Here is an 89,379-nt window from a genome sequence, read left to right on the forward strand (position 1 = left end):
GCTCAAATCGCTCCGGATTGAATAGCATTAAATAGGTTTTCAGCGTTTCATACAGATACTCACGGTGCGCCTTCTTTTCATTCATTTCTTCAATCAACGCAGATTCCAAGAGCTTAGAAAAGTACCCCTTTAGAGCTTGGTGGTAAGCGGCTTTTGCTGGTTGACCAATCTTATTACCCTGGTATAACCCAAATTTCTTTATACCATCGACGTCTTCATAGTAGCCTGCGTAGCCCATTGGCAACTGCATAACTTGATCGAGTAACGCCAGTGATTCGATGAGGTTATCTTCAAAGTTGAAGTCAATTCGCTTCACTTGATTGTCGATGTCCGCAATTCGACGGTCTGATTCATCAATGAGTTCCTGATTCCACTGGAAACTTTGGAACCAAATGGCCCCAAATGATGCAACGCTGATTACACTCAACGCCAACGCACCGTGTTTCACCCAACGGTTTTGTTTTTGATGATGACGATTAACACTGCCAAGGTATTGCTCTTTAAAAATGATGTCTTCAAATAACGAGCGAATGAAATAACTCACCGATTCTTTAGAGCTGGTTTTGAGGGAAAGCTGAGACAGACCAAGCCCTGACGATGTTTCATTCATCACTCGATCAATCGGCATCCCTTCTTGTACCGAGCTAACGATAAACACCCCACGAATCATCGTTGATTCTTCGAATGCATTTTTGGCGAAAATGTCACTTAAGAATTCATCGGCATTGGCTTGAAGCATTCGAAGCTGTTTAGGGAACTCAAAAATCAGTGCACGCTTATCAAGATCGGTTTCTTGCTCAAGACGCTTGTTCATACGCTTATCTAAGCTCTCAAGCATATGATGGAACTCTTTGTTGAAAAGCGATATTACGCCTTTCTCATCATCACAGGATTCCGGGAACATGAACCCGAGTAATTGGTCTCTTTCTTCATCTTCTAAATCGGCGAAGTATTCATTAAAGCCTGCAATCAAATCGGCTTTCGTAAATACAATGTAAATAGGAAATTGCATGCCCAATTGATTTTTTAGCTCTTGAATACGCGCTTTAATTGCCCTTGCATGCATTCCTCGTTCAGTGCGCGTTTGGCTCATCAGACTAACCAAGCTCACGGCTACAATCGCCCCATTGATTGGACGCTTAGTTCTGTATTTTTTTAGTAGACCTAAAAACCCTAGCCAAGCTTTGGAGTCTTTCTCTGAGTGGCTGTCCTGAGTGGTATAACGACCTGCTGTATCAATAAGTACGGCTTTGTTGGTAAACCACCAATCACAATGCCGCGTACCACCAATTCCGGAAAGAGGATCTTGCCCCAAACTTTCCGATAGTGGGAACTCCAACCCTGAATTTGCCAAAGCCGTGGTTTTACCCGTCCCTGGAGGACCGATTAAAACGTACCACGGAAGCTTGTATATACTTTGTTTTCCGCGCTTCCCTGACTTATTTAATACTTGGATCGCTTGGTCAATTCGACCTTTTAGTAAATCGATCTCCGCTGCCGACTCTTCGTCTTCTTGCGCATTGACTTCGAGCAACGACTGTATACTTTCGTTTTCTTCTTTTTTTTCTTTCTTTTGTTGACGAATATTAACAACACCCCAGATAAACATAAGTCCGAGTAGAACTAGAAATCGTGACGTTTCGCTTTTTAGTGGCTCATGACCTGCAACAGCAATCAGAGGTCCAACTAGCCATATCATTAAAGAAAGGGCGATCAAACCGATTAAGCCTACAAACCATTTTTGGCTGACAAATTTACCTACCGATTTCAAACTCACTGCTCTTCTCCTGCTGCTCCTTGGACCACCATTAAGTCGATCTCAACTCTGCGGTTTCTCGCACGATTTGCCTCTGTATCGTTGTCAACAAGAGGTCTTGCATCCCCCATTCCTTCAGGAATCAATCGACCCACTAAATTGCTGCTTGAAGCAAGATGATTGGTAACCGACGTTGCTCTCGCAAGAGATAAATGCCAATTGGATGGAAACTTACTGGTAAAAATGGGCTTATTGTCGGTATGACCTACAATCATAATTCGACCTTTCGTCCCCTCAAGTGAACGCCCTACTTTAGAAAGCACTGGACGGATATGTTGTACCAGTTCAGCACTTCCTGAATCGAATAGCTCGTTGGCTGAAAATGAAATTCTTACTCGATCAGGCAGTTGTTGAATCTCAACCATGCCACGTTCAGCTTCTGTCGCTAAATAATCTTGAATACGCTTGGCAACCGGCGCAACATCCGCCAAGGGTATCGATTCAGAAATCTCTACAGGGGGAATAAGATTAAGTAAGTTAGTAAAAGTCTGATTCGACTCTTCGTTGATTTTATAATTGAACCCCATATACGTTGCAGCAAGAAGCGCACCCGCAATAGATAGGGTTACCCAAACGGGTGTGCTTTCTGTGGTTTCTTCACCGATGCGAACCTTGTCCTGCCACCCATCGCTAAGCACCTTGGGCGGGCGCTCGCTGACAGCGGTAATCACATCGTATACTCTTTGCCTAAGACTACGGTGAGATTCGATACCATTCTGTTCAAGGCGGTATCGCCCAACGAACCCTAAAGACATACAAATATATTGAAGCTGAAGGATATCTAAATTTTCCGTTGGAGTGGACATGGCTTTATCAAGGAAGTCGTAAAACTGCTCTCCACCTTGCGTATTCGCATAAAAAGTAGAAAGTAGTGAGTTGTCCACCCAGATGGATTGACCACCCCAGACCGTATTCAAAACGGTTTCATCTATAAGGCAGCACAAGCAAAACCTTGCAGTATCAATGTCTTGGTTACGTGCATTTTGTAAACGTAAGCGCGTTTCATAATCTCGAACTTTCTGGACAAACGCATCACGCAGTTGTTGTACATCGCCATATTGCGCTGTTGCACGAATTTGTCCAACTAAAGAAAGAACAACATTGGCTTCGGCAAGGAGTAAATTTTCTCCGAATGCAATAACGCTGGATGATTTTTCTTCCCGAATGACCTTCGTTAGTAATACTGTGCTGTCGCCTTCTTGTTGAGTAGGCGGTGTTGGCGCTGCTGGTGCCGGTTTCGCACCACCTCTTCGCCCTGGAGTGGGCTTCATTACAGTCTCTTCCATCTCTCTACTTCAACTTTATTGATTGATTGTCCATAACTCGATATCGATACCCGGATAATTACCAGATATATGAATAGCAAGACCCCCACTTTCTTTTAACCGTTGCCAGTAAGGACCTTTTTTGAGCACTTCAAAATACTGATATCCTGCCTGATAGGGAATTTGCCTAGGTACAACGGTTAACGGTGAAATGGCAATGCCGTGAAGCTGGTTATTGATAAGATCTCGAATGTTCTCGACGGGACCCAACTTCATTTGTGATGGCAATTTCGCACGTAGTTCCTCACTCGCAACATCGGCTTTTATCGCCAAAACAAACTGGCATTTAGACAAGATATTTTTATCCGGAATACTGGATACACGGATGCCGTATTGCCTGATTTCAAGCGGTAGCTTTGTTGCTGTCTGTTCTAGTACTACGCTTAAGTACTGGCTGAGCATTTGGTGAACCACATGAAAGAGCTCGGCCATATCACCATGTTTGTATTTAGGTAATACAGGTGGGCGTTTAGACTTGGTGGAAAAAGTCGCTAGCTCACCAATTAACCCATACAATGCTGTCGTCAATTGAAAAGGGTGTAAATCCACACACTGGCTGAAATGACGCAAGGTCGTTTCGTGACGATTGAGCATTTGTAGCATGACAAAATCAACCGCCGATGCCGATGCCGATTTGCCTTGCCCTAATCGCTGAGCAAGTGCATCCGCACGTATCTTTATCATCGCAACAATATTGTTTAAATATTTATGGATGGTCGCATTGTTATTGGCGTTCAAAGACGGAGGAATAAAATCCTGATCGAGAACAATCGCGCCTTCCGTAGTCACTTCCTTGATCTTTGCAACCCGAATAGAGTGATAGCCCGGTAAAGTATCGTTAGTGACTTTTAACTGAAGACGCAAAGAAGCTAGTTGCAATATTTCTTCATCCTGACCAGTGACTACATCAGTAACCGACTGATCAGTATAGATATAACGCGTTACCACTTCTTCTGTATCAGAGGCAATATTCTGTCCACGCACCTTATCTGCTGGAATGGCAAGTACGACGAACACATCTTTCGCTTCTTGCTCAACATTTAGTGGTTTAGGTGAATTATCCTTAACTGGTACATTCACTAAGGTCATGTCTTGCATAATTGCTTGACAGTGCTCTAGATGAAGTTGACCTTCTTTTAATAAGGCATGATTAAATTTTATGGTAGAGACACCCCAAGAGTAAGGAGAAAGCAATTGTTGAATTTCTTTCGCCTCAAAATTGATTGCTCGTTCTTGTTGCTGAAAATGTTGAGGGCGCAAAAACATACCCTCACACCATGCGATGGGAGAAAAATCACTCATTAATTAGAAAACCTATTTGTACTTCAGAAATTACTCAACAGCGATTGAAAGTTCACCAATTAATAATTTGTGTTTGTTATAACCTGTCTTATCAACAGGAATAATCTTGCGCCAGTTTGCATTTTCAATATCACGGTATGCAGCAATAACACCTACATATTGAACTTCAGCGTTCATGCTCACTTCATATTGCTCTACGCTTCCTGGTGCAAATGTAAATTCTTGTTTGTGGATTAAATCTGGACCAAGAACCTCTTCAGGTTTTTCGTAAAGAGCAAAAAAATCTTGGCTCTCAAAAAGTGTATTAGAAGTAATTTCATAAACATGAATAACCACAGGAGAAGGACGCCCATTCAGATCTGGGTTCGCTTTATTACTCACTTCAAACTCTAACGTTGCATAAGCAGGAACAACGTAATTTGCTACTGAGCAACCTGTAAGTAAAAATGCAAAAAATAAACTCACTATTGATAGTTTTGTTTTAATATTCATGTCCTCACCCTTTTTTCAAAGCCATTTCGTATGATTTCGCAAAGTCTTCTAAATAAAATGGTATGGAATTTCCTTCCAGTTCATTTGTTAGATCTAAATATTGTTTCTCGTAATTCTTCCAGAAATTCGCTTGCGTCTTTCCAGGAATTATTTTTTCCAAAACACCCTCACCGACGTTCTTAGATGAAATGTAATCCGGATTGAGCAACCCCATAACCCCTTTAACCGCACCATCGACGCCTTGCATTAATGCCTTCTCGTGCTTTTCTATGTCATCAAAAGCTTCTTGAATTGCGTTTTGCGGACCAAGAAAACTTGAAGAGTTTCGGTTATATAAATTGTGTATTGCATCCTCTAAATTAGCGGAAAACTTAAGTGGATTGTTTTCATGACGCTGGAATGCTGTATGGTTGAGTCGGTTGGTTTGCTTGAATTCTGCACGATGATGCAGTGTGTCCATTAATCCACCTAATAGCAGCGAAAATGATTCTCCAAGTTGTTTAAACCATTCATCAGAATGTTGTGTCGGAACCATATTTCGAGATATACCAAGACCACTCAAAAACGCATCCATTTCATTTGATTTGCTTCGGGTGTTTAATTGAGGTGTCGATTCTGCTGCCCTTTGAAATTGATGGTTTGGACGAGGCGCGGCTCGACTGGATTCTGGATGCGCCATTTCCTCTCTTTGAGCTGGAGAAGCTGGCTGTTGTTCTGACTGAGCTTGTAGCACCGACTCTTCTCTTGCGACTGCCTTACTAGAGATAGAGGAATCTTGAAGAGAAGTGCGTGCTTGAACTGCTCGCTGCACATTTTCAGCGACTGAAGTGTCTCCTACCAGCTCGTTGGTTACATGAGTTTCGGATAAATTAAAGAAATCATCTGTAAGACCAATATCACTTTCAAAAACAGGCTCATTGGACAAACTATTTACAAAATCATCTTCAAATTTATTATCTATTGCTTCCGATTCGAATGGCTTTGATTGCTCAAAATTATTTATATCTGATTGACCAAAAATATCATACCGATTGGTATCATTATGGAAATGAAATGTATTTTGATCGTTAGACTTAAATCCCACCAATATTTCGTATTCACCAAATGTAATGATATCATTATCATTAAGCTTTATTTCATTACCACTACCAACTGGAGTTACTGACCTATTAATAAATAGTCCATTCGTTGATAGATCTCTTATTAAATAGTCTTCACCAAATTTAATTATTTCAGCGTGAACACTAGAAACCACTCTTTCTGGGTCGGGTAATGTCCAATCACAACTTTCTGCTCGTCCGAGCTTAATTGAATCTTTGACATTATTATCACTAAATTCAAATTCGCTCTGTATTTCAGATGTGAATTTATGAAAGCTGTTTATAGACAGCACTATTCCCATAATAACCTCAAGCCAACATTCTATAAATTTTAGTTTTATAAAAATAATAAACAACCATCCTTATATTCATGATAAATATAACAATAGCATGCCAATTAAATTAGCCTGAACTATGATTAAAATAACCATTAATTTGAAATGTATTTTGCAACGGAAAATGATTTATACAGCACGGTTCAAATTTTAAAAAATATTTCCTTCACCAAATTTCTTTTGACTGTTATCTAAGCCGAAACTTTCGTTCGTAGTAATTGTTTCGAAATTCTGGGTGCCTAACCTTACTGACATTCAACTTGGAGTTCGCTAGATGTCAAAAGATAAACTTCCCCCTAAAGAGCCGACAAAACCACAAGATGGTGATCGCACTCAAATTGTTAAAATGGATCGTAAACCTCATACTCCTTCGCCTAAAGCGAAAGAACCCTCTAAAACCCCAAGCAAACCGGATCCAAAAAGCAAGGTTGAATCCACACCCAAACGCTCAGAAACAAAAACTCCCCCTACAGTCGCGAAGTCAACCCCAAAAGACGCAACCTCGACACCTGTATCCTCAAAATCACCCACCAAGCCTCCTCAAGCTACGGCAACAAACACGCAAAATGTTTCCAATGCTGAAAGCCTAGTCGGCACTCTTGTTAAAGGACGTTATAAATTAGAAGCGCTAATTGGCCATGGCGGATTGTGTGATGTGTATCGTGCCAAAGACAAAGTGTTGGAGTCTTCAGGTTCCGAATCCCCTTACGTGGCTCTGAAAATTTTACAAAAAGAATACACCAGCCGGCCCGAAACGGCGCGCATGCTGATTCGAGAAGCACAAAATACGCAGAAACTCAGTCATCCTAATATCATCCGAGTATTTGATTTCGGCGTCGACCAACAAATTTATTATCTTGTCATGGAGTTCCTTGACGGGGAAACATTGGAGCAGCTTATTCAGCGCTCTCGTCCATCAGGCTTACAATACGGAAAAGCGCTCGCGCTATTAGATCAAATTTTAGACGCACTTCATTACGCGCACCACCAAGACATAGTGCATGCCGATCTCAAGCCCGCAAACATCATGCTGAATTCTGACGGTCAGATCAAAATATTTGATTTTGGTGTATCCAAAACCTTTAAACTAAAACAAGATCAGTACGCTGCGGCTCGTAAAGAGACAAACGACAATGTAGGCGGATACACACCTAACTACGCGTCGATTAATCTCATTGATGGCAAAGACCCTAAGCATACCGATGATCTTTTTGCATTTGCATGCATTGCTTATGAGCTCTTGAGTTGTAAACATCCTTATGGACGCAAACCTGCTAACGTTGCTTTGAAAGAAAATCTAAAAGCAAAAAAACCCGAAAATATGCCTGCCACAAAGTGGAAAGCAATCAACGATTACCTCGATCTTGAAAGCGTTCCAAAGTTAGACACTGCTGAGAAAATTAAGACCTACTTACACAGAAACCACACACCAGCAATGGCGGCAGGAGTAGCGATTATTGGACTCATTGGTCTTCTGGGCTACGGTTACGGTCAAATGACGACTGAAATCGACTTGCATAAAGCTCGTATTGGTCAGCTAGAACAGAGCATCCAAAGCCAAAGCAACCTACTTGAAACACCTCATAGCGAAGTAATTGCACTGATAGACAGCAGTCCAAGCCATCATGCCGTCATCTCACAAGGGCTTTTGCGCCACCATAAAGACGCCATTATCTCCGATTTTGAAACTCAGATAGATGAAATATTAAACGACCGAGAAAGTTCGTATCCGAACTATTATTCTATTGAGAAGGTTTTGGAAGAAGCTAAAAAATATTATCCTGACTCTCACGAGTTAGAATCCATCGTCGCTGATATCCGCTCAAGCAAGTTATCCACTCTATCAGGACTGGCACAGCGAATTAATACTCATCTTGAAAAAGGTCGGTATAGTAAAGCTGATAAGAAAGACAATGTTTTTACATTGTATCTTGATCTGCAAACCATCAATTCCGATTACCAATTCAAACCTTCTTCACTGGCCAATGACGTTTACAGTACAAAATTTGAAACTGCACTAAGAGACAAGGATACCGTCGCCCTTTCAGAGCTAATCACGGTGGGTAACACTCTTTTTGATGGCGTTGAAAAACACAAACCATTACTTCAAAAAGGGAATCAAATGTCTTCTGCCATTGAAGATCTAAGTGCTTATCAGCTGAGCTTAAATTCAGGCAATGCACTGCCCTACCCATACGAGGCCGCGCGCATTTTATACGTGGAAGAATTGAATACGTTGCGCTCCACGCTCGACACATCCAACACCATTAAAGAGTTAGACAACTTAGTTAGCAACATCGACAATTTTGCAACAAAAGTGCCTAGTGACTTTAGAGATATTGCAAAGCTAAGATCCGATACAGCCAATCGCTACTTGGAATTGTCCGACTTATTGCTGAGCAAGAGAAAGGCTGCGCAAGCGGGGGCGGCAATGAAAAAAGCCAATGAACTATTGCAGAAAATTGAGCAGTCTAAACAAGGGGGTTAAAGGTTCCTCTCAACTTAAGTAGAAACCACTAGAGTCAACTTTCCTTTGTATCAAAAAAGTGAGCCAGATGATAAATCTGGCTCGCTTTTCCTGGGCTTTTTTCCATTCTCGATGCCCCGCAGAAACAACGTAAAAAACACCATATTCTTAGCGAAGTTGTCAAAAAAACCGTTTTTGCCAGATCAACGTCAAAATTTTATCGATGACCATATCAGTTCAAAAATTTGATCTTTCTAAATACTCGAACCTGCAATTTGCCATTTCTTTTCGCACGGGTTATCGACCAAAGTTGAGCCCTACCCTTGAGAAGAGGATGTCGCTCGCATGTCATTGCTCAATTAATTTGTGTCATTTTTAAGAATGACATATCTTACTGATGATCTAGCAAACTAATTTTGAGCTAATTGAGTAATTTTCATGACTTTCTAGACAATTAAATATTATTATAACTATCAATAAAATTCGACAGCATAACCTAGTACAATAAAATTCAATATTGTTGTGTTGTTTTTCTAAGCGAATTATGGGACGAGGAAAGCACTTAATTACGTGCGATTGCATTTCAATGAAAAATATAACACCAAGAATATTAGCTCGCTTTTTAAGCACAGTTGCAATAGCTATGTTGCACTTATTACTTTCAGTTGGTGCATCAGCGTCTGTGTCCCCTATCGAAGTGACAGGGGAAGAAAACGGAGAACGTCTCACCGGTCGTTACCTTCTTTGGCACGACCCATCTGGTAAAGCCAGCATTAAAGACGCTATTCAATCTTTTGAAAATCAAGAATTCAAACCTCTAAATACCAAAGGCTCTACTGGTTTACAATCGGGGGCATTTTGGAGCATCTTCGCGCTAACCAATACGAGTAACGAAAAAATCACTCTCAATTTGGAGTATATTGACCACCAACTCATCTATTTAGAAGCTTACCAACGTTCTATTTCAAGTAATGGTTATTCCATGATTGCTAACCAATTCTTAGGTAACTCATTCTCTGAGCGATTGGTTCCGCACCTGCGGTTTGTTGTTCCTGTCACTTTGGAACCGAATCAAACCTACCAATATATGTTCCGTTACGGATCCGATGGTCAAGGCTACGTTTTCCCAGACATGCGGATTTGGTCGTCAAAGAACCTGAACTACAGCCAAACAGTTGAAATTGCTCTCATTTCGGTGGGTATTGGTAGCCTACTTCTTATGGCGTTAACATCATTTGTCGTAGGTGGAGCCTCAGGCGACAGGGTATATTTAGCGTATGGCGTCTATGCGATTGCCAAAATATTCACATGGCCCACCATTCTGGGCTTTACCCACATGTTCATCCTGCAAGACAATTTTCATTGGAGCTTGATGTCACTGGGTGGTGCCATATCGATCATGACTGGCATTATTTTTGTTCGTTCAATGCTTCAAACAAAAGAGAAGACCCCTAAGCTGGATTGGATTCTTCGTTTTATGGTGTTGAATGCGTTCCTGCTCGCCTTAGCGGCGTTATTTAGAGAGACGACTTATTCTGTCGTGCTCATAACTATTGCATTGCTGTTATATCCCTTTATGGCCATTTCAGGCATTATTCGCTGGCTCCAAGGCTCTTTAGTCTCGGCCATCTACACCATTGCATGGGGTATATTGGTTGCAGGGCTTTTTGCTCAGGCAATGAGAGATTTAGGGTATGTAGAGCATAACTTTGCGACGTATTATTGGCCCGTCATGGCCTCTTTCAGTGAAATGGGAGTCATCCTAGTCGCGATGGGGATTCGCCTATTGCAACTTCGTAAACGGAAAGACAACGCCGAAACCCTTTATCGTCGTCAGTTAGAGCGAGCCAAATATGAACTTGAAATGCTGGTTTCTGAACGCACACAAGCATTAGAACAAGAAAAGCAAAGAGCAGAAATTGAAGCCAGAACCGACCCTCTTACCGGTATCAGTAATCGTCGTAGCTTTATGAAACTTGCAGAAGAGTCATTTGATCGAAGCATGATAGAATCGAAACCTTTGGCAGTACTCATGTTTGACTTAGATCACTTCAAGGAAATCAACGATCGCTTTGGGCACTCTACGGGAGATAAGGCACTCAAACTTTTTGCCAGTACCATTTCGGGTAACATTCCTGACAGTGCCAATTTTGGACGATTAGGGGGTGAAGAGTTTTGTATGGTGTTTCATGGGGACCAAATGATGGCGATGGACATTTCTGAGTTTCTACGCAGTACCATTGAAAACATATCCATCGACAACGGTGAAAGACAAGTTCGCTTTACCACTAGCGTCGGTATTTCTGTTTTGAATAACGAGAAGCATATAGGTCAATTGATTACCAATGCCGATAGGGCACTATACAGAGCGAAATACTCTGGTAGAAATAAAGTGGTTGTCGCTTAGTTCGCTTCTGCTTCACCAAGTGACATGAAAGAAAGTTCGCAGCATTAAGATATAGTCGCTACCTTTCTAGCGCCCGCTAACGTTTTCTGGAAGCTGAAGGTTTTCTAAAAGCTGGGGGTGTTTATCTAGTTTAGAAATACAAGTACCCCCTACACAGGTATCTAGGGGGCGACCTTCCAATCTTTATTAGAAGTATTTAGCTCCACCCAATGGTTTGGCTAAGTAGTCAAAATCTCGTTTCCATGACCAATCCGGCGTTGATGAAATGATTTTTTCAAGTTTGCATTTCTCGGTTTGCTCCTGTTTCAGACACCACGATGTTGGCTCCATCACGAAAGCCTTGTTCATCATATGGCGATAGTCAGAGACTGCTTTATAAACCAATCTGCGCGCTCGATTCAAACTTCCTAAAGGCTCCCATTCACCCACGGCTCTCCATGGGTTCATTGAAACGTTTTCACAAAATTCCGATTGATCCGGACTGTTTATCAATTGAGGTGGAATATAGATCGTCGCAATGGGGATAAATGGTGAGACCTTCTCAGACCAAATGACCGTCGCATCATCGATCGGCATGTAGTGCCCTGTTCGCTTTTCTTGCACCATAAATTCAAAGCACGCGCCCCCATTTAAAAGTTGATTTTGAAGTTGCGTGTTCAAGTAGTTTTCCGGAGAACGATCCACTTTTGACGGAAACTCCATACCTTTACAGGGTTTCGCAGAAAATTTAATGGCATTACTCCCGAATTGATAGGGAAGCATCGAAAAGTATTGGGCATCTAACGGGGTATCAATCACCGTCGTGACAGTTTGAATAGCTCGATAAAACTGTTTTGGACGAAACCGAGGAGGGAAGAGGCTGATAAACCACTTCGTACGCTCAAACTTAGCTAAAAAGAACATGTCTTCAGCGTAGTCAAAAATATTTCGGTTAAAAAATGCTGGAACGTTAGCCATTATAAAGTCTTGATTTTTGGAATGTCCCAGTTCAGGGGCTACTGGTTCTCCTTCAACATTCATGACTTTGATTGCCATACCTCGGGCATCCCCTTTTTTGTCTGCCCGAACAAGCATGTCACCATTGGAAAAACGGATCCAGCTAGGGTATTCATGCCCTACTTTACGAAATATGCTCTGCTGGAATCTTTCTGGGATATCAGGGTTCACTGTAAACGTCGCTCTAACACACCCAGTTGCTTTAGCGTGTGCATCTCGCCGATAAGGCTTTCCATTATACTTTTCAGCACGACGCGAGATTTCACGCGCACTCTTAATGGAGGATTGCACCGCATCATACTCGGGTTGTGACATTCCCATTTCAGTAGGCGATTCGTTCATTGAAAAAGAGGGACAAGCCAACAAAACGACGGCGATACCTAAGAAAACTGATGTACGTTTAGTCACTTAGAGTACCTCCAATGGGTGGCTTTTGGCAGATTCAAACCTTGCCTCACACGCTCGTTGCTCAGACTCGAAATACGGTGCTTTGACGTACTGATTCCAGTTTTGAGGGTCCCCACCTAATGCCGAATCATAATCTGGATTTCCCAACACTTTTAGGTATTCAATCAGCTCCATTCTCTCTTTCACGCTCAGCAAAGTACCTATCCGACCTTTTACGTCTGCATCTGTAAACAAGTGCCCTTTGTTTCCATTGCCTTCGATTTTTGTATCATGCAAAAATGCACCTTGCTCTATGTTTGCCACGTACCCTAAATGAATAGGGTCATATTCTCGATTACCCACATAGAAAGCTTGTGGTCGCTCACTTTGAGGTGAGAGTAAATGATAAATAGATGGAACTGAGCCATTATGTAGGAACGGAGGTGTTGCCCAAACACCGTGAAGTGGCCTCGATTTATAGGCTCGTTTGTTCACAATTCGGAAGGGGATATTTAGACCATCGTATTCTGGAATCAAAGACTTATCTATATGATCATCTTGATATAATTTTGGAATCAGCCGATTCAACAAAATCTGTAACCCATCTCCAGCGTTGACGGAGTTCATTCCAGGAATGAGCTTACTCGCGTCGTATTTGTGGTCCATATAGTTATTCGCCGCCGTAGCGTCTGTCCCTATCGTTTTGATATCAATCCATGGCAGCGCCCAAATGACTTCACGCCAATCTTGACGAATAGCCCTCCCCGCTTCATAGCTGATATCACCATCCATATCCCACTGCCAGTTCACGTCATTTTGATGAGCTGGATTCGACCCTTCATGTGATGCAACAGGCCACTGATAAGATTCTGAACGATGAGGTCCGTGGCAATATTGGCAACGCTGCTGAAATAAGTTTTTGCCCTTGGTTGCCATAGCGATGTCGATGTCACCCAGAATGTCTTCTGGCCATCTTGGCGGTTCTAAGGTTCTTAATTTACCTTCAACACAATGCATTCCAGCCAAATCGATGACGGTTTCTCCAAACTCATCTGACCGTAGCAACTTACCATTTTCGTCCACTAACTTAACTGGCGCTAATACACCAAGGCTTTCACCGATGTTTCTCGCCATTGGCTGGTTTGTAAACCCTGTGTATTGTACCCAATCAAATCGCCACATATCCCAAAGAAACGGATAATTCACAGGGGCATTTGCGACTCTCAAGTTACCTGGCTCGTCGATGTCATAACCGAATACAACGTTCCCGATCCGACCAACAGCATCCGTTCTCCCACGCCCCTCTTCAACTGGGTAATACTTTGGATTACCAGCAGACATCGCAAACCCAGCTCCCTTTGAAATAAACGCGTTTAGATCTTTTCTAAGTTTCATACGTTTATCCATATTTTCGCCAACGACTCTGTCTGCAAAACGGTTAAACTTGAAGGGGTCAGCATAGGTAAGGAGCACAGAAACGCCCAAGGTTAGGATAAATTCGCCTCGTTTTGCATTTGAAATACTGTGAAGTGCTTGCCCACCGTCGACTCGAAGTGCCTTACCTTGATAATGCAACTCTCCGGTATGACACGCAGCACAAGTTATATCCAACTTTTCACGTTGCGTTTTAGGATCGATATGCCGCCCAAAGCCGATGGGTAAATTGCCTGGATTCATCACACTTGGTTGCTGACCGGGCTCAACGATAAATCCCCATCCTCTCATGTTGTCGGTACTTGCCAGCATATCGCGAGATAACGGCATTTCGAGGTTCACTAACCAACTGTATTCTAAGCCAAGAAGTTCTGTCCCTTGAGGAGTGAAATAATAGGTTTCTCTGTCTTTTTTAGTCCAACCACTGTTTAAATAATGTACTCTATTAACGGTTTCAACCGTTAAATTGGGCGCTAATAACGCCTTCACTTGAAAATAGATCATGCTGATAAGAAACACTGAGAAAATCGTCACTCTGACCCATTTAGGTCCAATTGATAACCATAGGTTCCATAACGCTAATAGTATTCCAAGTCCCCATTTATAGACCTTTATTACAATTCTTATTAAAACTCGGATTACGGTTTTTAGTGCGGTTAGTAGCACTTTAAAAAACCATTTGAACGGCAAAATAAGCCACTGAACTGTTCTTTCTAATTGCACGTTGTCTACCTGACATTGATATATTGCCTAAAAAACAATGTTAATAAATATTAACAAAATACCCAGAAATTTGGCACTAAAAGAAGATCTCGCAATCGCTTTATGCCTTCCAGTGTTGAGAATTTATACATTCAGCTCAATCACTTTTGCTTTATCCGATTACCCAAGCACGCCAACTTAAATTTACACCCCATATACATTTAATTCCAAGACCTAACATAGTGATGACATTGGACCTATATCCCTATGCAACAATTCACAATCTCACCAAACAGTTTGAATTAGTCACAAGCTGTATTTATCCCTAATTGAGACTCGGAGCCTTTTGCTCTAGCCCGCTTTATGCGGGCTTTTCTTTCTCTCACCATTTTGTCTATTTCTTCATCAAAGATTCCAATGAAATACCGCTTCCTCTTAACCCAGAATCCAAATAGAAACATGAAAATGCTCTAATTGCGCTGTTCTGGTTTACCAGCCTGCTTTGCAATGGTCTAATACAGGAAGAAATACAATGCGTAAGCAACAACAAATCGGAACCATTAATGCCTCAAGATAGTCAGCCCTCTCTGTTTTTCTTCGATTACGAAACCTGGGGAACCAGCCCCGCCAGAGATCGACCAAGTCAATTTGCAGGTGTAAGAACGGACATGGACTTAAATATCATTGGCGAGCCTCTGGCCATTTATTGCCAACCACCCTCAGATTACCTCCCCTCACCAGAAGCGGCGCTTATTACGGGCATCACGCCACAAACTGCAGTGTTGAAAGGGCTACCAGAACCTGAATTTATTCAAAAAATTCACAAGGAGCTCTCTACACCTAACACGACGAGCCTTGGTTACAATAGCATTCGATTTGATGATGAAGTCTCTAGGTATACGCTCTACCGAAATTTCTACGACCCTTACGCATGGAGTTGGCAAAATGGCAACTCTCGTTGGGATTTGCTCGACGTGATGCGCGCTTGCCATGCATTAAGACCCGATGGCATCAATTGGCCAAAGCGTGAAGATGGCTACACCAGCTTTAAACTGGAACACCTGTCTGTTGAAAATGGGATAGAACACGAAAATGCCCATGATGCGATGGCTGACGTAATCGCAACCATTGAAATGGCGAGAAAGGTGAAAGAAGCTCAGCCAAAGTTGTTTGATTACCTCTTTAGTATGCGCCATAAGCGAAAACTCAATGAACTGGTAGACATCGTAAACATAACACCGTTAATGCATGTTTCTGGCATGTTTGGGGCGGAATGTGCTTATACATCTTGGGTTGTTCCGTTAGCTTGGCACCCCACGAATCAAAACGCTGTAATAATGGTTAACCTCGCAATGGATCCTAGCCCACTTCTAGAGCTCAGCTCTGATGAGTTGAGAGCTCGGCTATACACGCGCCGAGATCAACTGGAAGAAGGTCAATTACCTGTCCCCGTTAAACTTGTTCATCTGAACAAATGCCCTGTACTTGCACCAGCAAAAACATTGACGGCAGACAATGCCCAATTCATTGGAATCGACAGAGAACAGTGCCTTCAAAACCTAGCGTTAATTAAACAGCACCCAGAGATTAGAGAAAAACTAATCGAGCTGTACCAAAACAAAGAGGAGTACGACGTCGATCCTAACGTCGATACCCAACTGTATCACGGATTCTTCTCTCCAGCAGACAAAGCAACCATGGACATCATTCGGGAAAAGTCCCCAGAACAATTAGCAGGGCTGGAAATCAACGTTAAGGATGAACGCATCGCTCCACTTTTATTTCGCTATCGTGCGAGACACTATCCATGGACACTGGATGAGTCAGAACAAGCAAAATGGGCGGCACATTGTCGAGATTATTTTGAAAGCCATTTACCCGATTACATGCAAAACCTTGAAAACTTAGTTCACGAACATGAAGGTGATGAAAGAAAAGTCTCACTGTTAAAATCCGTATATCAGTACGTAGAAAAATTGGTCTCATAGGGTCGTTGATTGATGCTGCAACGTGTTCTTGGTTATTTTATTTCCTTTCTTGTCATTATGGCTTGCTTGCTCATTGGTTTAACTATCCAGCACCTACTAGGGCTTGCCATACCGGGTAGCATATTTGGTATGTTGATTCTCTTTATGCTGCTTGTGCTTGGTCTTATTCCTGTCGAGTGGGTTCGCCCTACCTCACAACTGTTTATCCGCTATATGGTGCTCCTATTTGTGCCTATCAGCGTGGGGTTAATGAATCACTTTGACATGCTTGTCGACAATGCACTCCCAATACTCGCCAGTGCAGTGGGCGGCACAGCGATTGTGCTTGTATTGCTTGCACTTGGTTTAGACAAACTATTAAAGGAACCAAATTGATGTGGGTGCTCCTTACTTTAACTGTGTTTTTCTTTGCTCGCGTCATCGCAAGAAAGCTCAATAGCCCGATTGCCAACCCACTTGTTATTAGCGTTTCCATCATCATCCCGACACTTCTCTACCTAGGTGTTGATTTTGATACTTACTACTCGCAAAACGAATGGTTTAGCTTCTTACTACAACCTGCTGTTGTCGCCCTCGCTTACCCTCTTTACGAACAACTGCCAGAAATTCGTGCTCGCTGGCGAATTATCTTACTTGCCTGTGGGGTTGGTAGTATTATGTCGATGTTTTCATCCACCATGATTGCATATTACTTAGGCACAGAGTTGCACCTTATCGCTAGTTTACTTGGTAAGTCGGTAACAACGCCTATCGCAATGGAAGTCTCTAGTTACTTAGGTGGCGAGCCCGCTATTGCCGCTATACTCGTCTTACTTGTTGGCGTCTTTGGGGCGGTTTTCGCCTATCCAATTTATAGCTTGATTGGCGTTAAACACCCAATAGCTCGAGGTCTTACCATGGGTGCCGTTTCCCATGCTCTTGGAACCGCAGCATGCGCAGAGAAACACCCAAAAGACGCCGCATTCAGTTCACTTGCCCTGGTGGCTTGCGGTGTCATTACTTCCATTCTTGCCCCAGCATTTTTTGCCTTAGTCGTCTGGCTAGGATAACCATCGCCTAGCCTTTTCACGCCTTTTTTTGGCGTTGATAACCCTCCTAAAAAGCAATCTATTAATAAATTTGATGTTGGTCGCATGAAATGTTTATGTAATCAATTACAAGTTAGATGTCACTCACATAGTGAAACCAAATGTCTAATTGCGAACATTTGTGTGATTTACATCACCATTACACTGTGTATATTTCCTAGAATGAAATTGAACGTACCTTAAAAGGACAAGAAATGGACGCTAAGATGTTAAAGGCGATTAAAGAGTTACCTGCTCCACTTGCAACTGCGATGGAGACAATTGTTTCTAATCCCGATTTTAACGCGACAATCTCACCACAAGAATTTACAAAGCTTCTGACCATATCCAACCTCAGTGATGAAGAGTTAAGAGTCGCACTGCTTCCCGTTGCGGCCACCTACTCCCATGCCCCGATTTCCAATTTTTACGTTGGTGCGATTGCACGCGGGCTTTCTGGTCGATTATATTTTGGGGCAAATATTGAATTTCTCGACGTACAGCTAGGACAAACCATCCACGCTGAACAATGCGCTATCGCTCGCGCTTGGATGATGCAAGAGCTTGGAATCAAAGACGTAACGGTTAATTTCAGTCCTTGTGGTCACTGCCGCCAATTCATGAGTGAATTAAATACAGCTTCTGAACTTTTTGTTCAGCTCCCAAATCGAAAGGCAAAAACGCTCTATGAGTATCTGCCTGACGCATTTGGGCCTAAAGACATTGGGATCGAATCCGCGTTAATGGCAGAAGTTGACCATGGGAAAGCACTCCATTCTGATAATGAGCTGGTTATTCGTGCTCTGGCCGCACTAAATATGAGCCACGCTCCATACTCCCATAACTTCAGTGGTGTCTCACTGCGCACCAAGTCTGGTGCTGTATTTACAGGCTCATACGCAGAAAATGCGGCTTTCAATCCTAGCCTTCCGCCTCTGCAAGTTGCCATCATTCAAATGAGGATGTTAAACATTCCACTGGAACAACTGGAAGAGGCCGTATTGATTGAAATGCGCGATGCAACATCAAGCCACCTATCGATGACGCAAGCGACACTGGAAGCAATCAATCCAGATATTCCTCTCGAATACATTTCACTATAAATCGTAACAACTAATGCACATTAAGTCCTTCAGTTTACAAGGTCTTAATGTGCAGAGTTTGAATTCATGCAAAGCCAAGGCAAACGATTGCGCACCAACAAAAAATGAGTATGATTCGCATCAGATCATTCAAGATAAGGTTGAATTATGTTTGGTACAGCAACGAATAAAAAGGCAACACGCGTTCTTCTGCTTGGATCAGGAGAGTTAGGCAAGGAAGTGGCCATCGAGTGTCAGAGACTTGGATTAGAGGTCATAGCCTGCGACCGCTATCCGAACGCTCCAGCGATGCAAGTCGCCCACCGTTTTCACGTTCTGGATATGTTGGATGGCGATGCATTGGCAACTGTTATTGCCCAAGAGCAGCCTGATTTTGTTGTTCCGGAAATCGAAGCCATCGCAACAGACACACTGGTTAAGCTTGAATCTCAAGGGCTAAATGTTGTGCCAACTGCTAACGCGACCAAACTGACCATGAACCGTGAGGGTATCCGCCGATTAGCAGCTGAAGAGTTACAGGTAAAAACGTCTCCTTATCGATTTGCAGATAACTTTTCAGATTTTGTTAGCGCAATTGAATTTGTCGGGATACCTTGCGTGGTAAAACCTATCATGAGTTCTTCCGGTAAAGGTCAAAGTGTTATCAAATCCGATTCGGATATACAGGAAGCATGGGACTATGCTCAAGAAGGCGGTCGTGCCGGCGCTGGTCGAGTGATCGTAGAGGGCTTCATTGATTTTGATTACGAAATCACCCAGCTCACCGTCAGAGCTGTCGATGGTGTTCATTTTTGCGAACCCATTGGGCACCGACAGGAAGATGGCGACTACCGCGAATCATGGCAACCACAACAGATGCCAGATACCGCCAAGTCGGCGGCACAGGAAGTCGCGGGCAAAGTAGTCAACGCATTAGGTGGGCACGGAATATTTGGTGTGGAGCTCTTTGTAAAGGGTGATGACATCATATTCAACGAGGTCTCCCCCCGGCCTCATGATACAGGTTTGGTCACGTTAATCTCTCAGGAAATGTCGGAATTCGCTTTGCACGTAAGAGCCTTTACCGGTATGCCAATCCACCATATAACGCAATATGGTGCTTCTGCATCAGCGGTGATTCTAGGTCAGGGAACGTCCAATGACATTCAATTCGATGGCATTAGTGATGCATTAAGCAGCTCTCAAACGCAATTACGCCTTTTTGGTAAACCCGATATAGATGGACGTCGCAGACTTGGAGTGACGTTAACCCGCGGTGAGACCACTGAGCAAGCAGTTCGAGGTGCGGTAGAGGCGGCTTCTAAGGTTAAAATTATTTATTAAGAGGTGAGTCTACGCTCTGCTTAGTGAGATCTGCTTAGCTCGCTCTACTTAGTAAGTAAGTGAATAAAACCAACTTCAAAGCCAGCATACGATTATACTGGCTTTCTTTTTGCTCGAATTTTCACGAAACCCGCTCACAATCTATGCTTCAGGTTCTATCACCCACACTTCTTCCGCAAATCTAGTCAATCCTTTTTGAATTCGAGGATGATATTCGTCAGCATCATCGCGAGACACTCGTGTCACTTTAAACCTAGAAAATAATTCATATATCTCGGTTGCCGGAACACTAAAAGGGGGGTCTGTCATTTCTTTTTGATCGTAATCCAAAGAGACCAAAAGAATTTTACCACCCGGCAGCAATAGCGATTTCAATTTCTCTACATAGTCATACCGTATATTCTTAGGCAAAGCGATCAATGCCGCGCGATCGTACACTAAATCAACGGGTTGTATTGGCGCAGTAAAGTAGTCCCCCATGTATATGCTTAACTCATCAAATTGATAAAGTTCATGCTGACCTGAAATAGTGGTTACCGTCGGTGTATAAAACTGTTCCGCAAAAAAAGCTCTGACCGCAATATCACTAAGCTCTACACCTTGAACATCATCGTGAAACTTGGCTAACCAAACAAGATCTTCTGACTTTCCACATAAAGGCACAAAGACTTTCTTATCACGGCTAGGCTTGAGTAATTTCCAATGATTAATTAAAACAGGGTTTACGTCGGTTAAGTGAAAACCTATTTGGTTAGACGCCCACTTCTGATGCCATATCTCTTGGTCTTGCATTATCATTCCTCAAGCACAAATTCTTTTGTAGAGAATATAGGATCGCCTCCAAAACGAAAAGCGAAGATCCCGATGAACCCTGCTCGTTAGCAAACTCAAGCGAAGAGGATTTCTTCTGCAAAGAAAACGGCGCAAGAGATTTGGAACCAAAGCGGTCATTCCTTTCTTCAGCCCACTCAATTCTGAATCAATCAAATTGGGTGAATATCACACTTTCGTAAAGTTTTGCGTTAAACCTCAGTCTCCATCATGGATTTAATGCACTAATCCTCGTAATTTGTGCGGCATATAACTACAAATACAATCGTCAGGTTTCAAAATGGCTAATCGCACCCTTATATTTGGCAATATAGGCGCGGGAAAGTCTGCGTTAGCAATAAAAATTTCGTCTATCACCGGGCAAAAACACATTGAACTCGATGAATTAGCATGGCATGACGAACAACATTCTATTGCAGAGAAAATGCAGTTTCTCTCTAGTGAGCTTCAGCACCTAAACACTTCAGGTAACTGGGTGGCAGAAGGTGTCTTCGGGCAGTCGCTTTCAAGGCTTTTGGTAAAAACGACGCAAGTCATATTTCTTGATATGCCATTACCGATTTGTCTTCAGCAATTGGATCATCGTTATAAAGATGAACTACACATTTCTGATCTAGAGCGGCAAAAACTTTGGGCGACGTCTTATTACCATAGGGAAACCGCTAATTCCTATGCGTACCACAATGAGCTTTTCGACAGTTTTTCTGGGTACAAAATTAGGATATCTGACGCTGAGTCATTGATGAATTTCTGCGCACAATTAAAACGTACAACCTCACATTAATCGACAAAAAACACCGCTAAGGGTTGAATTTAACCCTTTCACCCCTATCTAATGTATATCTGCTAAAAAACAGACAAATCAGCTTCTTAATGCGTCCAGTGCCCTTTTTGTACACAATTTACTGCGCTTAAACTAGGAGTTTGAATGAACCTATTTCTGAAAACTACGGCTTTGATGCTCTTGCTACTGAGTAAAGCACCTTTTGCCGCTGTACACTCTCCCACTGATCCCTCCGACACCGCACGCTCTTCTTCTTCATCTCAAAACCAGCCAAATGCCAATGTATTTCGACGCAGCTTGAGCGGGCTGTATAGCATTCGATCCACACACACTCAGCCCACTCAACCTTATTCAGACTTCGATGTGTTGTATTCCAAAGCTCACCAAGCACAAATTGAATTAGAGAGCCTCTGTAAAACTGTAGGCATGTTGAGCGGAACGACACCTTACTTCGCAGGTGTAAAGGGTAAACTCAGAGCAAAAGATAAAATTGAAAAAGAGTTGAACGGAAACGTTTCAAGAATCACAGATTTAGCGAGAACAACCCTAGTTGCAAAGGACATCCCTAGTTTGGTTGCTGCTTATGAAATGCTCCATAAAAACGCAAAAATACTCAAAGTAAAAAATCGCTTTAAGTCCCCCACACCTTCAGGTTACCGAGATCTTAATGTTTTGCTAGAGCTACCTAAAACGAGATTAATTGCGGAAGTTCAATTGCATTTAAGTGAAATTGCGGAAGTAAAAAATGGGGCAGAACATGAAATCTATCAAAAGATTCAGTTTATCGAGCGAACAGCATCGATTGAATCACGAGAGATGAATGACATTGAAATTCAAAACATAAAGCGTTTACGGTCGAAAGCCAAAAGCTTGTATCAAAGCGCTTGGCAACCTTACATTGCACCACAGGCTGCTTAGTATATACGCCTTATTGTTCGGTGGTTTGAGCTGTAAAAGCAGTATCGGAACAACATGTAGATAGAAAACCAATAAATAGAAAGAAAACCAATAAAGCCGCCAGACTTAAGATTTATATCTTAAGTCAAGCAGCTTCATACAGTTGAGTTTCCACGCAGCAAAACAAATACGTTTAGAACCACCATAAACTAAAATGACACACACGATTGTGGTCAGATTGCTTAGGCTACTTTTCAACCTTGATGTGTTCGACCCGGGCTTTTAATTTTTGACCTGGTCGGAACGTAACAACGCGTCGAGCAGTAATTGGAATGTCTTCGCCCGTTTTAGGGTTACGACCTGGTCTCTGATTTTTATCGCGAAGATCGAAATTCCCGAAGCCTGACAGTTTTACCTGTTCGCCACTTTCTAGGGCTTTTCGAACTTCCTCGAAAAACACTTCAACCGTTTCCTTGGCATCCCGTTTACTGTATCCGAGCTTTTCAAACAGGTTCTCAGCCAAATCGGCCTTTGTGAGCGCCATAAAACTTCCCTCAAAGCTGTGTTAAACAATAGCTACAAAACTGTAGCGCCAAAGCACTGGTAGGGTCTCTAAGGTAGTTTAAGACTCTACAAACAAAAGTGTATGCCAAGCTTATGATTTTCGCCAATTTTTTTCTAATGTGATATCTAGCACAAACCGTAAGTAGCTGATAATTTACTCAACAGAAGTAATGTTTAAAAGACAAAAAAACCATAAAAAATCAATTATTTGATATATAAAACCATAAAACACTGAAAATAAGGAGAGTTACCCTAATGTAAATTTTGTGTACTTTTTCAAAGTTTTATTAGGTAATTCATAAAGTTGAGACAAAATTTGCGAACTTTTGCGATTAGTGATGCATCATTTATGAAACAAAAATCAGATGGCATGAATGCATACTGAGTTGAATATTCTATCTTTTGCGTTCCCATCGCTGCTGCAGATACAAATGTATACTTCTACAAAAAAGCAGGCTCATGTGAGCCTGCTTTCATCGTGTTTATTGTTCCGTGTTAGTCTCGTAGCGATGCACCAAACTTTTCTGATACGTGAGCTACAATAGCATTCACTGCACCAGCAATATCTGCATCTTCAAGCGTACGCTCTACCGACTGAAGAGTCAGAGCGATTGCGAGACTCTTCTTACCGTCTTCCACGCCTTTACCTACGTATACATCAAATAGGCGAGCATCTTTCAGGAATTCACCGCCTTGCTCTAAACACGCATTTACGATGTCGCCTGAGGCAACTTCTTCGTCCACAACAAGTGCGATATCACGGCGGTTTGCTGGAAACTTAGAAAGTTGAGCCGCTTCTGGAATCACTTTAGTGTTGATTGCAGACCATTCAATTTCAAATACGATAGTACGACCATTAAGACCAAGCTTGCGCTCTAGTTCAGGATGAACGGTACCGATCACACCGACTTCTCTTTCGGTTTCAAGACCTGCATCGACAATAATTACCGCAGACTGACCCGGGTGCAGTGCTGGATTTTGCTTTCTATTTTCAGGAGAAAGAGCGGCAAAAGAGTACGCTTTTTCATTTGCAGACAATTCAAAAATTGCTTCTAGATCGCCTTTCAAGTCAAAGAAATCAACAGTGTTGGTTTCAATGTTCCAATGCTCTTCCCCGCGAGTTCCAGCAATCACCCCTGCTAGCATTGGTTCTTGGCGCATGCCATTTTCCGCACCTTCACAAGGAATAAACCGCAAACCGTATTCAAATAGACGAACGCGAGGCTGTTGACGCTTTTGGTTATGAACAACGGTATTCAACAAGCCTTGGATCAAACCTAGACGCATGGCTGACATTTCAACAGAAATTGGGAATGGCAATACCAATGGTTCCACATCCGGCACGATAAGCTTTTGCTGTTCTGGTTCTACGAAACTGTAGGTAATCGCTTCATGGTAACCACGGTCAACAAGAAGATCACGAACACGCTTCAGTGGTTGATCCGCTTCTTTATGATCGTGCATCTTAAGTGCAGCCACTGGATTTTGGTTAGGAATGTTATCGTATCCGTAAATACGACCGACTTCCTCAATTAAGTCCTGCTCGATTGCGATATCAAATCGCCATGTAGGAGAAACAGCGGTCCAACCTTCTGGTGTTGTCTCCACCGTCAAGCCTAAACGCTCTAAAATCTCAACCACATCGGCATCTGCGATATGGTGACCTAGAAGGCTATCTAACTTAGTACGACGCAGGGCAACGTTGTTTGCTTTTGGTAAGTCAGCTTCTGACTCAACGCCAACAACGGGCGCCACATCACCGCCACAGATCTCAACAAGAAGCTGAGTCGCACGCTCCATTACACTGATTTGCAACGCGTAATCCACGCCGCGCTCAAAGCGCATGGACGAATCAGTATGCAAACCATAACTACGAGCACGTCCGCGGATGTGATCTGGCGAGAAGAACGCACACTCAAGCAAAACGTCTTTGGTTTCTGAATTTACGCCAGAGTCTTCGCCTCCAAAAATGCCAGCAATGGCTAGCGCTTTATTATGGTCCGCTACAACAAGCGTATCCGCGTTCAGTTCAGCTTCAGTGCCATCAAGAAGGGTAAGTTTCTCGCCCTGCTCCGCCATACGCACCACAATACCACCTTCGATCTTGCTCAGATCGAAGGCATGCATTGGTTGACCTTGTTCAAGAAGCACATAGTTCGTGATATCGACGACTGGGTCGATGGAGCGTATACCGCAACGGCGCAGCTTTTCTTGCATCCAAAGTGGGGTTTCAGCTTGAACATTAACGTTCTTAACAACGCGCCCAAGATAACGTGGACAAGCAGCCGACGCTTTAACTTCAATAGAGATCTGATCATCAATCGCTGGAGCGACTGCATTTACAACGGGCTCTGTTACGTCAGCGCGGTTCAATACACCCACTTCACGTGCCATTCCACGAATACTAAAACAGTCAGCGCGGTTCGACGTAAGATCGACGTCTACCGTCACATCATCAAGGCCAAGGAATTCGCGGAAGTCCGTACCGATGACGGCATCTTCTGCTAGCTCAAGGATGCCGTCTGATTCAACATCAATACCTAATTCGGAAAATGAGCAAAGCATGCCGTGCGATGGCTGCCCACGTAGTTTCGCTTTTTTGATTTTGAAATCGCCAGGCAGAACAGCGCCCACTGTCGCGACAGCCACTTTGATACCTAGGCGGCAGTTAGAAGCGCCACACACGATGTCCAGTAATTCTTCTCCGCCAACGTCAACTTTCGTCACGCGAAGTTTATCGGCATCTGGGTGTTGACCACATTCCACAACGTGACCCACTTTAACGCCAGTAAATGAACCAGCCACAGGAAGAACATCGTCAACCTCTAAGCCAGCCATAGTGATTTGATGAGTGAGCTCGTCAGTAGAAACCGAAGGGTTTACCCACTCACGAAGCCAAGTTTCGCTGAATTTCATAGTGATAAACCTCTGGATTACTTGAACTGTTTAAGGAAACGAAGATCGTTCTCGAAGAATGCGCGCAGGTCGTTTACGCCATAACGCAGCATTGTCAGACGCTCCACCCCCATTCCGAATGCGAAGCCAGAGTATTTTTCAGGGTCGATGCCAACGCTGCGAAGTACGTTCGGGTGAACCATTCCGCAGCCCAAAACTTCAAGCCACTTACCATTTTTGCCCTTTACGTCGACTTCAGCAGAAGGCTCTGTGAACGGAAAGTAAGAGGGACGGAAACGCACTTCCACTTCTTCTTCAAAGAAGTTACAAAGGAAATCATGAAGGATGCCTTTTAGTTGAGCAAAGTTGACGTTTTCATCAACCAGCATCCCTTCCACTTGATGGAACATTGGTGTGTGTGTTTGGTCGTAGTCGTTACGATAAACGCGACCTGGCGCGATAAAACGGAACGGCGGTTTGCCATTTTCCATTGTGCGGATCTGAACACCAGACGTATGCGTACGCAACATCAAATCAGGGTTAAAGAAGAAGGTGTCATGGTCAGTACGTGCAGGATGATCTTCTGCGATATTCAGTGCATCAAAGTTGTGGAATGCATCTTCAATCTCAGGACCAGACTCGGTAGTAAAGCCTAGCTCGCCAAAGAACTTCTCAATGCGCTCAACCGTACGAGTAACAGGGTGCAGACCACCATTTTCGATGCGACGACCTGGTAGAGTTACGTCGATCGTTTCAGCAGCTAATTTCGCTTCTAACTCTGCACGTTGAAGGGCATCTTTACGCGCTGCAATTGCCTGCTGAACGGCGCCTTTTGCTTTGTTAATTTCTTGACCAGCGGTACGGCGCTCTTCTGGTGGTAATTTTCCTAGGCTTTGAAGCTGAGCCGTTAGCTCGCCTTTCTTTCCTAGATACTGAACACGCACTTCATCAAGTGCGACTAGCGATTCTGCAGCGTCGATTGCCGAGCTCGCATTAGCAATGATCTCTTCTAGATGTTGCATCGTTTCCTCATCTACCTATGCAAAGAACATAAGTGGTAGTGTCTACAAGGTTTCCCTGATGGGATTCTTGGGTATTTTCAAATAGCTCTACATAGTAATCAAAGCGATGGTTAAATCCAAACCCAATTCCACTTTCATGCGCTTTAAGAGCGAAAAAACATCAAAAACTTGCGTTTTGTACCCATTGTTAGCCAAAAGCGCTGCTTTTACAGGTTTGATCTACTTTGTTTTCATTTGGGAATAATTCATCCTACCTTTCATTCGATCAGTTCTACTGCCTGTTTACTCCCACTCATAACCTGCGTTGCTCTCGAAATAAAAAGCGTTCAAAGATGAGAAAGCACAACATCTGAATCAAATAAGCATTAATACACTCACAAACTTCTAAATAAAAATTAAGTCTTTCCTTACGGGCTCATGAAAGCACCAAAAAATATTCATTTTTAATTGAAATACTGAGAATTTAATCTAGGATTACTTGTGTGGCGCAAGCTACAGTCTTACTCGCAAAACACATGAAAGCCGGGCATTGCTCGGCTTTCATGTGTTTTGGGGCGCAATGAATACCCATAGTATTGAGCGACGCTTCTGAACTAAAGAACCGTCATTCTAAAAGCCGTCGTTCTAAAAATAGTATTCCAATGACAATTCAACAAAGTCATCTTGTCGCCCAACATAAAGCAGATCGGTCGGAGTTCTGTTTTGCAACAACCAAGCATCTACTCGCCACTTCCACTGGTTGTTGATTCGACTCGACGCCTCAACCCTACCGTTATAGACATCGCTGTTGTCTAAGTCTTGTGTTACTCCAGCAAGAAACTCTGTTCCTTCTGCATCATTAGCGATAAGACGAGCACCAAAAAACACATCATTCTGTCCTATATTTTGCGCGTTATTTCCCCGAGAATCATAAAGATACTCGACAATCATGCCAACATCCCAATCGGATTCAGCCAACCCTACTAAAGTATATTCAAACCCAGCCACAACCCCAGTGTGAGGTTCAAAACTGTCACGGTAAATCGTTTCGAGTTTCCATAACCAATCACCTATACCCCCTTGCGCGTCTAAGCCAACTTGAGACATCTGAGCGTAATACGGCTTAAGCGCTCCCCCATCCATGCGGAAATACGGGTCACGGCTTGTACCGTTAAAATACGAAAGCCCTATATCCCAATCACCAAGCATTTGGCTGTATCGCAAAGCGAAGTCAACGTGTTGCTCTTCTTTTGATGATTCATACAAAGCATCATCAGAAACAGGGACCGCTGGTCTGAATCTTCCATCTTTCCCTGAAAAAGTTCGTTCACGGAAATAGGGTAAAACTAACGCATCGACCGTTCCCCACTCTCTCTCAAAGGTAAATTGAACCATTGGCTGACCAAGCTTTTGTTCTCCATCGAGTGACTCAACACCGTCTGATTGGTTTACCACATCCACTAGGTGGGCAGACTCGGTTACACCCCAAAACACTTTGCCAATGCCCGCACGCACTTCGTAGCCATCAAACACATGCAAGTATTGGAGCTCACGGATATCCGCATGGGTTCTTTCTTTATCTAAGCGATCTAAACGGGCAAATGGTGTAAAACTCCATTCACCATTGCCCGACTCTGTAGTCCAATACCATTGAGGCTTTAATACCAGTGAGGTTTGCTCTTTCCCTTGCCCGTCAAGACCGGACTGAAAAAACTGCCTGTGCTCCAAATTCACCTGACCGCTAAACTCTGCGGCACTAGGCAGTGCAATTAAAGACGCTAAAACCGTTGCTATTCGTAATGTCATCGCCCTTCCTTATCGCACTCGTTTTAACGTATTTTTGCTGAAATCACTGTCACTTAACCCGTTTTTGAAGGCGAGTTCTGTTGTGCTTAACACCGTGCTTTTTCCTGATTGATGATTCACCATCTCCATGGTGTGGGCACGCCAGTATGTGTCTTCGTAAATCCGGTAGTCTGAAAACGTCAGTGTTTTCAATAGTGACCGCTTTCTATCGTAAAACTCTACCTTCAATGGACGGTAATGCATTTGATCGAGCCAAACCAATTGTTTGGTGTACCCAGAGTTTTTGTCTGTTGGGATTTGTTCAAGCAGAAAGACTGGCTCACCTTCCACTACATCGTCCTGAATATAATTAAATTGATACTTTTCAATTTCAAACGAACTTAAATCTTCATAGGCGAATTCGCTGCCCATAAAAGGTCCCGATTTGTTACGTGAGGAGATGCGTTTTACGCGTTTTAATGCTGGGAGGTAAAGCCATTGGTCGTCAGGCTCGGTCGTGTGTGAATGGTTGAGAAATGCCGTTCCTTTAACATCACGGGGTTCATCAAAAACGGTTAACCCTTTGTCGCCGTCGCCATCAATTTCCAAAGATTTCAATCGCATTAGCCTTGAACTGCTTTCACCTTGAGCATTTTTCAGCACCATACTCATGGTTGCGACCGAATCTTGCCATCCTGTGTCTCTTGCTTTTCTCTCTTTTGCGATCTCCATTCCTTTGGCAGCATCAGCCAATACGTTGCCCGACGTCAATAAACCTAACAGTAATAAAGCGCTGTATTTCATTTTCATCATTTATTCCTTTTCTTAGCAGGCGAATCTCTTCGCCCGTGAATTTCAAATTATGGCGAGACGGTTTCTATCTTGTTAATGGGTAAGGCTTCCTTGGTGTCTTCAGTTGGAACCTTGTCTTTGTCAAACCGCATTAACAATGTTGGTAGGAATAAGAAGTCCACTACCAACGCTAAGAAAATCACCAATGCACTGAGCTGCCCCATATCAGCATTCAATCTAAAGCTGGACATCGCCAGAATAGAAAAGCCAGCAACAAGGACGACGGTGGTAATGCAAAGGGCTCGGCCGACTGTATTAAAGGCGTATTGAACGGCTTGTTCGGCGTCTTTTCCTTCTTTACGTGCGCGTTGGTATTTGCTGAGGAAATGGACGGCATCATCGACGACGATGCCCAATGTCAGTGTCACGACTACAGACAAACCTAGGTTGATTTCACCGGAATACAGTGCCCATAAACCAAACCCAATTACAGCGGGAGCCATGTTTGGCACGAGGCTGATCACGCCTAAACGAAATGAGCGAAGAGCAAATATCAAGAGCGCTGAAATCAAAATCAGGGTTATGGGCAATGTTGATAACATGCTCGCCATGTTGGTCTCACCAATATGCGCAAACATTAATGAGGGACTAGAAGCTAGAATGTCGTATTGCGGAGCGTTAGCGGCAAACCATCCGTATATCCGTCTTTCGATGTCTACCAGCTCCTTACTGCCCAGATTTGGAATGGTCAGCATCAATTTGACTGAGGACTTATCAACATTAATTTGGTTATTGAGATCCAAACCGTATGGCAGTGACATTTCGTACATCAACAAATATTGAGCAGCGAGCTCTCTGTCTTGGGGAAGTGTGTAATAGTCTTGATCGTCACCATGCATATTCTTATTAAGACGTTTGTAGACGTCTGACAAAGATGCAACGTGATCCGTTTCAGGTTGAGCACGTAGCCAATCGGTAAATTCACCTAACGTTGCAAGGAACGAAGGATCGGCAATCCCCTGAGATTCACCCGATTTAATCGCGATGTTTATATTGGCCATGCCAGAAATACGCTCTTCCATAAAATCCGCTGCCTGACGGAACGCACTGGTATGGTCGAAATATTTCACCGTTTCATCGTTGATTTTGTTTTGTGGGACAAGCACAGCGGACACCGCGATGACAACCACAGAAAGGGGAAGCAGTACTTTACGTTGACGAACAACAAACGCACCAAATTTGTCCATGTACGTCGTTTTATTTTGAGTTTCCGGCACCGCCTTGATTGGCAGTACTTTGAGCAGTGCGGGCAGTAGAGTGATTGACAGTACACAAGCTATCATCACACCAAGCGCCGCTAGATTTCCAAAGTCACGCAGCGCTGGGGAGTCGGACATGTTCATCATTAGGAAGCCGATCGCCGTTGTAACTGAGGTAATCAGAATCGGTATAAAGTTGATCCAGATACTGTAAAAGATAGCTTCATATTTACTCTTGCCCTCTCGCATTGCCTGACGCATGGTCGCAATAACATGTACACAATCCGCCACTGCAAGTGTCAGCACTAGGGTGGGTATATTGACCGTTGCCGTACTCAGAAACATACCAAACCAACCCGATAATCCCATGGTTGCCACAACCGAACCGATGATGACAATCAGAGTCGCCAGAACACTCAAGAATGAGCGAAGCATGAGTGTCAGGAACACCAAAATCACAACAAGCATTGCCGGAACCAGTGTCGAGGTATCCTTTTTAGCAGAGACCATAAAAGCGTCATTCATTGCCACAACACCCGCTTTATGAAAAGTCACACTGGGGTAAGCGGCTTGATACTTAGCGAGCATTGTGTCTGCAAATGTAACCACTTGCATGAATTCAATAGTTTCGTCCACTTTAGGCATTTGCAATGTGATATTGACGATGGTCACATCACCATTTTCCGACACAAGGGACTGACGCAAAGCAGGCTCTGAAAGCGCTATCTCTTTAACCTTTTTCATTCTTTCCGGCGTTAATTCATGCTCTTCGGTTAAAAGATCTTCAACTAAGAGGTCATCTTCAAACGCTTCGGTATGCTGATAATTGGAAAGTGAATCGACGCGGCTTGAAAAAGGCACTTGCCAAGCCTCCTCCGTCAGTGCTTGAACCAACTCTAATGTTTCTTTGCTGAAAACATTTTCGTCGGATGGAGCGATAACGATGGCTAGATTATCGGTTTTATTGAATGTGGCTTGAATCTCTTCAAAAGCCTGAAGTTGTGGGTTACTACCATCAAAAAAAATGTTGTAGTCGCCACGGAAGTAAAGATTTTTTCCGCCTATCATAGAGGCGACCAATAGGATGGTCATTATCAATAAAACCCAAGGCGTATGGCTAATCGGGCTTCTTAATAACCGAGTGAAAAGGTTCTGTTCAGCTTTCATCACACTCTCCGTTTGTGACGCTTCATCATTCATTTGCAATTTAAAACCAGCTCACACGGGTTAAAATTACTCTACTTGATCGGTTCGAAGTAATATTCCTCGACACCGTGCAAAATATGACGAATCGTCACTAAAGAGTCTAAATAATCCCGCCTAAGCGGGTTTCTTAGAAAGCTTACTTTAGCGCCCTATGGACTCAAGATAAGCGATTTCTTCAGCAAATATCTCTTGCTCAACCTTTTGACAGGTCTTGCGATAATCCCATTCCGTAGACAACGGCTTCCATTGGAGACCATCCAAAAGGATATTTGAATTTTGTAACACTGAGAATGGGTCTTGCAAGCGTGTAATACAGTAATTATTCGTGGAATTTTTTGCTAATGCGTTTGAGCCGAATGCCACGGACCAATTCGCAAATACAATCGCATCTGAGCTTAAGCCAGGAGCGTATTTCAAATCCCCAACTTCTACAGCTTTCTGAACCAACTTGTCAGCGCTATCAATAACCTGCTCTTCCAGATCATTAAGCTCTTTCACTCGTTCAGGTGATGCCTTTTCCAATACCCATGGTGTTTTTGCTGTAATCACGCAGTCTGATAACACGGGCTCTAACCGAACATAAATTCGATATGCGGCGTGCATCGCCATGACTTTCTCCCGAGTATTACCTTCGTAGGTCATTGCTCGATTGAACATCATGGCTTCTTTTTTTAAAGAGTGAATGCAAAGCGCCAAGATCACGTCTTCTTTACTGCAAAAGTGATTGTAGATGGTGCCTTTAGAATATGGACTGCGAGCCGTCAGCTTATCCATAGTGAAGTTCGCAAAGCCTTGCTCTTTCACCAGTTCTTCCGCTAATTTGGTGAGTTCCATTTCTCTGTTTGCAATCGCCTGCTGCTTCTTTGTCATGGACAAAGTACATTGTGGCTTCCCATCTTTACTGTTTTTACAACCAAAACCAAACATAGGTCTGTCACCGTATCATTTACACTTGCTCCTATCTCATTGTAACACGTCTACTATTCCTGTATAGGACGATACTTTTATGACGATGCGTCATTTGTGACACTTCGTCATAATAGTGCATTAATTGAACATATCAAGCATTTTTATAAAAAACGCATAAATTGGCAGTCAGACAAATGAATGGTTAGCGCTCCCTAGCCATAATGTCAGCCATTCAGCCTCGACATCATTGAGCCGATTTGAGTTTGATGAGTCTTGTTCGTTTTTTTGAATAGACAGTACTGGGAGCAAAGCCTAACAGCTAAACTCCCGTCGTCTGAGAGGAATGATCGGGCTGAGGGTATTGCCCTTCACTTCATTGCTGAAAATAATTTCTGGCGTTATTGAAGCAGATATCCTCGATCATTTTACCCAACATTGGCAGATCATTTGGGGCTTCACCTCTCGCCACCCACTGTCCAATCATATTGCATAAGATACGTCGAAAATATTCATGGCGAGTGTAAGAAAGAAAGCTTCTAGAATCAGTCAACATACCAATGAACTGGCTGAGTAACCCTAGCTGTGAGAGTTGTTGCAACTGCCGCTGCATACCATCTAGCTGATCGTTAAACCACCAGCCCGATCCAAATTGTATCTTTCCTGCAATGCCTCCCCCCTGAAAGTTACCCGTCATTGTTGCGATGACTTCGTTGTCTCTTGGGTTTAGGCAGTACAAAATGGTTTTGGGGAGCGTGTCTTCTTTATCCAATTCGTCCAACAGCCTTGCCAACGCCTGTGCAATCGGTGCATCGGCTATAGAGTCAAAGCCAGAGTTGGGACCAACAAGACCGTACATACGAGTGTTGTTGTTTCGAAGCGCACCGATATGAAGCTGCATTACCCACCCTCTGCGGTGGTACTCCTTGCCCATCCATACCTGTATGGCGGATGAAAAAGCAATGTCCTCTTGCTCCGAAAGTTCTCGACCTGAAAGACGTTTTACAACGATTTGGTTTAAGTCTGGAATGCTGGGAATTGGCGAAAAATTCAGCTTATCTAAACCATGGTCCGCCGCTCGGCAACCGTGACTTTCAAAATGATCTAACCGAATCGTTAACACACGCAGTAAGTCTTCGTAGTTTCGAATAACGGTGGATGCCGTTGAGCCCAGTGTATGTAGGTAGTCTGGAAAGTCTGGCTGACCTATTAGATAGACGCGGTCGGGTCGCCAAGTTGGCAGAACATCAATTTCGAACGTCGGATCCTGAGCAATCTGTTTGTGGTAAATCAGTGAATCGGCAGGATCATCTGTCGTCCCCACCAGCCTGACGTTCATCTTTCGCAAAATATTTCTTGCAGAAAAATCAGCCGTAGACAGCATGTTGTTACAACGCTGCCAAATGTCGTCTGCACTTTCCTCGTTTAATAGCGTGTCTACAATACCAAATGGGCGCCGCAGTTCTAAGCAGGTCCAGTGATATAAAGGATTGCCTAATGTTTTTGGAACGGTAGACGCCCAAGCAATGAACTTGTCGTAATCTGACGCTTTCCCGGTGATTCGTTCCTCATCGACTCCAGCGGCTCGCATTGCACGCCATTTATAATGATCGCCTTCCAACCATATCTGACTTAAGTTATTGAACTGGCGATCTTCAGCGATGTCTTTTGGGTCGAGGTGACAATGATAGTCATAGATTGGCATGTCCGATGCGTATTGGTGGTACAACTCTGAGGCAATGGAGTTCGTGAGAAGAAAATCTTCAGTCAAAAATGTGTTCATTGGCGTCCTTTTTGTCCATGTTGTGTCGCTGGTATCACCTTTTTCATATCACACTCCTTATTTTATGATCTTTTATCCGGTTAGCACTCGGCGTTCTCCTTAAAAGAGCGGTTCACCTTGCTGGAAAGTAGACTTGTTCTTAACGAGGTATTTTTCTGCTGTTTGTAATATTCCCTCTTCACAAATTTGCTGGTAAGCATCTGAAATTTTTGTCGAAACTTCACTGTTATTACCGAGTTTTGATAGAAAGACTCCGGTCAACGATAAGACTTTTTCCACCGCAACCTCGTTAATGCTCTCGTGATGACACTGCTTCAATTCGTCCGCCATTGGGTCGTTCACTTCAATCGCCTTACCTTGCAAATCGACCCCAGACACATACCGAACCCAGGCAGCAATACAAAACGCCTGCCAAGTAAAATCCAAATTACGTTCAACCAAAATTTCGAGAGATGGAATTATGCGCTGAGGGATCTTTATGCTGCCATCCATTGCCACTTGCCATGTTGAGTGGCGTACATTAGGGTTTTGGAATCTTGTCATCAATTCGTCTGCGTATCGGTTTACGCACACACCTTCTGGCGGGTTAACCGTTTGAGCCTGAGAAAGCATCATTTCTCTTGCCACTCGGTTTAACACGTCGTTACTCATCACGTCAGAAATAGAATGAAAACCCGCTAAATACCCGACGTAAGCCAACAAAGAATGTGTCCCATTTAACATACGGAGCTTGAGTTCCTCGTAGGGTCGGACATCTTCAACAAATGTTATTCCCACCTTCTCAAGTTCTGGTCGAGAAAGGCTAAACTTGTCTTCAATAACCCATTGTCTAAAGGGTTCACAAATCACTGCGCAAGGATCGGGGACTCCTAACACTGTCTTTATGTCATCGTGTAGCGCTTCAGACATAGATGGCGCGATACAATCCACCATGGAAGAAGGAAAAGCACCGTGCTTTTTGATCCACTCATATAGGTCTGGATTCGACAACATTGAAAAGTCCAGTATCGCCGTTTTCAATACGTTTCCGTTTTCTCGGAAGTTATCACAAGAAAGCATCGTAAATGGCTTAATGCTGTTTAACCGTCTTAAATCGAGCGATCTCGCTAGGTAGCCAATGGCTGTGATTGGGTCGTGAGGGTATGTAAGGTCATGCTGTATTTGTTCGCTTTTGGTGTTCAAACGCCACGTGTTACCGTCAATACAATAGCCTTTCTCTGTGATGGTAAGGGTGACAACTTCGGTAATAGGATCCGCAAGCTTGTTAATGACAGCGTACTTTCCATCCAGAACGGGATGAAGAGAGTCAATAATACTGCCTATCACACGAGTTTCGGAATGACCGCACGACTGCTCAGTGACACTAAACACATGGTTTTGGCAACGGAGCGCTTGAATAGCGGGATAGCCACTAAAAAGGCTTACAGCACAGATGCCCCAATCACACTGCTCATCGTGGGTGAGCAGCTTATCTAAAAATACCGCTTGGTGAGCACGGTGAAATGCGCCCAGTCCAATGTGTACTATTCTGCTTTTCAATCGGCTTCGATCGTAAGCGGGTGTTTTTATGTGACTAGGAAGCTTAGAATGACTCAGATTTTCCATACCAAAATGCTCACTCATTACATTACCAGTTCCAAACAGTACCGTCGGTCAAACGGGCAATCGGCAGGTACGCGGATTGATAGGGGTACTTTTCTGCCTCCTGTTCGTTGAATTCCACGCCAATTCCGGGTTTGTCGCTCGGGTGCATTAACCCTTGTTCAAATGACCAGTTCACATCAAAAACCGATAACATTTTCTCGGAATAACCCATGTATTCTTGAATGCCAAAATTGGGCATCCACATATCCAAATGCAATCCAGCCGCTAGTCCAACTGGCGAAATATCGGAAGGACCATGAGCCCCCATTCTCACTTGATACAAAGAAGCAAAATCGGCGATGCGACGCATATGGGTTATCCCGCCCGCATGGCAAACCGTTGCCCGAATGTAATCAACCAGCTGCTCTTCAATAAGCTGTTTGCAATCCCATAGTGAGTTGAACACTTCACCTACCGCTATTGGTGTGGTGGTATGCTGGCGTATCAGCCTAAATGCTTCTTGGTTCTCAGCTGGAGTTGGGTCCTCCATCCAAAACAGCTTGTATTCTTCAAGGCTTTTACCCAGTTGTGCGGCTTCCAACGGTGTAAGGCGATGGTGTACATCGTGCAAAAGTGGGTCTTCAAACCCAAACTCCGATCGAATTTCCTCAAATATCCTAGGAGCGAACGCTAAATATTTATCGGTAGACCAAATCTCCTCGTCGGGGGCGTTTCCTTTAGATGCAGGTTCGTAAGTGTTGCCTTTTCCTTTGCTGACGCCATAACTGCTCTCAATTCCAGGCACTTTGGCTTGTACTCGAAATGCGCGGTACCCTAGCTCTTTCTGTTTCGCATAGTCATCAATTAACTGGGAGATTGAATGCCCTGTCGCGTGCCCGTACACCAACGCACCCTCTCTGGAGGCGCCCCCCAACAAGTCATACACCGGCATGTTGGCCGCCTTGCCTTTGATGTCCCAAAGTGCGACATCGATTGCAGAGATCGCCGTCATGGTGACAGGTCCTCGGCGCCAATACGCACCGCGGTATAGCGACTGCCAAATATCTTCTATTTTTCTCGCATCTCTTCCTATCAATTGAGGGCAAATATGGTGCTCTAGATATGATACGACCGACATTTCTCGTCCATTTAATGTTGCATCACCAAGCCCTGTAACGCCGCATTCTGTTGTGACTTTCACAATCACGTAATTCCGATCTGGGCAAGTTACAAATACATCCACTTTTTCTATCTTCATGAGTTTTCCTTTCGTTCTAATAATGTTTGTCGTTCACTGCCTGCGCCTTTTATCCATAAGCGAGATCGGGCAAGAACAGCACCAATTGAGGGAAAACAGCCAGCACTATGATGAGTAAGACAATCGCGATGAAAAAGGGAACAGAAGAACGAACATAATCTTTGGTCGGACAATCTAAAATGGAGCATGCCGTAAACATGGCAATGCCTACCGGCGGGGTCATTCCTCCAAGTGTAATGATGGTCATCATTAAGATCCCGAAGTGAACAGGATCTATCCCCACTCCTGTTACGATGGGGAGAAAGATTGGGGTAAGCAGAAGCACGTTCACGGTGGCTTCCATAAACATGCCAATGATCGCAAGGAAGATAAGAGTCAACGCGAGTAAAAGGTGCGGGTTGTTTGTCACGCTCAAAATGCTCTCTGAGAGCGATTGCGGGATTTTGTTGTCGACAACAATGTAACCAAAGATACCCGAGAAAGAGATGATCAGCATGATGACGGCATTGTCGATCACGGTATCATTCAGAACGTCTACAATCTTTTTAAGATCGAGCTCCTTATAGGCAAAGCGCCCTACCAAAAACGCATAGACCACCGCAAAAGAACCTGCTTCTGAGGGCGTAAAAATGCCCATACGAATGGATACAATAAGCAACACAGGGAAAAGTATTGCCCAGTAACATTTCAAAAAGGCATCTTTTATTTCTGGCAAGGGTGTTACGTGGTCTTGTTCTTTTGCATACCCGCTCTTTCGCGAAACAATACTGACGGTCACCATAAGGAAAACGGTTAATAAAAATCCGGGAATGATACCGGCCAAAAATAACCGACCAATCGACACTTCCCCAACAAACCCATACAGAATCAGCCCAATACTTGGAGGAATGGTGGCGGTAATGAGTCCACTCAGGCCAATAGAAGCGGCAACAAACCCTTTTTTGTACCCTTTCTTCAGCATGGCAGGACCTAGAATTTTTGACTGCATCGCAACATCCGCAATTGCAGACCCAGAAATCCCACCCATGACAGCACTCAGTAAAACCGTGACTTGTGCTAATCCACCAACCATATGAGCGGTAACGGTAGTACAAAAATAGATCAGCCTTTTTGTTATTCCAGCGGCATTCATTAAATTACCTGCAAGCACAAAAAATGGAACGGCTAAAAGGGCTGGATTTTGAGAAGCAACAACCATCTTCTGTATTGGGATAATAAAAGAAGAGCTTCCATCCACGACAAAAAATAAAACACTGGATATAGCAATCGCAAAAGCCAGTGACATTCTCAAGACTAGAAATACAGCAAAGCTTATCGCCAGCACACTGGTAGGCGTAACCAAAAGATTAATGATATCTTGAATCATCAGTTTGCCTCTTTTTTAAATAACAATAGGATTTGGCTACGAACCATTAATGCCCCACCTACGGGAACGGCAGCGATGAGAAAAATATAACTCAATGGTTTGGGGTTACTATTTAAATCAAGAAGATAGACTCCACCAGACAAAGTCGTAAAACACAAAATAAATATAGCAATGGCTTTAGCATTACTTTTCTTCTGATTAAATTTCTCTTCTGCAGCAATTAGGATTGAAAATAAAAGGATGGAAATGAAAGCAAATAACATGTCACTGATCACAAGTGAATCAAAATTTCTTCTGCTACGCTCAACCAAATACCAACCGTAATAAACAATAAATAACAGAAACGCGACGATGAGAAGCGACCAAACTGCGCCGACAACTCTTCGTACTCTCTCGGGCAGCTTTTCTTCAAAGTATTCAACGCCAATATGTTTACCTTTACTTAAGGCAATATCTGCGCCGAGAAATATCACCCAACCAAAAAGAAGCTTACCCAAATCATTCATCCACGCCTGTGGGTAGCCTGCAGTGCGAAGCACCGCAGACGTAAAGATTAGGGACACAATAAGAAACAGATATAAACAGGTTAGGTTTCTTTCAAAATCAAGGATCTTGTTATTGACCTTAAATAATAATTTTAACATCCCTAATACCTTTTCTTACTTATTCAACGCGTCCTGAAGTTCTTGATACTCTTTTTCGTACCCTAACTTTTTGAAAACAGGTTTTGCATTTTCAATAAATGGCGTTTTATCGACAGGAATAAATTGAACTTTAAATTGCTCTTTCATGATTTTCTTAAAGCCCGCAACTTTTTGGTTTGTTTCGTCAGAAGCAAAGCTGCCCGCTTTCTTTGTCTCTTCCAACAAAATCTTTTGAAAGTCTTTTGGCAAGCTCTCAAACCATTCATTGCTGACGACCATTGCCGTCATTAGCTGAAAGTGCTCCGTTTCTGCCATGTATTTAACCGTCTCATGTAAACTAGCGGCATACGTAGCAGGGATCTGAGCTTCAAACCCATCAATTGTGCCTTGCTGCATTGCTGTGTAGGTTTCTGACCAAGGCAAGGAGACAGGCATTGCCCCAAGTGCTTTGATTGACTCTGACCACACCGGTGCTCCCGGCGTACGAATCAGAGTACTTTTCAAATCTTCGGGTTTACGCACTTCTTTATTAGTCATGAAACTGCGGCTGCCTTGAAACCAGTTGAACGAAAGAATACGTAACCCAGAATCCAGCAACTTTGTCTCCCAGTTTTTAAATACGTCCGTTTCAATGATTCTCTTCATCTCTTCATAATCTTTAGCGGCATAGGCTACGCCAATTACGCCCAGTTCTTTTGCAAACAGGCTGAGCCTGCCGCTATCCGTAAGAACAGCAATATTTTCACCAAACATGGCCAATTCCTGGATATCTTCTACAGAACCTAATTGCCCACTTGGGTAAATATCGATTTTTAACTTCCCGTTTGTTCGTTTCTCCACCGCTTCTTTTAATGCAACGCTTCCGCTGTACATAGGGTCTTTTTCACCCACTGAAATAGAAACCTTCAGCGAGTATTCCTTTGCTGCCGCATACATTGGTGATAAACCCAAAATGCCTGCAAGTGCTAGTGTTCCTAACAATTTCATTTTTGACTCCTTTCATAAAATGAGGTTACTGAGTTAATTCTTTAATAATGTTACTGATGTGTTCATACATTGCTTTTCTAGCGGCCTCAGGCTCGCCTTTTACAATCGCTTCATAGACCTCTTTATGGTCGTTTTCCCATCGACCTCTTGAAGCGGGTTCATCTGCCAATTCATCCATACGCTGCCATATGTCACCCACCATATGCAGTGACATCAGCTCTTGATGAAATTGTTTAAACAAAGGATTGGTGCAAGCATTTGCGATGGCTTTGTGGAACTGCCTGTCCGCATCGATAGAGGTTCTTTTCTTTAATTCTTCGTCCGAAAAAAACATTGAACTTTCCATCATCTTGATGCAATTGGTCAGCTCCTCGATTAATTCGGGGCTGTTGTTTTGCGCCGCCCTGTATGCCATTTCTGGCTCAAGGTTTAAACGTGCATCCAATATGTCGTAGGGGGTCACTTGGATTTCAGTTCGAGTACTCACTAAAGGCTCTTTTCTAATCACGAAGACGCCTGCGCCTTTTTTAATCTCTGCAATGCCAACTAATTCCAAATACACCATGGCTTCTCGAACGACCGTCCGGCTGACCTTCATCTGCTCGGCCAACTTTCGCTCCGGTGGAATTGAGTCACCCACTCGAATTTGATTGCTTTGAATTTTTTCAATGATGTCTTCTGCAATCTTCACATACATTCGATCTGAATTTTTTTTCATGCTTCCACTCTGCCTAAATATCACTAAGTAACAATCGACCATACCTGTAAAATTATTGGTATGGACAATTTCAAACATTGACAATACCAATACAGAAAAAAAGGAATATTGACAATTTCAGTTATTCAACCATGGTGAACTGGATATATTCATACTTTTTATAGGGTTAATAAGTTTGATATGCGTATCAGTTGCTATCCAATTAAATACTAAGCAATTGATTATTATATTAATGATGAATTTGTGACCAATGGCATGTTATATGGATATGTTCTTATAAAAATGAGATCTCGCTTAACTATTTATCTTGATAGAGGATCAGAAAGATCTCCTTCTTGTTAAGAATAGTGATAACTATTGCGATTAAAGTAATAAACTTAATAAAATTGGTCTGTACAATTTAAACATTAATGTCGGCAAGTAAACTTGCATATTTTCAATAAAGCCTCATTTTCACTAGATCCTCGAAACACATAGCGAGGTATAAACACGTAGCGAGGTATATGTACCCAAGGAATTTCATTCTTCTTTTTTGGCCGGTTTATGGTCAAATAGACCAATCTAAGAACTGTAGGGAAGGCTTCCTATGTTTAAACAAGCGATATGGTTATCCATTACTACGTTGACTTTGATGAGTCCGGCGCTTGCCGAGCAAGCAACTTACAAGCTAAGTAAAATAGCTGAATTGAACGGCGTACCTTGGGGGTTCACGTTCATTGAACACGACCTAGCCTTTGTCACGACCCGTAAAGGTCTTGGCTACCTTTTGAATGTAAAAACAGGTGACTTGAGCCCTGTTTCCGGCATTCCCGACGTGTATGCAAGAGGACAAGGGGGATTAATGGATGTGGCTGTTTCTCCCGAAAGTGATGCCTTAGATAATCCAGCTTCAACTAACAAGAATGGTAGATTGCTCTATTTTACTTACAGCAAACCTGTTAAAGGAGGTTCTGCGACCACATTGGCTACCGCTCACTTGGTTGGCACAGATCTGAACAACTGGAAAGATCTCCTTGTGACTCGCTCAATCACCGATACCAGTCGTCATTATGGGAGCAGAATTGCGTTTGATGATAAAGGACACCTGTTTTTCAGTATTGGCGATCGAGGCGAAAGACCAAATGGTCAGGACTTAACAACACATGCCGGTTCTATCCTGCGATTGTCCGTTGATGGGACACAACCAACCGATAACCCAAATTTGGGCGCCAATGCACTCCCTGAAATTTGGAGCTACGGTCACCGAAACCCTCAAGGTCTCTTTTTCGATAAACCAGCTCAGCAACTTTGGTCTGTCGAGCATGGTCCTCGTGGTGGCGATGAAATTAACCTCATCTTGAAGGGCAAAAACTACGGTTGGCCAATGACCTCGCACGGAAAAGAGTACTGGGGGCCAATTTCTGTGGGGGATGCTGAAGAGAAAGAAGGCATTGAATCACCGAAGAAGGTATACGTCCCTTCCATTGCGCCAAGTAGCCTGGTGCTTTATCGAGGAAAACACTACCCAGAGCTCAATGGGAAAATCCTTATCGGAGCCTTGAAGCTCACTCACATTAATGTCGTCGACCCGCTCTCGTTTAGCGAAACCCGATTGTTTGAAGATCTCGGTGAACGGATTCGCTCCATCGCTGTCTCACCGAGCGAACACCTTTATTTTGGAACAGACAATGGGAATATCTACCAAATTTCAACGCCTACAACCAAATAGGACTGTGACGTCACATAGACACTCCAACTCCCTTAAAGTGAAGGTTTTATGTAGACTGGTTTGTAACCTCCAAAATGGACAGCAACATCAATGAAGCAACTGATAGAGTTTATTCCGCTGATTATTTTCTTTGTTCTCTACAAAATGTACGACATCTACGTCGCCACAGGCGCACTGATCTTTGCTACCGCCATTCAAATCGCAGTGACGTTCATCATCTATAGAAAATTCGAAAAGATGCAGTTGATCACCTTTGCCATGGTAGCGGTGTTCGGTGGGATGACTATCTTCTTTCAGAATGAAAACTTCATTAAGTGGAAAGTCACGATTGTCTATTTGGTGTTTGCGATGGGTCTTTTTGTGACTCAGCTAATGGGTAAGCCCATCATTAAAGGCATGTTAGCAAAAGAGATTAGCCTGCCAGATACCCTATGGAACAAAATCAATTACGCGTGGATTGGCTTTTTCTCGTTCTGTGCATTTTTAAACGTCTATATCGCCTTCACAATGTCTTTAGATACTTGGGTAAACTTCAAGGTGTTCGGCTTACTTGCTGCCACATTCAGCTTCATGATCCTCACGGGCGTCTATATCTACAAGCACATGCCTAAAGATCAGCAAAAAGATAGCCAAGAATAACCCGATTAAGGTTGCCCTTTTTCCCATTCGATTTTAACGGTCTCAAATATTGTTTGAGACCTTTTGTCTTGGTAGTATCCCTTCCCCCCCCTAATTAACTTGACTCTTTAAGAGGCCAGTTGCCTCTGCTATTTTGGACAAATAAAGGTCTGGGAAAAATAAATGCGTTATTACCTAACAAAAACAAATGGTGGCGATATATGAGCACACCAAAAGGACAACTTCTCACTCGAACTTTAGCGATGCCAAGTGATTGCAATGCAAATGGTGATATTTTTGGCGGTTGGATCATGTCTCAGCTGGATTTGGCTGGGGGGATTCTCGCTAAAGAGATATCCGGTGGTCGAATCGTGACGGTTTCCGTTTCCAGCATTACCTTCAAAAAACCGGTCAAGGTTGGCGATGTGGTGTGCTGCTATGGGGAGTGCACTAAAATCGGGCGCACGTCAATGAGCATAGACCTAGACGTATGGGTGAAACCTGTCAAAGAAGACGGCGTAAAAGAACGATTTCAAGTATGTGAGGCGACATTTAATTACGTTGCTATCGACAGTGACGGAAAACCACGCCCGATCCCAACGAACTAGCAAACCTAGCAAACCTAGCAAAAAAGATAAGATGTCAGATGATTCATTTTCGACAAGGACAGTCACGATTCAACTTTAGGAGTGCAGCCATCATCATTGATGAAGGTCATATTCTCTTACATACGAGCGAGAAAGACGATTTCTGGTCTTTACCTGGTGGCAGAGTCGAGCTTTTTGAGCACTCGGACGACACTCTCGTAAGGGAGATAGAGGAAGAAACGGGGCTAAAAGCCATGATAGAAAGACACTTGTGGTACATCGAAAACTTCTTCGAATACGACGGCAGCAAGTATCACGAAATATCAAACTGCTTCCTTATGCGTTTGGACACACCACAACCGATGCCCAAAGAGAAAGAGTTCAGCGGCATTGAGGAAGGCAGCCCGTTAGTTTTTAAATGGTTTCCAATCGAAGCTGCCAAGCAGCTCCCTATCTATCCTGAGTTTTTGAGAGAACGTTTGAGTGACCTCCCTCGTCACTTAGAGTTCATAAAGGAAGATAATCTTAAAAAAGAATAAAGCTTTTCTAGTTGAAACTCACATTTTTAGGTCATTTAAAAGCAAATATCTTTTGTAGAACAAGATCTTTAATTCGAATCGGTTTAATATCATTCTAACCAATCAATTTGCATGGGAAGTCTTATCTATGTGGTACGTAATTTTTTCTCAGGATGTCGAAAATTCACTAGAAAAACGCCTAAGTGTTCGTGAGCGCCACCTTGCTAGGTTGCAATTACTTCAAGATGAAGGTCGCTTACTTACAGCGGGGCCGATGCCCGCAATCGACAGCAATGACCCGGGAACCGCAGGGTTCACTGGTTCAACGGTAATTGCAGAATTTGATTCTCTAGAAGAGGCCAAAAACTGGGCAGACGCAGACCCATACATAGAAGCAGGTGTATACGAAAACGTCATCGTCAAACCTTTCAAAAAAGTGTTCTAACTTTATGTCGAAATATTCTTTAGCCAAAACAATTGGCACCGCATTATTGTCTGTTGGGTTGTTTGCAGGGTGTGCCTCTTCTGACAACAAACAATCCCAAATTGAGCTTATTGCACAGCACAGAGCCAGCGTGCTTTCTGCTGGTCTTCCCGTTGAAGTGGGTGCGCTTAACATCATGAAGGCAGAAGCCAAATTTGGCGTGGTTGAACTGCTCATGATTTACAATCAAGACCAGGGAAAAATTGCGCCGCAAGAACTTATGAATAACGCGATCAAATATTACTGTTCCAGTAATGAAGTGAAAGCTGCCTTAGATCAAGGCGTGCGCTACCGATTAATGTTGAGAAATACTCGCGGGCAGCTGATCATCGATCAAGTGGTCGGTTTAGAGCAATGCAACAAAAAATAGATAAGCGTTAATCTGATATCGCTTAGTCCTATCTCTCCTCACTAAGTTTCCTAAAACGCGCCTATCACGGCGCGTTTTTTATGAGTTTGATTATAGAGTTTCCGATACGTCCGCCTTTGAATGAATTCACCTCACCCATCAAAATTGATCTTCTTTCATGACCTTAACCGTTAATTTTTGGAAAATTAAGCCATAATTGAAAGGAAACAGGCATAAAGGGGGTCTGATACTGCGTTGGATTCATTCACTGCCTTTATGTTGCTTCCACTTTTTGTAGGATTCGTTTTATAACGAAATTGGTTGATCGATTTCATCTGTTTTCTAAAAGCCTGCGGCTCAAAGCGGCGAGAGAGCGGTGTTATTGCGTATTGTATGTACACATTTAAAAGGACCATCATGAAAAAGCTCATTTCTTCATTGTGTATTGCCTTGCTTTCACTGCCAGCGGCAGCGACCGAGCAGTGGAAAGACATTGAATTAAAAGCCCAAGGCCAAACCGTATTTTTTCACGCTTGGGGTGGCAGCCAGCAAATCAACAACTATCTACGTTGGGCCGATAAAGAATTGCAGCGCCGCTACGGTGTTGAGCTAAAACACGTAAAAGTCACCGACATTGCTGAAACCAGCTCTCGTTTGTTGGCTGAAAAAACGGCAGGGAAAAACAGCGGCGGCAGTGTGGATATGGTTTGGGTTAATGGGGAAAACTTCAAATCCATGAAAACCAACGAGCTGCTATATGGTCCATTTGTAGAAACATTGCCTAGTTGGCAATACGTTGATAAATCGTTGCCTGTAGACAACGATTTCTCTGAACCGACGCTAGGGCTAGAAGCCCCATGGGGTGTTGGACAACTTGTGTTCATCCACGATTCTAAAAGGCTGAACAACCCACCAGCGACGTTTACAGAGCTATTAAGTTACGCTCAGGCATACCCAAATCGTATTAGCTACCCTAAACCGCCTCAGTTTCATGGCACAAGTTTTTTGAAAGCGCTACTTATCGAACTGACAAACAACGACCCTCGCCTAATGAAGCCAGTGTCAGACGCCGAGTTTGCGCAAATCACTCAGCCACTCTGGTCCTACTTAGACAAGTTGCACCCAAATAGCTGGAAGCAAGGTAAGCAATTCCCATCGGGTTCACAGCAAACGATGCAGCTACTGGATGACAACCAATTAGATTTAGCCATTACGTTTAATCCGAACGAGGTTTTTGCTGCTCAAGCCGAAGGCACCTTATCCGACAGCACCAAAGCGTATGCAATGGAATCTGGCGCGTTATCTAACATCCATTTCCTCGCTATTCCTTGGAATGCACGGGCGAAGGAAGGCGCAAAAGTGGCCATCAATTTCTTGCTTAGCCCTGAGGCACAATCTCGAAAAGGTGATATAGAAATATGGGGTGATCCTTCCGTCCTTGAATCCAAACATTTGACGGGCAGTGCAAAAAACACCCAGTTGTTTAAATCGGTCGCTGAACCACATCCAAGCTGGCAGGTTGCGCTAGAGCAAGAGTGGCTCAAGCGCTACGGTCAATAAACCTATTCCTCCCTCTTTAAAAGGGGGAGGTACAACACAGAAAGACATAATGTTAAGACCCCTATATTTTTTGATGATCGCTGTATGCATTGCCCCTACCATCCCAGGGTTTGTAGGTGTGGTGCTTTCATCGATAAATTACATTCCTCCGCTAGGCTATACCGAACCGTCAATCAATGGTTTTAGCGCTGTATTTGCTTGGAGTGGCGTGTGGGAGTCTATTTTACTAACGGTATCAACAACATTAGTCAGCACATTTCTAGCGTGTATGCTGACGTTTTTCATTCTTCAAGCCTGCTGGCGTTCCACGTTCTGGCAGAAGGTCGAACTGACGCTTTCCCCCCTACTCGCTTTGCCTCATGTCGCTTTTGCTATTGGGTTTTCATTTCTGTTTGCGCCAACAGGAATCGTCGTTAGAGCGCTACACCCAATTCTAGAAATGATGCCTATTTTTGATGATACGATTTGGGACTTTAATATTGTTCACAACCAAGCTGGTTGGGGATTGATCGCCGTACTGACTCTGAAAGAAATTCCTTTTTTGCTGCTCATGAGCATTCCTATTTTACAGCAGCTAAAAATTCACCAAACAACACAAGTTGCGCATAGCTTGGGGTACAACGATGCACAAATGTGGTGGAAATGCATTTTCCCACAATGGTTGCCTAAACTCCGGTTCCCTTTGCTTGCTGTGCTCGCATACGGGGCTTCCGTTGTTGATCTTGCATTGATTGTCGGGCCTACGAACCCACCCACCTTTGCCGTGCTGGTTTGGCAATGGTTTAATGACCCCGATCTGTCTTTGCTTCCCCGCGCAGCAGCAGGGGCGGTGATGCTGTTCTTCGTCTGCTCTTTACTCATTGCCGTGTTACGGGGCGTTGAAACGCTTTCTGTGAAGAAATGCCGAACTTGGCAGGTTGGCGGTCGCTTCGGCATCAAAATGCCCGGAAAAACGCTGTTCTTAGCCACCACGCTGATTGCCTTTCTTACCTTGCCTATCATGGTGATTTGGAGCTTTGCACAGCGCTGGCGTTTTCCCGATTTATTCCCAACTCGGTTGAGTGAACGTTTTTGGTCAAACGAGTGGCAAGGCATTATTCCTACGGTATTGGATAGCCTGTCGATAGCCATTATTTCATCAACCATCGCCCTTATCCTCGCATTGGTTGGTCATGAATATCGCATTCGGTATCGTCTGCATGTTCCGGGATTCATTATCGCCATTCCAATGCTGGTGCCTCAGCTGTCTATTTTGTTTGGGCTTCAGATCACAACACTGCTTTTCTCATCCGATGCATATTATTTCTGGGTATGTTGGGCGCATGTGTTTTTCGCCTTCCCGTATGTATTTCTTTCACTCGATGGCCCTTGGCGTAGCTACGACAATCGCCTTACTCAGGCCGCCCTCAGTTTAGGGAAATCTCCTTTCAAGGCATGGTGGTCGGTTAAAGCTCACATTCTCTTCCCTGCCATCATTTATGCTTGGGCGGTAGGCATTAGTGTGAGCTTGGCTCAATATTTGCCTACACTTATGCTGGGTGCAGGAAGGATTGCAACCATCACGACAGAAGCCGTGGCATTAACCAGTGGGCACGACAGACGAGTTACTGCCATTTATGCACTTTGGCAGGCACTCCTGCCGTTAATATTTTTCACGTTTGCTATGCTCACCAATCAGTTACAAAACCGACGTTTACGTCGTACACAATTAGTAAGGACCGAAAGCCTTCATGACGCTTCAGCTAAAAAACCTCGTCATCCGTGACCGAGAAAACAAAGCCCTTTTTAATCCGATTTCTTTTGAAGTCGGAGATGGTGAAGTCTTTACCTTGATGGGTCCCAGTGGATGCGGTAAATCGTCATTACTCAGTGCCATTGCTGGGCATCTTGCCGACGATTTCAAATACACTGGCAGCATCTTGATCGAAGACAAAGAGGTTGGCAACGTAAGCCCCCATCGGCGGCAAGTCGGGTTTCTTTTCCAAGATGATTTGCTATTTCCTCACCTTAATATTTGGGAGAACTTGGCGTTTGCTCTACCAAATACAGTGAAAGGTCAAGAACGCAATCAACAAGCGATGCTGGCATTAGAAAAAGTTGGGCTAAAGAAATTGGCAAACTCATTCCCAAATCAAGTGTCTGGTGGACAAAGAGCTCGCGTTAGCTTGCTTCGAATGTTGCTCGCCGAACCCAGAGTCGTCTTACTGGATGAGCCATTCAGTAAGTTGGATAAAGATTTGCGCGTCCAATTTCGAGAGTGGGTGTTCCAACAGCTAAAAGACGCCAACATACCCGCTTTGATGGTCACGCACGATGAAGCCGATGTACCAAAGAACAGTGCGTGCTTAAGCTGGCCATGGGAGAATGCCCATGCTTGATAGATTCAGTGTTAAGGTCATTCGCGCTCCACTCAATATGGTGGCTCAATCACTGGATAAGTTAAACGTCACCGCCAATCAGGCAACATTTGTTGGTTTTCTTATTGGCTGTTTGGCTTTTCCAGCGTTGATTCTTCAGGAATACAGCTGGGCACTGCTATTTATTGTATTAAACCGAATTGGTGATGGCATTGATGGCGCATTAGCCAGAAGACATGGCATCACGGATTCTGGCGGCTTTCTCGACATCAGTTTGGATTTCCTATTCTACTCTTTAATCCCATTTGGGTTCGTTGTTGCCAACCCAGAAGCCAATGCTATTGCTGGGGCATTTCTGATTTTTTCATTCATTGGTACTGGGTGCAGCTTTTTGGCTTTTGCGGTGATGGCAGGCAAACATAATATTGATAACCCGGTTTATACCAACAAATCGCTCTACTACATGAGTGGCATTACTGAAGGAACCGAAACCATTGCGTGTTTTGTTTTATTCTGCCTATTCCCGCAATACTTCGCGGTCATTGCCTTTGTGTTTGGTTCTCTATGCTGGATGACCACATTCACTCGAATTTGGTCGGGGTTTCATACGTTGAAAAATATCGAACGTGACAATACTGTGCCGGAAAATGCAACCGTTACGGATCAGGGTGAATAAACAAAAAAAGAAGAGATCTCACTAAGATCTCTTCTTATTGGTGCTTGTCTTACTTTTCGCCTAGTCCAGCTAAAAATGGTGCCGACCATTGATCTGCTATCGCTTTTGGTCGTCAGACAGTCTGCTCACCCTCTTTAATCACTTCAAGCCAACCCTTAACAGACGATCTGATTTAGCCCAACCACCAACCTTTGCACCGCTTCGACTAATTGTTCTTCATTGGCGTTGGTAAAGTTCAGCCGAATTGCCGATTTTTGCCCTTCATTGCTTGGATAAAAAACAGGGCTTGGCACAACCGCCACACCATTTGCCAATAATGCTTTTGCAAGCACATACGTGTCGCATTCAGGTAGCGTGACCCAAATAAACATCCCCCCCTGAACCGCTTGCACATCACAGGTTGAGGGAAGAGACGCATCCAGAGCCGTTTTTAAGCACTGGTAACGTTGGCGGTATAAATTCCGAATAGCAGTAAGGTGTTGCTCAAAATCAGGATGGGTTAGCAGCCCCAAAAGCACCGCTTGCATGGGAACGCTAGAATGCAAATCCGCCCCTTGTTTAATTTTGATCAGGGGCTCTAAATACGCTCGCTTTCCTGTTACAACCCCCATGCGCAAACCCGGAGAAGCTATTTTAGAAAACGACCTTAAAACAATGGAGTGCTGCGGACAAAAGTCCGAAACCATGGGTAAGGCTTCGCCTTCAAACCTCAACTCGCGGTAGGGCGCATCTTCGATAAACGCCACATTATGCTGTTTGCACAGTTCGGCAACCCGTTTGCGCACTTCTAAAGACCAGCACACTCCGGTTGGATTATGAAAGTCAGGCACCGCATAAAACATTTTCGGCTGTTCAGAGACAAAGCACGCTTCAAGTTCTTGAAGGTTTGGACCCGCCTCAGTTTGTGACACCGTCACTATATTTGCCTGTGCAAACCCAAAGACTTGCATCGCACCAAGGTAGCTAGGCGCTTCCATCACCACTTTATCACCAGGGTTAACATAAGCTCTTGCAATCAAATCAAGGCCTTGCTGCGAACCAGTACACATCATGGCTTGGTGAGTCTCTGGCAATTCATAAGCGGAGGATAAGTGATCCAGTAATGGGGGGTAACCTGCCGTCAGCCCATATTGAAACACATGAGTCTGTTCAGAAAGATTTTCTATAACGGGCTTCATGATTGAAATGGGAAACGTCGATTCATCAGGCAACCCGCCTGCTAGCGATATCACATTTTTATCGCTCGCCGCACTGAGTATTTCGCGAATATACGAGGATTGAACTTGTTTTAGAGATTGTGCGACTTCCATTTTTATTCCGTTTCAGTATTGGATACTGCCATTGATATTACGCACAGTTGTAAAAAATTGTTTGTCCATTTATGCTTATCATTATGTCCATTTATGCTATTTAGTGATTTTTTAAAAAGCCTTTAGTTATGAACTCACAACATGTTTCACGAATCAATGACGTACTTTTTCACATACACCAAGACATCAGTGAAACCTTAAGCGTCAAAGAACTTATGTCAATTGCCGCATACTCTGAACAACATTTTCACCGTGTGTTTAAAAGTGTTGTCGGCGAATCCATACACCAATATATCCGGCGCACCAGAATGGAGTACGCCGCGAATCAACTGATGTTTGATACCAGCTCGCCTATTCTAGACATTGCCACCCATTGCGGGTTTAGCTCACTTTCCTCTTTCAGCCAAGCATTTAAGTCAACGTTTGGTATGTCGCCAGGTGAATGGCGTAAGCACGATTTGAAGGTATCGGATAAGCCCTATCTGAAGGACTCGGAAATTGCACAGGGCTATGAACGCGTATCGCAGCGCGAGTTACCCGCTCCCAAAATAACGGACGTTCCCGATATCATGGCGGCGTATGTGAGGCACAGCGGGTACAGCCGCTCCATTCGCAATGCGTGGCTAACATTGCAAGCATGGACAAACAACGAAGGGGTGGCGTTCACTCATCAATATGGTCTGCATCACTCTAACCCCGCTTGGGTTGAACTTGACCAATGTCGATACGTCGCCTGTGTTGCCATCAAGGAACCACTGAAATTTCGCGGTGTAGTTAACCAAATGGTGATTCCCGGTGGGTTGCACGCTGTATTTAGGCTCACAGGGATCTATGGTGAACTGCTTCCGCAAATCAGTGCAGTATTGGAAACTTGGCTACCAACATCGGGGTTCAAGCTCCGTTCGACCCCCGCATACGTGCACTATCATAAGAATCACTTTCTCAGTGATGATGAAACATTCGAACTCGACTTTCATCTTCCTGTGCGTTTTTTCTAATTCCGCCCCTTTAATTGATATTTAGCTCAATTATTAGACATGCAAATCATACTGATGATCATTTCGTTGCCCTTTTAGCAAGAATTGTTATCATCGCGGGATAAATAGTCGGGGGGCCTTAGGGCTGAGATCGCATCGCGAGACCCGTTGAACCTGATTCAGTTAGCACTGACGTAGGGAACTATACCTCTCTCTTTCGATGGATCGATCTCGTTACCAATCCACGGCTAAGTTAGAAAAGTTCTCGCACGTCTGTATGCGGGAGCTTTATATGACACCTTCTAATCAAGCGAGCACCAACCTTACTCGTAAAACGCCCATCGTTTTAACCATTGCGGGTTCGGACAGTGGCGGTGGCGCGGGCATTCAAGCCGATATTAAAGCCATCTCAGCAACAGGCGGTTTCGCGTGTTCCGCCATTACTGCTATTACGTCACAAAATACGCTTGGGGTTTCCGCCATTCACCCTATTCCTTTGGATCATATCGCAAGCCAGCTGGATGCCGTATTTTCTGATCTCAATGTGGTTGCCGTCAAAGTCGGCATGCTGGCCGATTCAGGTATCATCAAAGTCGTTGCAGACAAGATCAGACAATATCAGCCCAAACATTTAGTCGTCGATCCGGTGATGATAGCCACCAGCGGCGACCTGCTGCTTGAGGAAAGTGCCATCAGCACATTGAAAGCGGAGCTCCTTCCCCTAGCTGACGTTATCACACCAAATTTACCCGAAGGCGCAACACTAACTGGCTCCCCTGTGCCCACAACCTCGTCTGAAATGGACGACATGGTGACAAAACTTCGTGCGCTTGGCTGTTCCTCCATATTGCTTAAAGGTGGGCATTTAGAACATGATGAAAATAGTGATGATTTGCTTATTTTCCCAAACTCTGTTGAAACACTCTCAGCGAAGCGAATCGAAACCAAAAACACCCATGGCACGGGTTGCACCTTATCTTCCGCTATCGCGTCCTACCTTGCCCAAGGTCATGATCTCGTTTCTGCTGTTACCCTTGGAAAATCATATATCACTCAAGCCATCATTCATTCTGGTGAGTTAGATATTGGTCAGGGGCATGGTCCTGTCCATCACTTCTTTAATGGGCACGAAAATGTGCGGTGATAACCCGAGCTTTTCAGCCATTACTAGAAAGCACTTTGCTCTAAAAATCGAAGAAGGTCACCTCCAATATGGCGATGCCGATACTCCGACGCTCTCAGGCATCAACATGACCATTCCTGTGGGGACATGGACCTGTCTGCTTGGAAGAAGCGGCTGTGGCAAAAGTACGTTATTGCGCTATCTCGCAGGTCTGCTAAACGACAAAGCGAAATGGGATGGGCAGATTGTACTGGAATCGAGAAAAGAGCAGGTGTCAGAAAAAGAGTGGGAAAGTGAATCCGCTGTGCATTGTCAGACCGTATCCATTCATGATCAAGTCGCTTATATGGGGCAACAAGATTTATTGATGCCTTGGTTATCGGCATTGGATAACGTCTTACTCAGTACTCGTTTTTCTGGCACTCGTTTTTCTGGTTCTCGTACCTTCGGTTCTTTTTTCTCAGGGACCAATCGCGAAAAAAACGAACACAGAGAAAAAAACGAACACAGAGAAAAAGCGCTGCATCTTCTGAATCAGGTGGGATTGGTCGATCAACACGCTCTTCTTCCACAAACTCTATCTGGTGGTATGCGACAACGTGTCGCTATTGCTCGAACATTAATGCAAGACAAGCCGATAGTGCTTATGGATGAACCCTTCTCCGCCCTTGATGCGGTGAACCGACATAAGCTACAAAATCTAGCTTGCGAATTACTCAAAGACAAAACCGTGTTACTCATTACTCACGATCCTCAAGAAGCCATTCGACTGGCTTCCAAGCTTTACATCATGCACAGCATCCCTACGCAAGCGCAGTCACTTCCTTTGCCCAATACGGCGGTACCCAGAAAGCTCGACGCCGAATGCGCGGCACTACAACAAAGTATTATTGAAAGGTTGGAAAAAGATTATGAGTAGCTCCAACCAAACAAAAGCGTTCTCCAAAACCTTATCTTTCTCGAAAGCCATTAAGCGCCGCGATCACGTCACGTACCCCATTATCCGTGCGGTCATCAGTGCGGCAGTGATGATCGGGATCTGGCAGGCGATTGTCGTCATTTTTGCGATGCCATCATTCATTCTTCCCGCCCCAATGGAGGTATTTGAACGCTTAATACAGCGGCAAGATGTCCTGTTAAAACACACTTGGGTGACCGCGCAAGAAATCTTATTGGGCTTACTGCTCGGACTTTCCATGGGGCTGGTTTTTGCACTTCAAATGTTGATGTTCAATCCGTTGAAGCGTTGGTTACTGCCTATTCTTGTCGCCAGTCAAGCGGTTCCTGTATTTGCGATCGCCCCCGTCTTGATGCTCTGGCTCGGCTACGGAATCACATCCAAAATCGTCATGGCAGCCATCATCATCTTCTTCCCGGTCACCACTTGTTGCTATGACGGTTTGCGCAATACACCAACTGGGTATTTGGATTTGGCGAAAACCATGGGGGCTTCGAAGTGGCAAACGTTACGCCACATTCAACTGCCCGCTGCGCTGCCCACCCTCGCATCAGGAATACGTGTAGCCGTTGTGGTTGCACCCATCGGCGCAGTCTGTGGTGAGTGGGTTGGATCGAGTGAAGGTTTGGGCTATCTCATGTTGCAAGCCAATGCCCGAATGATGATAGATGAAATGTTCGCGGCGCTCTTTATTTTGTCTGCCTTGTCTGTGTCTTTGTATTTCATTGCCGACGAAGCGCTTAAAAAGCTTATCCCTTGGGAAGGGTAAGGTATCTCACGATTTCAGTGCCTCATTGGGGCATAGCTAAAAAGGAAAATCATTTGAAAAAGAACAACATGATCAGCGCAATTGCCCTTGCGGCAACCGCCTTTGCATTTAACGTAAGTGCAGAAGAAAAGAAACTCACACTAATGTTAGATTGGTTTGTTAACCCTAATCATGGCCCCATTGTTATCGCTAAAGAACGCGGTTACTTCAAAGAAGAAGGCTTAACAGTGGAGGTTCAAGAGCCTGCCGATCCAAGCACACCGCCTAAACTGGTGGCGGCGAATAAAGTGGATCTTGCGATTTCTTACCAGCCCAATCTCACTATCGATGTTGCCGCGGGGCTTCCATTGATTCGCTCGGCAACCTTAGTCGCGACGCCACTGAATACGTTAACGGTATTGAAAGATAAAAGCGTCAAGAATTTGAGCGATCTTAAGGGCAAGAAAATTGGTATTGCGATAGCGGGTAATGAAGAAGCAACGATTGGCACCATGCTTGAGACAGGCAACGTAAAATACAGTGATGTCGACATCATCAATGTCGGCTGGGCACTGTCTTCTTCTTTGGCGTCTGGAAAAGTGGATGCCATTTGGGGCGGATTTCGCAACTTCGAAAGTAACCAATTAGCCCTTGAAGGCTATGAAGCAAAAGCGTTTTTCCCAGAAGAGCATGGCGTACCCACTTACGATGAGCTGGTCTTCGTTGCGAACGCAAACACGCATGATAAAGAGGCCATCAAAGCCTTTAACCGTGCGTTAGAGAAAGCCACCACTTACATTGTTAACCACCCTCAAGAATCTTGGAAAGAATTTGTGGCGTATTCACCGGACACCCTCAACAACGAACTGAACAAACGCGCTTGGAATGACACTCTAACTCGCTTTGCCCTGCGTCCATCCGCGGTTGACCACAAACGATACGACGATTACGCCCAGTTCATGTTTGATAAGAAAATCATTCAATCCCTGCCTAAAGCCGAAGACTACGTCCCAAGCTTCAACTGATCGAGGAATCACGATGAATCACCAAGATTTGATCAATGCATGTCGCAGTGATTGGGAAGCGTACACCAAGCATTCATTTGTTCAGCAATTGGCGGACGGTTCTCTAGAGCAGCCTTGCTATTTGCACTATTTGAAGCAGGATTTTCTCTTCCTAAAGCAATATGCTCGCGCTTACGCACTGGCGATTTACAAAGCGAGAACCTTAGAAGACATGCGTGACGCGCTACCTAGTGTTCACGCATTATTGGATTCCGAGATTGCACACCATGTCTCGTATTGTGAAAACTGGGGTCTCAGTGAAGCCGATTTGGAAGCCGAAGCGGAAGATTTTGGTACCGTCGCTTATACTCGTTATGTGTTGGATGCGGGAATGACGGGCGATCTTATCGATTTGTATGCCGCACTTGCGCCTTGCTCTATCGGGTATGCAGAAATTGGTCGTCAACGGTTAGCGGATCCCGCAACGAAGCTGGAGGGGAACCCTTACGCAAGCTGGATTCAGCTGTATGGTGGTGATGAATTCCAGCAAAGTGTCGCGCAAGGAACCAGAACCATCGATAAACTTTTAGCAGATGTGGAGCTAGATAGCCCTCGTGGCAAAAACCTCATTCAGGTGTTTAAAACGGCAACCCGTATGGAGGTGGCCTTTTGGCAGCAAGGGCTGAATGCAATAAAGGACGGAAAGATATAAATGCTGGGGTCTGTCGACCCTAGTATTAACGATGCGAGAGCGCCTGAGTTGACTGTCACTTAGTTGGCGGCAGTCACTTAGTTGGCAGTCACTTGGCGACAGCTGCTTAGTCGAGAGCCACTTGGTCGACAGTGGCTGACTCGAAAGCACCGATGAAAATTATCTAGGGAGAGCTCATCACGGTTCAACCCTTTATGAAGCCAACCCGTTCAGGGAAAAACCGAGCCCTCTTTCCCTGTGCTGAAGGGCTTCGTTTGGCAGTCTTATGAAAACACCATGGCTTTTAAACTCGAGTTTTCATCTTTATCTTTAAACTCAGGTGGATTGTCTAATCGGTATTGATAAGTCAGTGCTGGTGCTTCGCTCTTCATTCCTTCAATTAAAAAGTCAGGGCTTACACTCGGTGAATTGACGCATGCGAGCACTTCCCCACCCTCTGTCAGTAAATCGGGTAAACGGCGCAGAATTTTTTGATAGTCTTTGGTGAGCGCAAAACTGCCTTTTTGAAATGAAGGCGGATCAATGACAACAAGATCATAAGGTCCGTATTTCTTTATCTTCCCCCATGATTTAAAAATATCGTGCCCCATAAAATGGACGGCATTCAGGTTATGACCGTTTAATTTGTGGTTGTCTCTACCACGGCTCAAGCTTGATTTCGCCATATCAACATTCACTACCTGATCGGCTCCACCTTCTATAGCAACGACTGAAAAGCCACAAGTATAGGCAAATAGGTTTAATACCTTTTTGTGTTTTGCACGTTCACGCACCCAGTCTCTGCCAAACCGCATATCTAGGAATAAGCCAAAGTTTTGGTTTTTACCTAATTCCAATTGATACTTCAGCCCCGACTCGGTCACCACGGGTTTGAGATTTGGCTCGCCCAAAATCGCTTCAAAGGGTGCACCATCTTGGTAGCGATGTTGGAGCAAGATGGCCGTCAGTCCACGTTTCTGGTATAGCGCCTTTTTTGCTACATCTCGTAAACCAGCTTTAAGTTCCGTTAGAAATTCGGGATCGACGGGTTTGAATAGATGAACAACGATCTGCCCCTGTAACCAATCTACGGTTAATTGCTCTAACCCTTCCCAACACCGACCTCGACCATGAAACAATCGTCTCACCTCATCGGGTGTGTGCTCCATCACCGAATCAAGCTCAGCCCATAGCTGCTTAAGAGCGCCTGCATTCATTGTACTTTCACTGTTGGCCATATTAGATTCCAAGGAGTTTTCCACGCCTCTAGAGCGTCTTTTACTATTGATGACTGCCATTTTTCTCCGAGGTTAGCGTTTTCAGCAGGATGACAGCGCAATTCGAACAGTTCGCCGCCATAGGTGAACCTCAGAGCGTAGGCATGAAGATACCCTCGATCCGATTCGGATGATGGGTAATAAATGTCATCACCGATAATCGGAGAGCCGACGGACTTTAGCGCCACTCTGATTTGATGCGTTTTTCCCGTGTAAGGTTTACACAAAAACAAGCGCTCTCCCGCTTCTCCTGCTGTAGAAAAAAACTGTGTAATGGCAGGGTTGGTTTTACTGCTTACCAACTTCCAACTGGATCGCCGAGAGCGCTCCATATCACCTACGATCGTACCTTGCTTCTTTTTGGGCTTCTTAGCACCAATAGCGAGGTAGAATTTCTCTATGTCACGCTGCGCAAACAACAATGAAAGCTTACTCGCGGCTTCTGCGTGCCTTGCCAGAATGAGCATTCCAGATGTCATTTTATCTAAGCGATGCACTAGATAGAGCTGTTCATCCCCCGATACTTTCGCCACCTCAATCGGCAAGCTAACGTCACCATCGTCTTTATGTACACTGACATTGAAATGCTTATTAATAATGAGGAAATCGGAATGGGTATAGAGGATATCAAACATAAATGGCTCCTTCGCAGGCGCTGAATTATAGCGATTCCTACAGAAGAAGCCATTGTTTAAGGTCTGTGACCTAGATGCAAAAGCGATTTATGAAATGTCAAACGTCAAAACTACGCCTTTCAGTTCACTAACACGCTGGTTTAAGCTCGTTGCTCCGTTCGCGCTGAGACCTTTCACACTCTAGGGGAAAAGGCTTTTACCTAGTCGCCTAATTAAGCAGTGATCTTCTACGCAAAGAACACCACAAGCATTAATACAGGGCAAACCACTCGTACATAGAGGGGCCAAATTTTCCAAAATATTGAGTTTTCAACATCAGGGTAACCCTGGCGAATTTCTTCAAGTACTTTGTTTCTGTGCCAAATCCACCCAACAAGCAATGCCCAAACTAAACCCAATATAGGCTGAGCGTATACCGTTGTTGCCTGTACCACTAAACCAAATAAAGAGCCAAAGTTCAAAACGATCATCGCCGAAATCAGCGTAATCACGCCACCTATCCATACAACAGCAACGGAACGGGTTTGCTTTAATTCTTCTATCGCACAAGCAACGGGCACTTCCAGCATTGAAATGGATGACGTCAGTGCGGCAATGATCATGAGAGCGAAAAACATCATGCTCGCGGCAATACCAAAGCTACCCATAGTATCGAACATGGCTGGAAGAACAGTGAACACCAGTGTGTCTGAACTTAGCAATGCGCCACTGTCATCGAAAATTTGAACACCATGCTGTTTTGCAACGAACATAGCAGGTAAAACCAGTAAGCCCGCACCAATAGCGATTCCAGTATCGACAAGAGAAACCTGTACTGCGGTTTTAGGAATGTTTGTATCTTTCTTTAAGTATGAGCCATAAACCATCATGGTTGCCACACCCAAGGAGAGAGAGAAAAACGCCTGCCCCATCGCACTCACCACTAAATCCGAGCTAAAATGCGAAAAATCGGGAACGAGATACATCCTAAGCCCTTCGGATGCGCCATCTTGAGTAAGAATGTACCCAATCATCACCACAAACAAGACAAGTAACACAGGCATTAATCGAGTGGACCAACGCTCAATACCCTCAGCGACACCACTGCTGACTACGTACATAGTGGCAATCATAAACAAAACCATCAGAAATAAATTTCGGCTATCACCGAAACTCGTCAACCATGTCGACGCTTCATTTAGCCCCACGATTTCCAAAGCGCTTCCAGCAAACTCACCAAACAGCCAACCGGCAATAATGGCATAAAAACTGAGAATAAGAGACGCCGCAGTCATTGCAACGATGCCTAACAACACCGCACCCAATTTTCCATTTGGCCAAACGGTTTTAAGAGATTGAATGGGATTGGATTGACCGTATCGACCAATAGTAAGTTCTGCTATGAGCATTGGACACGCCAACACAAAAACCATCACAAGATAGGTAATGAGAAATACTGCACCACCATTACTGGCCGCTTGAGTAGGGAACCCCCAAATATTGCCTAAACCTACAGCACTGCCCGCTGCTGCCATAATGAAGCCCAATTTAGATGAGAATTGAGCACGAGATGTTGATGCCATAGATACCGCCTGATTGGATCAGCAATTGTAAAGCAATGTTTACACTTTCTGAATTTCTTATTTTTAACTGTTCGATGGCAAGTAAAACAGCTTGGGACTAAAATTGGAAGCGCCCTTGGTCTAATTAGTCAAAAACACCCCAATCACAAGCATCATTAGCTCACTTATTAATCAAAATCAGTTTGATATCTTACGAAAAATAAAATATCCGAAATTAACAACCACGACAAATCCGTACAATTTATTTACACAATAGCTCGGTAGCATTCTCTTCCCTTCAAGCTATTCCACCCTTTTCTCATTCTTAATAGGGATATACGAGCAGTAGTGGTTCCTTCTTAAGCTCTCTCTGCTTATAGTGTTAGAATTCATTCGTTACCACTCTGATTTGTCGAGGAAAATGGAAAAGTTCTATCAGTTTGTCGCTCTGTTTGGTCTGGTTGCCTATTGGGTACTCGTTGCAGGAGTTACTATCCGCGTAGTACTTAAGCGCAGAGCTGTCAGCGTTTCTTTGGCTTGGTTGATGATCATCTATATCATCCCAATCCTTGGCATTGCTTGCTACTTTCTGTTCGGCGAACTGAACCTAGGCAGAAAACGAGCCGAGCGTGCTCAACGCATGTTTTCTCCTTACGAATATTGGTTTAACCAACTGCACGATTGCCAAGCCCACCTACCAGAATTGATGGAAGGTCAGATTTCCCAAATTCACGATCTTTGCTCAAATCGCACTGGCATTCCGGCTCTTTGTGGTAATACACTTTCGCTGCAAACTTCTCCGGTAAAAATCCTTCAATCCGTCATTGAAGACATAAAATCGGCAAAACATCATATCCGAATGGAATTCTACATTTGGCACCCCGGTGGATTGGCAGACTCCGTAGCATCCGCCTTGATACAAGCTTCAAAGCGAGGAGTGAAAGTTCAAGTCCTTCTCGATTCCGCAGGCAGCCATCGTTTTCTCAAAAGCCATTGGAAAGTCATGATGGAAACGGCAGGAATTGAAGTCGTTCATGCGCTCGCAGTGTCTCCTATGCGCGTATTCCTGCGCCGATTAGATTTGCGTCAACACCGAAAAATCATTGTGGTGGACGACGAAATCGCCTACACAGGTTCAATGAACATGGTTGATCCTGCTCATTTCAAACAAGGTGCTGGCGTTGGGCAGTGGATCGATGTGATGGTTCGTATTTCAGGACCAACCGTGAACGTATTGTCCGCCATTCATGCGTGGGATTGGGAAGTAGAAACCGGTAAAAGGGAATTTCCGACCTTCCCTCAATGCCCTGTTGATAAAACAAACGGCTTGCACCCTGTTCAAGTTGTGCCATCTGGCCCCGGTATGCCTGAAAATCTGATTCAACAAGTGATGATTCTTTCCATCAATCAGGCGAAAGAAACCGTCAGAATTACCACACCCTATTTTGTGCCCAGCGATCAGTTACTCGAAACACTAAAAATGACGGCGCAGCGCGGCGTTAAAGTACAACTTATCATTCCTCACCGTAATGATTCCATCATGGTGAAGTGGGCATCTAAGGCGTTTTATACTGAGCTGCTGAACTCCGGCATTGAAATTTATGAATTCCATGGCGGTCTTTTACACACTAAATCGGTTGTAATCGATCAGCATCAATGCTTGATTGGAACCGTAAACCTCGATATGCGTAGCCTTTGGCTAAACTTTGAAGTTACGTTAGCCGTTGATGACGCATCTTTCACGAAAGAGCTTTATTGGCTTCAAGAGTCTTACATAGAAAATGCGCACAAAATCGAGTCGGCTACATGGTCAGAACGAGGAATTGTTCATCGAATTTTTGAACGTGCCTATTTCTTACTCAGCCCCCTACTTTAAAGGGAAATAACGCTTGCTTTTCCCCCTCTTAAAATGGTTTAAATAGAATCAAATCTTTCAAGGGACAAGGAACATAAATGTCTGAGAAATACCAGACCAAGCTAGTCACAGCAGGGCGCAATAAGAAATGGACAAATGGAGTGGTGAACCCTCCGGTTCAACGTGCATCAACTGTCGTTTTCAATACCGTTGCAGAAAAACACAAAGCCACCATTGAGCGCCAAGGCCCCACCCTTTTTTATGGACGCCGTGGCACACAAACACATTTTGCATTTCAAGAAGCCATGGTCGAAATTGAAGGTGGTGCGGGTTGTGCACTCTACCCTTGTGGCACAGCAGCCATCACTAGCGCCATTCTTTCCTTTGTCGAATCAGGCGATCACATATTGATGGTTGACACCTGTTATGAGCCAACGCGTGATTTTTGTAACGTGATGCTCAAAAAAATGGGGGTGGAGACAACCTATTATGATCCTATGATCGGGGAAGGAATTCGCGACCTTATTCAGCCAAACACCAAAATTTTGTTCACCGAATCCCCCGGCTCTATCACCATGGAAGTGCAAGACTTACCAACGTTGTCCAACATTGCCCACGAAAGCGATGTGATTGTCATGTTAGACAATACATGGGGTGCGGGTGTTAACTTTTCACCATTTGAGCATGGTGTGGACATTTCCATTCAAGCCGCCACAAAATACATCGTGGGTCATTCAGACGTGATGTTAGGTACTGCGGTCGCTTCAGAAAAGTATTGGGATCAGCTTCGAGAGCAAAGCTATTTACTTGGTCAGTGTGTTTCACCCGATGATGCTTACTTAGGTTTGCGTGGTATTCGCACGCTGGATGTTCGTTTACGCCAACATCATGAAAACGGCCTAAAAGTGGCCAGATGGCTTGAGTCACGCCCCGAAGTGGACCATGTTAGACATCCCGCCCTTGAATCCTGCCCTGGGCATGAGTTCTTTAAGCGCGATTTCACAGGTGCTAATGGTTTATTCTCATTTGTATTGAAATCCAGCTACCCTCGTGCCACGACAGCGCTGTTGGATGACATGAAACACTTTAGCATGGGCTATTCTTGGGGCGGTTTTGAAAGCTTGATTTTGGCGAATGAACCGAAAAGCTTTAACTGCCTAAGAACAGTGGCAAACCCTAACTTCGAAGGAACGTTGATCCGTCTGCATGTTGGCTTAGAGGATACTGACGACTTGATCGCCGATCTGGAAGCAGGATTTGAGCGATACAATGCCGTGATGCTTGAAAAGTAATCGCTAAGACAATTCATCGCTAAGACAATAAAAAACCCCAGCGTAACAGCTTGGGGTTTTCCTGAAAAGTAGTGGTTGCTGGGCACAGATTTTAGGTCACTTTGACTTAGGGCAATCCACGGTATGATCGTTCACCATCCCAACTGCTTGCATAAACGCGTAGCAGATGGTTTCGCCAACAAACTTAAAGCCACGTTTTTTCAAGAATTTACTCATCTCTTTCGACTGCTCTGTTGACGCTGGAACTTGATCCGCGGACGTCCATTGATTGATCTTTGGTTTACCATCAACAAATTGCCAAAGCGCATTAGATAATGAACCATATTCCTTTTGAAGTTCCAATGCTGCACGAGCATTGCTGTATACAGAAGCGATTTTTCCTTTATGCCTCACAACGTCAAAGTTTTCGATAACATGGGCAACATTTACTTCACCGTGCGTGGCCAGCTTTTCGATATCGTAATGTTCAAACGCGCTTCGATACCCTTCGCGCTTTTTCAAAATGGTTAACCAACTTAATCCAGCTTGAGCCCCCTCAAGCGTGATGAATTCAAATAAAACTTGATCATCATAGACGGGCACACCCCACTCAGCATCATGGTATTCCCTCTCCAATTCATGATGAGTTGCCCACTCGCACGTCGTATCTGTCATGCTATTTCCTTAACATTACACTTCGGCTTAAACCGTTTCATACCCAAGTAGCGCCAAATCCAAGACTTACAATACCGTTAGCCCACCATGAGGCAGGCTAACTTATGGCTTAGTATTTAACCGCTGACTTAGTATTTAACCGCTGGCTTAGATCTCAACCTTCATTCGATGAGGTAAACGATACCGCACTGGTACGACAATAAGTGTCAGTACTGTCACAAAACCTAAAGCCAACATGATGGTCTCTTTGCCACTGTATCACTGTTGTTTTTTTCATCAGCTTCTGTGTCGACTGCTTGGAAAGTAAGTCAGAATTAGAGATTCTTAAACTCTCGATTCACTTTGAAAGCATCTGACGTTACGTACGCTTCCATACCTTGTATCGAAACTTCGAGATCAGACAGTTCACGTTCGAGGTTATGAATCACTTGGCTAGGCGTGCCTCCAGATTGCCAAGGCTTGCTTTTCAATTTGTGTTCAAATTGAGGCGCACTACTTTGTTTAATACTTTTTGGTTTCTTCTCTAGCATTAATGCTAACGCGATGTATGCGACAATCACAAAAAAGCCAAAACCTAGTAACGCTGCTGACACGACCAAAATCCTAACTAACCAGATCTCAGCACCAAAGTACTGGGCTATGCCGGCACAAATGCCGGCAATTTTTCCATTCTCTGCGTCTTTATATAAGCTCTTCTTTTGGCTCATTGATTATGCCTCCAGTTTGGCGATTCAGCATCGAGAATACGTTCTAGCGTTTGAACTCGTTGCTGCATCGACTCTGCGTGGCGAGTCAGGGATTGCAGCTTTTCAAAGTCTTCATCTGACAATCCCTGCGCCGTTTTTCGTTTACTGCGGTAATGCAGCACTAGCCATATTGGTGCCACAAAGATTAAGAATACAATCAATGGGGCGGTGATAAACGCTGCTGACATACAGAGACTCCATTAGTTAATTACTTGTCTTTTTTATTTTGGCTCATTTGTTCTTTCATTTTTGCGAGCTCTTTTTCAATCTCGTCTTGTGCTTGCAATTCAGCAAACTCTTGATCCAGTGAACGTCCTGTCGATGTGAAGCTGTCGGCTTCCGCTTCCAGTTCATCAATTTTACGCTCGTACTGTTCAAATTTGGACATCGCTTCTGCCGTACGGCTGGCGTGAAGGTGCTTTTGCACATCGCGGCGGTTACCCGCAGCTTGGCGACGGATCACGAGTGCTTGTTGTTTGGCACGCGTTTCGTTGATCTTGGCTTCAAGCTTACCAATTTCACCCGTTAACTTAGTAATGGTTTCATCGACGAGTGTTTGCTCTGTGTGCAATCCACGCGCCATTTCTTCCAGTTTTTGCTTTTCAATGAGCGCGGAACGAGCCAAGTCTTCACGCTGTTTAGTGAGTGCAAGTGTTGCCTTGTCTTGCCATTCTTTTATTTGACGCTCCACTGTATCAACGCGACGAGACAATTCTTTTTTGTCTGCGATGGCACGAGCAGAGTTTGTACGGACTTCCACCAACGTGTCTTCCATTTCCTGAATGATAAGACGAATCATTTTTTCAGGATCTTCAGCTTTGTCGAGAAGTGAGCTGATGTTTGAATTCACGATGTCCGCAAAGCGAGAAAAAATACCCATAATTGATCTCCTGTTTATGATTGTTCAACTTGGTATGGTTTCTATAATACACAATGCGTGCCAACTTTTATTCTACTTAAAATACAATAAGATAGATAAAAACATCATTTCCCCTTTACTATGCTATGATTGATAACACCAACAGTTGGTAAATTTCGCCACTTAATTAGGGAACACTGCATGAAACAGCAAAATCTTATTGGAGAATCCCCTTCTTTTCTCTCTGTTCTCGATAAAGTATCAAAGATAGCGCCTATCGAACGCCCTGTTTTGGTCATTGGGGAAAGAGGAACAGGTAAAGAACTGATTGCTCAACGTCTACACTATCTTTCAAAGCGATGGGATCAACCACTTATTTCGATGAATTGCTCTACATTAAGTGAGGGATTAATTGATTCAGAGCTGTTTGGCCATGAGGCGGGATCATTTACTGGCTCAAAAGGCAAGCACCAAGGTCGATTCGAACGCGCAGAGAATGGCTCGCTTTTTATGGATGAGCTTGCTACTGCCCCTCTTTCTGTGCAGGAAAAACTCCTTAGGGTGATCGAATACGGTGAATATGAAAGAGTGGGAGGAAACCGAACGCTGTCTGCCGATGTCAGATTAATTTGTGCAACCAACGCCAATTTGCCTGAAATGGCCGAGAATGGTGAGTTTAGAGCCGACCTGCTTGATCGCCTAGCGTTTGATGTTATTCACATCCCGCCACTACGCCATAGAAAAGAAGACATTCTTCTCCTTGCAGAACAGTACGCCATTAAAATGTGCCGTGAACTTTCACTGCCTATTTTTATCGGTTTCACAGATCATGCAATACAGTCACTGCTTGATTATCAATGGCCAGGAAATGTACGAGAATTAAAAAATGTTATTGAGCGTGCTATCTATCAGCAAGGCGCAGGGGAAGCCCCTATTGATGAACTGATCTTCAATCCCTTCAGCACCGATTGGCTACCCGAACACCATCAAAATGACAGTGGCAATTCTACTAGCGACACAATGACCGACATTTCCGATATACAGTTTCCAATCGATTACAAAAGATGGCAAGAAGACCAAGATCTCGCTTTGTTACACAAGGTGCTCGACGAATCCAAACATAATCAAAGACAAGCTGCGAAAATGCTCAGCTTGAGCTACCATCAATTAAGGGGCATGTTGAGAAAATACAATCTCGTTGGTCAACAATCTGAGTAAAGTATCCGATCGGTTTTTTCTTTTGTGGAAAAGGGTGTGCGATGATTCTCATTTGCCCAAACGAAATCAGACTAATCATTTGGTCTGTCAGGTAAAAAATGTTAAATTGACCAGATCGAGAGGTACTAATGAGCACAGACATTATTACCTCGTTAAGTGCCAGAATTCTCGTCTCTATGAAAGCGTTCATACAATTGTCCCTAACCGTCGCCAGCGCATGGCTTCTCAGTGCATGCAGCGATGATATTGATCACAGCATCGTAAAAAAACAAGGCTTTGTTTATTGTGGTCAAAACTCACCTATTTCATTTAACCCCCAGCAGGTAGACAGCGGATTAACGTCTGAGGCACTTAGCCAGCAATTGTTTAATACGCTCCTAACGCTCGAACCCGAAACACACGAACCTGTATCCAACTTGGCAGAACGTTGGGATATTAATGAAGATGGAACCGAATACCTATTTTACCTAAGAAAGAATGTAGAGTTTCAAACCACGCCTTGGTTTACTCCGTCCAAGCCCTTTTCTGCTCAAGATGTTGTCTTCAGTTTTGAACGCATTCTTAAAAGTTCGCACCCTTTCCATTATTTAGGACAAGGTCGCTACCCTTGGTTTGAAGGCATTGATTTTAACGGGTTAGTAAAATCAGTCGAGGCGGTCAGTGATCACCAAGTAAAGTTTACGCTCACTCGTGCAGATAATACTTTTCTCCCCAACATTGCAACGCCCTACGCGGTCATTCACTCCAGTGAATACGCGAATCAATTGATAGAAAAAGACAACAAACATCAGATCGATTTACACCCTATAGGTACGGGCCCCTTCTATTTGGATGAATACCAAACGGGTGATTTTATTAGAGTGAAAAAGCACGCAAAATATTGGCAAGGTGAGCCTGTCATGGAGCAAGTGGTTTTTGACATATCCACTCGAGGAACAGGCACGTTAGCAAAATTGCTCCGTAATGAATGCGACGTTTTATCTTCGCCTGTCTCCAGCCAATTACCGATTATTATTGAAAATGACGAATTGGTTCTGCATGCAAAGCCTGCGATGAACGTAGCGTTTATTGCACTGAACACGTCGCATCCTGCATTAAAAGATCGTCGTGTACGCAAAGCGCTCAACCTCGCCATCAATCGACAAGTCATCTTAGATTCCGTTTATTACGGCACTGGCTCTATTGCTTATACTCTTTTGCCACCCAGCTCATGGGCCTATCAAAAAGACAGCATTCAGATTCGCTATGATCGAAATTATGCTAAGGCGTTAATGGAAGAAGCTGGCTTATCAAAAGGGCTGACTTTGTCGATGTGGGTACCACTGGAACCACGTCCATACAACCCTAGCCCACGAAAAACAGCAGAACAAATACAAGCAAGCTTTGCTGATATAGGCGTAACCTTGAACCTTCTTACTGATGACCGATTTAGTCGCGCTGAACTGAACAAAAATTTACCCAACGTCGATATGCTGCTAACGGGCTGGACTGCGAGTACAGGTGACCCCGACAATTTCCTGCGTCCACTGTTGTCGTGTAACGCCGAAAAAGCAGGGTTGAATGTTTCTATGTGGTGCAACCCAGACTTCGACTTCTTGCTGGATTTATCCCGAGAAACTAATCAGCCTAGGTATCGATTAAACTTATATCGCCAAGCGCAAAATCTATTGAATCAGGAAATGCCCGTCATTCCATTAGCCCATGGTATTCAATACCAAGCCAATCACGTTTCATTGACCGGATTTCAAATAAGCCCGTTTAACGTTCGCTCGTTCCATACCGTCGAAAGGAGCAAATAATGTTTCTGTACACTATTCGACGGTTAAACCTGTTTATCATCACTTTGCTGATCCTTACATTTGTTGGGTTCAGTATTCTTAGGCTTGATCCAAATTCCCCCCCTGCACTTAACGACTTGATTCCAGGTTGGTTTCAATACATTGGCGAAATCAGCCAATTCGATTTTGGTTTAAACGCACAAGGTGAACCTATTTGGGATGATCTTATGATGGTTTTCCCAGCCACTCTGGAATTGTGCTTTTTTGCCTTCTTCATTGCACTGATAATTGGGCTGCCTATTGGCACCATCGCTGGCACTCGACAGGGCAAATGGATTGATACTGTCATCTCGTTTACTTCTATGTCTGGCTTTGCCGCGCCGTTATTTTGGGTGGCACTGATGCTGATTCTCGTGTTCTCACTAAATTGGCAGCTTTTCCCAGTTGAAGGGCGCTATGATCTGCTCTACGAAATCGACCGCGTTACTGGGTTTGCCATTATTGATGCCCTACTCTCTGAAAACCCACTGCGAGCAAACGCGCTTCATAGCGTACTGAAGCATCTAATACTGCCTTGTGCTGTTCTTGCTCTTGCCCCTACCACTCAAATCATTAGTTTAATGAGGGCTTCGGTCGCGGAAGTGATGCAGCAAAACTACATACGCGCCGCCAAAATAAACGGCTTGTCCAAATACGAGATAGTCATCGAACACGTCATTCGAAACGCACTTCCACCTATTATCCCCAAATTTGGTGTACAGCTATCTAGCATGCTGACGTTTGCCATTATTACCGAGTCCATATTCAACTGGCCGGGTATTGGTCGTTGGTTGCTTGATGCACTGTCAAATCAAGATTATGTTGCGATTTCTGCTGGCGTTATGGTTGTTGCAACCTTTGTTTTGATTGCCAATATTCTGTCGGATTTGATCGGGGCATTTGCAAACCCTCTGGTAAGAAAGGAATGGTATGCTGACAAATAATGTTTATCAGGAAGAACGCGTTCCTACACAGTTTGAACATTTCTGGAATAACTACCGAAGTAACACGTTAGCGATGTTTGGGCTTTGGTGCTTTGTTATTCTATTGCTTATTACCCTATTCTCTCCATGGCTAACCCCTCATGATCCACAAGCTCAAACGGCAAACCTAAGGCTCCCTCCGTCATGGAATGATGAGGGTACCGTCGAGTTTTTCTTAGGAACTGACGATTTAGGAAGAGATATTCTCTCTCGGCTTATTGAAGGATCTCAGCTCACACTTGGGGCGGGCATTCTGATAACCGTTATTGCTGGTGTTATTGGTTGCGCTATTGGTATTTTAGCGGGCATGACCAAAGGATTAATATCCAGTACCTTAAATCACCTACTCGACACCGTTATGTCTATTCCTTCACTTCTTCTGGCGATCATTTTCGTCGCCTTTTTAGGGTTTGGTGAATTTAATATTCTGCTGGCGATATGCTTAGCGTTAACACCTCGATTTATCCGCTCCGTCTATGTGGCGGTTCACAATGAAGTAGAAAAGGATTACGTCATTGCCGCACGTTTGGATGGAGCGAGAAATATCCATTTACTTTGGAATTCCATTTTTCCGAATGTTTTACCTGTCATCGCAGCAGAAATCACCATGGCGTTATCAGTCGCCATACTCGACATTACCGCATTAGGGTTTTTAGGGCTTGGGGCACAAGCACCCAGCACCGAATGGGGCGCTCTTCTTGGCGATTCGGTGGAGTTAATTTACTCTGCACCCTGGACAGTAACCCTACCTGGTTTAGTCATCATGTTTACTATTGTTGTCATTAACCTGGTTGGTGAAGGCACTCGACGTGCATTAAATGCGGGGACAGAATAATGCCACTGCTCGACATCAGACACCTAACAATAGAGATTGAAACGCCCCAAGGTAAAGTGAAAGCGGTGGATCGCATGAGCTTAACCATGAATGAAGGCGAAATTCGTGGGCTAGTAGGAGAATCGGGCTCGGGTAAAAGTTTGGTTGCAAAAGCGGTACTTGGCATAGCCAAAGACAACATGACGGTTACCGCAGACAGACTTCGTTTAGGCAATATTGATTTACTGCAACTGACACCACGCGAAAGAAGACGTGTTATTGCTCGTGACATCGCCATGATTTTTCAGGAACCTTCTACATGCTTAGATCCCTCCGAGCGCGTTGGACGACAGTTAGCGGAATCCATTCCTCGCGATTCGTTTGAAGGTCGATGGTGGCAATCGTGGAAATGGCGCAAAAGGCAAGCCATGGCCTTGCTTCATAAAGTTGGGATAAAAAACCATAAGCGTATCATGCGCAGTTATCCCTACGAACTGACCGATGGGGAATGCCAGAAAATCATGATTGCCATGGCCATCGCGACCAAACCAAAGGTATTGATAGCCGATGAGCCAACGAACGATTTGGATCCGATTACGCAGTCTCAAATTCTCAGGTTGCTAAGCCGAATGAATCAAGTGAATAACACCACCATTCTGCTTATCGGGCATGACCTTACTACGATCACTCAATGGGCTGACCGGATTACCGTAATGTATTGTGGTCAGTCGGTGGAATCTGCCGCAACCAAACAAATCTTAAGCGCACCTAAGCATCCCTATACCGTTGCCCTTTTGCAGGCTATGCCAGATTTCAATGATTGGATCCCGCACAAATCGAAACTGCAATCGTTACCAGGTTCCATTCCACCACTTCAACATTTGCCTATTGGCTGCCGTCTTGGGCCTCGCTGTCCTCACGCGCAACGTCAATGCGTTGAAATTCCTCGAACTCAGAAAGTCAAAAACCATAAGTTTAGCTGTCATTTCCCTCTGAACATGGAGAAACGTACATGAGCGCATTGTTAGAAGTTCGTGATCTAAGAAAAACCTTTACCAGTCGCTCTGGGTTGTTCTCTAAAAAAGAACAAGAAGCCGTCAAACCCGTTAGCTTCACTTTGGAGGCAGGACAAACACTTGGCTTTATAGGGCAAAATGGCTCAGGGAAATCGACACTCGCCAAAATGCTGGCGGGCGTTGTTGAACCCACTTCTGGCGAAATTCATGTTATGGGAGAGAAATTGGAGCACCGTGATTACTCCACTCGCTGCAAACTCATTCGCATGATTTTTCAAGATCCCAATACCTCTCTCAATCCAAGATTACAGGTAGGAGCAATTCTTGAGGAGCCACTGAAACGAAACACCGATATGACATCAGAAGCTCGAAAAATGAGAGTAAAAGACACATTGATACGGGTAGGATTGTTGCCTGAGCATGCGTATTTTTACCCTCAGATGTTAGCAACGGGTCAAAAGCAACGTATTAACCTTGCCCGCGCACTTATTCTTCAACCGTCTATAATTGTTGCTGATGAGGCACTCAATGGTCTAGATATGGCGATGCGGTCTCAGATCATTAACTTACTATTGGAATTGCAAGACGAAATGGGGGTGTCCTTTGTGTATGTATCGCAACATATTGGCATCATCAAACACATTACCGACAAAATCATGGTGATGCATGAAGGCAATGTCGTCGAATCTGGGATGACTCATGAAGTGATTGCCAACCCATCTCACCAAATTACGCAACGTTTGATAGAAAGCCATTTCAACAAAGCTCCTGCACATTATTAGGGTTCATTATGTCGAAAAGCATTAAATTAGCGCCTTATCTACTCAGCTACTTGGTGCTTTTCTTTTACTCTACCGATTCTTATTCACAAGTCCCCCTTCGATGGTTAGATACCGCTTACCTAGAAGAAGCATTTTACGAAATCGCGTTAAAAAACGAATACGACACGGAGAAACAGAGTATTAGGAAATGGCGAAAACCCATCAAGATTTTTCTTGAACATAAAGTACCGGATGAAGATGTTCATACCGAACTGGTTCAAATGCACATTAAGCACCTGTCTTATCTCACCAATCTCCCTATCAGCCTGACAACCAAAGTAGAAGAAGCCAATATAGTCTGGGTTTTTACACGCTTAAGTGCTTGGGAGGACGACATCGCCAGAGTGCTTGGGAAGTCTTCGTTGCAACACGCGAGTAACGCTATCTGCATCGCCAATTTTAAAACCGATGAAGACGGAGAACTGATTGGAGGCGGGATAATCATTCCCGTCGATCAAGCGCGTGAAAAAGGAAAGCTGTTAGGCTGCATTGTGGAAGAAATCACCCAGTTATTGGGATTACCGAACGATTCCGACAAAGTGTATCCCTCCATTTTTAACGATAAATCGCCCGAAGATTTGCTTTCCCCGCTCGATGGGTTACTGCTAAAAATTCTCTATCACCCGAATCTAAAAGCCGGTATGAACCGAGATGAGGCAGAACCCATAGTGAAACAGATTATTGCGGATTTCAAAAACGACGGTACGCTTGAAAATGCCATTCGTGAAGTAAGGAAAGGAGAGTTGTATCCGTTAATGGGGTATTAATTTTATGAGTCTGATTACCCCACCACCCCATAAAAAAGAAAGGGCGGTGCGGATAGTGCAAATAGTGCAAATAGTAAAAGACGTTATTTTTTATTTGCTTGCTTCTTCAACTCAAAATCAAACTCATCAGGGAATAATATCACCCCTTCTTCGTTTTCATTTGGAAAAACAACCACAGAAAGCTCATCATCCGCCAAACCACGAGTCCACCTGCTGTGCCACTTGTTCAAAGAGACGGACTCTGGCTGACACGCTTCCCAATCACCATTGGCCCACGCTTGAGCAAATTCTTTGTTTGGCCAAACTGGAACGCAGTCTTCCTCTTCAGCGTTGAGCATCACGCAGCCATGCTCATCGGTCAGAATCCAGATTTCTCGGTTTTCTACCACCTCTTTCACACAATATGTCAGACGCTTTTCAGTATCGTAACGATTAATAGTATCAATCTGTTCTTGGTTCAGTTGCTTAGACATCAGGAGTGCTCATTCAGGACAGGAATGCGGGAATTCTTTAGTATTCTGCCCATCGAGTCAAACAAAATTCATGGGGTCAAACAAACTTTTTAAATAACTTCGCTTTGTCCAACAAAACTTCCAAGTCTTTCATTCGGCTACTGGTTTCAGACCACGTTGCCGACTGTATTGCCTCAACGATGGCCTCCACTAAAAACGTAATCGCAACGGTCGAATCCCATGCTGATGGCGCTTCAATACGCGCATGAAACACATGCTGCGCCAGCTTTACAACGGGCGAGCCCCATTGATCGGTAAACAGAATCAGTTCAACGTCTCTGCTGCGAGCGATTTCCGCTAGCGTCAAAATGTCGTTCTCGTAACGTCGAATATCAAACACAACCAAGGTATCGCCCGGCTTCATATTAATCACATAATGCGACCAACTGTTTGCGTTGGGCTCAATCATAGTGACGTTGGCACGAATGACCTGCATATGCGTAAACATATACTCAGCAATGGAGTGACTAATACGCCCTCCAACAATGTATAACGGGCAATCCGATTTACTCAGCCGTTCTACTGCCCCGCTAAATGTCGCCTCATCCACTTGAGCAACTGTCTGCCTAATATTATTCATCACCGTATCTGCAAACCTATCCAGAAGGTGTGACTTTTCATCTATGTTAGGAATGGCAGCATGCTTTTCAATGGGCCCTTTCAGCGTATCCCCTATTTCCTCATGAATACTACGTTGCATGTCTGGAAACCCCGTAAAATCGAGCTTTTTAGCCAGACGCACCACGGTAGGCGTTGATACTTTTGCCGTTTCCGACAGCGAAACAACCGTTCCGAGGCTCGAAGCGGGGTAGTTATCTAACATCACATTGGCAAGTTGCCTTTCTGCACGCGTCAGCTTGGCAAATCGCTCTTTTATCCTTTCTGCAACCGTCAAATCTCACTCCATATCGTAGAGGCTCTGCCCATATTTTCAGCCCACCTGATTGATAGTATTGTAACAAACATAACACGAGATCAAAAACTGAAAAAATATTTTCTGTAAATATATTGACAGACTTCTTTTTTCTGTAAATATGGATACAAACAGATCAAAGTTTAAACACATTTAACAAATAAGTCATCTGTTGAAGATTGAAATGGAATTCATATCTTCTGGAAATTTTCTTTAATAGTCATATCGTTAGTTGATATTTCCGATAAAACCATATGGAACAATGGAGTTATTAATGGATCAGGATCCAGTCAAGTCGTTACCTACCCCCATTCAGTCATTTGTCCGCATAGTGGAAGCAATAAACCGACGCATTGGTCGATTCGCCATGTATCTTGTTTTTGTGATGATTGGCATTTTGCTTTACTCATCGATTTCAAAAACCTTTTTCTTTCCTTCCCTCTGGACACTGGAAATGGCGCAGTTTGTCATGGTTGCTTTTTACATGCTTGGTGGTCCCTACTCCATGCAACTCAATGGTCACGTTAGGATGGACTTGCTCTACGGTAACTGGAGCCCGAGAAAGAAAGCCATCATTGACAGCATTACCATCATCATGTTGCTTATCTATCTCTCAATACTATTGTACGGCGGAATATCGAGCACCAGCTACGCGCTTGAATATGATGAGCGAAGCTATTCAGCTTGGCGCCCCTATATGTCTCCCATCAAGATCATCATGTGTCTCAGTATTGTACTAATGCTGCTACAAGCCATCGCGGTCTGGTTCAGGGACATCGCCACCATTATGTATGGTGACAATGGTGACAATGGTGACAACGCTGACAATGTGGAGGCGCAATCATGAGTTATGAAATGATCGCCCTACTGATGTTCTCCGCCATGATGCTAATGCTGCTGACGGGTCAACGTGTTTTTGCCGTTATTGGATCCATTGCGGTTATCGCGGCTCTTCTGCTTTGGGGAGATGGCGGTTCTGAAATTGCCTTTAGCTCCGCGATAAAGCTGATGAAATGGTATCCATTGCTCACCCTTCCACTCTTCATCTATATGGGGTACATGCTTTCAGAATCCGGTATCGCGGAAGATCTATACCGAATGTTCCATGTTTGGATGGGGTCTTTAAACGGCGGCTTGGCCATCGGGACGATCGGCTTAATGGTCGTGATTTCCGCCATGAATGGGTTGAGCGTAGCAGGCATGGCCATTGGCGCAAGCATCGCCCTCCCAGAATTGCTAAGGCGTGGTTACGACAAAATTATGGTAACGGGTGTGATTCAAGCGGGGAGCTCTCTGGGCATTCTTGTTCCCCCAAGCGTAGTGTTGGTGCTTTATGGCATGATCGCTCGTCAGCCTGTCGGGCAACTTTGGCTTGCTGGCGTGTTTCCTGGGCTCCTTATGGCGACGCTGTTCATTGTTTATATTGTCATTCGCTGCAAAATTCAGCCCAACCTCGGTCCGGCTTTACCTGAAGAAGAGCGCAACGTCAGTTTTAAAGAAAAGCTGCTCTTGTTGCGTGCGGGTATTACTCCGCTTCTGATTTTTATTTCCATGACTGGGCTGTTTTTGATGGGCGTAACAAGCTTAGTTGAAAGCTCGGCTGTTGGTGCAACCGCAGCAACCATTGCGGCGATTGCGAAAAAGCGTTTAAACCGATCAGTCATGGAAGAAACGCTTCGCAAAACACTGGCCATCAGCTGCATGTTTATGTGGATTATTTTGGCCGCGCTGTGCTTTGGAGCGGTATTCGATGGCATCGGTGCCGTAAAAGCCATTGAAGGTTTCTTTATTGACCGACTCAACCTCACCCCTTGGCAAGTGTTGATTTTAATGCAGCTCTCTTATCTCCTAATGGGGACATTCTTAGATGACACGGCTATGTTGGTCATCGTCGCCCCATTGTATGTCCCATTAGTTGGCGCATTAGGGTTCGATTTACTTTGGTACGGGGTGCTTTACACCATTACATGCCAAATTGCATACATGACCCCACCCTTTGGCTACAACTTATTCTTAATGCGAGCCATGGCACCACCTGAAGTTTCCTTGAAGGATATCTACCTCTCAATCATTCCTTTTGTCCTGATTATGATTTTTGGATTGATTTTGGTGATGGCCTTCCCACAACTGGCTTTGTGGCTACCTGAGTACCACTACAGCCGATGAAACATAACCTTAAGTGACACCCCTACACTTGGACAAGGACACCCATTCCATGGAGGAATAAAACATGTCTAGTAGAAGAGATTTCCTTAAAAAAGCAGGTGCAGTATCTGCTGCGGGTGCGACGGCAATTGTCGGCGCTCCTGCCATCGCAAACAGCAAAAAAACCATTAAATGGCGTTTGCAAACTTACGCAGGACCGGCATTGGGCGAACACGTCATCAAACCTGCGGTCGATGCGTTTAACAAAGCCGCCAATGGCGAAATGGTCATCGAGCTGTTTTATGCCGATCAGTTAGTGCCAACCGGTGAACTTTTCCGCGCCATGCAAAGAGGAACCATCGACGCAGTACAAAGTGACGACGACTCTATCGCGGCACCTGTGGATGTGTCCGTGTTTGGGGGTTACTTCCCTTTTGCCACCCGTTACAGCTTGGATGTCCCCGTGTTGTTTGAGCAATACGGGTTAAAAGAGATATGGCAGGAAGCGTATGGAGAAGTCAAAGGCGTGACATGGCTATCCGCTGGCGCATGGGATCCTTGTCATTTCGCCACGGTGAAGCCCATTAAAAGCCTCGCCGACTTAAAAGGCAAACGCATATTTACCTTCCCTACCGCTGGGCGATTTTTATCTCGCTTTGGAGTCATTCCCGTCACCCTCCCATGGGAAGACGTGGAAGTTGCGATTCAAACAGGCGAGCTTGATGGCATTGCTTGGTCAGGGATAACGGAAGATTACACCGTCGGCTGGGCGGACGTCACCAATTACTTCTTAACCAATAATATTTCCGGTGCGTGGTGTGGATCCTTCTTTGCCAATAGCGAACGTTGGGATGCCCTGCCCGAACACCTTAAAACGCTATGGCGATTGTGCATGGACAGCTCCCACTACTACCGCCAACACTGGTATTGGGGAGGAGAAGCTAAACTTCGTGTAGAAGGCGACAAACTTGAGCTCACCACCATACCCGATGAAGAGTGGAAAACGGTTGAGCAGGAAGCACTGAAATTCTGGGATGAAATCGCTAAGACCAGCCCAAGAACCAAGCGAGTGGTGGAAATATTTAAGAAATACGCCTCCGATATGGAGAAAGCAGGCAAGCCATATCGCTACAGCTAACAGGGTATAGCACCGGCTGATTTAGCCGGTGCTAAGAGGAAAAAGAAAATGGATGCAAGATCAGTTAAAACCATCGCAGACGCAAAAAAAATAGTTGAAGAACGTGGCCTCACCCACGTCAAAGTTGGGCTGTTCGATAACGATGGGATTATGCGTGGAAAGTACATGTCCAAAAACAAATTCTTTTCATCACTTGAAAAAGGGTTTGCCTTTTGCGATGTCGTGCTCGGTTGGGATTCGAAAGATCAGCTGTATGACAACACCACATATACGGGGTGGCACACAGGATACCCTGACGCACCAGTCAAGATTCTGCCCGAAACGTGCCGAGATGTGTTAGATGAAGATGACATGCTTCTCTTTATTGCAGAATTCGACCAGCAAGCGGAAAAAGTCTGTCCTAGAGGCACGCTGGCGCGCATCCTTAAAAAGTTCGATGACTTAGGTTTAAATGCCTTTGCGGCATTTGAATATGAGTTTTTTGTTTTTAATGAAACGCCCCATTCCGTGCGAGAAAAGAACTACAGCAACTTGGAACCGATAACGCCAGATTGGTTCGGGTATTCCATGATTCGAAATTCCACCTATTTAGAACTCTATCAACAGTTAATCGACCTGAGTAAAAAGATGGATTTTCCAATTGAAGGAATCCATTCTGAAACCGGTCCTGGCGTGCTTGAAGCGGCACTGGAAGTGGACAAAGCCATGGAATCCGCCGACAAAGCCGCTTTATTTAAAACGTATACCAAAGTCCTCGCCCAGCGAAACGACCTGATGGCGACCTTTATGGCGAAATGGAGCAACGATTGCCCAGGTCAAAGTGGGCATATCCACATTTCGCTGCAAAACAAAGACGGCAGTTCCGCTTTTTACGATCCAAAAGGCGAGCACAACATGAGTTCGCTACAACGTCACTTTGTGGCAGGGTTACAACGCTTAATGCCCGACTTTTTGTGCATGGTCGCTCCCACGGTGAACAGCTACAGAAGGCTGATTCCGGGGTTTTGGGCCCCCACTCACTCCACGTGGGCAGTCGACAACCGCACCACCTCTTTACGCGTTATTCCCGGATCACCGAGTAGTCAAAGGGTGGAATACCGAATTGGAGCCGCCGATGGTAACCCTTACCTTGCGCTAGCGGCTGCCCTAGCCTCTGGACTGTGCGGAATACTCAATAAATGGGAGCCAGGTGAAGCCATCGTTGGTAATGCTTATGAGCAAGATATCCCAGAAGATCTGAAACTCCCCGCAACCCTTTGGGATGCCGCTCAACGCTTGAAAGCCTCCCCCCATGCTAGAGAAATGTTTGGCGATGAGTTTGTCGAACACTTCGCAGCAAGTCGAGAATGGGAAGAAAGAGAATTCAGGAAAGCCGTGACCGATTGGGAAATGAAGCGCTACTTCGAAATTATTTAGCGACCTCCTCTCCACATCGAGCATCGCGACATCGCGGACATAGCGACATCGCGAACATAGCGAACAAAACATAAGGTATAGGAAAGCATGGAACAGAAAACCCTATCGCCGATCAATGGCAGCGTTTGCGTCACACGCGCATTAGCCAACGCAGAAGAGATTGCGCTAACCATTGATAAAGCCAATAACGCCCAAAAGGAATGGCAGGCAACACCTCTAAATATTAGGAAAGCGATTTGCAAACACGCCATCGAAAATTTTGTGGCGAACAAAGCGAACCTAGCAAAAGAAATTACCATGATGATGGGCAGGCCCATTTCGTACACGCCAGGCGAAATCATGGGCGTTGAAGAGCGGGCGCTATCCATGATTGAGCAATCGGATAAAGCCCTTGAAACGCTCTCACTGCCAGAAAAAAAAGGGTTCACTCGATACATTAAGCGCGTACCCGTGGGAAACGTATTGGTCATCGCACCTTGGAATTATCCCTATTTGACCGCGATCAACGCCGTGATTCCTGCTTTGCTCGCAGGAAATACCGTGATCTTGAAACATTCCGCGCAAACCCCTCTCTGCGCAGAACGCTTAGTCGAGGCATTTGAAGGGACGGGTATCCCCGTTGGCACCTTTCAGTATTTACACACCGATCACGCTTCAACGGAAAAGCTCATTCAAAACCCTAATATTCATTATGTTGCCTTCACAGGGTCTGTGGCAGGGGGCGAAATGGTTGAACGCAATGCTGCTGGGCGCTTTATTGGCGTCGGGTTAGAACTGGGGGGAAAAGATCCTGCCTATGTCAGGGCGGATGCCGACTTGAATCACGCAGCCGAAACCCTCGTAGACGGTGCATTCTTTAACTCGGGGCAATCTTGTTGCGGGATAGAACGAATTTATGTCCATGAATCGGTTCATGATGCGTTCGTTGAAAAGGCGGTCACACTGGCTAAAACCTATCGACTCGGCGATCCCAATCAATTGGACACCACACTGGGTCCAATGGTGCGTACTGCGGCAGCCGATTTTGTGCGTGAACAAATTCGCGATGCGATATCGAAAGGCGCAACACCACACATTGATGAAGCCCTGTTCCCCATGAGTCAGAAAGGGACGCCTTACCTTGCCCCTCAAATATTAACGGATGTCGACCACACCATGACCGTCATGACAGAAGAGTCCTTTGGCCCTGTTGTGGGTATCCAATCGGTATCCAACGACGACGAAGCGATCCATTTTATGAACGACAGTGAGTTTGGACTGACTGCTTCCATCTTTTCTACCGATGAAGACACGGCCACCCAACTAGGTGAAAACGTTCAGACTGGCACCTTTTTTGTCAATCGCTGTGACTATCTTGATCCAGAACTGGCATGGACGGGAGTTAAAAATTCTGGTCGAGGATGCACCTTGTCTCCTATTGGTTTTGACATGCTAACGAGACCTAAATCTTTTCATATCAAATCGTTGGGAGAAAAATGATGACACATGCAAACTGGAATTACCCCACAGCGATCAGTGTTGGCGAAGGCTGTTTGGCATCATTGGCAGAGCACTGTAAACGCCTTAACATGTCCTCCCCTTTGTTGGTCACCGACCCATTTCTGGCGGATTTAGACATGGTCTCGAAAGCCATATCGGACTGCCAATCGAGCGGGGTTGCTGTCGGTGCATTTGCCGACATTCAAGGCAATCCAACCGATGCCAATGTCAACCTCGGCATTGACGCATTCAATGCAGGCAAGCACGACGGCATCATTGCGTTTGGCGGCGGTTCGAGCCTTGATGCCGCTAAAACCATTGCCCTTTGTGCCAATCAAAGCCTTCCGTTGTGGAGCTTTGAAGATGTCGGGGACAACTGGACACAGGCCGACGAAAGCAAAATTGTGCCTGTAATAGCGATTCCCACCACCGCCGGAACAGGCTCGGAAGTGGGCAGAGCCTCTGTGATTACCCATTCACAAACTCATGTTAAAAAAATCATCTTTCATCCCAAAATGATGCCTGTCCAAGTGTTGCTGGATCCCAACGTGACGGTAGGACTTCCAAGTCATATTACCGCCGCAACAGGCATGGATGCATTATCACATAGCTTGGAGGCGTACTGTGCCCCCGGATATCATCCCATGGCCGATGGCATCGCGCTTGAATCCATAAAACTGGTGAAACACTATCTGTACAGAGCTTACCTTGATGGTTCGGACATAGAGGCAAGAACTCAGCTTTTAGTCGCGTCTAGTATGGGAGCAACGGCGTTTCAAAAGGGATTAGGCGCCATGCACGCTTTGGCGCATACCCTCGGTGGGCTATACGATAAACATCATGGATTGCTGAACGCGATTCTTATGCCCTATGTATTAGAAGCCAACCGCAAAGAGATTGAAGAGAAAATGCTGGTACTTGCAAGATCGCTTTCCCTTCAGTCACCCAGTTTCGAAGCTGTAATAGAGTGGGTTTTGGGAATGCGTAATACCCTAAACATCCCACACACATTAGCGGAAATAGGGCTAAACGGAAACGATGCAAAGCGTATTGGCGAGATCGCCGTTCTTGATGCGGCGGCTGGCACAAATCCGATTCAATTCAGCGCCGAAGAGTATTCGAATCTGTTTAGTTATGCTCTAACGGGCAAACCTATGAATCCATCAACCTCGTAGCGGTGAAGACTATGAAAATCGGTATACTGATCTGCGATGACGTCAACCCTAAATTAGAACCAAACCATGGTAGCTATAAAGATATGTTTTCTCGGCTTCTGCTTGCCGTCGATGAAACACTTGAACTCCGGTTTTATTGGGTTAATCATTCAGAGTTTCCTAACGATATTTCCGAGTGCGATGCCTATATTACGTCCGGCAGTAAATCTGGTGTGATGGATAACGACCCGTGGATCCAAGAGTTAGAAAATTTGGTTCGTCAGATCCACCAGCACCATATTCCTTTTATTGGCATTTGCTTTGGTCATCAGCTATTGGCCAAAGCGTTAGGTGGACAGGTGGATCGAGCGGATGTTGGTTGGGGAATCGGTACTGCGATTGCCAAAATCGTCACCCCTTACCCTTGGATGCACCCTTACCAAGATACGGTCAATCTATTAGTTAGCCATCAAGATCAAGTCATATCGATGCCGGATGATGGCCAAGTCATCGCAGGCAATGACTTCTGCCCTGTATCCATTATGGTGGTAGGAAAAAGCTCTCTTGGAATTCAGGCGCACCCAGAGTTTTGTGCGCCCTACTCAAAAGCCTTAATAGAAGTGAGAGAAGACGTTATTCCAAAGCCTGTTCAAGACAAAGGTTTGGCGTCTTTAAAGCTACCAACAGACGGTTTACTGGTTACGCAGTGGATGCTGAACTTCATTAAACAAGCCAGACCGATATGATTCACTCAACAACCAGCAATGCCAAAAAACGGTGTAAGCCAACCGCAGTACGAAGCGCGAGCCGTAGTACGAGGGTAAAAATAAAAAACCGAGCGTATTAACACGCTCGGTTTTTAAAAGGTAGTGTTCGGCAAACGGTGACTAATCGTAATTCAAGCTACTAGGGGGAACTCTAGCCGAACAAAATTCTTATGCGTTTAGGTTTTTCATTGCCGCGGCAACTTTATCAACCTTACCAACACCAACGATAACTTGGATAGAGGTCTTACCCAGTTTCACCACACCAGCCGCACCGAGTGCTTTCAATGCGTCGTCGTTGATATTCTCTGTACTCTTCACTTCAAGGCGTAGGCGTGTAATACAGTTATCAATGGTCACTAAGTTTTCTTTACCACCAAGCTCTGTAATGTACTTACTTGCCAGTTGTTCGATGTTCTCGACACCTTCTTCTGCCATTTCTTCGCCGCGACCAAGCGTTTTAAGGTTGAACTTAGCGATAGTAACTTTGAATAGCACATAGTAAAGCAAACCAAAAACCAAACCTTGAAGGAGCAGCATATACCACTGCGTCGCCAATGGGTTTTGGCTGCTAAGAACGAAGTCAACAAGACCCGCCGAGAAACCGAATCCAGCCATCCACTCCATAGAAGCTGCAATGAACAAACTGACACCCGTTAAGACAGCGTGAATCAAAAACAACACAGGTGCAAGGAACATAAATGAGAATTCAAGCGGTTCGGTAATCCCAGTGAAAAAAGAAGCGGCACCGGCTGCCAACATCACAGAGAATACTTTGCCTTTATTTTTCTTATCCGCACTGTGGTAAATCGCCAACGCTGCCGCAGGCAGACCAAACATCATGATTGGGAAGAAGCCCGCTTGATACATGCCTGTTACGCCAGGCGTCGCCGTGCCATTTGCAATAGACTGAGCACCACCGAGGAAGTTTGGAATATCGTTGATGCCAACAACATCAAACCAGAATACTGGATACAACGCGTGGTGCATACCAACAGACAAAAGTAGGCGGTTTAGGAAGCCAAACAAGCCAGCACCAAGAGGACCGAGATCTTGCAATGCCGTGCCAAGAGAAAGTAACCCAGAAAAAATAACAGGCCATACCGTCATTAGAATAAACGACAGAATCATACCAGCGATGGAGGTTAGGATAGGAACCAAACGCTTACCACTAAAGAACGCAAGGAACTTAGGCAATTCTACGTGCGAGCATCGGTTGTATATTTCAGCCGAAATAATACCAACGATAATACCCACAAACTGATTATCTACATTATCAAATGCCATATTGACATCATCAGCAGAAATACCTTGAAGCTGCGCTAAGGTCGCAGGAGAGAGCAGTGTCGTCACCACCAACCACATCACAAAACCCGACAAGGCTGCCGAGCCATCTTTATCTTTAGACAAACCGAACGCAACACCAACAGCAAACAATACTGCCATGTTCTCGATGATGGCGGCACCCGATTTAATTAAAAAAGCAGCCAGTACACTTTCACTGCCCCAACCTACAGGATCAAGCCAATACCCCACACCCATTAAAATTGCAGCTGCAGGCAAAGTAGCGACGGGCACCATAAGTGCCTTACCGACTTTCTGCATATAACCTAATACGCTCATTTAAATCCTCACGAAGTATTTCAAAATCTTCGACGGATTTTACAAACGAAATTTCACGGCGCAAAAAAACTCATCACGATTGTACTTGGTGTCACTATTATCAATAAAAACAACGCTAACACTAATGCTTTTATTGATATTTTTATCTGTTTAATTTAAAATAAATAGGTTTAACAACCAGAAACAAACAATTCAACAGAATTATAAAACATCTCCTGACATTAACATTTCACAGTACGTCATTACATTAACGAGTACATAATCACGTTCACCACGACACCACCGCCGAAAGCAGGCTAAGGTACAAAAACGCCAACGTGATTTAAAATAAGCGCTAATAAACCAATAGAAAGCCACCTGTTATCCCGAGTTCAGATGACATACGTTAACTTAAGCCAATTTAAAGCGATTTATCATCCTCATCATATCTTCTGAAACTTGGCTTAATTCTTCACTTGCTGCCGCCATCTGTGTCGACTCACTGGCTAATAAGTTTGAACCGTCGTTTAAGCTCGATACATTACGGTTAATGCTGTTTACCGTAACCGTTTGCTCTTCTGTTGCTGCGGATATTTGCTGATTCATGCCTTGGATAGCATGGACTTCTTGAGCAATTTCGTTAAGTGCTTCCCCTGCAGAAGATGAAATCTCGGAGGTATTGGTTGCCTTTTCCGCCCCTTTACTCATTACGCCAACCGCTTGTTCCGCGCCTTCTTGAAGTTTTTCTATTATGGTTTGAATTTCAATCGTAGACTCTTGTGTTCTCAGAGACAGAGTGCGTACTTCATCGGCCACGACAGCAAACCCCCGCCCCGCTTCACCTGCGCGAGCGGCTTCAATGGCGGCGTTCAGTGCAAGTAAGTTGGTTTGTTCTGCTATGCCTCTAATGACTTCAAGAACGGTATCGACATTTCGGCTATCGGTGGCAAGCTGAGTGATGACTTGACTGGCTTCTCCGATGTCTTCTGCTAACAACTGAGATTCGCGGATGTTGCGTTGGATGATCACTAAACTTTCTTCCGTTTGCTTGGCCGCTTTCACGCTGAAATCCGATGCATCCACGGTCCGACCTGCCACCTCTTCAACGGCGGTTAGCATTTCACTCATCGCCCCCGCCAACTGAGAAGTATCACTTTGTTGTTGATTGAGGTTGGCATCAACCGACGACACCGAAGCGGAAAGCTGATTAGCGGAAGAAGCCAATTGGGCACCCGCCTCACTGACACTTCTCATGATCTCCTGAATGGAACTTACAAACCGATTAAAGTATTGCGCCAGTTCAATAAGCTCCTGACTGCCCTCTTCCTTCAATCGTTGGGTTAAATCACCTTCACCACTCAACAGATCACGCATTGCGGCAACGGTTTTATTGATTGGAGTGGTAATGGTCTTCACGAAATACGCAATCAATGCAGAAAGCGCAATCAAAATTATACCGGCATTGGTCATGGATAGAATTTGTGATTGCAGAATATCTTCTTCAAGCGATGCCATATTAATGCCTGTCCCTATCATCCACCCCCATTCATGGAAATAGTCGGCATAACTGGTTTTGGGTGAAAGCTCTGTCGCATCTGGCGATGTTTGCCACATGTAATCGACAAATCCTCCCCCTTGCTTCCCTGTCGCGTAGAGTTCTTCTACAAACAGTTTGCCGTTCCCATCTTTCAAAGGAAGAATATTGGTACCCAGTAAATGCTTGAGTCCAGACGCTAATTGTATGCCGTCTGTGTCGGCAACAAATATGTAGTTGCCGTTGTCGAACCGCATGGCTGATATCGCCTCTAGTGACATTCGCTGCGCGTCTTCTGTCGACATTGAACCATTCACACTTTGTTCGTGATAATAGCCAAGAACGCCTACCGCTCCCTCAACGATTTGCTGAACGCCACGTTCATAGTTTTCACGCATGTGTTTTTTCGTTGCTGACGCATCCAAGAGCGAATTGGCAATTAACCCGACAGCAAACAGAACCAGAATCATCCATGCACGCATGCTAATGGGTGCGTTTTTTAGAGAAAAATTCATAGTGCCTCCTTATTACTCGTGCGGAGCAGCAACATTGTTACTGGCGTAACAAAACTCATGGCTCTCATACAGCTGACGCAAAGCCTCTCTGCATTTTTGTTCATCTTCCGCATGCTCTTCAAAATGCTGAATGACACTTTGAAACTGCTGCAAAATCTGACGCGAGCTATCTTCCGATTTTTGGCAAACACCATGAACATCCTGTAACTTTTTATGCGACAGTTTTTTATCCTGCGCACGTTTTAAAACACTCTTCATACCTAACCCCTGACGTTGTTTCTGCATGGTTCGCTATGTGTAAACGGTCCAGTCATAGCGGAATACACGTGACGTTAATTATTAAATTTATAAACATTGACTCGGTTTAATGCGCAATCAGGTAAATAGACTTTGCTATTTTTCACATGGAGCAGGTAAGGCAACCATAATTGACCTTTCTCTCTGTCTGCACCAAAACCACTGAAAGATTCAACATACTCTCCTGAACACTTAAAGATTTTTATTGCGCGGTTCACGAGATCGGAGATAAACAGATAGCCATTTTCATGGTCAATACTGGTGGGCAGTAAGAAATGGTCGTTATCCGTTCCATACCCTTCTTTTCCGAAGCTACGCACCCACTCTCCATTTTGGTCGTACACTTCAATTCGATTGTTATTCTGATCGGTAATAAAGCAGATACCATCTGCGTCGACAGTGATATCGGATGGCGTATGGAACGCCCCGTGTTCGTCCCCAAGTTGCCCATAGGTATGAACCAAACCTGCCGCACCGATTTCCGACAGCCTCCAACGACAAATTCGATGGTTTCCAGAATCTGCGATGAGAATGTCATTGTTAGTGGGATCAACCGCAATGCCCTGTGGTTTATTTAACTGCTCAGGACCAGAGCCCAACCCACCAAATACGGTATAAGGAATCAATTCTCCAATCACATTGTTGTATTGCAGCACAGTGACAATTCCGCTGAGGTAATTGCTCACCACAAGCAGTGGCACTGTCGGATCTAATTGTCCCGGTAATGGTTTGCTCGGCGTTAACGCGGCAATGCCAAGCGAACCGGGCAGCATGGGTAAGCTTATCGGTCGAGCTGAATTGCTTTTGCCGTTTTCCGTGGCTTGAAGTTGATAATTACCTGCATCGACCATCCAAAGCAGATCCTCTGGGTCATCAGGCTTGTCGCTTAGGAAGATTCGAATCATGGTTTGCTGCCATCTTTGAACCCATTCTGTTTGAGCAGACAATGCAATACTTAACCAAGATGGAATGCCCGCAGGTTGCATGGCTTTAAGCATCTGATCTTGTACTGAAAGCTGATGTTCTAGCCAATTTTGAATCAGAGGCACTTCCTCTGTATGCCCGTTCTGCGGTTTAGTGACAACCCCTACCACCGAGGTGACAAAATGAAGTTGCCCAGGGTTGTCTCGTTCGTCACCGATGGATTTCAATACTTTGGTTGCCCGCGTTTTTCCGTCTTTTAACGTGGCAAGATTCACTCGGTGCTTTTGCAGAGACGCAAGGAATGGTTCGGTAATCAGCAGGGTTTGCGGTTCGGGTGATTCGGTGATCTGCACCGGTGCGAAAAAGCCATCCAGTTGCCCCATGAATTGACCATTGAGGTTATAAATGGATATAACGTTTGGGCCACCACCAGGAATCAACACGCGATTTTGAATCACGGAAACCCCGCGAGATAAATCAAGCCCGTCGATATAGCATTTACCTCGTTCAGTAAAAACAATGCCTTTGCCTTGCCAATCACAACGCACAACCGTCGCGAACCCCGTATTGGCAATGTAGATATTGCCCTGCTTATCCAAGCTTAATCCTTGGGGCCAGAGTAAATGAACGGCTTCTCCGCCGTCTTCTGGCGTAATGTCATCGATCGTGTACTCAAACTCGCCTTCTTCGCTAAACACCACAAGGCGAGATTGGCTATCTGGCCCTTCATAAAACTCGTCAGCAACGCAGACTTTACCGTCATGCACCACAATGCCGTTGGGGCCCTTTAAGTCGACCTCTGGTTCGTCACCAAATATTTTGATGGATTGAATATCAAGCTCTTGGCTGTATTCCAGAATGTGGACACGAAAATTACCGATATCCGTTACATAGACCCAATTCTTGTCAGGGTGTGATAGCAGCCTAAATGGCATATTAAATTGCTGAGGCCCCTTACCAACGCTTCCAAAGCTGGCAAGAATTTGATCCATTTCTGAATCAAAAACAAGCACACGATTGTGCGCGGTATCGGCTAACCAAATCCGACCGAAACGGTCTACGCAACTGCCAACAGGTGTGTTAAGCGAAAGGTGTCCAGCGGATGAACACGGCAGTTCAGGCAACCGGTCAACTGTCGTGCCGATATAACTGTGATATGCAATTCCCATAATACCTAGCCTATTTGATGTTTTTATTCATGCTCGACCTAAGAAGGATTCTTTGGTGTGCAGTGATTTGTCTTTTTTATGCGTCCTGACACATAAAAAAGTAGCAGGTGATGAGTAAGTCGCCAGTCGATGAAGGAGGAAATATCGAAATAATTATCGATTTAGTACATAGGTCAAAATTTGTACTTGGAATATGGCAATAAAAAAGCCGGAGCACATGCCCTAATGCCGCTCGCTTAACAGCGTGCGGCTCTTTTCTTATGTGGATACCGGGGAGCCTTATACAGAACAACCCGAGGAAAAGGCTTCCTCTTTCTTTTCTTGGGTAAAATGAGTCGCTTACCACTTTC

Annotated in this window: 76 protein-coding genes, 1 pseudogene and 1 riboswitch (1 of these 78 only partly in view); of the genes and pseudogenes, 41 read left to right on the plus strand and 36 right to left on the minus strand. The window is 44.5% G+C overall.

The window, feature by feature from the left end:
* The 5 genes in view from tssM to tagH are tightly spaced (at most 30 nt apart) and all read right to left on the minus strand, a layout consistent with a single transcriptional unit that may run on beyond the window.
* A protein-coding gene (tssM, locus tag HC752_RS08195) for a type VI secretion system membrane subunit TssM (RefSeq protein ID WP_190334642.1) crosses the window boundary here: on the minus strand, positions 1-1,777 show its 5' portion. 1,748 nt of this gene lie to the left of the window's left edge; the window shows 1,777 of its 3,525 coding nt (coding positions 1-1,777); the start codon lies at positions 1,775-1,777; its stop codon lies beyond the left edge, outside the window.
* Positions 1,774-3,102 (minus strand): type VI secretion system protein TssL, long form, encoded by a 1,329-nt coding sequence (gene tssL / locus HC752_RS08200; protein ID WP_190334643.1) that lies wholly within the window; start codon positions 3,100-3,102, stop codon positions 1,774-1,776. The genes tssM and tssL overlap by 4 nt, the downstream gene beginning before the upstream one ends.
* 15 nt (positions 3,103-3,117) lie before the next feature.
* Complete coding sequence (gene tssK, locus HC752_RS08205) at positions 3,118-4,443, minus strand: type VI secretion system baseplate subunit TssK (RefSeq protein WP_190334644.1); 1,326 nt, start codon at positions 4,441-4,443, stop codon at positions 3,118-3,120.
* Positions 4,444-4,473: 30 nt separating this feature from the next.
* On the minus strand, positions 4,474-4,935 hold the full coding sequence (gene tssJ / locus HC752_RS08210) for a type VI secretion system lipoprotein TssJ (RefSeq protein ID WP_190334645.1): 462 nt from the start codon (positions 4,933-4,935) through the stop codon (positions 4,474-4,476).
* A gap of 4 nt (positions 4,936-4,939) precedes the next feature.
* Positions 4,940-6,337, minus strand: coding sequence for a type VI secretion system-associated FHA domain protein TagH (gene tagH, locus HC752_RS08215; protein WP_190334646.1), 1,398 nt, complete (start codon positions 6,335-6,337; stop codon positions 4,940-4,942).
* A gap of 307 nt (positions 6,338-6,644) precedes the next feature.
* Here tagH and HC752_RS08220 point away from each other — a divergent pair, with 307 nt between their 5' ends.
* Together HC752_RS08220 and HC752_RS08225 are read left to right on the plus strand one after the other, a co-directional pair.
* Positions 6,645-8,858: a serine/threonine-protein kinase gene (locus HC752_RS08220; RefSeq protein WP_190334647.1), complete on the plus strand. Its 2,214-nt coding sequence runs from the start codon at positions 6,645-6,647 to the stop codon at positions 8,856-8,858.
* A 622-nt stretch (positions 8,859-9,480) separates the two neighbouring features.
* Entirely contained in the window at positions 9,481-11,244 is a 1,764-nt protein-coding gene (locus tag HC752_RS08225) for a sensor domain-containing diguanylate cyclase (RefSeq protein ID WP_238930459.1), read from the plus strand.
* 186 nt (positions 11,245-11,430) lie between these two features.
* Here HC752_RS08225 and HC752_RS08230 read toward each other — a convergent pair whose 3' ends face one another.
* Positions 11,431-12,648, minus strand: a complete 1,218-nt coding sequence (locus HC752_RS08230; RefSeq protein ID WP_342029461.1) for a catalase family protein — start codon at positions 12,646-12,648, stop codon at positions 11,431-11,433.
* Positions 12,649-14,595: a di-heme-cytochrome C peroxidase gene (locus tag HC752_RS08235; protein WP_342029462.1), complete on the minus strand. Its 1,947-nt coding sequence runs from the start codon at positions 14,593-14,595 to the stop codon at positions 12,649-12,651.
* A gap of 731 nt (positions 14,596-15,326) precedes the next feature.
* Here HC752_RS08235 and sbcB point away from each other — a divergent pair.
* From sbcB to purT, 5 genes are all read left to right on the plus strand, one after another.
* Complete coding sequence (sbcB, locus tag HC752_RS08240; protein WP_190334650.1) at positions 15,327-16,751, plus strand: exodeoxyribonuclease I; 1,425 nt, start codon at positions 15,327-15,329, stop codon at positions 16,749-16,751.
* A 12-nt stretch (positions 16,752-16,763) separates the two neighbouring features.
* Positions 16,764-17,126 (plus strand): CidA/LrgA family protein, encoded by a 363-nt coding sequence (locus HC752_RS08245; protein WP_190334651.1) that lies wholly within the window; start codon positions 16,764-16,766, stop codon positions 17,124-17,126.
* Complete coding sequence (locus HC752_RS08250) at positions 17,126-17,800, plus strand: LrgB family protein (protein WP_190334652.1); 675 nt, start codon at positions 17,126-17,128, stop codon at positions 17,798-17,800. Before HC752_RS08245 ends, HC752_RS08250 begins: the two co-directional genes overlap by 1 nt.
* 233 nt (positions 17,801-18,033) lie before the next feature.
* Positions 18,034-18,921 (plus strand): cytidine deaminase, encoded by an 888-nt coding sequence (gene cdd, locus HC752_RS08255; RefSeq protein ID WP_190334653.1) that lies wholly within the window; start codon positions 18,034-18,036, stop codon positions 18,919-18,921.
* Between the two features lie 147 nt (positions 18,922-19,068).
* Positions 19,069-20,244, plus strand: a complete 1,176-nt coding sequence (purT, locus tag HC752_RS08260; protein ID WP_190334654.1) for a formate-dependent phosphoribosylglycinamide formyltransferase — start codon at positions 19,069-19,071, stop codon at positions 20,242-20,244.
* 141 nt (positions 20,245-20,385) lie between these two features.
* On the opposite strand, the gene HC752_RS08265 is transcribed toward purT, so the two are convergent.
* A complete protein-coding gene (locus HC752_RS08265) occupies positions 20,386-21,036 on the minus strand; it encodes a thiopurine S-methyltransferase (protein WP_190334655.1) in 651 nt (216 codons plus the stop codon).
* 319 nt (positions 21,037-21,355) lie between these two features.
* On the opposite strand from HC752_RS08265, the gene HC752_RS08270 reads away from it, so the two are divergent.
* Both HC752_RS08270 and HC752_RS08275 read left to right on the plus strand, forming a co-directional pair.
* A complete protein-coding gene (locus HC752_RS08270) occupies positions 21,356-21,859 on the plus strand; it encodes a hypothetical protein (RefSeq protein ID WP_190334656.1) in 504 nt (167 codons plus the stop codon).
* Positions 21,860-22,003: 144 nt separating this feature from the next.
* A complete protein-coding gene (locus HC752_RS08275) occupies positions 22,004-22,777 on the plus strand; it encodes a RelA/SpoT domain-containing protein (RefSeq protein WP_190334657.1) in 774 nt (257 codons plus the stop codon).
* Positions 22,778-23,003: 226 nt separating this feature from the next.
* Here the strand turns inward: HC752_RS08275 and ihfA are convergent, their stop codons facing one another.
* The 14 genes from ihfA to HC752_RS08345 form a co-directional block, all read right to left on the minus strand.
* Entirely contained in the window at positions 23,004-23,300 is a 297-nt protein-coding gene (gene ihfA / locus HC752_RS08280; protein ID WP_190334658.1) for an integration host factor subunit alpha, read from the minus strand.
* A 515-nt stretch (positions 23,301-23,815) separates the two neighbouring features.
* On the minus strand, positions 23,816-26,236 hold the full coding sequence (gene pheT / locus HC752_RS08285; RefSeq protein ID WP_190334659.1) for a phenylalanine--tRNA ligase subunit beta: 2,421 nt from the start codon (positions 26,234-26,236) through the stop codon (positions 23,816-23,818).
* A gap of 17 nt (positions 26,237-26,253) precedes the next feature.
* Complete coding sequence (gene pheS / locus HC752_RS08290; RefSeq protein WP_190334660.1) at positions 26,254-27,237, minus strand: phenylalanine--tRNA ligase subunit alpha; 984 nt, start codon at positions 27,235-27,237, stop codon at positions 26,254-26,256.
* Between the two features lie 624 nt (positions 27,238-27,861).
* Positions 27,862-29,022 carry a hypothetical protein gene (locus HC752_RS08295; protein WP_190334661.1) on the minus strand — a complete coding sequence of 387 codons (1,161 nt, stop codon included), beginning with the start codon at positions 29,020-29,022 and terminating at the stop codon, positions 27,862-27,864.
* 9 nt (positions 29,023-29,031) lie between these two features.
* Positions 29,032-29,814, minus strand: coding sequence for an outer membrane lipoprotein-sorting protein (locus HC752_RS08300; RefSeq protein WP_190334662.1), 783 nt, complete (start codon positions 29,812-29,814; stop codon positions 29,032-29,034).
* Positions 29,815-29,861: 47 nt separating this feature from the next.
* A complete protein-coding gene (locus HC752_RS08305; RefSeq protein ID WP_190334663.1) occupies positions 29,862-32,219 on the minus strand; it encodes an efflux RND transporter permease subunit in 2,358 nt (785 codons plus the stop codon).
* A 180-nt stretch (positions 32,220-32,399) separates the two neighbouring features.
* A complete protein-coding gene (locus HC752_RS08310) occupies positions 32,400-33,185 on the minus strand; it encodes a TetR/AcrR family transcriptional regulator (RefSeq protein WP_190334664.1) in 786 nt (261 codons plus the stop codon).
* Between the two features lie 355 nt (positions 33,186-33,540).
* On the minus strand, positions 33,541-34,947 hold the full coding sequence (gene uxaC / locus HC752_RS08315; RefSeq protein ID WP_190334665.1) for a glucuronate isomerase: 1,407 nt from the start codon (positions 34,945-34,947) through the stop codon (positions 33,541-33,543).
* Between the two features lie 99 nt (positions 34,948-35,046).
* Positions 35,047-36,570 (minus strand): mannitol dehydrogenase family protein, encoded by a 1,524-nt coding sequence (locus tag HC752_RS08320; RefSeq protein ID WP_190334666.1) that lies wholly within the window; start codon positions 36,568-36,570, stop codon positions 35,047-35,049.
* Between the two features lie 4 nt (positions 36,571-36,574).
* Positions 36,575-37,789: a D-mannonate dehydratase ManD gene (gene manD / locus HC752_RS08325; RefSeq protein WP_190334667.1), complete on the minus strand. Its 1,215-nt coding sequence runs from the start codon at positions 37,787-37,789 to the stop codon at positions 36,575-36,577.
* 49 nt (positions 37,790-37,838) lie between these two features.
* The gene (locus HC752_RS08330; protein ID WP_190334668.1) at positions 37,839-39,155 is read right to left on the minus strand and encodes a TRAP transporter large permease; all 1,317 of its coding nucleotides are present in this window, start codon (positions 39,153-39,155) and stop codon (positions 37,839-37,841) included.
* Entirely contained in the window at positions 39,155-39,799 is a 645-nt protein-coding gene (locus HC752_RS08335; RefSeq protein WP_190334669.1) for a TRAP transporter small permease, read from the minus strand. Before HC752_RS08335 ends, HC752_RS08330 begins: the two co-directional genes overlap by 1 nt.
* 15 nt (positions 39,800-39,814) lie before the next feature.
* Positions 39,815-40,786, minus strand: coding sequence for a C4-dicarboxylate TRAP transporter substrate-binding protein (locus HC752_RS08340; RefSeq protein WP_190334670.1), 972 nt, complete (start codon positions 40,784-40,786; stop codon positions 39,815-39,817).
* 25 nt (positions 40,787-40,811) lie between these two features.
* Positions 40,812-41,504 carry a FadR/GntR family transcriptional regulator gene (locus HC752_RS08345; RefSeq protein WP_190334671.1) on the minus strand — a complete coding sequence of 231 codons (693 nt, stop codon included), beginning with the start codon at positions 41,502-41,504 and terminating at the stop codon, positions 40,812-40,814.
* A gap of 586 nt (positions 41,505-42,090) precedes the next feature.
* Here HC752_RS08345 and HC752_RS08350 point away from each other — a divergent pair.
* From HC752_RS08350 to HC752_RS08395, 10 genes are all read left to right on the plus strand, one after another.
* Entirely contained in the window at positions 42,091-43,212 is a 1,122-nt protein-coding gene (locus HC752_RS08350) for a PQQ-dependent sugar dehydrogenase (RefSeq protein ID WP_190334672.1), read from the plus strand.
* A 90-nt stretch (positions 43,213-43,302) separates the two neighbouring features.
* Positions 43,303-43,851 carry a septation protein A gene (locus HC752_RS08355; protein WP_190334673.1) on the plus strand — a complete coding sequence of 183 codons (549 nt, stop codon included), beginning with the start codon at positions 43,303-43,305 and terminating at the stop codon, positions 43,849-43,851.
* Positions 43,852-44,051: 200 nt separating this feature from the next.
* Complete coding sequence (gene yciA / locus HC752_RS08360) at positions 44,052-44,438, plus strand: acyl-CoA thioester hydrolase YciA (RefSeq protein WP_190334674.1); 387 nt, start codon at positions 44,052-44,054, stop codon at positions 44,436-44,438.
* A 38-nt stretch (positions 44,439-44,476) separates the two neighbouring features.
* On the plus strand, positions 44,477-44,956 hold the full coding sequence (locus HC752_RS08365; RefSeq protein ID WP_190334675.1) for an NUDIX hydrolase: 480 nt from the start codon (positions 44,477-44,479) through the stop codon (positions 44,954-44,956).
* A gap of 127 nt (positions 44,957-45,083) precedes the next feature.
* A complete protein-coding gene (locus HC752_RS08370) occupies positions 45,084-45,380 on the plus strand; it encodes a YciI family protein (RefSeq protein ID WP_190334676.1) in 297 nt (98 codons plus the stop codon).
* 4 nt (positions 45,381-45,384) lie between these two features.
* Entirely contained in the window at positions 45,385-45,789 is a 405-nt protein-coding gene (locus tag HC752_RS08375) for a GspS/AspS pilotin family protein (protein ID WP_190334677.1), read from the plus strand.
* A gap of 396 nt (positions 45,790-46,185) precedes the next feature.
* Positions 46,186-47,328: an ABC transporter substrate-binding protein gene (locus tag HC752_RS08380; RefSeq protein WP_190334678.1), complete on the plus strand. Its 1,143-nt coding sequence runs from the start codon at positions 46,186-46,188 to the stop codon at positions 47,326-47,328.
* Between the two features lie 49 nt (positions 47,329-47,377).
* Positions 47,378-49,093 carry an ABC transporter permease gene (locus HC752_RS08385; protein ID WP_190334679.1) on the plus strand — a complete coding sequence of 572 codons (1,716 nt, stop codon included), beginning with the start codon at positions 47,378-47,380 and terminating at the stop codon, positions 49,091-49,093.
* Complete coding sequence (locus HC752_RS08390; RefSeq protein ID WP_190334680.1) at positions 49,059-49,706, plus strand: ATP-binding cassette domain-containing protein; 648 nt, start codon at positions 49,059-49,061, stop codon at positions 49,704-49,706. Before HC752_RS08385 ends, HC752_RS08390 begins: the two co-directional genes overlap by 35 nt.
* A complete protein-coding gene (locus tag HC752_RS08395; RefSeq protein WP_190334681.1) occupies positions 49,699-50,361 on the plus strand; it encodes a CDP-alcohol phosphatidyltransferase family protein in 663 nt (220 codons plus the stop codon). Before HC752_RS08390 ends, HC752_RS08395 begins: the two co-directional genes overlap by 8 nt.
* A 155-nt stretch (positions 50,362-50,516) precedes the next feature.
* On the opposite strand, the gene HC752_RS08400 is transcribed toward HC752_RS08395, so the two are convergent.
* Positions 50,517-51,671, minus strand: coding sequence for an aminotransferase-like domain-containing protein (locus HC752_RS08400; RefSeq protein WP_190334682.1), 1,155 nt, complete (start codon positions 51,669-51,671; stop codon positions 50,517-50,519).
* A 128-nt stretch (positions 51,672-51,799) separates the two neighbouring features.
* Between HC752_RS08400 and HC752_RS08405 the strand changes: the two genes are divergently transcribed.
* The 6 genes and pseudogenes from HC752_RS08405 to tenA all read left to right on the plus strand — a co-directional run bounded on the left by HC752_RS08405 (position 51,800) and on the right by tenA (position 57,193).
* On the plus strand, positions 51,800-52,669 hold the full coding sequence (locus HC752_RS08405) for an AraC family transcriptional regulator (protein WP_190334683.1): 870 nt from the start codon (positions 51,800-51,802) through the stop codon (positions 52,667-52,669).
* Positions 52,670-52,768: 99 nt separating this feature from the next.
* A riboswitch (TPP riboswitch) is annotated at positions 52,769-52,866 on the plus strand.
* Positions 52,867-52,940: 74 nt separating this feature from the next.
* A complete protein-coding gene (thiD, locus tag HC752_RS08410; protein ID WP_238930460.1) occupies positions 52,941-53,792 on the plus strand; it encodes a bifunctional hydroxymethylpyrimidine kinase/phosphomethylpyrimidine kinase in 852 nt (283 codons plus the stop codon).
* Between the two features lie 106 nt (positions 53,793-53,898).
* Entirely contained in the window at positions 53,899-54,690 is a 792-nt protein-coding gene (locus HC752_RS08415; RefSeq protein WP_446751427.1) for an ABC transporter ATP-binding protein, read from the plus strand.
* Between the two features lie 85 nt (positions 54,691-54,775).
* Positions 54,776-55,498 (plus strand): annotated as a pseudogene (locus HC752_RS08420) (ABC transporter permease); the annotation flags it as partial.
* Positions 55,499-55,566: 68 nt separating this feature from the next.
* Positions 55,567-56,502, plus strand: coding sequence for an ABC transporter substrate-binding protein (locus tag HC752_RS08425; protein ID WP_446751428.1), 936 nt, complete (start codon positions 55,567-55,569; stop codon positions 56,500-56,502).
* Positions 56,503-56,515: 13 nt separating this feature from the next.
* Positions 56,516-57,193, plus strand: a complete 678-nt coding sequence (gene tenA, locus HC752_RS08430; protein ID WP_190334687.1) for a thiaminase II — start codon at positions 56,516-56,518, stop codon at positions 57,191-57,193.
* 263 nt (positions 57,194-57,456) lie between these two features.
* Here the strand turns inward: tenA and HC752_RS08435 are convergent, their stop codons facing one another.
* The 3 genes from HC752_RS08435 to HC752_RS08445 all read right to left on the minus strand — a co-directional run bounded on the left by HC752_RS08435 (position 57,457) and on the right by HC752_RS08445 (position 60,646).
* On the minus strand, positions 57,457-58,389 hold the full coding sequence (locus HC752_RS08435) for a class I SAM-dependent methyltransferase (protein ID WP_190334730.1): 933 nt from the start codon (positions 58,387-58,389) through the stop codon (positions 57,457-57,459).
* Entirely contained in the window at positions 58,386-59,084 is a 699-nt protein-coding gene (locus tag HC752_RS08440) for a TIGR01621 family pseudouridine synthase (protein WP_190334688.1), read from the minus strand. The genes HC752_RS08435 and HC752_RS08440 overlap by 4 nt, the downstream gene beginning before the upstream one ends.
* 227 nt (positions 59,085-59,311) lie before the next feature.
* Entirely contained in the window at positions 59,312-60,646 is a 1,335-nt protein-coding gene (locus tag HC752_RS08445; RefSeq protein ID WP_190334689.1) for a sodium-dependent transporter, read from the minus strand.
* A gap of 400 nt (positions 60,647-61,046) precedes the next feature.
* Between HC752_RS08445 and cls the strand changes: the two genes are divergently transcribed.
* Both cls and HC752_RS08455 read left to right on the plus strand, forming a co-directional pair.
* Entirely contained in the window at positions 61,047-62,501 is a 1,455-nt protein-coding gene (cls, locus tag HC752_RS08450; protein ID WP_190334690.1) for a cardiolipin synthase, read from the plus strand.
* A 77-nt stretch (positions 62,502-62,578) separates the two neighbouring features.
* On the plus strand, positions 62,579-63,772 hold the full coding sequence (locus HC752_RS08455) for a cystathionine beta-lyase (RefSeq protein WP_190334691.1): 1,194 nt from the start codon (positions 62,579-62,581) through the stop codon (positions 63,770-63,772).
* A gap of 96 nt (positions 63,773-63,868) precedes the next feature.
* Here the strand turns inward: HC752_RS08455 and HC752_RS08460 are convergent, their stop codons facing one another.
* The 4 genes from HC752_RS08460 to pspA all read right to left on the minus strand — a co-directional run bounded on the left by HC752_RS08460 (position 63,869) and on the right by pspA (position 66,052).
* Complete coding sequence (locus tag HC752_RS08460; protein ID WP_190334692.1) at positions 63,869-64,426, minus strand: DNA-3-methyladenine glycosylase I; 558 nt, start codon at positions 64,424-64,426, stop codon at positions 63,869-63,871.
* Positions 64,427-64,740: 314 nt separating this feature from the next.
* Positions 64,741-65,133: an envelope stress response membrane protein PspC gene (gene pspC / locus HC752_RS08465; RefSeq protein WP_190334693.1), complete on the minus strand. Its 393-nt coding sequence runs from the start codon at positions 65,131-65,133 to the stop codon at positions 64,741-64,743.
* Positions 65,130-65,360 (minus strand): envelope stress response membrane protein PspB, encoded by a 231-nt coding sequence (gene pspB / locus HC752_RS08470; RefSeq protein ID WP_190334694.1) that lies wholly within the window; start codon positions 65,358-65,360, stop codon positions 65,130-65,132. Before pspB ends, pspC begins: the two co-directional genes overlap by 4 nt.
* 20 nt (positions 65,361-65,380) lie before the next feature.
* The gene (gene pspA, locus HC752_RS08475; RefSeq protein ID WP_190334695.1) at positions 65,381-66,052 is read right to left on the minus strand and encodes a phage shock protein PspA; all 672 of its coding nucleotides are present in this window, start codon (positions 66,050-66,052) and stop codon (positions 65,381-65,383) included.
* Positions 66,053-66,232: 180 nt separating this feature from the next.
* Here pspA and pspF point away from each other — a divergent pair, with 180 nt between their 5' ends.
* The 7 genes from pspF (at position 66,233) to HC752_RS08510 (ending at position 73,467) form a co-directional block, all read left to right on the plus strand.
* The gene (pspF, locus tag HC752_RS08480) at positions 66,233-67,249 is read left to right on the plus strand and encodes a phage shock protein operon transcriptional activator (protein WP_190334696.1); all 1,017 of its coding nucleotides are present in this window, start codon (positions 66,233-66,235) and stop codon (positions 67,247-67,249) included.
* Positions 67,250-67,425: 176 nt separating this feature from the next.
* Positions 67,426-69,048, plus strand: coding sequence for an ABC transporter substrate-binding protein (locus HC752_RS08485; RefSeq protein WP_190334731.1), 1,623 nt, complete (start codon positions 67,426-67,428; stop codon positions 69,046-69,048).
* Positions 69,048-70,010 (plus strand): ABC transporter permease, encoded by a 963-nt coding sequence (locus HC752_RS08490; protein WP_190334697.1) that lies wholly within the window; start codon positions 69,048-69,050, stop codon positions 70,008-70,010. Before HC752_RS08485 ends, HC752_RS08490 begins: the two co-directional genes overlap by 1 nt.
* On the plus strand, positions 69,997-70,884 hold the full coding sequence (sapC, locus tag HC752_RS08495; protein ID WP_190334698.1) for a putrescine export ABC transporter permease SapC: 888 nt from the start codon (positions 69,997-69,999) through the stop codon (positions 70,882-70,884). The genes HC752_RS08490 and sapC overlap by 14 nt, the downstream gene beginning before the upstream one ends.
* Positions 70,884-71,879, plus strand: a complete 996-nt coding sequence (locus HC752_RS08500) for a peptide ABC transporter ATP-binding protein (RefSeq protein ID WP_190334699.1) — start codon at positions 70,884-70,886, stop codon at positions 71,877-71,879. The genes sapC and HC752_RS08500 overlap by 1 nt, the downstream gene beginning before the upstream one ends.
* Positions 71,876-72,661: a peptide ABC transporter ATP-binding protein gene (locus HC752_RS08505; protein WP_190334700.1), complete on the plus strand. Its 786-nt coding sequence runs from the start codon at positions 71,876-71,878 to the stop codon at positions 72,659-72,661. Before HC752_RS08500 ends, HC752_RS08505 begins: the two co-directional genes overlap by 4 nt.
* 8 nt (positions 72,662-72,669) lie before the next feature.
* Positions 72,670-73,467: a DUF2927 domain-containing protein gene (locus HC752_RS08510; RefSeq protein WP_190334701.1), complete on the plus strand. Its 798-nt coding sequence runs from the start codon at positions 72,670-72,672 to the stop codon at positions 73,465-73,467.
* A gap of 83 nt (positions 73,468-73,550) precedes the next feature.
* Here the strand turns inward: HC752_RS08510 and HC752_RS08515 are convergent, their stop codons facing one another.
* Both HC752_RS08515 and HC752_RS08520 read right to left on the minus strand, forming a co-directional pair.
* Entirely contained in the window at positions 73,551-73,940 is a 390-nt protein-coding gene (locus HC752_RS08515) for a DUF2750 domain-containing protein (RefSeq protein WP_190334702.1), read from the minus strand.
* Between the two features lie 76 nt (positions 73,941-74,016).
* Positions 74,017-74,874 carry a MurR/RpiR family transcriptional regulator gene (locus HC752_RS08520; RefSeq protein ID WP_190334703.1) on the minus strand — a complete coding sequence of 286 codons (858 nt, stop codon included), beginning with the start codon at positions 74,872-74,874 and terminating at the stop codon, positions 74,017-74,019.
* A 292-nt stretch (positions 74,875-75,166) separates the two neighbouring features.
* On the opposite strand from HC752_RS08520, the gene HC752_RS08525 reads away from it, so the two are divergent.
* The 7 genes from HC752_RS08525 to HC752_RS08555 all read left to right on the plus strand — a co-directional run bounded on the left by HC752_RS08525 (position 75,167) and on the right by HC752_RS08555 (position 82,970).
* Positions 75,167-75,739 carry a TRAP transporter small permease subunit gene (locus tag HC752_RS08525; protein ID WP_190334704.1) on the plus strand — a complete coding sequence of 191 codons (573 nt, stop codon included), beginning with the start codon at positions 75,167-75,169 and terminating at the stop codon, positions 75,737-75,739.
* Positions 75,736-77,058 (plus strand): TRAP transporter large permease, encoded by a 1,323-nt coding sequence (locus HC752_RS08530; RefSeq protein WP_190334705.1) that lies wholly within the window; start codon positions 75,736-75,738, stop codon positions 77,056-77,058. Before HC752_RS08525 ends, HC752_RS08530 begins: the two co-directional genes overlap by 4 nt.
* Positions 77,059-77,122: 64 nt before the next feature.
* Positions 77,123-78,175 (plus strand): TRAP transporter substrate-binding protein DctP, encoded by a 1,053-nt coding sequence (gene dctP / locus HC752_RS08535; protein ID WP_190334706.1) that lies wholly within the window; start codon positions 77,123-77,125, stop codon positions 78,173-78,175.
* A gap of 48 nt (positions 78,176-78,223) precedes the next feature.
* Positions 78,224-79,591 carry a glutamine synthetase family protein gene (locus HC752_RS08540; protein WP_190334707.1) on the plus strand — a complete coding sequence of 456 codons (1,368 nt, stop codon included), beginning with the start codon at positions 78,224-78,226 and terminating at the stop codon, positions 79,589-79,591.
* Between the two features lie 87 nt (positions 79,592-79,678).
* On the plus strand, positions 79,679-81,070 hold the full coding sequence (locus HC752_RS08545; protein WP_190334708.1) for an aldehyde dehydrogenase family protein: 1,392 nt from the start codon (positions 79,679-79,681) through the stop codon (positions 81,068-81,070).
* Positions 81,070-82,245 (plus strand): iron-containing alcohol dehydrogenase, encoded by a 1,176-nt coding sequence (locus tag HC752_RS08550; protein ID WP_190334732.1) that lies wholly within the window; start codon positions 81,070-81,072, stop codon positions 82,243-82,245. Before HC752_RS08545 ends, HC752_RS08550 begins: the two co-directional genes overlap by 1 nt.
* A gap of 11 nt (positions 82,246-82,256) precedes the next feature.
* The gene (locus HC752_RS08555; protein ID WP_190334709.1) at positions 82,257-82,970 is read left to right on the plus strand and encodes a glutamine amidotransferase-related protein; all 714 of its coding nucleotides are present in this window, start codon (positions 82,257-82,259) and stop codon (positions 82,968-82,970) included.
* A gap of 189 nt (positions 82,971-83,159) precedes the next feature.
* Here the strand turns inward: HC752_RS08555 and nagE are convergent, their stop codons facing one another.
* From nagE to HC752_RS08575, 4 genes are all read right to left on the minus strand, one after another.
* The gene (gene nagE / locus HC752_RS08560) at positions 83,160-84,611 is read right to left on the minus strand and encodes an N-acetylglucosamine-specific PTS transporter subunit IIBC (protein ID WP_190334710.1); all 1,452 of its coding nucleotides are present in this window, start codon (positions 84,609-84,611) and stop codon (positions 83,160-83,162) included.
* Positions 84,612-85,001: 390 nt separating this feature from the next.
* A complete protein-coding gene (locus HC752_RS08565) occupies positions 85,002-86,639 on the minus strand; it encodes a methyl-accepting chemotaxis protein (RefSeq protein ID WP_190334711.1) in 1,638 nt (545 codons plus the stop codon).
* 12 nt (positions 86,640-86,651) lie between these two features.
* A complete protein-coding gene (locus HC752_RS08570; RefSeq protein ID WP_190334712.1) occupies positions 86,652-86,897 on the minus strand; it encodes a hypothetical protein in 246 nt (81 codons plus the stop codon).
* Between the two features lie 74 nt (positions 86,898-86,971).
* Complete coding sequence (locus HC752_RS08575) at positions 86,972-89,029, minus strand: NHL repeat-containing protein (protein WP_190334713.1); 2,058 nt, start codon at positions 89,027-89,029, stop codon at positions 86,972-86,974.
* Positions 89,030-89,379: the final 350 nt, after the last annotated feature.

Origin of the sequence: Vibrio sp. S9_S30, assembly GCF_014694455.1 — a bacterium.
GTDB lineage: Bacteria > Pseudomonadota > Gammaproteobacteria > Enterobacterales > Vibrionaceae > Vibrio.

What these genes read in the sequence shown, in the direction of transcription:
- HC752_RS08460 (WP_190334692.1), bottom strand. Translation starts at nt 64,426, where the DNA reads ATGACAGATACGACGTGCGAGTGGGCAACTCATCATGAATTGGAGAGG.
- HC752_RS08380 (WP_190334678.1), top strand. Translation starts at nt 46,186, where the DNA reads ATGAAAAAGCTCATTTCTTCATTGTGTATTGCCTTGCTTTCACTGCCA.
- HC752_RS08500 (WP_190334699.1), top strand. Translation starts at nt 70,884, where the DNA reads ATGCCACTGCTCGACATCAGACACCTAACAATAGAGATTGAAACGCCC.
- tenA (WP_190334687.1), top strand. Translation starts at nt 56,516, where the DNA reads ATGAATCACCAAGATTTGATCAATGCATGTCGCAGTGATTGGGAAGCG.
- HC752_RS08320 (WP_190334666.1), bottom strand. Translation starts at nt 36,570, where the DNA reads ATGAGTGAGCATTTTGGTATGGAAAATCTGAGTCATTCTAAGCTTCCT.
- dctP (WP_190334706.1), top strand. Translation starts at nt 77,123, where the DNA reads ATGTCTAGTAGAAGAGATTTCCTTAAAAAAGCAGGTGCAGTATCTGCT.
- HC752_RS08245 (WP_190334651.1), top strand. Translation starts at nt 16,764, where the DNA reads ATGCTGCAACGTGTTCTTGGTTATTTTATTTCCTTTCTTGTCATTATG.
- yciA (WP_190334674.1), top strand. Translation starts at nt 44,052, where the DNA reads ATGAGCACACCAAAAGGACAACTTCTCACTCGAACTTTAGCGATGCCA.
- HC752_RS08275 (WP_190334657.1), top strand. Translation starts at nt 22,004, where the DNA reads ATGAACCTATTTCTGAAAACTACGGCTTTGATGCTCTTGCTACTGAGT.
- pspC (WP_190334693.1), bottom strand. Translation starts at nt 65,133, where the DNA reads ATGAGCCAAAAGAAGAGCTTATATAAAGACGCAGAGAATGGAAAAATT.
- HC752_RS08345 (WP_190334671.1), bottom strand. Translation starts at nt 41,504, where the DNA reads ATGAAAAAAAATTCAGATCGAATGTATGTGAAGATTGCAGAAGACATC.
- HC752_RS08575 (WP_190334713.1), bottom strand. Translation starts at nt 89,029, where the DNA reads ATGGGAATTGCATATCACAGTTATATCGGCACGACAGTTGACCGGTTG.
- HC752_RS08355 (WP_190334673.1), top strand. Translation starts at nt 43,303, where the DNA reads ATGAAGCAACTGATAGAGTTTATTCCGCTGATTATTTTCTTTGTTCTC.
- uxaC (WP_190334665.1), bottom strand. Translation starts at nt 34,947, where the DNA reads ATGAACACATTTTTGACTGAAGATTTTCTTCTCACGAACTCCATTGCC.
- HC752_RS08400 (WP_190334682.1), bottom strand. Translation starts at nt 51,671, where the DNA reads ATGGAAGTCGCACAATCTCTAAAACAAGTTCAATCCTCGTATATTCGC.
- nagE (WP_190334710.1), bottom strand. Translation starts at nt 84,611, where the DNA reads ATGAGCGTATTAGGTTATATGCAGAAAGTCGGTAAGGCACTTATGGTG.
- HC752_RS08340 (WP_190334670.1), bottom strand. Translation starts at nt 40,786, where the DNA reads ATGAAATTGTTAGGAACACTAGCACTTGCAGGCATTTTGGGTTTATCA.
- HC752_RS08330 (WP_190334668.1), bottom strand. Translation starts at nt 39,155, where the DNA reads ATGATTCAAGATATCATTAATCTTTTGGTTACGCCTACCAGTGTGCTG.
- HC752_RS08295 (WP_190334661.1), bottom strand. Translation starts at nt 29,022, where the DNA reads ATGACATTACGAATAGCAACGGTTTTAGCGTCTTTAATTGCACTGCCT.
- HC752_RS08225 (WP_238930459.1), top strand. Translation starts at nt 9,481, where the DNA reads ATGTTGCACTTATTACTTTCAGTTGGTGCATCAGCGTCTGTGTCCCCT.
- HC752_RS08365 (WP_190334675.1), top strand. Translation starts at nt 44,477, where the DNA reads ATGATTCATTTTCGACAAGGACAGTCACGATTCAACTTTAGGAGTGCA.
- HC752_RS08390 (WP_190334680.1), top strand. Translation starts at nt 49,059, where the DNA reads ATGACGCTTCAGCTAAAAAACCTCGTCATCCGTGACCGAGAAAACAAA.
- HC752_RS08555 (WP_190334709.1), top strand. Translation starts at nt 82,257, where the DNA reads ATGAAAATCGGTATACTGATCTGCGATGACGTCAACCCTAAATTAGAA.
- sapC (WP_190334698.1), top strand. Translation starts at nt 69,997, where the DNA reads ATGCTGACAAATAATGTTTATCAGGAAGAACGCGTTCCTACACAGTTT.
- HC752_RS08545 (WP_190334708.1), top strand. Translation starts at nt 79,679, where the DNA reads ATGGAACAGAAAACCCTATCGCCGATCAATGGCAGCGTTTGCGTCACA.
- sbcB (WP_190334650.1), top strand. Translation starts at nt 15,327, where the DNA reads ATGCCTCAAGATAGTCAGCCCTCTCTGTTTTTCTTCGATTACGAAACC.
- pspB (WP_190334694.1), bottom strand. Translation starts at nt 65,360, where the DNA reads ATGTCAGCAGCGTTTATCACCGCCCCATTGATTGTATTCTTAATCTTT.
- HC752_RS08510 (WP_190334701.1), top strand. Translation starts at nt 72,670, where the DNA reads ATGTCGAAAAGCATTAAATTAGCGCCTTATCTACTCAGCTACTTGGTG.
- pheS (WP_190334660.1), bottom strand. Translation starts at nt 27,237, where the DNA reads ATGCAACATCTAGAAGAGATCATTGCTAATGCGAGCTCGGCAATCGAC.
- HC752_RS08540 (WP_190334707.1), top strand. Translation starts at nt 78,224, where the DNA reads ATGGATGCAAGATCAGTTAAAACCATCGCAGACGCAAAAAAAATAGTT.
- pheT (WP_190334659.1), bottom strand. Translation starts at nt 26,236, where the DNA reads ATGAAATTCAGCGAAACTTGGCTTCGTGAGTGGGTAAACCCTTCGGTT.
- HC752_RS08335 (WP_190334669.1), bottom strand. Translation starts at nt 39,799, where the DNA reads ATGTTAAAATTATTATTTAAGGTCAATAACAAGATCCTTGATTTTGAA.
- HC752_RS08375 (WP_190334677.1), top strand. Translation starts at nt 45,385, where the DNA reads ATGTCGAAATATTCTTTAGCCAAAACAATTGGCACCGCATTATTGTCT.
- HC752_RS08530 (WP_190334705.1), top strand. Translation starts at nt 75,736, where the DNA reads ATGAGTTATGAAATGATCGCCCTACTGATGTTCTCCGCCATGATGCTA.
- HC752_RS08440 (WP_190334688.1), bottom strand. Translation starts at nt 59,084, where the DNA reads ATGTTTGATATCCTCTATACCCATTCCGATTTCCTCATTATTAATAAG.
- cdd (WP_190334653.1), top strand. Translation starts at nt 18,034, where the DNA reads ATGGACGCTAAGATGTTAAAGGCGATTAAAGAGTTACCTGCTCCACTT.
- HC752_RS08515 (WP_190334702.1), bottom strand. Translation starts at nt 73,940, where the DNA reads ATGTCTAAGCAACTGAACCAAGAACAGATTGATACTATTAATCGTTAC.
- HC752_RS08550 (WP_190334732.1), top strand. Translation starts at nt 81,070, where the DNA reads ATGACACATGCAAACTGGAATTACCCCACAGCGATCAGTGTTGGCGAA.
- HC752_RS08570 (WP_190334712.1), bottom strand. Translation starts at nt 86,897, where the DNA reads ATGAAGAGTGTTTTAAAACGTGCGCAGGATAAAAAACTGTCGCATAAA.
- tagH (WP_190334646.1), bottom strand. Translation starts at nt 6,337, where the DNA reads ATGGGAATAGTGCTGTCTATAAACAGCTTTCATAAATTCACATCTGAA.
- HC752_RS08350 (WP_190334672.1), top strand. Translation starts at nt 42,091, where the DNA reads ATGTTTAAACAAGCGATATGGTTATCCATTACTACGTTGACTTTGATG.
- purT (WP_190334654.1), top strand. Translation starts at nt 19,069, where the DNA reads ATGTTTGGTACAGCAACGAATAAAAAGGCAACACGCGTTCTTCTGCTT.
- HC752_RS08270 (WP_190334656.1), top strand. Translation starts at nt 21,356, where the DNA reads ATGGCTAATCGCACCCTTATATTTGGCAATATAGGCGCGGGAAAGTCT.
- ihfA (WP_190334658.1), bottom strand. Translation starts at nt 23,300, where the DNA reads ATGGCGCTCACAAAGGCCGATTTGGCTGAGAACCTGTTTGAAAAGCTC.
- HC752_RS08525 (WP_190334704.1), top strand. Translation starts at nt 75,167, where the DNA reads ATGGATCAGGATCCAGTCAAGTCGTTACCTACCCCCATTCAGTCATTT.
- HC752_RS08405 (WP_190334683.1), top strand. Translation starts at nt 51,800, where the DNA reads ATGAACTCACAACATGTTTCACGAATCAATGACGTACTTTTTCACATA.
- HC752_RS08565 (WP_190334711.1), bottom strand. Translation starts at nt 86,639, where the DNA reads ATGAATTTTTCTCTAAAAAACGCACCCATTAGCATGCGTGCATGGATG.
- tssL (WP_190334643.1), bottom strand. Translation starts at nt 3,102, where the DNA reads ATGGAAGAGACTGTAATGAAGCCCACTCCAGGGCGAAGAGGTGGTGCG.
- pspF (WP_190334696.1), top strand. Translation starts at nt 66,233, where the DNA reads ATGAAACAGCAAAATCTTATTGGAGAATCCCCTTCTTTTCTCTCTGTT.
- HC752_RS08300 (WP_190334662.1), bottom strand. Translation starts at nt 29,814, where the DNA reads ATGATGAAAATGAAATACAGCGCTTTATTACTGTTAGGTTTATTGACG.
- HC752_RS08485 (WP_190334731.1), top strand. Translation starts at nt 67,426, where the DNA reads ATGAAAGCGTTCATACAATTGTCCCTAACCGTCGCCAGCGCATGGCTT.
- HC752_RS08370 (WP_190334676.1), top strand. Translation starts at nt 45,084, where the DNA reads ATGTGGTACGTAATTTTTTCTCAGGATGTCGAAAATTCACTAGAAAAA.
- HC752_RS08395 (WP_190334681.1), top strand. Translation starts at nt 49,699, where the DNA reads ATGCTTGATAGATTCAGTGTTAAGGTCATTCGCGCTCCACTCAATATG.
- HC752_RS08305 (WP_190334663.1), bottom strand. Translation starts at nt 32,219, where the DNA reads ATGAAAGCTGAACAGAACCTTTTCACTCGGTTATTAAGAAGCCCGATT.
- HC752_RS08490 (WP_190334697.1), top strand. Translation starts at nt 69,048, where the DNA reads ATGTTTCTGTACACTATTCGACGGTTAAACCTGTTTATCATCACTTTG.
- HC752_RS08220 (WP_190334647.1), top strand. Translation starts at nt 6,645, where the DNA reads ATGTCAAAAGATAAACTTCCCCCTAAAGAGCCGACAAAACCACAAGAT.
- thiD (WP_238930460.1), top strand. Translation starts at nt 52,941, where the DNA reads ATGACACCTTCTAATCAAGCGAGCACCAACCTTACTCGTAAAACGCCC.
- HC752_RS08265 (WP_190334655.1), bottom strand. Translation starts at nt 21,036, where the DNA reads ATGCAAGACCAAGAGATATGGCATCAGAAGTGGGCGTCTAACCAAATA.
- HC752_RS08435 (WP_190334730.1), bottom strand. Translation starts at nt 58,389, where the DNA reads ATGAATGCAGGCGCTCTTAAGCAGCTATGGGCTGAGCTTGATTCGGTG.
- HC752_RS08310 (WP_190334664.1), bottom strand. Translation starts at nt 33,185, where the DNA reads ATGTTTGGTTTTGGTTGTAAAAACAGTAAAGATGGGAAGCCACAATGT.
- tssJ (WP_190334645.1), bottom strand. Translation starts at nt 4,935, where the DNA reads ATGAATATTAAAACAAAACTATCAATAGTGAGTTTATTTTTTGCATTT.
- tssK (WP_190334644.1), bottom strand. Translation starts at nt 4,443, where the DNA reads ATGAGTGATTTTTCTCCCATCGCATGGTGTGAGGGTATGTTTTTGCGC.
- HC752_RS08505 (WP_190334700.1), top strand. Translation starts at nt 71,876, where the DNA reads ATGAGCGCATTGTTAGAAGTTCGTGATCTAAGAAAAACCTTTACCAGT.
- manD (WP_190334667.1), bottom strand. Translation starts at nt 37,789, where the DNA reads ATGAAGATAGAAAAAGTGGATGTATTTGTAACTTGCCCAGATCGGAAT.
- cls (WP_190334690.1), top strand. Translation starts at nt 61,047, where the DNA reads ATGGAAAAGTTCTATCAGTTTGTCGCTCTGTTTGGTCTGGTTGCCTAT.
- HC752_RS08445 (WP_190334689.1), bottom strand. Translation starts at nt 60,646, where the DNA reads ATGGCATCAACATCTCGTGCTCAATTCTCATCTAAATTGGGCTTCATT.
- HC752_RS08250 (WP_190334652.1), top strand. Translation starts at nt 17,126, where the DNA reads ATGTGGGTGCTCCTTACTTTAACTGTGTTTTTCTTTGCTCGCGTCATC.
- pspA (WP_190334695.1), bottom strand. Translation starts at nt 66,052, where the DNA reads ATGGGTATTTTTTCTCGCTTTGCGGACATCGTGAATTCAAACATCAGC.
- HC752_RS08385 (WP_190334679.1), top strand. Translation starts at nt 47,378, where the DNA reads ATGTTAAGACCCCTATATTTTTTGATGATCGCTGTATGCATTGCCCCT.
- HC752_RS08455 (WP_190334691.1), top strand. Translation starts at nt 62,579, where the DNA reads ATGTCTGAGAAATACCAGACCAAGCTAGTCACAGCAGGGCGCAATAAG.
- HC752_RS08425 (WP_446751428.1), top strand. Translation starts at nt 55,567, where the DNA reads ATGATCAGCGCAATTGCCCTTGCGGCAACCGCCTTTGCATTTAACGTA.
- HC752_RS08415 (WP_446751427.1), top strand. Translation starts at nt 53,899, where the DNA reads ATGACCATTCCTGTGGGGACATGGACCTGTCTGCTTGGAAGAAGCGGC.